The organism is Pontibacillus sp. ALD_SL1 (assembly GCF_017355605.1).
Genome location: NZ_CP062974.1, coordinates 1208273 through 1323615, shown reverse-complemented (window position 1 = coordinate 1323615; position 115343 = coordinate 1208273). Strand labels below are relative to the sequence as shown.

Below are 115343 nucleotides of genomic sequence, written 5' to 3'. Positions count from 1 at the left end.
CCCAACGCCTAAAAGGTTGAACAACTCATCCCTATGTACATAAGTATTGAACCGTTTATTCCCTTTTTTCGGGTAAGCCACATAAAGATATCCCTTCTCCTTTAAAAGACGAGGATTCTTAATAAACTCCCTCACCCTTTCTTGCAATTCTTCTTTTGTGTGGATAAAAATCAACACACCATCATGCTCCTCTTCTAAATTACTGGCACCAACATCAATCCCCTGTACATCCTCCGGTTTGTTTAATACGACAAAATGATTAAACTTATCCAATTTTAGCTTCTCTGTAATAGACATATCGAAAACTCCCTGCTTTTTGTATATAGAAGTATTCTTTATAGAATAAGGCAAGTCCTCCTTCCTATTAAAGAAAGGAGGACTTGGAGATGAATTCTACCAAATCTGCTCGACGTATTCAGGATGATCAATAAATGGATTCCGATTTCCTTGGTAGTCTGTGAAAATGATCTCATTTCGATTTCGTTCAAAGGAATCAACTGGGTCGCTTTCATGCCATTCTTTTAACGTCGATAACTTACCTAAGTACGGTCCACTTGTGCCAACGGTATCTGCAATCTCTAAATCCAATTCACCGCTGTCTCCTTCATAGCGTACGGCCATGTAAAAGATCATCCGCGCTACGTCTCCTTTCACCTCATCTCGAGGCTCCCATGAATCAGAATCATAATACGTATCTGGAGCTTCTGAATGGAGGTTACCCCCATTGTCAAAATCTAAATTCCCTCGCGAGGAATTGACTGAGACATCAGTTGGTCGTAAGTGATGAATATCTGTCCCTGCTCCCATCGAAGTACCGAAATCACCATGGGATTTAGCCCAAACGTGCTCTCGGTTCCATTCGTCAATAAGCCCGCCGTTTTCATATTTTGAAATCGAATCTCCTGTATATAAAAGCAGCACATGATTTGAGTTCGTTGGATCCTCGTCCGTGTGACGGAGCGCTTCCCATACCTGGTCATAAGACAGTTCCGTATGATCATCTATAATCGAATGAAGTTCTTCTTTCAGCGCATTTCCTGTTAGCCCTTCAACCGACCGGTAATAGTCACCTATTGTTTCTCCGCCATCACCCGAATCACCATCATCTCCAGAATCCGTTTCTAATGTAATAGATGTAACGGCTTCTACACCTTCATGATTGAAGTAATCATCACGAGTACCATCTACACGAATGACTTCTCCAAACTTATCAGGATTCGTTTGCAGGCCAAATTCGCTTCTGTAGGGAGAATCCAGTTTAACAAAAATCATATTTGATACGTCGGATTCATTCGGATCATCAGCTAGTGCCAAAGCATAGTCACTCGAGAAGTTACTCTGCTCAACGTAATCTACCGCTGTTGGCACTCCTACGATATAGCCTTCTACTGTTATCTTATTTCCGTTTGGTACCCCTATCCCTTCTCCTACGTCAAGAAGGGTACTAACTTCTGAAACACACCCACCTAGCAAGAGCAAAATACTGATTAGCCATAGTTTTGATTTTTTCATAGTTAGCACTCCCTTGGTGGACAGTCTTGGTTTTATGAACAGTTTCGTGCTTCACATATGATTTCCTTCTCTATTGAGTAAACATAGTTTTTCTATAAAATAGGGCTCTACAAAACGTTAACAAAATTTCTACTATATGACCGTAAACTTATGTATGTTCCATTAATCATGTATTGAATGTTCTCTGATCTCAAGACTTTAACTTTCTTATTATTAGATAAGTTACAATCGCTATAACGATTACAAAAACACCAAACTGAATAAACATATCTCCAAAATAAGCGCCCTCGTAATTTTCAGATTGATTCATTTCCCTATCCCCCCCTATTCATATCACATGACGTACTCCCTTTTTATTTTAAACTCTTTAAAATACGACCTGCTACCATGAAGCGATTAATTTTTTCCATTTTGTTGAATTCTTCATTTTTCTTTTTTTATGAAAATCACGCTTACATTAGAATTCCTATTGCATGCTTGCTCATTTTTATGTAAATTAGCTAAGTATGTTTAATAGGAGGTATCATCATGAATGAACAACAATCTACTCAGCGAGTTCAAGTAGCGACGGCAGACCCATCTGCTATTGGCTTATTTGGTCTTGCGATGGTGACGCTTGTGGCATCTTCAGCTAAGTTAGGATGGACAGACGGTGTATCCTTTGTCTTGCCATGGGCGATTTTCTTAGGAGGAATCGCGCAGCTTATCGCAAGTATGCTGGATTCGAAACACAATAATACATTTGGTACAACAGCATTTGGTGCGTTCGGTTTGTTCTGGCTCGGCGTTGGAACATCGTGGTTAATCGACTTTGGCGTATTTGGTGAGGCTGCCGCGGCTGCTGTAGATCCTAACCAATTAGGTATTGCCTATATCGGATACTTAATCTTCAGCCTATTCATGACAGTCGGTGCTATGGAAACCCATAAAGTATTATTCTCTATCTTTGTTTTTATTGATTTCTTATTTATCGGTTTATCCCTATCTACTTTAGGAATTATGCCACACGCTATGCACTTACTAGCTGCTATTGCAGAATTCTGCATCGCGCTCTTAAGCTTCTACGGCTCCGCTGCAAGCGTACTCAACACCCACTTCGGTCGAGTAACCCTGCCAGTAGGAAAGCCATTTGGCATCTTCAAAGACTAAATGAAGACTCTCAAGAGCCCTGAACGGATTTCCGTTCAGGGCTTTAATGTACTGAAGCGTGTCTGACACCCTGCAATGCACTACAGCACGAAAGGGTGTCTGACACGCTTCACCCTTTTACTCCACTAAAGGGTGGGTTGTTTTTTTGGTTGAGACGTGTCAGACTAAGTATAGTTTATTAGAATGCGTGGTGATACACATGATTGAAATTAAAACATCGAGTCTCTCAGATGGAGAGTATAACAGAGGAGTTTTCGCTACGCGCGATATAGAGAAGCGTGAGCTAATCCATGAAGCCCCAGTCATCCCTTATCCAAACGAAGACCATGAGCATATTGAGAAAACACTACTTGCTGATTATGCTTTTGAATACGGCGAGAACCATACCGCCCTTCTTCTAGGGTACGGCATGCTATTTAACCACTCGTATCAACCAAATTCAAATTACGTCATTAACTTTGATAATGATACGTTCGAGTTTTACGCCTATACGGATATTAAAGCTGGTGAGGAAATCCTCATTAACTATAACGGTTTTGTTGATGACCAAGAACTTCTATGGTTCGATAAAGAATACTCTTTAAAATACGTCCCTTAACGGGGCGTATTTTTATGTTTAAGACCTGGCTCCATTTTCAGGTTTCATATTTAAAATGCTTGCTAAAGAACAGAGCAAAATTTTGAATACTCTCAACTGAGACATGTTAGAACGTATTGGGGCCTTTATGTTATTGAGAACTTGGGGTGTCTGGGAAACGACTCACTTTCCGCGTGCGGCCCCACACGATGTGGGGTCGTTCGACGTTGGCTATTGACGTGACGGTTTTAGTCGAACTTCCCCTTTCTTTTTTGAGCCTCCTCCCTTACTGCGTTCAGTACCGGGTCTCGCCGACCTCTTTCTCCGCGGGTTTATCCTTCCATTATGAGGGAATACGTGCACTATCTATGTACTTATAAGGAGTGTTAGGATGTCTCATTTTATTGAAGTGGAACCAGGAGTTAAGCTTTTTGTAGAAGATATAGGAGAAGGACAGCCCATCGTTTTCATTCATGGGTGGCCTTTAAATCATAAGATGTTCGAGTATCAAATGAATGAACTTCCTCAGAAAGGATACCGTTTTATCGGCATTGACCTCCGCGGGTTCGGTCAGTCAGACAAGCCAGCATTTGGCTATGATTATGATACACTTGCTCACGATATTAAAGTCGTTGTTGAGTCATTAGATCTCAAGAACTTCTTCCTAGCAGGTTTTTCAATGGGAGGGCCGATTAGTATTCAGTACGCAACGAAGCATGCGAACGATGAACTGACACAACTTATTCTAATCGGAGCCGCGGCACCGAGCTTTACAAGCCGTGATGGTTTCCAGCACGGTATGGCTCAAGAAGAAGTAGATGGTCTAATTCACGCTTTCCAAAACGACCGTCCGAACGCGCTGAAAGACTTCGGTGTGAACTTCTTCCATAAGGCTACGTCAGCTCCATTCAATGAATGGTTTTTCCATTTAGGATTAGAGGCAAGCGGACATGCGACAATCGAGACGGCGAAATCTCTACGCGATGAAGACTTACGACATGTGTTAGAGTACATTAACGTGCCTACACTGATTATGCACGGAGAAGACGACAACATTTGTGATTATGCTTTCTCGGAAATTTTACACGAAGAAATTAAGAACTCCACATTCGTCTCCTTTGAAATAAGTGGTCACGGTTTAATTTATGACGAACGCGAGAAATGTAATGAAGAATTACTAAAGCTCATAAAATAGGTAGACGTACTCGAAGGACTATTCACCGATATGGTGAGTAGTCCTTTTTCTATCTTCCCTTAGAGCGCTTTGTCATGTATGTTCTAACACTTCTCGGGGTAAACAAATATATGGATGAGGAGGTGTTTTAACATTTGAGAAGACCGTGGATTATGAAACAAGAGTGGAATGACTTAGTATTTATACATTGGCCTGTTAAAGTAAGTGATCTAAGGCCACACGTTCCGAGTTGCTTTGAAATTGACACATACGACGGATGGGCATGGATCGCAATCGTACCGTTTCAAATGGCAAATATTCAACTTCGCGGGCTGCCTGTTGTCCCTGGTTTTAACGAGTTACTTGAACTAAACGTCAGGACGTACGTTAGGTACAATGGAGAACCAGGTGTTTATTTTTATACATTAGATGCGAATCATCTTACTGGGGTCAGCATCGCCAGATACATATTTGGATTAAACTATGTAACTGCTCGAATGTCCTTACAGAAGAAAAATGACACGGTTCATTTCTTAAGCCGGAGAACCCATATTGGTTTGCCACACTCTCATTTTCACGCAAGGTACCGTCCATTATCGCCTGTACTTAGAACTCAACCGGGCTCTTTGATGTACTGGCTTACAGAACGTTATGCGCTTTGGGTAAATCGAGGAAAACGAATATACAAAGGCCCGATTTTCCATCAAAACTGGCAATTACAAAAAGCAGAGGTTGAGATACCCATGAATGGATTAGCAGACTTTCTCCCCTCTTATGTATTTGAGCAAAAGCCTGTAGCGTATTTTTCAAAAAGCCTTCACACAAGTATCTTTCCATTTCAACGATATGATTAAAATGATGTTCTAAACTCCCCCTCTCCTCTCATTTACTAATGATAGACAAGCTATTTGGAGAGGGTTAGAATATGTTTCCTTTGATGATTAGTTCGATCGTACTTGGTTTATCCATTGCAGCCCCTGTTGGACCCATTAACATCGAAATTGTGAAACGAGGGTTACTTTATGGGTTTTGGCCTGCTTTTTTAGTTGGGCTTGGAGGCATGTCTTCAGACTTGATTCTCATGGCAGCGATGTTTTTTGGCCTATCACAAGTTTTAGGATTTATCTGGGTGAAGATCACCCTAATGGGACTCGGTTGTCTCATTCTCCTCTATTCAGGATATGCCAACTTTTTTACGAGCTTTGAACGTGACCAGCGTGATGAGAACGACCAACGAAATCTTCCACATGTAGGTTGGAGATCCTATGCAACCGGCATGACAATCGCAGGAACAAACCCAATGAATTTATTATTTTGGATTAGTATTTATGGCTCTGTTTTAAGCTCAAGTTTACAACAGGATAATCACCTTTACGCCTTTTTTACAAGTAGTTTGGTCTTTGTAGGAATTGGTCTTTGGAACGCGAATCTCGCCTTGACCGTTCATTTCGGTCGCACCTTAATGAATGCGGTAGCTATGAGGATCATTTGTATCATTGCAAGCTGTGTGTTGATGGGATTTGGGGGGTATTTTGGGTATCAGTGTATTCTTTTAGTTCTAAAAGCACTATAAAAAGCGCCTCCTTCATCGTAAGGAGGCGCTTTTTTTACGTGAGTGGGCTTAACTGTTTCTTTTGATTCACAGCAAAAGAAAAGTAGAGCATGGATCCGATCATAATTCGAACAACTCGAATCGGCACGTGGTCGTATTTGGCTTGTATATGGTCAATGGCTTGTTTCTTTATAAAAGCTGTCATTTCATCATCAATGTGCTTAAGCAGTTGTTGCTTGTTAATCGTCAAATGAATTTCGTAATGCCCGTTGTCGGCTTTAATGTCTTCTTTTGTAAAAAGCCTCATTGTTTCTGTTTCACCTCTCCTGAGAAAATAACTCTTATTCTTATCGTTACCCATATCACAGCAAGATAATCTTAATAATATGCATAAATGGGCTTTGGGTGAGAGATTTCCCAAAGGATGAGATAATAACATGAACAGACGTTTAAAGGAAAGACTAAAAAGGTAAAAAAACTAAAGAGCTTCCTCTATAAGCAGGAGCCATAAATGATTTTATAAATATACAAAAGCAGGTGATGAATAATGGCAGCATATACAGAAGAAGAAATTCAACACTCATTACAAGACGTTCCAGAATGGGATCGAAATAAGGGCTCAATTGAACGTACCTTCACGTTTAACGAATACTTAGATGGCATCCAGTTTGTCAACAAACTAGGCGCAATTGCAGAAGAAAAAGACCATCATCCTTACATTGGCGTGGACTACGGCAAAGTAACCGTATCGTTAACTTCCCATGACGTGAAAGGATTATCAGCAAGAGACTTCGACCTGGCCCAGCGCTACGACGAAGCCTACACAAACCTAGAAGACTAGACACGTTATCCCTTTAAAGCACAAATGGGTGTCTGGCACCCTTCATCGCACTAAAGCACTAGCGCGTGTCTGACACGCTTTAACACATTAAAGAACCGCATGCTCTAAATGAGCATGCGGTTCTTGTTTATTTAAGTTGACCTTTGTAGATTTCTGTCTTTTTAATTGTTAGGTTTAGGTCTTTGGCTAACTTTTTCATTTGCTTCTCTTCATCAGGAGTCACGATTGTAATGACTGTACCAGATGAAGAACCGAGTCTCCCCGTCCGTCCTGCTCTGTGTGTGTATTCGGTTGCTCGCGGAAGATCTACGTTAATAATATGATTAATATCAGGCATATCAATCCCCCGAGCAGCGACATCTGTTGCCATTACGAGTCTGAACTCGTTGCGTTGAAATTTCTTTAACACTTGCGCGCGGTGCTGCTTTTTCGTCTCTCCGTGAAGGGTACCAACATCAATTCCACGGTAATCGAGCTTTTCAGCAAATACGGTCAAGTTTCCAATATCGCGCATAAATGCAAGACCTTTAAATCCTTTTAAATACACAAGTTTACGAAGCGTATCGGCTTTCTTACGCCCTTCGCTCACAATGTAGTAATGATCCACGTCAGGCTGTTCTGATTCCTTATCTTCTACTTTCAACACTTCTGGCTCTTTCATCATGCTTTGTGCATCTTCGATAGCAGCTTCAGAAAGTGTAGCTGAGAAGACTAAAAGTTGACGTTCTTTAAGTGTTGTTTTGACAATGCTTTGGACTGTTTTCATATGTTCAGGTACAAGTAGCTGATCTCCCTCATCAAGAACAATCGTCTTTACTTCATGCATTTTCAGCTTTTTCTTCTCGATCAGGTCATTTACACGCCCTGGTGTTCCCACGATGACGTGAGGTTTCTTTTTCAATTTCTCAAGCTGACGCTTCACATTCGCGCCCCCGATTAGGGAAGTACTTCTGATGCCGCTTCCTTCAGTCCACTTCCTGACTTCGTCGAAAATTTGCATCACTAGCTCATGAGAAGATGCTAAGATCAACACTTGCGCCTGCTTCGCTTCTGGATCAATTTTTTGTAGTACAGGCAAGAGATACGCTAGTGTTTTCCCACTCCCTGTTGGAGCTTCTGCAATAACGTCTCCTCCTTCTACTATAATCGGAGCTGTTTCGTTCTGAACTGCAGTCGGTTTGTCGAACCCTGCTTTATTCCATGCTTCCTGAATGAAAGGTTTCAGGCTTTCAAAAAATGGTGATTGTTGTTCCATTACACAAATCCTTTCTAATCTACCGCTCTTACGGTTACTTGTTCTATTATAGCCGTTACAAGGCGAGGCTATCTACATTTTTTATAAAGAAGAAGCATAAATAAGTTATTTTAAATGCATTTATGCTAGTAAAAGAGTCGTTATTAACTTTTTCGTCTCTGAGGTTCCCTCTTTCGTAACTGCGACTCCCCCTTTCGTAACTTCAGAGCCTCTTTTAGTCATTCCACTCCATTCTTTCGTAACTCCGCGCCGCTCTTTAGTCAATCCGACTCCTCCTTTCGTAACTCCACACCCTCTTTTAGTCATTCCTCTGCATTCTTTTGTAACTTCGCACCGGTCTTTAGTCACTTCAACTACCCTTTTCGTAACTTCAGAGCCTCTTTAGTCAATTCCCTGCACTCTTTCGTCACTCCTCAGCAACGTTAGACCTCCCTCGTTCAATGACCAAATAAAATTAGAAAAAAATGAATAAAACCTTTACTTTCTCACTAGTTTCTATTCCTTTACAACGGTATGGAACCAACTGTGTAAAGCCTCTAGACCACCTTACTTTTTTTCTTTATTTTCTCGATTTCTTCTCATTTTCCCCAACCTCTACGCTCTCAAGGATGTAAGCGTTTTCTAGTACACAGAGTTATCACAACTGTCAGAAAAGTTAGGAAATAGCTGTTGACCTTGCCTTCAATACGGCTTATGATTATCCATAATTTAAATCATTCATTGAAAAGCAAATGAACTTTTCGCGATTGATTCATGAACCAGTTGCCCCTTGTTTCAAGTTAAAAATTTAGATGAAGCAATCGGGCTACATTTTTACCGATCATACTTTACCGAGTTTAAGCATTAATACATTAAAGGGAAGGAGTGTAAGTATGAGCAGTCAATGGATTTTCCTAAACGGCCAATTTGTTAAAAAGGAAGAGGCAGTTGTTTCAGTCTACGACCATGGATTTTTATATGGAGACGGGGTGTTCGAAGGGATTAGAGCTTATAGCGGCAATATCTTCAAACTAGACGAACACGTAAACCGCCTTTATGACTCCGCGAAGTCAATCTTGCTTGAATTACCATACGAAAAGGAGGAATTTAAGCAAGTCATTGTGGATACAATCCGTCAAAACGAATTGTCTGATGCATACATCAGAGTTGTTGTATCACGCGGACCTGGCAATCTTGGCTTAGATCCAGCAAGCTGCCCTACACCACGCGTTGTTGTCATCGCAGAAGCACTCGCGCTTTTCCCTAAGGAATTATATGAACGAGGTTTACGCCTAGGGTCCGTTGCTTCAAGACGCAATCGACCAGACGTACTAAGTCCACAAGTAAAATCATTGAATTACTTAAATAATATCCTAGTGAAATTAGAAGCGAACCAAGCCGGTGTAGACGAAGCTCTTATGTTAAACGATCAAGGGTACGTAACAGAAGGATCTGCTGATAACATCTTTATCGTGAAAAACGGCACGATCTATACCCCTCCTGTTTACCTCGGAGCATTAGAAGGTGTAACGCGTAATGCGATTATCGACCTTGCTGAGGAACATGGATATGAACTAAAACAAGAACCTTTCACACGCCACGATGTATATGTGGCTGATGAGGTCTTCTTAACAGGAACAGCTGCTGAGGTAATTGCTGTTGTTGACGTCGACAAACGTCAAATTGGGAATGGGTTGCCTGGTGAAATGACAAACGAATTACTCCAATTATTCCGCGATCTTGTCGTACGTGACGGTGTTCAGTGTTACCCTGAGAATCAAAAAGATGTTGCTGTTAGTTAGGAGAAACGAATCATGAGAAGTGAGATGCAACAAGTGGTATCTCAATCGGTCACGTTTCTCCAGAAGCTGCTGAAGGTGGCCCGGTCGGCTTAGTCGCTGACGGTGACCCAATTCAGATCGACCTAGAAGCAAGAACGATTAAACTTTTGCTAAATACCAGAAGCTCGTTACGTCCGCAAATACAGACGGAGTCATGAAAGTATAAAAAGTGGATATCGAAAAAATCTACGACGGGAATAAAGGAGTAAAAACCTGTATTCACAGAGAGCCGGGGTTGCTGGAAGCCCGGAAATACACCTTACTCTGACATCCTCCCTGAGTGCTTGGCTGAACGACTCTGTTTAGTAGGCTCAAGTCAGGTGTACTATGAGCACCTGTTATCGAAAGAGACAATGCACACCTCGTGCGTTTGTCTCGTAAGGCAGTGAGCAACATGCTGCGAAATCAGGGTGGTACCGCGAAAATAACCATTTCGCCCCTAACTCTTCACAACACACGTGGAGTTTATATGGGGTGGGATGGTTTTTATTATGAAAAAAATCAAGGAATAACTAGCTTTAAGCTAGTTATTACTAAACAAATTCAAATGAAATGGAGGGATTACAGGTGAAGGTAGAAGCAAAACATCAAACGCAACAATCTGCTGCGTCGCACACAAAAGCTCCTAAAACAGGAGCAGACCTTCTCGTTGACACACTACAGCAAGTTGGTGTTGATACGTTATTTGGGTATCCAGGAGGAGCCGTTTTACCCATTTATGATGCAATTTATCGTGCAGGAGACGCATTTGATCACATTCTCTCACGCCATGAACAAGGCTCCATTCATGCAGCGGAAGGCTACGCTCGCGTTTCGGGCAAACCTGGCGTTGTGATTGCAACCTCCGGGCCAGGTGCTACTAACTTAATTACCGGAATCGCTGATGCCATGATGGATTCACTACCACTTGTGGTATTCACAGGTCAGGTGGCTAGCGGCGTTATTGGAACAGATGCTTTCCAAGAAGCTGACGTAATGGGTCTTACAACACCGATCACGAAACACAATTACCAAGTCCAATCCTTAAGCGACCTGCCTCGCATAGTGAAAGAAGCATTCCACATTGCTTCTACTGGTCGACCTGGTCCTGTTGTTGTAGATATTCCAAAAGATATCTCATCAAGCATTGCAGAGGAATCCTATGATACCACTTTCTTCCTGCAAGGCTATCAGCCAACGGTAAAGCCTAATCCACTTCAGCTAACGAAGTTGAAAGAAGCTCTATCTCAAGCAAAGAAACCAGTCATTCTGGCTGGTGCAGGCGTTATACACGCTGGTGCTTCTGAAGAATTGAAAAGCTTCGCCCAAAAGCACGCGCTTCTTGTAACCACTACGCTTTTAGGACTTGGCAGCTTCCCTGGCGAGAATGAATTAAGCCTAGGAATGGCCGGTATGCATGGAACGTATGCCGCTAACACAGCCCTTTATGAGTGTGATCTGCTTATTAATATCGGAGCTCGCTTCGATGATCGTTTAACAGGGAATCTCAAACATTTCGCTCCTAAAGCAACTGTCGCTCACGTTGACATTGATCCCGCTGAAATTGGCAAAAACGTAGAGACGCACATCCCAATTGTTGCAGACGCTAAAAAGACGCTCACAGAAATTGAAAACATGGATGTTGATATGAAAAACCATGGTGACTGGTTGAAAGAAGTATCCGGGAATAAGGCAAACTTCCCTCTTTGGTTCGATAACCCTGAAAAAGAAATGGTGCCACAATGGCTCATCTCAGCCCTTCACAGAGTTACAGACGGAAATGCGATTGTAACAACAGACGTCGGACAGCACCAAATGTGGGCAGCTCAGTATTATTCCTTTAATAAACCAAACCGATGGGTCACTTCAGGCGGACTTGGCACGATGGGCTTTGGCTTCCCTGCTGCAATCGGTGCACAAATTGCCTCCCCTGACGAACCTGTAGTCGCGGTCGTCGGAGACGGTGGTTTCCAAATGACACTGCAAGAACTGTCTGTCTTAAAAGAAAAGAAATTACCTGTCAAAATTGTCATCGTCAACAATGGTGCGCTTGGTATGGTTCGTCAGTGGCAAGAGAAATTTTACGATGAGCGATTCTCAGAATCCCTTCTTCAAACACAACCAGACTTCGTAAAGCTTGCAGAGAGTTACGGCATCCGCGGGGAACTCGTTCAGTCGCAAGACGAACTTTCTCAAATCTTGCCGGATGTGTTTGACTACGATGGACCGGTCCTTCTAGACTGCCGCGTCCTTCAACAAGAAAATGTCTATCCAATGATCGCCCCAGGCAAAGGGCTACACGAAATGATTGGGGTGAAACGATGAAACGAATCATTACGGCAACCGTGCAAAACCGAAGTGGCGTACTAAACCGCGTTACCGGCCTTTTGCACAAACGCCAATTCAATATCGAAAGCATTTCTGTTGGCAGAACGGAAACAGAAGGCATTTCCAAAATGACCTTTGTAGTAGAGGTCGAGGATAATCAAAAGCTTGAACAATTAACAAAACAGCTCAATAAACAAGTTGATGTTTTAAAGGTATCAGACATTACCGATAAAGCGATCGTAGCGCGGGAACTGGCGCTAATCAAAGTTGGCAGCAACATTCAAAACCGCAACGAAATCCAGACGATTATTGAACCTTTCCGGGCCACCGTTATTGATGTCAGTAAAGAGAGCATGACGGTTCAGGTTACTGGAAAATCAGATAAAGTCGAAGCGCTGATAGACCTCCTCCGCCCCTACGGCGTGAAGGAATTAGCGCGAACTGGGCTGACGGCCTTCTTACGAGGACAACAGCCACAAGTCGCTGAGTTCACCCCGCAATCCCTATTGCAGTAAGGGAACCAGGAACTTTTACACCTTAAGTAGTTTGAATATTCAATGAATAAACCAAAACCAGAGAGGATGGATTGAAAATGGCAGAAGTACTTTACAATCAGAACATTAACGAAGAGGTTTTAAAAAATAAAAAGGTCGCAGTCGTAGGCTATGGCTCTCAAGGTCATGCACATGCACAAAACTTGAAAGAAAGCGGATTTGACGTTGTCGTTGGCCTTCGCCCGGGGAAATCTTGGGATAAAGCAGAACAAGACGGTGTTGAAGTAAAACGCGTTGCTGACGCTGTTAAAGAATCAGAAGTGGTTATGGTTCTTCTTCCGGATGAATATCAACCTTCTGTTTACGAAGAAGAAATCAAACCAAACCTGGATGCAGGAAATGCTCTTGTATTCGCCCATGGTTTCAACGTTCACTTTAATCAAGTCGTACCACCAGAAGATGTGGATGTATTCCTAGTTGCTCCAAAAGGACCAGGGCATCTTGTACGACGCACATTTGAAGAAGGCGCTGGAGTTCCTGCCCTTTACGGTGTGTATCAAGATTACACAGGTCAGGCTGAAACACTGGCGCAAGCATACGCAAAAGGAATTGGTGCAGGTCGTGCAGGTGTTCTTCAAACTAGCTTCCAAGAAGAAACAGAAACGGACCTGTTCGGTGAGCAAGCCGTTCTTTGCGGTGGCCTTACAAGCCTTGTGAAAGCTGGTTTCGAAACGCTAACTGAAGCCGGTTACCAGCCAGAGGTTGCCTACTTCGAATGTATGCATGAACTGAAGCTAATCGTTGACCTAATGTACGAAGGCGGTCTTGAAGGCATGCGTCATTCAATTTCCGACACAGCTCAGTGGGGTGACTTCGTATCCGGCCCTCGCGTTGTGAACGAAGATACGAAAGCTCGCATGAAAGATGTTCTGACTGATATCCAAACAGGTGCATTCGCTAAAGGCTGGATCCTTGAGAACCAGGTGAATCGCCCTCAGTTTAACGCCATTAATGTAAAAGAAAACAGCCATCAAATTGAACAGGTGGGGCATGAGCTCCGTGAATTAATGCCTTTCGTGAAAGAGCAGGCCAAATCTAAAAAAGAAAAGGAAGTGGTCGCAAATGGCGCACGTTAAGGTATTCGACACAACCCTACGAGACGGAGAACAGTCCCCTGGAGTCAATTTGAATAAGCTAGAGAAACTTGAGATCGCCAAACAACTAGAGAAACTTGGAGTAGATATTATGGAAGCGGGCTTTCCCGCTTCCTCCCAAAATGAATTTGAATCGGTTCAAGAGATTGCACGCACCGTTAAAAATAGTTCTGTAACCGGCCTTGCACGTGCGAAGAAATCGGATATTGATACAGCTTGGGAAGCATTGAAAGACGCTTCAGAACCTCGTCTTCACGTATTTTTAGCTACCTCCCCTATTCACATGACACATAAGCTGAAGAAAACGCCAGATGAAGTCATTGAAACCGCTGTTGAAATGGTCGAATATGCAAGGGAACGATTCCCTCAAGTCGAATGGTCAGCAGAAGATGCGTGCCGATCTGATAAAGATTTCCTTGTCCGAATCATTGAGAAGGTCATTGAAGCTGGAGCCACGGTTGTTAATTTACCAGATACGGTTGGATATACGACTCCATACGAATACGGAGAACTTTTCCGCTACGTGAAAGAAAATGTCCCAAACATTGACCGTGTCTCCCTTTCCTGTCATTGTCACGATGACCTTGGCATGGCGGTTGCAAACTCTTTAGCTGCTATTGAAAACGGTGCAACTCAGATTGAAGGAACGATTAACGGAATTGGTGAACGGGCAGGAAATGCTTCCATTGAAGAAGTTGCAGTAGCACTACAGATTCGCAACAATTTCTACGAGCATTCTACTAATCTCGTGTTAAATGAAATCAAACGCACAAGTGATCTAGTAAGTAAGTTTACTGGAATGGTTGTCCCTGGCAACAAAGCGATTGTAGGAAAGAATGCATTCGCTCATGAATCTGGTATTCACCAAGATGGCATGATGAAGAACGCATCCACCTACGAGATCATTACACCTGAAATGGTTGGCATCGGGGCTAGTAATATGGTACTTGGGAAACACTCCGGTCGTCACGCGTTCGAAGATAAAGTGAAATCCCTTGGGTATGAACTTTCTGAAGAAAAACTTAAAGAAGCCTTCAAAGCCTTTAAGAGTTTAACAGACCGCAAGAAAGACGTAACAGACGAAGACTTGTTTACGATTTTGACAGATGTTCAAACCGACTCATCCGATGCTGCCAAATATAAACTAGAAGCTTTCCAAGTCCAATATAGTTCCGCAAATATTCCTACTGCCACAGTAGCTATGACGACACCAGAATATACACGCGTTGAAACAGCTGGTACAGGTCAGGGAAGTGTTGAAGCCATCTATAACACGCTTGAGGCATTAATCCATGAAGATATTCACTTAGAAGATTATCGCTTAAGTTCAGTTGGTGAAGGACGCGATGCCCTTGCAGAAGTACATGTAAGGCTAACCGTTAATGGAACTGCAGCGAGCGGCCGAGGTGCTGCACAAGACGTACTTGAAGCATCGGCTAACGCATTCTTAAATGCCGTTAACCGCGTTATTTTAAATCAACAACTATTAAACAAACAATCTGCACCCGTATAAGGAGGTTCTTCTATTGGAAAAGCAAATCGTATTGTTACCTGGTGATGGCATCGGTCAGGAAGTCATTGAATCAGCTAAACAAGTTCTAGAAGCCGTCACAGAACGCTTCCACCATACATTTACGTATCACACACACGATATCGGCGGAGTAGCCATTGATAAACATGGCACGCCTCTCCCAGAAGATACAGTCCGAGCTTGTCAGCAATCAGATGCTGTTTTGCTAGGAGCCGTTGGTGGACCAAAGTGGGATCAGAATCCTTCTCACCTTCGTCCAGAAAAAGGGCTCCTTGGTATTCGTAAGCAACTTGGTCTTTTCGCGAATCTTCGTCCGATTAAAGGGTTTGATCAACTTCTTCACGCTTCTCCTTTAAAGCACGATGTTGTTGCTGGTAGCGACCTTCTCATCGTTCGTGAGCTAACAGGTGGCCTTTACTTTGGTACCCCGAGTGAGCGACGAAACAATGGCAAAGAAGTCGTAGATACCCTTTCCTATCAGCGTGACGAGATTGAGAGAATTGTAGACAATGCGTTCCAAAGCGCTCGTTTGAGACGCAAACACCTAACAAGTGTTGATAAAGCAAATGTCTTAGAATCTAGTAAAGTCTGGCGCGAAGTCGTTGAGGAGAAGAAGGCAGATTATCCAGATGTTGAAGTGGAACACCTGCTAGTCGATGCAGCTGCGATGAAGATCATCACAAATCCAAAACAGTTTGACGTCATCGTTACAGAGAACATGTTCGGCGATATTTTGAGTGATGAGGCTTCTGTATTAACAGGATCACTCGGCATGCTTCCTTCTGCTAGTCTAAGAGAAGACGGTATGGGCTTATACGAACCGGTTCACGGTTCAGCCCCAGACATCGCGGATCAAGGAGTTGCAAACCCACTTGCGACGATCCTTTCAACTGCCCTTATGCTTCGCCACTCATTCGGGCTAGAGAAAGAAGCAGCTGTAATTGAAGAAGCTGTTGAACAAGTACTAGAGGATGGCTACTGCACAGGCGATTTAGACGTTAAAGGCGGTAAACAAGTCGGTACCAAAGAGATGACTCGTCTCGTCCTAGAGCGAGTGACTGCACAAGATGCAACTAAAAGTATCATGACTTGTTACGCCTAGTGAGGTGGATATAAGGGGACTCCCCCCTTATATTCTTCCCCCCTATTTTTTCATAAAGGAGTGAGACCATGACCCAGCCCAAAACAATCGTTGAAAAGATTTGGGATCAACATGTTGTCCATCAAGAACAAGGAAAGCCAGATCTACTCTATATCGATCTCCATTTAATTCATGAAGTCACATCACCACAGGCGTTTGAAGGATTACGAATGAACGGTCGTTCCGTTCGTCGCCCAGAACGCACCTACGCCACGATGGACCATAACGTACCGACGCGTGAACGTCATATTATAAAGGATGCCGTCTCTAAGAAACAAATGGAGACATTAAAGCAAAATTGCGATGAATTCGGCATCCCTTTAGCTGATATTGACCACCCTGACCAGGGAATTGTTCACGTCATCGGACCTGAGCTTGGTCTTACTCAGCCAGGCAAAACAATCGTTTGTGGAGATAGTCATACTTCCACTCATGGTGCATTTGGCGCATTAGCATTTGGTATTGGAACGAGTGAAGTTGAACATGTGCTAGCCACTCAGACCCTTTGGCAAGACCCTCCTAAAACATTAAACGTAAAAGTGAACGGCCAACTTGGCACGGGTGTTACAGCGAAAGATTTGATACTAGCTGTCATCGGTAAATACGGCGTACGCTTTGGGACAGGGTATGTGATTGAATATACAGGCGATGCGATTCGTTCCCTTACGATGGAACAGCGTATGACGGTTTGTAACATGTCGATTGAAGCCGGTGCTCGTGCTGGTTTAATTAGCCCGGATGAAACGACAGTCGAGTACCTTCGCGGTAAACGCCACGTTCCAGAAGGTGCGTCTTTCGATGAAGCCGCAGATGAATGGCTGGCTCTAGCTTCAGACGAAGGTGCTGTATATGACCATACACTTGAGATCGATGCTTCTGAAATCGAACCACAAGTTACATGGGGAACAAACCCAGGCATGTGTTTACCTGTTTCAGCATCAGTTCCAGACCCTGCTGAATCAACTACAGACAATAAGCGCACAGAAATTGAGCACGCTTTGGCCTATATGGATTTACAGCCTAATCAGCCCATTTCAGACATTGCAATTGAGCACGTCTTTATTGGTTCTTGTACCAATTCACGGATCAGCGACTTACAAAAGGCTGCCGAAATTATTCGCGGCAAAACCGTTCACTCATCTGTAACAGCTATCGTGGTCCCCGGTTCTCAATCCGTAAAACTACAAGCAGAAGCAGAAGGATTAGATGTCGTGTTCAAACAGGCAGGCTTCGAATGGCGAGATGCCGGCTGTAGCATGTGTCTAGCTATGAACGATGACGTCATCCCACCAGGTGAGCGCTGTGCTTCCACATCGAACCGTAACTTCGAAGGTCGACAAGGAACAGATGCCCGCACTCACTTAGTGAGCCCAGAAATGGCCGCAGCCGCAGCCATCACCGGCCACTTCACAGACGTCCGACAATTCACAAACGCTTTACAACACTAAAGCGTGTCTGGCACCATTTACTACACTAAAGCAACACAGCGTGCCTGACACCGTTCACCACGCTAAAGCAACAAAGGGGGACTGGCACGCTCTTTTGCTTTAATGCAGGAAAGCCACCTCTCTCCCCCTTAACCAGGAGGGACTAGACAATGGAACCGATACGGAAGCATGAGGGTTTGGTTTATCCGTTAAACCGCTCCAATGTAGATACTGATCAGATTATACCGAAGCAATTCTTAAAGCGCATTGAACGTCAAGGGTTTGGCCAGTTTCTCTTCTATAACTGGCGCTTTCATCATGATGGAACGCAGAAAGAAGACTTCTCACTAAATCAACCAAAATACGACGGGACTTCCATTCTCGTTGCAGGAGAGAACTTCGGTTGCGGCTCTTCTCGTGAGCATGCTCCTTGGGCGCTTGAAGATTATGGATTCAAAGTCATTCTTGCCCCAAGTTTTGCTGATATCTTTTTTAATAACTGCATAAAAAACGGCATTCTTGCTGTCACGCTACCAGAAGAAGAAATTAGCCAGCTCATTCAAAAAGCAGAAAACGAAACGTATCACTTGACCGCTGACCTTGAAAATCAGGTTATTTACGACAATGAAGGATTCAAGACGTCGTTTGAAGTCAATGATTACCAAAAAGAAATGTTGATCAATGGGTGGGATGACATATCTGTTACCCTCACCCATGAAAATAAGATCAAGCAATACGAATCTAAAAAAGTAGGAGTGTGAAGACATTGGGAATTGCTTAACCGGAACCAAAATCACGGAGGCGATGGAGCAGCTTAAAGACGTGGTCCACCGTACCCCATTAACTACATCAACATCAATCAACGAACTAACAGGAAAACAAGTTTATTTCAAGATGGAAAACATGCAGAAAACAGGTGCTTTTAAAGTTCGGGGGGCCAGCTTTAAAGTTTCTCAACTTACCAAAGAAGAAGCTAAAAGAGGAGTCATCGCTGCATCTGCAGGAAATCACGCACAAGGTGTCGCCTTGGCCGCTTCCAAAAGAGGAATCAAGGCGAAAATCTTTATGCCTGAGCATACACCAGAGGCTAAAGTCAAGGCAACAGAAAGCTATGGAGCTGAAATCGTGCTGACCGGTGAATCTTTCCAAGAATCCTATGAAGCAGCTTGTGCTGATCAGCGCCGAAACGACAGCGTCTTTATTCATCCATTCGATGATTATGACGTGATGGCCGGTCAAGGTACGATTGCTCTTGAAATGCTTGAACAAAATCCATCCCTTGATACGCTAGTCGTTCCAATCGGAGGAGGCGGACTGATTAGTGGTGTCGCCGTTGCAGCAAAATCTGTTAAGCCGTCTATCAAAATCATCGGCGTGCAGTCTGCAGGAGCGAGTGCCATGTACAATCAGTATTACAAACAAGGACCTTCCACCTTAAAGAATGTTTCCACCATTGCAGATGGAATCGCCGTGAAGAAACCTGGTCAAAACACGTTCCCACTCATCAAGCAGTATGTCGATGAGATCGTAACCGTGTCAGAAACACACATCGCAAAAGCCATCGTTACGATGCTTGAGCGAAACAAGTCACTTGTCGAAGGAGCCGGAGCCTCAGCACTTGCAGCTGTTCTCGAACACGGTTCCAACATCCAATCGAATTATACGGGTATTATCGTAAGCGGGGGCAACATGGACCTTGCGCGATTACCTATGATTCAAAACATGAGCCAGCAGGAAGAACCTACCTCTGTCTCAGCCGTTCAAAAAAGCCCTTCCTTTGTAGCTTCTTGAAAGCTATAACAAAAGCGGAAGCGCCCGGTTAGCAACGTATAGACTGGACTGAGCCACCGCGAGATCAAGGAAACACGATGAGCGACAAGCGAATCGATGTTGACTGATCGACCGGAGGTGAGGGAAGTCTACTAGTTGCTGGGCGCTGCAGCTAGATGCAAACAAGTTAATGAGAAGCCCAGTCCTATATGGTCTGGGCTTTTTCTGTTACTTTATGGGTATCCTAAAATTGATCTTTTACCTTTTCTAAAGCTCCCCACCATAAAACGTCACTGATTCACGTTATCTGTTACCTTTTGGAAGTAATAATCCTACAAAAGGTCATAGATACTGTAGTTCTGTTACCTTTCCACCGTTTTAAGCAATAAAAAGGTCATAGATCACGCCTCTCTCTTACCTTTTGAACCCTGACCTACTCTAAAACGTCAGAGATAAGCATAGTTTTACTAAAGTCCCTCTGCATCTAGTTACAACACACACCAAACCTCAAACTCTACGAACATACAACCTATCTCCCACTCTCGACAACACAAACCACCCAAGAAATGCACCCGACACACTACTTACGAAAAACGGCGGTAAAAACGCTAAAGCACCGACAGACGTGCCCATAAATAGTTGTGCATAAGGCACAGCAAACATGAGCGACAGCGAACGAGGAGGCAAAAAAGAAAGAGGAAGTTCGACTAAAAACGTCACGTCCTGTGACTACGTCGAACGACCCCACATCTTGTGGGGCCGCAGGAAAGCGAGTTGTCCCCCATCGAGCCCAAACCCCTTTAGAGTAACGGACCCTTTCCAGTGTAGACAAATCCAGGAAACCTGTGTTACGGTAACCGTACAATATAGGAAGTCCACTAGGGGCGCCCATTTAATGGCTGAGATAAGGAGAAATCCTTGGTCCCTTTGAACCTGATCTGGTTAGTACCAGCGAAGGGAAGTGGAGTCGGTTGGATTTGTTATACCTACGATTAGAGGGCGTATTTTATCATATGATCTCTCAATCTATTACTTTATAATCCCAAAACCGCTCCAGTTCTAGGAGCGGTTTTTTTATGTTCATAACCCCCAACCCCCTCCCTCCTCACTACCTGGTTCACTTCCTATAAATAAAACCAGGAGGCAACTACTATGTCATTTACTGAACAACTTCGTCACGATGCAAAGCCGATTTTTCAAGCAATTTTCAACCACCCTTTCGTGAAAGGGATTGGAGAAGGCGACCTTCCGAAAGAAGCCATAGCCCATTACGTGAAAGCCGATGCTGAGTACCTTCATGCATTCATGAATGTGTATGGAATCGCGATCTCCAAATGTAGCGATCGGGAGGATATCTCCTTCTTCAAAGAAAATATCGAATTTGTTCTTCACAGTGAAATTCATCCCCATCACAATCTATGTACTTATATCAATACCCCGTATGAGGATTTACAAGGATACCCCCTTCCCCCTACGGCTGATCACTATATTAAACATATGAAGACCCATGCCTACGAAGGGACACTAGGGCAAATCTTGGCCGTACTCCTTCCATGCCCTTGGACGTACCTTGAAATTGGGGACTATTTAATGGAGCACGTGCAGCCAACACCTGACCACCCTTTCTATGAGTGGATCACCTTTTATGTGAACGATGAAATAAGGTCTACAACGAATCAACTTCGCACAAAACTAGACACCTGGGCAGAGACTGCTTCACCCCGGGAAAAGAAAGCCATGAAAGATGCTTTTATAAAGAGCTGTCAGTTAGAGTGGGCATTCTGGGAAATGGCGTACCGCTTGGAAACATGGCCAACTTCCGCTCTCAAAGAGGTGACGAATCATGCGTAACGTGAAAGGCGCTCTTTCAATTGCGGGCACGGACCCTAGTGGTGGCGCAGGTATCCAGGCAGATCTTAAAACCTTTCAAGAATTAGACGTGTACGGCATGTCTGTCATCACTTCTGTTGTTGCTCAAAACACGTTAGGTGTGAAGGGAATTCGCCATTTAGAAGCTAGTTTTATAAAAGAGCAGCTTGAATCCGTTACGAGCGATATGCCTGTTCACGCGGTCAAAACAGGAATGATTGCAAATTCTGAAATGATTGAAACCATTGCAGAGCACCTGCGTCCTCTTACGTTACCTCTTTGCGTGGACCCTGTCATGATTGCCCAAAGCGGTGATGCTCTCGTTGATCATAAAGCACTGCAAGCCATGCGCGATGAGCTCATCCCTCTTGCAACGATTGTCACACCAAACATTCCGGAAGCATCGGCGTTAACAGGTAGAAGCTTGGAGTCAGAAGAAGATCGATACGAAGCCGCCAAAAAGATTGTACACGATTTTGGTTCTTCTTCTGTTGTCATTAAAGGCGGCCACCTTGATGGAGAAGCAACTGATCTCTTTTACGATGGAGAAACGTTCGAGACCTTTACGTCCCCTCGCTTTGATACATTGCACACGCACGGGACAGGGTGCACCTATGCAGCTGCGATCACAGCTGAACTTGCAAAAGGCAAAAGCTTAAAAGAAGCCGTGAATGTGGCTAAGACCTTCATATCAGCTGCCATTAAACATACGCTTGAGATTGGACACGGACAAGGCCCTACGAATCATTGGGCTTATCAGAATACAAAGCGGAAAGGAGAATATGTATAATGTCTTACCTGCAAACGTTAAGAGAAACAACGCCACTCATTCATAACCTAACAAACGAGGTCGTCATGAATTTTACCGCTAATGGGTTATATGCCATCGGAGCCGCTCCTGTTATGTCAAAATCTATTGATGAAGTATCTGCCATGGCCAGCATATCAAGTGGTGTTCTATTAAATATTGGAACGATTTCCTCAACAGATGTAGAAGCCATGCTCCTAGCGGGTAAAGCAGCCAACGAAAAGGGGATCCCTGTTGTATTAGACCCTGTTGGGGCTGGTGCTACTCCTTTTCGTCTGGAGACTTGTCACAGGCTTTTAGATGAACTAGACATTACAGCAATTCGCGGAAATGCTAGTGAAATTGCAGCTCTGATTGGTGATGACCAGTGGCAATCAAGAGGTGTTGATTCAACTGGAAAAGGGAACGTGGAAAAGCTTGCTCAAATAGCTGCAACTTCATTTAATTGTCTAATCGTCCTGACGGGGGAAACAGACGTGATTACTACAAAGGACGAAACCGTTGTATGCCAGAATGGCACCCCACTTCTAGGTAGCATAACAGGCACCGGTTGCTTACTAAGCTCTATTTTGACAGCCTTCCTTTCTCTTAAGGGACCAAACGTCGAGAAAGCCAAAGAGGCCGTATCTGTCTATACGATTGCAAGTGAAATGGCTGTTGAGCAATCGGACGTTCATGGACCAGGGACCCTCCACCCTTACTTCCTGGATGCCCTTTACAACATCACGCCTGAAGATGTTAGGAAGCGTCAGAAAGTAGAAATAAGATGAAAATTGATATCAAACCCCTATTAAAACTGTATTTCATTATGGGGAGTCAGGATTGTCAAAGAGACCCTCGAGTTATTTTGCTAGAAGCGATTCAGGGCGGGATTACTTGCTTTCAGTTTAGGGAGAAAGGTCCTCACTCCCTTAAAGGTAATCAAAAAATACAGTTAGCAAAAGACCTACAGCTCATATGCCAGGAGTACCAGATCCCCTTTATCGTCAACGATGATGTTGACCTCGCTCTTAGCATAAAAGCTAATGGTATTCATGTTGGGCAGGATGACTCCGATATTCATGAAGTTGTGAACCGGTGTAGCGGGCTTATTATCGGTCTCTCCACCACTTCTTTAGAAGAAGCCATAAGCTCACCCTTTGATTCCATCGATTACATTGGGGTCGGTCCCATCTATCAAACGTCTACAAAACGTGATTCCAAAACACCGATTGGATTAACAGGCTTAACTAAGATTAGAAAAAAAGTTCATGACTTCCCAATCGTCGCGATCGGCGGTATTCACTCAGGTAATCTAAAAGATGTGTTCCAAGCAGGCGCAGACGGCGGCTCTTTCATATCCGCTATCACCTCACATCCAAACGGCACACAAGCAGCCAAACAACTTTACAATGCTACAATGTAACAAAAGCCAGGGATCTCTCCCTGGCTTTTTTCTTCTAACTTCATTAGTTGATTAAATTTTCTAACATTTTAGTTGATATTGTTTCATTATGACCGATAAAAAAGAGGATAGGATTTTTTACCCACTGATTTGGAAATAGAGGGAATCTTACAACAATGTGTATATTAAACTTAAAAGAAAGGGTGTGCCACTTGAAAATATCCAAGTTAGTAAAAGTGATCGGCCTGACCGTTACGTTGCTTGGCGCAGTTGCCATCATTAGTTTATCATTGCTATTTATGAGTATCAGCAACCGAACGGAAGCCGTGGAACAACAAATGAAGTTTCAAGACCTCGGACGCCAAGTTCAAGAAGCATCAGACTATTTAACCAATCAAGTACGTATTTACTCCCAATACGGAGCACCTGAAAATCTCGAAAACTATAACACCGAAGCAAAGAAAACAAAGCGGAGAGAAAGCGCCTTAAACGAATTAGCTACATACAACGTTCCTGATGATATCATGGCTCATGTAGAGGAAGCTGTGAAGAAATCAAATGAATTAGCTAAAATGGAGGAGAAAGCCATTACTTTCGTTGAGAAGAATAATATGGAGATGGCTCAAATGAAAGTATTTGACCAGAATTATCAAAGCAGGAAAGCTAGTATTGATGAGAAGTTAGCAACGTTTCAGAGTGAGCTTTTAGCCCTTGGATCTCGTAAAGCAGACACAGCAAAGCGCCAAATGGAGACGTTTTCATACTTAACGATTGGTGCAGTAGGACTCATGGTTTTGTTAAGCGTATCTACATATTTGACCCTTTACCGTCGAATCAAGCCATTGGGTAAAGTGACCAACTTAGCTAACGAAGTCGCTCAAGGACGGTTAGATTCAGAAGACATTCATCACCACTCAAAAGATGAAATTGGTTCCCTAACGATTGCAATAAATGGAATGAAAAACGACTTAAAGGATATGATTTCAAATATAGCGAACGTCTCCTCCACTGTTACAAAACAAAGTGAGGAATTCACACAGTCTTCTTTTGAAGTAAAAGAAGGAAGTGAACAAATCGCAGTAACAATGGAAGAATTATCATCTGGTGCTGAAACTCAAGCCACTAGTTCCTCTCGTCTTGCAATCATGATGGACCATCTCCTCCAAGAAATTCGACAAGCGCACAGGAGCGGCGAAACGATCTCTAACACATCAGCAAGCGTGTTAACGATGACGAAAGAAGGCACTGGCTTAATGAATCAGTCTGTTGAACAAATGGAGCGAATTGATGAAATTGTGAAAACATCGGTTGATAGCGTAAGAGGACTAGATGCTCAGTCGAAAGAAATATCAAAACTTGTTAAGGTCATCCGAGACATTGCTGACCAAACCAACCTCTTATCGTTAAACGCGGCAATTGAGGCAGCTCGTGCAGGAGAACACGGTAAAGGGTTCGCGGTAGTGGCTGATGAAGTAAGGAAATTGGCTGAACAAGTATCCCATTCTGTTGTCGAAATCACAGGAATCGTTCAAACCATTCAGTCGGAATCCGCCACTGTCGTGCAGTCTCTTGAACAAGGATATGCTGAGGTTGATAAGGGATCAAAACAAATTAAAGTAACAGGCGACACATTCGAGAATATTTATCAGTCCGTGTCAGATATGGCCACAAACATCCAGCAAGTCACCACAACGTTAACTGAAATCGTAGATAACAGCCAGGAGATGAATCATTCTATAGAGGAGATCGCATCTGTTTCAGAAGAATCTGCCGCAGGCGTTGAACAAGCCGCAGCGTCTGCAGAGCAGTCGAGCAGTTCTATGGAAGAGATCTCTAACCGCTCTAGAGAATTAGCTGAGCTTTCCGAGCGATTAGACGATGAAGTAAAACGGTTCTCCCTATAAAGAAACGCCCAAGCTTATGATAAGCTTGGGCGTTCTGTTTCTTATTTACATGAAATCTTATCTTCTTCTTCATTAATTAAATCATCTAACTTCTGAATAAGTAGATCAATATCTTCTTTTGTAATTCGATTTTGTGTGTTGTTTTCCATGGTTGATTGATTCCTCATATCCAATGTATTCTTTTTTGGTATGCGATTGTCTCATTATCAAACAAACAGTACAGCCTTTTTATGCTTATGAACAATCCTCTTCACTATACCCTACCCTTAGAACTTTAATCCTTAAACGACACATTACACGTTCCCCGTAATGGTCCCCTCCAAGTATACATAAAAGACACAATGAAAAGTAATAGATCAAAAAAGACGTCTCCAAACAGAAGACCCCCTCGAAAAATTTGCAGCCCGACCACCGTAATCCTTAAGACTTTAGGCTCGTGGCTTTGCGTCCATACCTTTCGATATATTTGCCTATTTACGTTGTAATCTAGTATTAAAAGTACCATAAATATGACTTTTTTTCTATATATTTCTTAGGTTCTGTTAGTGATGGAATTATTATTCTCCACAAATATAGAGAAACCTTCATATAAACACCTCTGGAATGATTCTTATTTAATGGTTAAACATATACCTAAAAGAAAGTCAGGGTGATGACGATCAAAAAGTATGTTTATCTTTCATTAATTGTTTTCATTTATTTTCACACATGCCAATACGGGATCATTCAAGGTCAGGCGAGTAATAGCTCTCGACCTTTAGAAGAGATTTACTCAGAGATTGGATACAAAACACCTGAAGAGGCTATTAAGGAGGTCGAACAACATTTCAAGCGCGATTTGAAGCTCCCCCTTAGAGTTCCACCCGTAACCTTCACACATTATTTCGGAAGATTTAACAACTTAGAAGGAACCCAGAATGACTCTTTAGCAATCGAATATGTACATGAAAGTTCCTCTAAAAATCACTACAAAATAGATGTTCGACCGATAGAAGCTAAAATTCCGATTAAAGATAACTATGTTGCTAAAAGACTAAAACTTCATAATGGTAGTGAAGCTTTGTATTTACACCTTAGTGAAGGTTGGAATGCATTAGTCTTCGAGGAAAATCATTGGCAATATTGGATCAGTGTAGATAAGAGGATTTCTAGCAAGGTTACTACTGAATCGCTGATTGATATAGCTAATTCAGTTGATTATGAAAGCAACTAGCTTCGCCTACAAAATAAAAGGAGCGCTTCTATTGGATAGATGTGCCCCTTTTATATGTCACGTATTATAACGAACGATTCAGAATATCAAGAACGCTAGCAGGGTCCATCTCTTTGTACGTCCCGACACCTGGCTTGATAAATGTTTTCTTAACAATGTCATCGAAATGACGATCATCAATGTCATAGTCGCTTAATCGATTGGGTGCTCCGATTGAGTTCCAGAAGTTGCGTAAGGCTATTGCCCCTTCAAGCGCCACTTCTTTATCCTCTTTTCCTTCAGGTGACACTCCAAGGACTCTCACAGCTAACTGCTTCACACGAGTTGGATCTTCTTCAAGTACGTGCTCTAACCAGTTAGGGAACAAGATAGCCAGTCCGCCGCCATGAGGAATGTCATAGACTGCACTTATTGCATGCTCAATGCGATGTGTGGCCCAATCTCCGCCATCTGTTCCGTTTGAGAGTGTACCATTAAAAGCAGTGGTACTAAGGTACATCATCGTTTCACGGTGGTCGAAGGATTGTGGATCTTTAACAAGCTTCGGCCCCGTTTCAATGGCTGTCCTTAATAAGGATTCGATAAACCCGTCGATCATTGGAGTATTCTCTGTGCGGTGAAAGTAATGCTCTAACGCATGGGACATACTGTCAACGATTCCATATACCGTTTGATCTTCAGGTACGGAGAACGTATAGGACGGATCAAGAATAGAGAATGTGGGATACACATGTGGTGAACCCCAGCCAATTTTATCTTTCGTATCCAAATTCGTAATGACCGATACAGGATTCATCTCAGATCCTGTTGCTGCCAATGTAAGCACAGTGCCAAGCGGAATGGCTGATTCAATAGGAGCTTTTTGTGTAAATAAATCCCACGCCTCACCATCATAATGGGCAGCAGCCGCAATTCCTTTTGTACAATCAATTACACTCCCCCCTCCAACAGCTAAAAGGTAGTCGATTTGTTCTTCTTTACAAATCGCAACCCCTTTCTCTACCGTTGTTAAACGAGGATTCGGTTCAACTCCAGTAAGTTCAAAGACAGATGCATTCATGCTGTTTAACTGAGCCATAACAGCATCATAGACACCATTCCTTTTAATACTTCCGCCCCCATATACAAGGAGAACCCGGCTGTCTTCAGGTATTTCTGTTGCAATATGTTCAACTTGACCTTTGCCAAAATAAAGTTTAGTTGGATTGTGTTGTAAAAATGTATTCATAAAATCACCTCACCGGCCATCATACCATGCTAAGGGAGCAACCATTATGCAAGGTTTTTAATGATCGGTATCAATAAAAATGATGGCTACTCTGCTTGATCTGTTATAAGGGTCAATAACTCTTGAATTGGAGGTGTAATCCACTTCTTCTTTTGGTATACAAGCTGCGTCCATAACATTACCTTCTCATGGTGAAACGGTAGCTCAACTACCTTATTCTGCTTTAATTCCTGTTCTACCGTAATCTTAGGTAAGAGCGCAATCCCAAGACCATCTGCTACGCATTGCTTGATCGCCTCGAGGCTAGTAAAAGATATGACAGATTGAATGTCTACCCCTTCTTCTCGGAGCAAGTCCTCAAATAAAGTGCGGTATGAACAGCCCTTTTCTGTCAAAATAAGTGTTTCCGCTGCCAAAGCTTTTAGATCCAGATGAGACTCTTTCGATAACGGATGATTAGGTGGGGCAATGAGTACGAGTTCCTCTTCTCGAATTGGAATCGTGGTTAAGCTTGGATGATTCACATACCGATCTAAAAGGATGGCTACATCAAAATTGGCATCGACCGTTCCTTGCTTTAAATTCGGACAAAGCCCTGCCTCAAGTTGAATAACAAGGTCCGGGTGACGTGTTTTTAATAATTTAATATAAGGAGTGATAAAATAGGCAGCCAAAGATTCGACTGTCCCAATTCGAATTGTACCTCTTACAGAGCTCCCTTCTGATAACCGAATTTCCGCTTCATCTAATAGGTCCTCCACTTGTTTTGTGTAGTAGAGTAGTTCTTCACCTGAAGATGTAAGACGCATCCTTTGCCCTACTCGCTCAAACAACTTTACTCCATAATAATCTTCTATCTTTTTAATTTGTGTCGTTACACTTGATTGAGCGTACCCCAGAGCTTCTCCGGTCTTTGTATAACTTCCAGACTTGGCTACCTCGTGAAACGTTTCAAATAACTTTAGATCCATACCTGTCTCCTATCAATATTTTTAATGATTAGTATCATCTATTATAGATAACGTTGATGGTGGTTACAATGGTACACTTTACTATAGGCTCTATTGATATTGGGTGTTGATTCTTCCAGGATTACTGCCCTAATCTTGATTAAATAGAAACATTAAACTTTAACAAAGCTTTGGTATAAAGGAGTGTTACGATGAAGATCTTAACGATTCTAGGAAGTTCAAGGCGTGAGGGGAATACGGAATATCTGGTTAATCAGATCATGGACGGGGTTCAGCATACAGAACTTTTTTTAGGTGACTATAAGCTCGATCCGATTATCGATCAGCGTCATAGTGAGAAGGGATTCTCTCCTTCTTCCGATGATTACGAATTGGTTTTAGAACAGTTGCTAGCTCATGATGTGATCGTGTTTGCAACGCCTGTTTATTGGTTCGGGATGTCTGCTCAGATGAAGACTTTCTTTGATCGCTGGAGTCAGTATTTAAGAGATAAGCGCTTTAACATGAAAGATTCTTTGAGGGAAAAGCAGGCTTATGTGGTGACTGCTGGCGGAAGTAACCCTCATATCACAGCCCTCCCGCTTATTCAGCAATTCGGCCATATCTTTGACTTTGTTGGTATGACTTATACGGACTATGTGATTGCAAACGCTGTAAAGCCAGGGGAAATTAAATTAGACGTTCTTGCACTAGAAAAAGCGAAGCAATGGAACGCACATTTTAAGACCTTAACGTAAAGAAGCCCTCCCCATTTCACGGGAGGGCTTCTTATTCATACATATGAAATTCTTATATACGATTAAAACAGTTTTGAGGCCAATTCTGCTAACCAGGCCGTTAATACAGCTGCATACGTACCGACGACGTTCCCCAAAATTCCCATAAGTAAGCCTACCGGAGCAAGAGCTGGTTGGAATACAGAAGCAACAACGGGTGCTGAACTTGTTCCCCCAATATTTCCTTGAGATCCAACAGCCACGAAGAATAATGGTGCACGAAGTAGTCTAGCCATCATAAAGATAACTAGGATGTGAATCGCTAGCCAAACGATACCAAGACCAATATAAGCTGGTGCTTCGACAACAGCTGCCAGGTCCGCTTTTGCACCAATGGTTGTAAGCAATAAATAAATACCAGCGTAACCAATATTACTTGCACCGTAGTCATCTAACTCTCGCACTTTAGTAAATGATAAGGCTACACCAATAGCCGCGATAATCATGATGGTCCATGTCCCCGCTGAAAGGACAGAACTGGTTGGCAGAAAATCCGTTTCAGCAAATTTACGCACCACGTAAGAAACACCAAAACCAAGGCCCAAGATTCCTAACAATTGTGGAACGGCTATAGGTTGCGCACGCTTCGCAGCAATTTCACCGATTTGAGCATTGATTTTCTCTACTACAGAATTATCTGCTTTGTTCCATCTATTAAACTGATCCTGATAACCAGCAAGAGCGATCATAATTCCCATCCATGTGTAACCAACAACTGTGTCGACGACAATTATAGGTGAAAGTACATCGCTTGGGGTACCGACCGCTTCCGTTAAGGCAGCCATGTTTGCAGTACCGCCAATCCAACTTCCGGCAAGAGCTGCTACCCCTTTCCATGCATCTTCTGGCAGGAATGGTTGGAAGATCGCCATAGCAATAGGTGCACCAATAATGACACCAATTGTCCCTGATAAGAATAAAAAGATTGCTTTTGGTCCAAGGCGTAACGTTGCTTTTACATCAGTAGAGAGTAAAAGTAATAAGAGACCAAATGGTAGAATATACGCACTTACAAAGCTATAAAGATCTGAACTTGAAGGCGTTATCCCAAACGTAGTAGATAGCATAGGCAAGAAATAAGCCCAAATTAATGGGGGTGCATAATGAAAGAACTTCTGCACGAATGGATTCTTCCATTGAGCTAGCATATACACACCGCCGATAAGGGCAGACAGATAGGCTAATAGAGCCATAGGTTCCTGTATTAATGCTGCATTTAATGTTAAGTACATCGTCATCCTCCTAATCTGTCGAACTATGTCGAGGAATCTATTATAGCACAGCATATTGTGTATCCGATTACATTCGCAATAGTTCGTAACATTGAAATAATTCGAACACTTCAGAATAGGCAGGAATCTGTTATACCACAACAAAACGGAACAAGCACACTCACACTACAAAAGCAGTGCTAAACGCTTGTTCCTCTCTATTACTTTACCTCTGTGAAGCATAAACGCGTGCCAGACACCCTTTCGTTCACTACAGCACTGATGCGTGTCTGGCACCCTTTACTTGGCTAAAGTTCATCGAGGAGGTGGCAGGCTGCGGTGTGGCCTGTTGTTTCGGCTGTTTGAAGCTCTGGTGTTTCGTTCACGCACCGATCCCATGCGAATGGACAGCGTGTGTGGAATGGGCATCCTGATGGTGGATTTGAAGGACTTGGTAGATCTCCTTCAAGTACAATTCGCTCCCTCTTCGCTCTTGGATCTGGAACTGGTACTGCTGATAACAGTGCTTTGGTATATGGGTGCTGAGGATTCTGAATAATCGACTCCCGATCCCCTATTTCCACTAGCTTCCCTAAGTACATAACACCAATACGATCTGAGATGAAGTCAACGACGCTTAAGTCGTGAGCAATGAATAAATACGTTAAGTCGAATTCATCTTGCAAGTCTTTCAACAAGTTCAATACTTGAGACTGAATCGAAACATCTAATGCAGATACGGGCTCATCTGCAATAATCAGCTTCGGCTTAACAGCCAGAGCTCGAGCAATCCCAATACGTTGGCGTTGACCTCCACTAAATTCATGCGGATAGCGTTGTGCAACCTTGCGTGGCAACCCAACTGTATCTAGCAGTTCGTATACTCTTCTATCAATTCCATTTGCTGTTTCCACCTCATGAACGATTAACGGCTCAGCAATAATATCTCTAACCGTCATGCGAGGATTTAAGGAAGCATAAGGATCCTGAAATATCATTTGAAAATCTTTTCTAGCTTTCTTCAAGTCCTTGCCTGACAATTGGTCCAAACGCTCACCATTAAAGGTAATCGTCCCTTCTGTCGCCTCAAGCATTCTCATAATCATTCGACCCGTTGTCGATTTCCCGCAGCCTGATTCGCCAACAAGCCCAAATGTTTCACCAGGTTTAATATCAAATGATACACCATCCACGGCTTTTACCACTTGCTTGGAACTTTTGCGGAATCCCTTTTGACTAACGAAATGCTTCTTCAAACCATCTACTTGTAATAGCGGTTCCTTCATTCTCAAGCCTCCTCTCGTTCATGCAGCCAGCACCTGTTCTCACCATCGAATAATGGCGGTTCCTCTTCCCAGCAATGATCCATGACAAATGGACACCGGTTTGCAAACTTACATCCTTTTGGTCGGTCTTCCACTGTAGGCACCTGACCTTGAATGGAATCTAAACGATCTTCTTTTGCTCCAAGCTTTGGAATCGAGCCAAGAAGCCCTTTTGTATAAGGGTGCTTCGGGTTCTCAAAGATTTCATAAACGGTCCCCTGTTCCACAATCCGGCCTGAATACATGACAGCCACTCGATCACACATCTCAGCAATGACACCTAAGTCATGAGTGATAAACAAAATCGAAGTGTTATGCTCCTCACGCATGTTGCGCATCACATCTAAGATTTGTGCCTGAATTGTTACATCAAGGGCTGTTGTCGGTTCGTCTGCAATTAACACTTTCGGATCACACGACATCGCCATGGCAATCATCACCCGCTGACGCATCCCTCCTGATAGCTGGTGAGGGTATTCATTCATAATTTCCTCTGAGCGAGGAATCCCTACCTGATTCAGCATGTGAATCGCATGCTTCTTGGCATCCGTCTGACTTATTCGCTGATGCTCTCGAATCGCTTCAACAAGCTGCTTACCAATTTTTAAAACAGGGTTCAACGAAGTCATCGGTTCTTGGAAAATCATTGAGATATCATTCCCTCGAACCTTTCGCTTTTGACGATCTGTGAACTTCAATAGATCTTGACCTTGGAATAAAACCTCTCCTCCTGTCACTTCTCCTGGCGTTTCATCCAGTAGTTGCATTACAGATAAGGAGGTTACACTTTTACCACTTCCGGACTCCCCCACGAGACCAACGATTTCGCCAGGATAAAGGGATAGATCGATCCCCTCCACAGCCGGAATCGTTTCGCCGTCAACGCGGAAGCTTGTATACAGTTGATTAATTGATAAAATAGGTGCTGTCATCGTACTTCTCTCCCTTCGCTACGGCCTAATCTCGTATTTTCGGATCGAGCGCATCACGCAGTCCATCCCCTAATAAATTAAAGGCAAGCACGGTAAGGAAAATCGCAAGCCCCGGGAAAAACGTAACGTGTGGTGCATTGTTTAAATAATCTCGCCCATTACTAAGCATCGCTCCCCACTCTGGTGTAGAAGGATCAGCCCCTAACCCTAAGAAACTTAGTCCAGCTGCAATTAAGATCGCTGAACCAATACGCATCGTGAAGTACACAATTAGCGTCGAGACCGTTCCAGGGAAAATGTGCTTCATGATGACTCGAAAGTGAGAGGAACCGATGGATTGAGTCGCTTCCACATAAAGCGTTGATTTAATCGCAAGCGTGCTACTTCTGATAATGCGCGCAAAGACAGGCACGCTAAAAATCGCCACAGCCATGACGACATTGAAAAGGCCAGGCCCTAATATGGCAATAATCCCAATCGCAAGAAGCATCCCAGGAAACGCGAGCAAGACGTCCATCACACGCATAATGGCACTATCCACCCACTTGCCAAAATAACCACTAATAATGCCAAGAATCGTACCTAATAAAGCACCTATAAAAACAGACGATAACCCGACTGATAGAGAAATCCAAGCACCGTGAAGAATACGGCTAAAGATGTCCCGACCGAAATCATCCGTTCCCGCCAGGTGCTCCCAAGAAGGTCCTGATAAAAGATTGTCGTAATCGTATTCTTGGGGTCCATAAGGAGCGATCCATGGTCCGATAATGGCAACGATAAATAATAGGAGTAAAAAGATCCCTGCAGCAAAGGAGACTTTTTGTTTCTTAAAAGACTTCCAAAATTGTTGGGTCGGTGTTGCTTTCTTCTCTTGTTGCTCTTCTGTTTTAGTCGCTGCTTCCGCCATTATGAACCCTCCTCATAGCGAATTTTTGGATTTAAGAATCCATATAACAAATCAACTAATAGATTAATAAGTAAGAACTCGAGCGAGAATAATAGAATCTCTGACTGAATCACGGGATAATCACGAGCTGTTATGGAATTAATTAATAATCTACCAAGACCCGGCCAGCTGAAGATTGTTTCCGTAATAATGGAGCCACTCAATAAGAATCCAAACTGTAGTCCAGACATGGTGACGACCGGAATGAGTGCATTTCTGACTGCATGCCGATTGATCACTTTAAATTCGGTCAAACCTTTTGATCGCCCTGTGCGGATGTAATCTTCTTTTAACACATCCATTAAAGACGACCTCGTGAAGCGCGCGATAATAGCCGCCACACCTGCTCCGAGCGTAAAGGATGGAAGAATATACGTTTCTAATCCACCTATTCCTCCTGTTGGGAACCAGCCTAGCTGAACAGAGAAGAGTTGAATCATCATAAGCCCAAGCCAAAAGGACGGAATCGATACACCAGATACCGCAAGAAACATGGAAAAGTGATCTGGCCATTTGTTCCGTTTAACAGCTGAGATAACGCCAATTAAAAGACCAAAGATAAGCGCCCATGCCATACTAGCTAGTGTCAGCCTAAGGGTAGGACCGAAGCGCTCGACTAACATGTCTAAAACAGGGCGCCCCGTTACAATCGACTGTCCTAGGTCGCCTTGAAAAAGATTCCCCATATAGTCAATATACTGCTGATACAGCGGCTGATCTAATCCATACTTTTCACGAATATTTTCAATTTCTTCAATCGTAGCGTCCGTACCAGCGATCAGTCTCGCAGGGTCACCTGGTATTAAGTGAACGAACATAAAGGCAATAAGAGATATAACAAACAACAGCGGAATCATACCCAATATCCGCTTCACACTATACTTCAGCATGAGCTCCCTCCTTTTTTTCGTATATAAGCAATGAAAGAGGCTGAGCTAATCGCTCAACCTCTCCTTGGTTATTCTGATACGATTTCTGCTTGTTTAAGATCCATAACGCCTGAAGAAAGCATGGTTAAGCCTTGAACGTAATCCTGCTTTCCGTAAAGAATATCTGGTACGGCAAGAGGTACCCAAGGGGACTCATCCCAAATGATCTTTTGCGCCTCAGCGTAGTATTCACCGCGCTCTTGGTCATCAGCAGTGGACAATCCTTTTTGAAGCAGTTCATCCACTTTTTCATTCTTATAGTAAGCTGTGTTGTAGGCGTCAGGTGGGAAGGAATTGCTGCTAAATAGCGGGCGCATACCCCAGTCCGCATCCGCTGTAGATGGAGACCAACCACCGTTATAAAGTTCTAGTTCAGCGTCTTCAGGATTGTCGACACCCCAAATTTTATCGCCTAACGTTCCACCTTCCATTGGTACAACATTTAATGTTACACCAACTTGACTAAGCTGCTGTTTATAGAATGACATCATTTTTTGTTTCAATGAGCTTGTACCGCCCCAAATTGTTGTTTCAAAACCATCTGGATAACCCGCTTCAGCTAGTAGTTCTTTAGCTTTTTCTGGGTCATATTCGTAAACCTCTTGTTCTTCATAGTGTTGGGTATTCGGAGCAATAACTGATTTCGTCTGAGTTGCATAGCCGTCGTAAACCACTTTAATGTATGCTTCTTTATCGATTGCATAATTCATCGCCTTACGAACTTTCGGATCATTAAATGGTTCTTTCATCGTGTTCATAGAGAAGTACTTAACAACAAGAGATGGTTTCGTTTCGATGGAAACGCCCTCTTCTTCTTTAAGAGTTTCAACTTGGTTTGGTGCTACAGGGAAAGCGAAATCTGCTTCTCCTGTTTGAAGCATCGCAACGCGAGAACCACTCTCTGGTACTGGTTTAAATTCGATTTTGTCTACTTTCGGTAACCCTTCCTCACGGTACTCTTCGTTCTTCTCCACCGTTAGATGGTCGCCACTTTTCCATTCTACGAATTTGAATGGTCCCGTACCGGCCGGGTTACGAGCAATATCCTGATTGCTTTGTTCTAAAGCTTTCGGACTAATCATTCCAGCAGCTGGGTGTGCAAAGTTGTTCGGCATCGCACCAAATGGTTCTTTCAATGTCACTTTCACTTCATATTCGCTAAGGACTTCTGTTTTCTCAACGAGCTCAAATAAAGACGCTCGACGAAGCTGACTTTCCGGATCTGATAAACGATCTAAGTTTGCTTTCACAGCTTCCGCATTGAAAGGCGCTCCATCATGGAACGTAATGCCTTCTTTTAATGTGAATGTAAATTCTGTTGAGTCTTCATTCGCACTATAATCTTTCGCTAAGACAGGAACGATGTTTAAATCCTCATCAAAACCCAGCAAGCCTTCGTAAATGGCAGACTGTGCAGAGTATGATTGGTTGTCGTTCGTGTCATGCGGGTCTAAACTAGTAAAATTACTCTCCACCGCAATCGTTAACCCTTCTTCACTAGAAGGAGGTGTAGTTTTGTCTTTATTTTTTGATGATGTGTCTTCCTCCGTATCTCCACCGTTGCTGCAACCAGCAACGACAAGTACAAGAGTAAGAAATAAGACCGTAAATAAGCGTGATAACTTCAAAAATGACTCCCCTTTGTTAATTTTTTAATTGATTATGTACACCATCACTAGCTATACTATAATAGCATGTAATTCATATCAAATTACTTGGATTTTATAATAGAAGTATCTGGTTGTCAAAATAAAAATTTAAAAGAATTTAACAAAAGGAGCTCACTCCGTATGAAACCACTTATCGGAATATCAGGAAGTATGATTATCGATCAGGGTGGTCGATTCCCTGGTTACGACCGCGCTTATGTAAATAATGATTATGTTCAATCCGTATTACGTGCAGGTGGAGTTCCGTTTATTCTCCCTGTTCTTGAAGATGACGAAACCGTTCAAGCGCAAGCTTTAGCCATGGACGGACTTGTTCTTTCGGGAGGACAAGATGTAAATCCGCTGCTATACAATGAAGAGCCTCGTCCGAAACAAGGCTCCCCTTTTCCAGAACGTGATCACTCTGAAGCGATCCTAGCAAAAGAAATGATTCGTCAAGGAAAGCCGGTGTTCGCTATTTGCAGAGGCGTTCAGATCTTAAACGTCACTTATGGTGGTTCGTTATATCAGGACGTATCTTATATGGCCCAAGAACCCCTGAAGCATGATCAGTACAACAAACCATGGCAAGAGACTCATACAATTACAACAGAACCAGAAAGCATAATGCGGGAACAATTTGGCGAGAAAACCATTACCAACTCCTTTCATCACCAATCGATTAAAGAGGTCGCTCCAGGGTTTAGAGCTACGGCTTTCGCAGCTGATGGAGTGATTGAGGCAATTGAAAAAGAAGACGAAGAAGGATTTGTGATCGGTGTACAATGGCATGCTGAAATGATGACAGCCAAGCATAAACGGATGCAGCAGCTGTTTAACCGATTCGTTAAAGAAGTCATTCAAGTAAAAAAATTCTGATATCTTATTGCATGATGAACCAATTTTATGTATAGTATAGAGAAAATTATAGTTAAACACTTTCTTATTTCTTATTCAGAGAAGCCGAGGGAACTGGTCCGTTGACGCTTCAGCAACCTATCTTAAATGATGTGGTGCTCCTTCCAGCAAGTGATGAATCACTTGAAGATAAGAAGAAGTGCACCTTACCCACAAAAGGCTCTTCTTCTGAAGAGCCTTTTTCTAATGCTAAGAATACGTTCATGCACTAAAGCACTGATGGGTGTCTGGCACCCTTTGTCGCACTAAAGCGTTAACGGGTGTCTGGCACGCTTCACTATACTAAAGGAGTTGAAGGGTACTATGAGACGATATCAGGCAGAAACAGAATTTGCACAGACGGGTAACCGTAGCGAAAGTACAACAGGTACGGTTAATCCCCCATTATATTTATCTACAGCTTACCGACATGCAGGAGTAGGCCAATCGACTGGATATGATTATGTACGTACAGGAAACCCGACTCGTAATCTATTAGAGGATAAGATTGCTCAGCTTGAGAGCGGGCGTGAAGGGTTTGCGTTCAGCTCAGGGATGGCTGCAATCCAAGCTGTCTTTTCCACTTATCAACCAGGCGATCATTTCATCGTAACTCAAGATGTGTACGGTGGATCTTATCGTTTATTCGAAACACACTTTAAGAAGTTTGGACTTTCTTTCTCTTATGTGAGCGGGAGTAGTAAAGAGGAATTTGAAGCCTGTATAACTTCCAATACAAAAGGTTTCTTCATTGAGACACCGACGAATCCCCTTATGCATCAAGTAGATATAGTAGATATGGCGGAGGTTGCCAAGAAGCATGGACTTCACCTTATTGTAGATAACACTTTCTACACACCGTATATCCAGCGACCAATAGAACTTGGTGCCGATCTTGTCATTCACAGTGCGACCAAATACATCGGTGGTCATAATGACTGCTTAGCGGGTCTTGTTGTCGCTCAAGATGAAGACATTTGCACTTCTCTACGCCTTGAGCAAAATGGGTCTGGAGCTGTATTATCTCCATTTGATAGTTGGCTTCTTATGCGTGGGTTGAAAACACTCCCCCTTCGTATGAAACAACATGAACAAAACGCAAAAGAGCTTGTCACGTTTCTTTCTGAACACCCGCTTATCAAAGACGTGCTTTACCCAGGGCGAGGTGGTATGATCTCCTTCCGTGTCACTGAAGAAGCTTTAGCTCCTAAACTACTAGAATATTTTGAGCTTGTAACATTTGCTGAGAGTCTTGGGGGCGTTGAGACCTTCATTACCTATCCAGCTACACAAACACATGCGGACATACCAGAAGAAGTTCGTTCTAGTTACGGAGTCTGCAACAGACTACTCCGCCTTTCAGTAGGGATCGAAGCAATCGAAGACCTGACAGCCGACTTCGAACAAGCCCTTGAAAAAGCAAATCAAAGCCTAAGCACAACAAACTAACCAACCAAAAGTGCCAGACCCACATCATCGCTTTAAAGGGATGACGCGTGTCTGGCACCTTCTGTATCTTTAAAGCAATAAAGAGTGTCAGACACCCTTTACTGTTGTAATGTACGAAAGCTTCATTAGAGTGGTTAGATTTTGCCGATCATGGTGGTGGAGATTTCTGTTATAAATGCAGGATAATCTATGTCTAGTAATATTTCGCAATAGTTATTAAAGGATTCATTCACTTGGGGTTGATCGCGAAAATCTGCCACACTAACCCCCGTTGTCAGGTAGGAAGACTCTTCAACAGTTACGTTACGTTTAACACTTTTAAACAAAGAGGGATTAGAAACGTAAACAATTGTTATTAAATCATGCATAGGAGCTCCGTTTAAAGATGGCCTTTGTTTCTTATAAAAATCATAGTAAGGCTCGTATAATTGACCAATTAAGGAGCCAATCTCGGTTATGGATTCATTTTGGATACTGTCTACAAGACTAGGCGTTATAATCCCTTTCATCGAAACATTTAGGGGACAAAGTACAATCTTATTCGGCCCAGTATTGTCTAAGACAACGTTTGCTGCAACAGGGTCCCCGAAAAAAATTAGCCTCAGCATAGGGAGTCACATTGCCAGGAACTAAAAAAGCCCCACCCATAATCACAACCCGCGATGTCCTCTTCATCCTTTCAGGTGATGTAATATAAGCCATTGCCAGAGACGTAAGACGTCCCATATTCACAATAACCAAATCCTCTGATTCATCGATAATTTCAAATACTTTATCGAAGTTATATAACGTAAATTTCTCGATTTCCGTTTGGATATTCCCCAATCCGCTTATTCCATGAATCTCCTCATAATACGTAGGCTCATCCCCAGAAAATGACCGAGCAGCGCCGCTGATTAGAGGGATGTTCTCTTTCTTCATTTGCTTCAATACGTAATAAGCGTTTCGTGTAACTTTCTCTTTAGAAACATTCCCAAACCCTGCCACAACGCCTACAACACGAATATCTGGATGATTAAATGCATACAAGAGCGCAAACGTATCGTCCACTCCTATATCCGTAAAGATCAGCACATTTGTCACACTAGACCCCCTTCTTTTCATCTTTTTTCACTGTATGTTTGCATCTAAAAATCGTGATAATCTCCTGGGTATTAAACATAAATGTAAAAACATTTCAAGCAGTAAATATGTCCCATTTTATACATTAACTCACATGTATATGTTTCTTTATGCTAGGTTATGTATTCGTCACAATCCCTTCTATGCTTTACTCAGGCGCTCTAGCAGTATTGAAACTTTTTGACATTCCTTCATTATTAAACTTATCTTATACACAATCCGTATGGCTCGTCATTTGGGTTATTGGTATAATAGGTGCTATTTACGCAATTTTCGGCGGACTTGGCTTATCCGACACTTGTAGCAAACGTGCTGCCTTCTTACTTAAATGGCTTTTTCCTAGCTGTTTTACTAGGAGCGGTCCTAAGCTCATTTAACTCATTACTAAACAGTGCATCCACAATGTTTGCTTTTGATATCTATAAAACAAGCATTAATAAAAACGCTACCGATCAAGAGATGATTCGAATTAGTAAATGGGTTGGAACCCTTATCGCGTTAGCAACATTTTTCATTTCACCTATGCTCTTAAATGCACCAAATGGGTTATGCGATCTCATCCGTAAATTTACCGGATTCTTTAACATCCCTATTATTACCATTGTGTTAATGGGTGTTTTAGCGAAGAAGATTCCAGCCATTGCTGCTAAATCAGTGGTCATCTTCCACGTGTTTGCGTATTACTTAATGGTGTAGGGATTCGAACAGTTATTCGGACTAAGTGTATCCATTCACTTTATCCACATCTATGGCATTCTATTTGCTACTGAATTAGCAATCATGCTCATTATTGGTTTCGTCAAACCAAGAGAAACAGCGTATCAAATGCCACACAATCCTAGCGTAGAGATGACACCTTGGAAATACGCTATGCCTACTTCGATCTTCTTGTTCGCATGTGTCGGTCAAACGTATATCGTATTCTCTCCTATTGGGGTGGCTTATACTGAAGGCATTGTATCCTCTTCCTTCTGGCCAGCTACAGCAGCTCTCGCTGGGCTTACGATAGTCTGCATGTTATTCAGCCTTAGAAGTTGGAATGAGAAGTATATGAAGTCCACTTCTTCTCGTTCTCTAAAACAAAAAGGTAAAAATCTTAAGGAACAATGGGGAGCATCTTCCACAAGCGATCAAGTTTATTCCTCTCAAAACAGCAAATAATTTTTAATTAAAAAAGAGCGCTGCTCCCAAGGATCAGCGCTCTTTCTACTTAGATAAAGGTGAAGCATCCGTAACAGAAGACGTAGCGTCCTCTTTTCTACTTAAATAGATGCCTGCGATTAATAAGAATGTAGAGATAAGGAAGATGTACATCCCCGTTGAAGCCAAGTTAACTCTTTCCCCTGAAATATTGCCCGACTTACTTATCATATAAGCTATGATAGACACAGAACCCCCGATAGCGCTACCATACCCAGTGAGTAGGCGAATCGATCCCCTTCTTATCACTTGGAAAACAGGATACACGAAAAAAACTAAGAATATATATCCCTGCTGCTGAAAGCCATTCTCAGATAAGATCCCTGCATCTACCCACGCAAAGAAAAACGATAGAACTGCCATAGCCAATGCTAGTAAAATAAGCTTACTTCCCCTATTCATCGCATTCATGCTCACCTTGCTCCATCCCCTATCCATTTAGTTCCTTTTGCCCATTATACCTGAATTTACATTAAATACAAAATGCATCCACACAACTAGACGTTTTAATAGGGTACAACCGTACATTTTAGTAGTACTAGAGACAAACTCCTATACTAAATTTATGGACCAGCATACTCTATTAGTACCTTCGGGTAATCAATAAAAAGGAGTTGAGTATATGAGTTGTTGTGGTAAATCTGGTAAAGATCGTTGTGTATGCGATAAGGTGAGAGAAATTGCAAGAGTACAAGACGCTGTAGACAATAACTGCTGTGAAAGTGGTTCATGTCACCGCGCCATTGAAGACCTTGTTTCTCCTACAGGCGGTGATGGGAGAGACACCATTCCGTTCGTACTTCTATGTGGATGCGAAAACACATTTGCGGGTCTATTACCTTACTTTGCTTGGGGAGTTAAGAAGTATAATGGCTGTTCTGGCCTTTACCCTTCTCCATTCTTCCGTGTGAAGCGATTCGTAGATGGCAAACGTTGCTGTGCGATTTTAGAACTTCTTTACCCTGAAAGATGCAGTGGTTCTTTGTTCAAATATAGTAACTTCTTCCGTACAGGGATTTGTGTAGAAGTCGACCTTAGTAAATTTACAGGCATCACTTGCTTCCACCCAGTAGCTGCATTAAATGCAAGCGAGGCAGACATGGATGCTGGTGCCGAGTTGGTTCAACAATTAAAATCTGACCCTTCTATGATGGGTTCACTATCTTCAGAAGACTAATTCAACCCCCATGTTCTCCTTTCTTTAAGATACGGAACTGGCAAACCACTCCCCTGGTTTGCCCTTTTTTAATTTATAGAATACCAGACCACTTCTACACATTAACGTAAAGAAGCGTGCCAGACACCCTTCTTCGCGCTAAAGCACTAAACGGTGTCTGGCACCCTTCATTTCTCTAAAGCTGCACATAATAAAAGCCTGCCCCAGTTGGGACAGGCTTTTTAGGTTGAGATTGATTTATGCGGATTGCGTTGCTTCGTTTGGATTTTGTTTCTTCCACATAAACTTGCCAGTATAGCCATAGATAAGCGCAATAATGATTGAAACAAAGCTCATCCACATAAATGGTAGATAAGAGAACGTTGAAATACCAAGTGTTGCAGCCATATAAATACCATTATCTGACCATGGCACCATGCTTGATGTCATTGTTCCCCCTACTTCTGTGTTACGACTCAATGTGTCGCGTCGATACCCCAGAGAATCATAGCTTCTTTCCATAATCTTAGGTGTTAAGATGAGCGATACATACATGGCACAGCCAAATACGTTCGAGAAGAATCCAACAAGGAGTGTTGAAGAAGTAAGACTACCAGCAGATTGAATCTTATTGATGAAAGCCTCCATAATTACCTGCAGTACTCCAATCTTCTCAAGCAAACCGCCAAACCCTAAACCAAAGATAATCACGACGATTGAACCAAGCATACCGCTAATTCCGCCGCCAGCTAGTAATTCATTGATAAAATCAATGTCTGATGTAATATTGAAGCCACTGTACGCTGTGCTAATTGCATCAGCAAGCCCCATACCTTGGAAACCAATCGCCCAAATAATACCAAGCAATGCACCAAAGGAAATGGTAGGAATAGAAGGCTTCTTCATAACCAATAAACTAATAACAATAACCGCCGGCAATAACATAAAGCCGTTAATGTTAAATACATCTGTTAACGAAGCCATAATCGAGTTTACTTTATCAAGGTCAGCTTCACCGCCTCCATACATAAACCCTGTAACCGTAAACAAGATGCCTGTAATGATAAAGGCCGGAACGTCTAAATAAAGCATCGACTTCACGTGCTGAATCACATTTACTTTCGACATCGAAGCTGTTAGGACTGTACTGTCCGATAAAGGAGATAGTTTATCCCCGAAGTAAGCTCCAGACAAAATAGCACCAGCAACCATAGGAAGTGGCATTCCAAGACCTTCACCGATTCCCATCATAGCAATTCCGGCTGTACCTACTGTTCCCCAAGAAGTCCCTGTCGCAAGGGCCGTAACAGAACAGATCACGAGTGTTGCTAGTAAGAAGATGGAAGGATTAATAAATTCTAAACCATAATAGATGAGTGTCGGAACAACACCACCAGCAATCCACGTTCCAACTAACGCCCCAACTGCCAAAAGAATCAGAACCGCTTCTAGACCATTTGAAATTCCTTTGATCATAGCGGCTTGTAAATCATCATACGTATATCCAACTAGCAACCCTAGTCCAATGACAACAAATAATGAAATAAATAATGCCAACTGAATTGGCAATTCGTAGATTGTAAATGAAAATACAATCGCTAAAAAGATAGCTAAAACACTAATAACCTCAAGCAATGAGGGTAATCTTGCTTGCCCCATTTTGATCCTCCTCCACAAAAAAAGCCAATCCTCGTTAAAGAAGGACGGCAAATTCGTATAAAAATTCACTTATATCGAGGAATTATACCATAAGTTAGCCCGATAAGAATCTATTTTTTAAAGGAAATATAGATTTTTATCATTGAAAGCACTTACACAAACCCGGGCTTCCCACCTTTCCCTGAGAAAAATAAGAGAAAAAATAAAATTTTCAGAAAAAAGGTTGTTTATGTATAACAATCCGTATAGAATACGTCTTACATTCAATTTTCGAGAGGAGGCTAGGCGATGGTTACATTTTTTGCATCCATCATGTTACTACTATTAGGTTATTTCGTTTATGCAAAGGTGGTGGAACGAATTTTTGGAGTCAACGATGATTCCCAAACCCCCGCTTATGCAAATAACGATGGCCTTGACTATATGCCCATGAGCTGGTGGAAAGCGAGTTTAATTCAACTCTTAAACATCGCCGGCCTTGGACCGATTTTCGGCGCAATCATGGGAGCTCTTTACGGACCAGTTGCTTTTATCTGGATCGTAGTGGGATCTATTTTTGGAGGAGCCGTTCACGATTACTTCTCAGGTATGCTATCCATTCGACACAATGGAGCCCAATATCCAACAATCGTTGGAAAGTACTTAGGAAAATATGCTAGTTCTATTATCAACGTCCTATCAATCGGACTCATGATATTAGTTGCTGCGGCTTTCACAGCAGGCCCAGCCCAACTTATGGCTGAGGTGACACCACTTGGATTTATGGCATCTTTACTTGTCATCTTTGCTTATTTCTTAATCGCAGCCGTTCTTCCGATTAACAAAATTATCGGAAAAGTTTATCCAATATTCGGTGCCATCTTAATTTTCATGGCTGTTTCTATAGGCATCGGATTATTCTTCTTTGATAATCCAATTCCAAACCTAACCGTACAAAACTTACACCCTGACGAACTGCCGATGTGGCCGCTTCTAATGGTTACCGTATCTTGCGGTGCAATCTCAGGGTTCCATAGTACACAAAGTCCGATCTTAGCCCGCACACTGAAAAAAGAAAGCGAAGGTCGTAAGGTATTCTTCGGCGCAATGATCGCAGAAGGCGTAATCGCGCTAATCTGGGCTGCAGCTGGTATGACATTCTTCGGTAGTACAGGCTCCCTACAAGCCGCTCTTAATTCTGGTGGCCCAGCAGGGGTTGTAAACGAAATCAGCACATCAACTCTTGGAGCATTTGGCGGGGTCCTTGCTGTAATCGGAGTCATTATCTTACCTGTTACAACAGGAGACACAGCACTTCGCTCATCCCGTATGATGCTTGCAGACTTAATTGGACGTATGCGTAATAAAGAGTTAACAGGTAAGCTCAGTTCACTATTCTTAATCGTTCCTGTTGCTCTACCTACATTCTTCTTAACGCAAATTGATTACAGCTTCCTTTGGCGTTATGTAGGCTGGTCTAACCAGGTCGTTGCAACCGTAATGCTTTGGACCGCGGCCATTTATTTATTACAAAATCAAAAGTTTCATTGGATCTGTTCCGTACCAGCCCTGTTCATGACAGCTGTAGTAAGTACCTACATCTTCTACGCACCAGAAGGTTTCGGACTATCTTACACCACGTCCATGATGATCGGATCCGTCATCTGGCTAGCCGTTGTAGCATGGTTCGTCATCCAGATCTTGAAACAAAAAGCTCACAAACCGGCAGTAGACGTAAACCGCCAAGCAAGTTAAGCTTAAAAGGAAAAGGTGCCAACCCCCTGTTTATAAAAAGGGAGTTGGCACCTTTTTTTAATTAAGCATGACGTTTCACTTGCACAATTACCAGGGCCACCTTACTCTATGGCAAAAGATCAGATAACGGAACGATTTCAGCTTTGCTTTTAAAAATCGGAATAAATTCGCTTAAAACAGATACCATCTTCTCGCCAGCAATCCCCACATGCCCAATGGCAATAAGATCCTTTTCCTCTACCAACTCTTCTTCAACCCTCTTTGCTTGCTTTTTCATATGCTCAATCGAATACACATGGTCTAAAAAAATCTCATTTTCCAAATAAGGAACACCTAATTCAGTAGCTAATTCGGGAATAACGCTACTCCCTGTTGTTTTACTATCCAAATAATACAGACCATGATTCTTACACTCTTCAAGTACAATACGCATTACCCGTTCACTTGCCGTTGCTTTTGATCCCATGTGATGGTTCATCCCCACTGCATGTGGAACAGCATGAATCGCATCGTGAACGCGCTTCCTAATCTCTTCATCTGAAAGGTCTGTCGTAATCGCCCCAGGTCCCAGCCAACTTCTCTTCCCTTTCATAGGCTCCATCGGCATATGAACGATCACTTCATGACCCAAGTAATAAGCACGCTCCGCATCTTCTGCAGTCGTTGGCATAAATGGCATCACAGCAACAGTCAACGACACAGGAAGCTCTAACATTGCGTCAGTTCCTCCCATATCATTTCCAAAATCGTCGATTACAATGGCAAGTTCTTTCTTGGACTCCCCTGCCCAAGCAGTAGTCATCCCACCCCATCCGACTAACAACACCAAAGCACACACAAACACTCTCATAACTATCTCGCCTTTCCAGGTATAGTTCCTTTATCTTTTGCGAAATAGGTCAATTGCATTCTTCTTGTAGGAAGTTCTGTTCATTACTCGCTCACCTTCGGAACTTTGAGTATTTTTAACATCCAATGAAATGCACGTAAAAAAGAAGAGCCTCATACGCTCTTCCTTTTCACATCATTTCTATAGGCCCGTTAATCAAACCAGTTCCACAGTCGTACTTCCCCAACTAAAGCTGAGCCTACCCATTCTTCATCCTTCAATTTGAGCAAATCCTTTGTAGGTCCAGTCACGACCATTCCATAGATTCGAACTCCGTTTTCTTCAATATACGCAATGTCACGAGAGAGGTCTTCCTCTGACCGATAGGCAATATCCATTGTGATTCCTTCATATTCTTTCATATAATGAAGCATATTTAAGAAGTCTTGATTTCTCTTCTGCCCATCGCCATACGAATCTACAGAATAACTTCCTCCACCACTTTCAACACCAAAAAAGAATCCGCCACTTTTCTTAGTGACTTCCGTCTCCATGAACAAAGCTGGAGAGATATATGGAAATCCAATAGGAGACTTTGGAGTAATCTCCCTTTCCTCAAGATCCGGCCCCGTATCTACCGCAAACCAAACAGGCATCAGGTCTCGATCTTTTAGAATGGACAGTAGTTCATCTGTCGAGAAATATTCTGTGAAAGAGATATACAACTCACTCACAGTACCTTCAGGGAGCTGTTCTAACCTCCGCTCCCACTGTTCATCCTTCAACTCTCCATCCTCTAGTTGCTCTGGATACCAAAATGGCACAAAATGGGATTCCTCATAATCGAGATCAATATTCGGCATATTTAGCAAGAAGTCTCCGTTTAACTCACCAACTTGCTCACGTTCTGCTCCAACCCGTTTTACTAAATCACCGTTAAAATTCATATGAAGAAAAACAGCATTTGCTCCTGAACTTCCCACCTCAAGGTTAGGTTTGGTAGTCGCTACCGCTGCCTTGATTGCCTTTGGATAGGCTTCCATTTTGGACTCCTCACCTAACCCGTAAAAGAGAATCGTAACAACCGACATCACTACTGCCCCAATGAGAAGAATTCCAATAACCGTTGCAGCATTTTGAAAACGAGCCTTCCATTTCCCCCTTCGAACAAAACGTTTTGTATCTACTGAGGCTTCACTTTCTTCTCCCATCGTCTCATCAAAATAAGATTGATACGCCTCCAAACGCTCGAGATCTTTCTCCACTTCTTCTGCCTCTTCATCCGTTAACTCCCCCCGCTCATAGGCAGCTAACTTTCGCTTAAATTCCTCATCCATCTTCTATTTCACTCTCCTTCTGTCGTAACGTCTTCCTAGCCCGAAACAGCAATATTCTTAAATGGCCTGGAGAGATTCCCAAAACACTTGCAGCTTCTGCCTGCGACAGTTCATGAATCCCCACAAGGACAATAGCCTGCTTTTGTTGATCGGGTAATTGCTCAATATGAGTTAGCGTCGTCTGCAGACGTTCTTTAACCAGCAAGGCATCAATCGGAAGCATCCCCTGAGTGTCCTCTTGGTCAAAGATCCCGTCATAAGGATGAACTCTGGAATTTTTACGCTTATCATCAATCCATACATTACGAGCAACCCGAAACAGCCATGGTTTTACTTTCTCATCTGGTAATTCTTCTACATGTAAATAGGCACGAAAGAACGTTTCTTGTACACAATCTTTTACAGTTTCTACATCTTTGGAGAGGAAAAGCAAATACCGATAAACATCTTGCGCATAAGCTTCATAATAGTCATCTAAAGATCTTTTCTTCTTCATCCTCTCCCCCTCTCCACCCTATACACGTTTTAGTTGCTATTTTGTTACAGTTTCGTCACTAAAGATTGTTCAGTTCATGTTTAGTGTTGATTTGTTCCATATATGCCTCATACGGAAAATACATTTAAAAGAGCTTATGAAAATACAAAAAGACCGCTCAAATGAGCGATCTTTTCAAGTTACATATTCACTTCCTGATAAAGGACACGCTCACCTGTACGGTCTTTATGAATCTTGTCCACCAGAAGAGTAATGAGTAATCGGTTAGAAGGTTTTTGTTCGAATACGTGTTCAGGGCATTCGAGCCATTGAGAAAAAAGACTTGCGCTACCTCGCTTCCAGGCTTGTTCGATTGCATGACGAATGGCGCGCTCGACTCGACTCGATGTCGTTCCATAAGCGTTGGCGATCTCTGGGTAAAGGGCCTTCGTCATCTTCTGTAAGTAGATAGGGTCCTCAAAAACAAGTGTGGCAGCTTTTTGGATATACTTGTAGCCCTTTATATGAGAAGGGACTCCAATCCGCTGCAAATAATGAATGATAAGCCCACTTACCGGAACACCTTCTAGCTCCTCTTTAGAACCTGGATTACTTGATTGATTATGTTTAAGACTTTCTACTTCGTCTTCTAATTCTCTAACTTTTGTTTTTAACCCTTGCATATCGTAAAGTAGTTGTTGTACAACTGTTCGAATTTGATGTTCTGTCATAATCTAACCCTTTCTAACCTCTTTGTACACTAGTTCAAATGTTTTAGATAATATGTATGATGAATTTCCTCAATGTTCCATTCTGCAAAGACGTTACCATTTTATCATATTTTATGTAAACAGAGTGTTGTTTTTCCATCATAATTGCAAATTTACACTAAAAAACATCTTATAGTATATTCTCCCACCTGTATATACGACATTAGCACTAGCAAGTTTCAGATAAATCAAAAAAAGAGCTCATAAAGAGCTCTTTTTTCAGAAGTTAGGCAAGATAGACCGTAATTGAAGTCGCTTTTCCTTCTCTTATCGCTTTAGCATGTGATCCCTCAATTTCTTGTCCTTCGAGGGTTACACGTTTACCATCCTGATAAACAATGACAGTTTGCTGGATGGTTACTCTGTCATCCCCAAATGTATCCTTCCGCTCAGAATTGATATACGTCACTTTCGTATGACCTAAGAACGTAAACGATACTTCACCTTCTACTGTAAACAAGTCACCTTGAAGTATTGGAGAAAGCGCTAAACTTAATTCGCCTTCTTTCATAATGAAAGGACCATTCCCCATCATCATGTATTTCCACATACTTAAGAATTCAGCCGTTGACCCGCTTAACCTTGCAACAAATCCTTGCCCATGCAATGTAGGATCAGGATTGACGGAACTTGCAATGAAAGAAGAATTCTCAAGTGTGCTTCTTCCATAAACCGCCGGGTCTAAGAAAGGCACTAAGCTATCATGCATTTCTTCATAGAATTTATCGTACAGGCCTGCTTTCAATAAAGATAGCAAATATTTATACGACATATGAAGGAAGACAGATTCGCGTTCGAGCCAACCTGGAGTGAAAGCTTTAATTCGTCCAATTTCATTCGGTTGTCCTTCTAAACTTACCGAAGTCTTAAACATATGAATGTCTTGATCATACAGGTCACTCTGACGAACGAGACTGTGGATGTCCTCTGCATCGTTCATAACTTTCATGGCACGCGCAGGTCCTTCAAGAAAAGCAGGCAACACATGTGTTTCCCACTTCTTTACATCAACATGGTCATAACCATCTTGCCCCTTACTTCCATCAATCACTTCATAATCAACAGCTTCATAATAGAAGTAAGTCGGATAAAGACCTTCACCGAATTCTTTGGCCTTTTCAATCCCTTGTTCAACTTTATTTAAGAAATGAGTGAGTGCTGTAAGAAGATGCTGATGGTCTACAGATGCTTCCTGACCATCAATTCCGAAGTTGACAGACTCTCGGTATTCCTCACGCAGAGAAGCAACCCGGTCCCAATATTGGATGTCGGTTATCTCTCTATCCTCCCACAGGCGCACATTCTCATATACTCCATGCAGAAGTGTATGCATCTCTACAGGAATCAGAATCCCTTCGTCGACACGTTTCAATGAAGATACAAGGAAAGTAAGGAGTCTTTTCAGTTCAAATGTTTCACTCATACCGGAACCTACTAAACCAGGTAATCCGTTTAATGCATCATTCCACCCTGGTTTGTTTGCCTCCATCTCAACGCCCATACCCTCAGCATCTAATAGAGAGAATTTATTAAGCGCTAATGATGCGAGCTTAACGATTAACGTTGTTTCATAAATTTCACCTTTACCATGATTCGTTCTCAACCAGTTTGTGTCATTGCGACGAATGCCTAATCGAGTTTCCTTCTCCTCATCTTCATGAACAGCTTCGTATTGCCTTACACCCTTTGGCGTTAACACATACTTCTCTTTTCTAGGAGAAATACGAACCGGACTATCGAAGAATCGATAACGCTCTTCTTCAAAGAGCAGTTTGTCCACTTGATCTGGATAAATGGATAGATAGTTATCGATCAAGTCCATGTTATACGTCCAGTGATCTACCCAGTATCCTTCTCCGAAGCTTGCTTCCATTCTTTGTTCAGCATACTTTAGAACTGAGGTAAATACATCTTCTACATCACCCTTTAGTTTGACCTCTTCTTCTTTCAGGAAGGTCATTAACTTCCCTGGGGTGAAAGGTTGATCTAGTAGTGCACCAAACTCTTCTTGCTTGTTTGCAACGTTTTCTTGTATGATCTTCTCTTTATCTTCAGCTTTAACGTCAAATTGGCACCCTTCTACTAACAAAGGGTTGTACCCGTCCGCTTGGATAAAGTTCATAAACATTCGAACATTAAATGAACCGACTTTCGGATTGAAGTAAAGGTCATTACGACGATTTTGGTTCATATCCCTAAAGTTTCCATTACCTTGAGAGTAGTACTCCGGAGCTAGCTTGAAGAAGTTATAGTCCCTTTCCAGATCTCCATGCTTTCTTGAATATACATGATAAATGAAGCCCTCTCCTCCATTATCTAAAACAAGAGGTAAGCCGCCCCGCAGAACATTATCAAGGTAACTGTGGCGGCAATATTGATCGAATATCGGGGATGAGGTCTTCGTTTGAATCGCACTTGTTAGATCTTCAGCAAGTTGCTTGGCTTCTTGTTGCTTCTGATCGATAAACTGTATTTGTGTTAGCGTATCCCGTTTTCGATGAATTTTCTCAGAATCTGATACGTGACCAATTAATGTGTTAAGAGGTAATGTTCCTCCCTGATCTAGCGTACTCTTCACAGCCGAGAAACCACATGGAACTTTATTGGTCGCACGCTGAACGGTACTTAGAAGTTCATCAACAGAATGCGTCAGGAATCGTTCAGGGAACTGAAGGGACTGCTCGCTCCCAAAGATGACATTCGCATCTATAATAGGAGGCAACACCACCTCATCTTCTGAAAATGATAGATAAAAGTGCCCTCCCTGTACCTCACGTACCTCGGCAACGTCTTCCATACTCGCACGAACTTTATAGTAAGGAATCCGACTCTCCAGGTTAAACACTTCCATCCAACTACGTGTTAGATTTCCTACTTCTTTATAAGCAGCGTTTGTAACCCCGTATGGAAGGATTTCAGGCAAGCCATCAATGACTTCAATGTCCCGCTTTTCAGGTCGCAAATTCACAATCTCAACACGTCTTACTAGAGCAGCAAAATCTTCTCCGGGCATCGTGAAATACACAACATTCACTTGAATCCCATGCCCGTTATGAACTTCCTGGATCTGAAGCTCATTCGCTTCTACTGTCATTTTGCGCTCGACAGTATCCATCCCTGCTCTAGGGGAGAATGGCTCATAGACCTCGCCGTCACATTTAATAAACGTACGAAAACCTGTATTCGTTACATTTTTATAAGCAATGGAAGCTGGTGAGAATTCCATAATTGGGGTATCCTTATCCTGTATACCAAAGCTACAAATACCTTGCCCTCTGTTTACATAAAAAGCCCACATCGGAATTCCGTCCAAACCTGCTATGCCAGGTAAAAAGCTTGAAAAAGGCTTTGCTTTATCATATTGAGCGACTTCGAATCGATTCAACTCATCAAAGCCATATGTTATCCCTTCCATCATACTCTCCATGAAAACCTCTCCTTTACTGTGCATCTTGTTCCCAAATGTACGTCGCTATAGAATGAGGCGAAAGTTCTCCGTGGAACGCTTTCTGATCCCGATTGACCGTGAATTCCGCTTCCTTGTCGGATTCATTCATCACAACCATTACGAGAGATCCATCCTCATTTAAGAAGGCTGTAGACTGTAGTGATTCATGGCTGATCTCAAGCCCTACTCTTACAGCTCCAGGACGTATGTACTTACTAAAGTGACCAATATAATAGAAGGAACTGTTATAATGAACTTCTCCTGTTTTCGTATCAGCGATAATCGGAGCATCACACAGATTCCCTACATGGTTTGGTCCACCTTCTTCATTTAGAACCATATTCCAATCGATATATCCTTCTGTCCAATTGTTAAGATCGCCAATCATATTGCGGCCGTAGCGTTCACCTGTAAACCACTCTCCAAGCTTCACGCCACCTTCCTGGCATCCTTCTGTAAACAGCAAGTGCTTATCTGGGAATCGGTTGTGCACTTCCCCAACGTTTTCAAACGCTTCGCTCACGTACCAATGGAATCCAGTGCCCCATACATACTTAGCAGCTTCAGGATCTTCTAATATAGTTGAGGCTCTCTCGACCATAATATCGCGATTATGATCCCAAATAACAAGTTTCAAATCTTCTAATCCCTCGCTGACCAAAGTAGGACCGAGGTGATCCTTAATAAAATCACGTTCTTCTTCTGCAGAATAAATACAAGAGTCCCACACCTGGACAGCTGCTGGTTCGTTTTGAACCGATAAGCCCCATATATCAACTCCAGCTTCGCGGAAAGCATGAACAAACTTCGCGTAATATTTCGCCCACGCATCTCGGTACTGTGGCAAAAGCTTTCCGCCGTTGTTCATCTCTCCATTACTCTTCATCCAGGCCGGTGGGCTCCAAGGGGAAGCTAGCAGCTCGATCTCCCCGCCTTTTTCCTTCATTGCATCTTTCACAAGGGGAAGGACCCATTTATGCTCTCGTTCTATTGAAAAGGTAGTAAGTTCTTCGTCTCCCTCTTCCACATAGGTATAGTTTCCAAGAGCGAAATCACAGCTATGGATCGCCACTCTTCCGATCGTATACCCTAGTCCTTCTTCTGGATGGAAGTAGTTCTTGATGACTTCATCCCGTTTTTCTGGAGAGATTTGACTTAATGTATAAGCTGCCGCTTCTGTGAAGGCTCCCCCGAAACCGAGAATCTTTTGATACGTTTCATCCGCTTGAACAGTAAGATCCCCCTCCTCGTTAAAATCAACGAGAGGGAGAGATTCTTTTTCAGTTAATCTGTCTCCAGTATCTTTAGAAGTTAAAATGGTTCGAACCTTTGACATGTTTCTCCTCCTTATATGGTTCTTGATCGCACAATATCCGTATAGCGCTTGGCACTGTCCTTGACATAACGGTTTTGTGTTTCAAAATCAACGTATGTGATCCCAAATCGCTTATCGTATCCGAACGCCCATTCGAAATTATCAAGAAGAGACCATAAGTAATATCCTTTAATGTTCATTCCTTCTTCGTTCAGTTCAGCAACCGCTGTCAGATGTTGTTCCACGTACCCTTTCCGTCCTTCGTCATGAACGCTTCCGTCTTCTTCTAACACATCATCGAACGCAGCGCCATTTTCCGTAATGAAAATCGGCAATGTTGTGTAATCCTCACGAACTCGGTAAATCAGCTCTTTAAATTCATTTGGCGAGATGTCCCAACCCATGCCCGTTTTCTCATAATCAGATGGAGCTGCCTGGAATGTTAAAGGATTTTCACTGGACGCTTCGATCAAAGCACGATTGTAGAAGTTAATACCAAAGAAGTCACAAGATATTGAAATCGATTTCAAATCGCCTTCTTTTATGAAATCAAATTCACAACCGTTGTTTCCATATAACGTCTTCATGTCTTCAGGATAGCTTCCTTTGAAAACAGGATCGATAAACCAGCGATTCAGATAACCATCATATGCCTGAGCCGCTGTGTAATCATGAGTTTCCATGCTAGCTGGGTAAACAGGAGACATGTTCAATGTAATGCCAATTGGTTTGTCTTTTTGTAATGTTTCTTTATACAATTCAACCGCTTTTCCGTGAGACAAAAGCAGGTGATGCGCAACTTGAATAGATTCTTGCAAATTCTGATGTCCTGGTGCATGAACGCCTTCATAGTAACCTAGCATCGCTACACACCACGGTTCATTATGGGTGATCCACATATCTACTACATCATCTAATTCTTCAAAACATTTCTCTGCATATTCTAGGAACCAATCAATACTCTCACGATTGGTGAAGCCACCTTTTTCATAAGCCCATTGAGGTAGGTCCCAGTGGTAAAGCGTAACGAAAGGGCGAATGCCTTCTTCTTTTAATCGAGTAGCCAAACGTTTATAAAACGCCATTCCCTCAGGATTATATTGACCTTCATGAGGAAAAATTCGTGGCCAGGCAATCGAGAAACGATAAGAATCTACTCCAAGACTTTTTATAATTTCAATATCTTCTTCAAAACGGTGATAGTGATCACATGCAACTTCTCCTGTATCTCCGTTGTGAACCTTACCAGGTGTTAAGGAAAATGTATCCCATATAGAAGGAGTACGTCCCCCAACTGATGCGGCTCCTTCAATTTGGTAGGAAGATGTCGCTGTTCCAAAAATGAAATCTTCTTTAAATCGCTGCATAGTGTAACCCCTCTTCTTTATCCTTTAATTGATCCTGCTGAAATACTGCTAATGATATATTTAGAGAAGAATAGAAACGCGATCATGATTGGTACAACAGAAATCGCAATTCCTAAATACATGGAACCTAAGTTTGTAGCTACTTGAGAACCTTTTAAGAATCCCATAAGTACAGGTAGCGTATACTTCTCTGGTGAGAATAAGACAACTAATGGAACGATATAGTTGTTCCAAGATCCGATAAATGTGAAGATCGACATCGTCGCAACCGCTGGCATCATAATTGGCAATGCTACAGTGTGGAAGATTTTTAACTCTCCTGCTCCGTCCATACGAGCTGCTTCAAGTAAAGAAGGGTGAAGCGTCGTAGATAAGTACTGACGAAGGAAGAATACCACAAATGGACTTGCAATAGCCGGTACAATTAGCGGAATGTACGTATCAAGTGTTCCAATCGCATTGTTTAGCTCATAGAATCCGATTAACCCTAGCTGTCCAGGTACCATCATCATAAGAAGCATGAAAATGAATAGTAGATTCTTTCCTTTAAATTCATAGACTGCAAATCCAAATGCCGTTAAGGCTGAGAAATAACCACTTAGAACCGTAACGGAAACAGAAACGATTAAACTGTTTTTAAATCCGTTCCAAATGTTCACATAATCCATCATGGTGCGGTAGTTCTCAATGAGAGCACTTCCAGGAAGGAAGGAGAACCCACCTAATATGGCTTGATTTTCACGAGTTGCGTTGATAATCATCATGTAGAAAGGAACAATGCTGATAAGCGTTAACAGGATCAACAGTGTGTAAATCGCCTTTCTGGAGAAACTTCTTTTCTTCTTCAACCCTTGTTTGTTAACGGGCACGTTTAATGACTTTTTCTCAGTTTTCATCTCGTTACCCCTCTTTCTTCGCGTTAGTTCGATACATGGATCGGAATGTAACTACAGAGAATATTACAGTGATCAGGAACAGTGCATAAGCAATTGTCGCTGCATATCCGTAGTTGTTATAGCGGAATGCTTGGTTATACAGATAAAGAACCATTGTATTTAAGGACCCTTCAGGTGCCCCGAGACCATCTGTTATTAACATCGGTAGATCAAACAACTGCAATCCACCAATAAGTGATGTAATCATGACATAAAGCATAATAGGTTTAAGTAAAGGCAATGTAATGTGTACAAAAGTCTGCCATCTGTTCGCTCCATCAATGAGAGCCGCCTCATAGAGTTCACCAGGGATCCCAGATACACCGGCCATAAGAACGATAAAGGTGTAACCAAACCACATCCACGTTAAGATCAGCGCTACAGAAATTTGAGCTGTTGCCGGTTCGTTCAACCAATTAATAGGATCAGAGATAAGACCAATTTTCATTAAGAGCATATTGATCGAACCATGCTGCCAATCAAGCATAATGTTAAACAGAATCGCTACTGAACTAATCGTAATCAAGTTCGGTAGATAAAATACGGCGCGGAAGAATCCGATCCCTTTAATGCGGTATCGTAAATCGGAGAATAGTGCTGCTAGGAACAATGCGATTCCAAGTTGAAGCGCAAAGTTTAATCCCCAGATCTTCCAAGTATTGATGAAGGCTTCTAAGAAGTAGCCATCGGTTAAAATTCGTGTATAGTTCTCGAGTCCAATGAACTCCGGCTTTCCATACCCTTCATACCTCGTAAATGTGTAATAAAAGGTCAGCAAAACAGGATAGATATTAAAAACGAGAAAGATCGCGAAAAATGGTGCGATAAAATAATACCCTTTGTGGTTTAACTTCTTCATTGGTATCCCTCTCTCTATCAGACTATCTACATAAGTGCCTTAAATAGAATAGAGGTAGTCGCAGTCCACTCGGGAGACCGGACTACCTCTTCTATCATTGCTCTTTATGGTGTCTTAATTTCCGGATAAGCATTTTTCACTTGCTTGTAGAATTCTTCAATCGCTTCTTCTTTCGTCTTCTTACCATCAACATACTCAAGTACCTGAGCCCCAAGAAGTGTATCAATTTGCTGATCATACTTCGTTACGATGCCTGGCTCGATCTTTTTCGCTTGATCTAGGAAGAACGTGTAGTTGTTTTGTCCATTAAGAAATGGCTCGCTGAATTCGTCTTTGATCTTGTCATTAACAGGTTTGTAAGATAGAACGTCACCTGTTTCTTTCGCCCAATCTGTTAAGAATTCTTCATCATGCGTCATCATTTGTACAAAGTCCCAAGCTAAATCTTTCTTTTCAGATCCGCTATAAATACCAATCCAAGTTCCACCCCAGAAGTAAGGTACCGGACCAGTTGTTACGCCCCAATCGCCTGAAGTGTCTTCAGCATTAGGCTTCAACACACTGTGAAGACCCCAAGTTGGTAGCGCATAAGAGAATACTTCTGTTTTGTCGCTTGCTTCCGCATCTTCATCTACTTCTTCCCAGCCGCCGTTATACGCGATTGGACCACTCATAGAAGCATTCCAAGATGGAGACCATTCTGGAGCAAAAGCTGTATAATCTTTCTCTCTTAATTTCTTCGCGTGATCAAAATAGTTCAATTTCGCATCTGTCATAACCAATTCATCATCTTCATTTACCCAAGGCTGTGGATCTTCACCTTTTGCAAACCAACGAATCGCACCTTCATCAGGGAACAAGCGATACCCTTCAGCTTTTAACTGCTCGCCCACTTCGAAAAGCCCGTCCCAAGAAGACATCATTTCACCTAACTGACCTGGATCATCTGTACCTAGAACTTCTTTAGCAATACTACGTTTGTAGAAAATACCACCTGGTGTTGTTTGCCAAGATAACGCTTTCACATTACCTTCAGAATCTTTCCCTAAATCGTATACATAGTCAATGTAGTCACCTTCCAACTCATCCGCATTGTAAGGCTCTTGAGATAAGTTTTCCCAGTAATCGCGATCTGTCCACTGCTTTAAGAATGCAACCTCACCTGTGAAAACATCCGGTGCTCCAACTCCGCTTTCTAAAACAGGCTTAAGCTTTGTAGGATAGTCCGCAATCGGAACAATCGTTAATTCAACTTTTACGCCATTTTTCTCTTCAAACGTCTTGATCGGCTCTTTCAATTCGTCCGTGAACGACCATACTTTCAGCACGTCATCATCTTTCGCTCCATCACCTGATGCAGAACCTGAATCAGAACACCCAGCAAGTAGTGCAATACCTAAAATCAACGTCAACAACAAAGACCAACTTAACCTCTTTTTCATCTTACTACCCCCTACAGAGATTTTATTAAAAAGGTACAATGACCTTCTCCTAATAAGTTTTCGAAACCGGTTTCGAAATATTTAAAAAAATATAAATCCACTTGCATGCGAAACCGCTTTCGAAAAAGCTAAAAAAATATAAGTTACTTACACGAAACCGCTTTCGTTTTCATTTTACAAGAGCCTTTAATGAATTCATTAAAAGCCTCCCTTGCTTATGCAACAGGACCAGTACTCTTACGAATGATTAACTCTACCGGAACCTGGGTACATGCTATATAACTCTCTTTACAATCAATTTGCTTTAATAATAGTTTCGCAGATTCTTGACCTATTAAATCGGTCTGTTGTCGAATCGTCGTTAAGGCAGGATGGATATACTGAGCCAGTTCGATATCATCATAACCGACTACAGATAGATCTTCCGGAACTCGGAGTCCCTGTTCGTGAATGGCATTCATGGCACCCATGGCCAAGCTGTCTCCTGCTGCATATACAGCAGTGGGTCGCTCTTCCAATTCAAGCAACGACTTCATAGCTCTAGCGCCGCCTTCTATTGAAAAGTAATCCCCATTCACAACGTATTCATCAGGTACTTCAAGATGTAATGCTTGCATAGCTTGATAGAAACCCTTCTTACGCTGTTCCCCCGCAAACGTTGACTCATGCCCTGCAATGTGGGCGATTCGAGTGTGTCCTAGTGAATGCAAATGGTCAACCGCAAGCCGACTGCCTTCATAGTTATCAGAATAAACGACGCTCGATTGATCACTACTCATATCTATGACGACTGTCGGAATCGGATCTTCAATCAATTCCTTCACTTGTTCGTCATCATATGTTGAACAAACAATGACTACACCATCTACGCCTCGATACCTGAAATGATCCAAGTAACTTTTCTTCTGATTACTAATATTTCTTGAAACAAACAGAAGATCGTAACCTTCTATTTCTACCTCTTGCCTAAAGCTTTCGATTACTGCATTAAAGAACGGATGTTTTACACCGATCCCTAACGATTCGATGAACACTACGCCAATCGTCCAAGATTTTTTAGTGGTTAACGTTCTCGCATGAGAGTTTGGTAAATAGTCCATCTCCTCAACTGCAGCCTTAATCGCTTTCTTCGTCTTTTCGCTTACATCTGAATAATTGTTTAATACTTTTGATACAGTTGTGACAGAAAACCCTGTCTTCTTTGCAATATCATAGATTGTAACCATAAGGTCCACCTCTTACTTTTCGAAAGCGCTTTCGTTACTTGTATTATAACCATTTGATTCTTTTAAAAGCAACCCGTTTTCTGAAAATTTTTTTGCTTTTTTTGCTTTTTGTCATTATCTAGACTTATTTTTGTTATGAGTGGGCGTTTAATCTGATGCGAGTCGCGTGCCAAGGGGCGGCGAGCTTGAGCCGTCCTTGCTTCACTTGAGCCGTGGTGCATTCACTTGAGCCGTCGCGCCCAAGTTCGATCCGTCCACCTCACAAATCAACTCCCCCAATCTTCCAATAAAAAAACAGCCCCGTAAAGAGCACATCCTCTCATGAGTACTCTAAACGGAACTGCTTCTGGATCTATTCAACTATTTTGCCTCTGCCTGCACTTCAGATTCAACTTCTTGCTCCGGAGTAGCGCGCTTTACAAATAACGTAACGACAAATGCTGCTATGGCAAAGAAGAAGACAACCCAGTACACCAACTCAACACCTGATACGAGTGCTTCTGCTTGGCTACCTGCAGTAGTCGGACTCGCGGCATTTTCTAAATAGGCATTTTTTCGTGATGTCATAATACCGATAAAGACCGAGATCCCGATCGCGCCTGAGACAGGTTGAAGTGTATTCATGATGGCTGTTCCATGTGGATACAGGTGCTTCGGTAATTGGTTTAGACCGTTTGTTTGGGCTGGCATCATAATGGCAGATACCGATAACATCAATAGTAAATAACACACGACAATGTAAGGGATGGATGTATCAAGACCGATGCGGCTGTAAGCAAACATCGTTCCGCTTAATACAACTGTCGCTGGGATCATTAGTTTTCGTGGGCCGTATTTATCAAACAGTTTACCCATAATCGGTGACATTAAGCCGTTCAGCAGGGCTCCTGGGAGTAAGATAAGTCCAGCGGTAGCCGCCTGTAAACCGAGAGCTCCTTGCATGTACATAGGTAAGATAATTTCTGATGAAAACATAGACACCATAATGATGACAAACATTGTTAGGCCGAGAGTGAACATCGGATAACGGAATACGCGTACGTCTAAAATTGGTTCCTCTAGCTTCAGTTGACGGAATGTGAACACGATGAGTGAGATCACGCCAACAATAATTGATAGATAAACCTTCGGAGCAAGGAAGCCTGCATCCCCTTCGCCTGCTAGACTAAAGCCTAACACGACACCGCCAAAGCCTACTGTCGATAAGACAATTGAAAGAATATCAAGTTTTGGTTTCGTCACTTCCCCGACGTTTCGCAAGAATTTAAGAGCAAATGCGATTGAGAACAATGAAAATGGGATTACAGTGATAAATAAGTATCTCCATCCTAAATGTTCAACGATGATCCCTGATAGTGTCGGACCAATGGCTGGTGCGAACATAATAACAAGGCCGACTGTTCCCATCACCGCACCGCGTCGTTCCGGTGGGAAGATTAATAGAAATGTGTTAAAGATAATCGGGATCAGCACACCTGTGCCGACTGCTTGTAGCAAGCGTCCTCCAAGTAAAATTGGGAACGTTGGGGCTATTGCACAAATGGCAGTACCAATCGTGAAGATCGTCATTGTCCCTATAAACATTTTTCTTGTTGTGAACGATTGAATTAATAAAGCCGAGATGGGCGTCATAATTCCCATAACAAGCATGAATCCTGTCGCCATCCATTGCACGGTAGGTTCATTTACTGAAAAACGATCCATGAGAGTTGTAAGGGCAATGTTCAATAACGTTTCATTTAATATCGCAAAAAACGCCCCGATGATTAGCGTAATCATCACGGGCATGACTTTAAAGTTCGGATCATTGGCCAGAAACTCATAGCGCTCGTTTTGTTTTGTTTCGTCCATGATGTCGGGTCTCCTTTTTTCTGTGTATTCCAAGTGACTATTGTAATACATCTTTGAAGTTTTGTGTTCCCTAACGCATTCACATTTGTGAAAACTTTACATGATTACGATGTTGTCATCTTCAAACCAACGATCCCAACGACAATCATCGTGATAAATAGAAGTCTTAGCCACTCTCTCGATTCACGGAAGAAGACCATTCCAATCAGTACCGTTCCAACGGACCCAATTCCTGTCCAAATCGCATATGCTGTTCCGATTGGTAGCATCTCGATCGCTTTTGATAATAAATAAAAGTTTATGATTCCAGCAACTACCATCAGGAACACGTAGCCTTTATTCTTAAATCCGTCCGCAAGCTTCAAGAAGGTAACCCCAGAAACTTCTGCCAGTCCTGCTACAATTAACTGAATCCATGCCATTAGTGACTCACCTCACTTGCTTCTGAATCTTCTTTTTCTGTCACTTTAAGTCCTATAATTCCTGTTATGAGAAACAGAATAAAAAAGACTTTCAATACACTAATCAACTGAGGCTCTGTAATGAACTCAATAATTACCGCCCCAACAGTCCCGATCCCTGTAAACACTGCGTATGCTGTCCCGACTGATATGGATTGCATAGCTTTAGATATCAAAAAGAAACTGACCACAATTAATACAATTGTAATCAGGCTCGGGACCATTTGAGTAAACCCTTCTGAGAGTTTCATTGTAAAGACCCATAAAACTTCTATTACTCCGGCTATAAGTATATACGTCCAAGCCATACTTATCCCTCCTCGACTTTAGGAGCGAACGAACGCCATGTCATTTTTTTGACCGCTTCGACCCGTTCGTTAAATTCGTTCTCATCATAATAACTGTACTCTACAAACAATCCATCCACGATGCATAAGATCATGGCGAGTCCAGTATCAAGATCAATATCACTGATTTCCTTCTCCTCAATGGCTACTTGCAGTTCTTTCTCTAACAATGTATTAAATTGTTGCTCATACTCTAGTAATTTCGCCTTTAACCCTTCACGAAATGCTTCAGGTGGAAACAAGGTCATTCGCCTCCACAACGTAGCATTTACATCATTCTCTTTATAAAAGTGCACATGCTGATCTATCATAAAATGAAGCCGCTCACGAAAACTAAGTTGTTGAACCTCTTTCATTCCTTGTGAGAACTTATCAATTTCATCTTGGTAAGCACGATCAATGACAGCCCAGAAAATCTCTTCCTTATTTTTAAAATGGGAATAGATCGAAGCCTTTTTCATTCCTACTTGCTCCGCTAACTCCGAGAGAGCCGTTCCTTCATATCCTTTAGAAGCAAATAGCCTAAGCGATTCTGATAAAATTTTATCTTTACTCACACCCAAGCCTCCTACCTAACGTTCGGTAGGTAAATTGTATATCGTTCTACTATTTTAGGTCAAGTCACTCATTTATGGTTTAGTTTGCCAGAAAAAAGGTAAAGACCTAAAGACACACTATACCAAATAGAACGAGAGTGACACTATGACCGAGATCTTATTAAATCACATTCCTTCTTCATTGCTACATATCTTAACAGCTATGACTCTAACTCATCTATTTTTTTATCGACACACCATGTCTTACAGCCGAAGAATTGCAACCATACTTCTTGGTGGCGGGCTCGTTATGATTATAGATGTGCCGAAATTAATAGGCAATGTGTCTACTCACTCCCTATTTTTACTCCCATTCACAAGCCTTGCATTAGCCCTCTTAACGTACAAACTCTTGCCTTTTACCTTTTTTAGAAGATGGATCGGCATCGCGCTACTATTACTTATTGCAGGGATCGGGATTGATTATTTGGGAAATGGGGCTCATCTTTTCTATCCTATAAACGAACATAACCTAGAGTATTCTCTTATTAAGAGGGACCTTTGGCTTCTAGGAGGCTTACTCTTGATTACGCTTTTCTCCCTGTCGCAAAAGCTTTACGGATGGAAATGGGTTGTAAGCGGTCTATTGATTCTTTGCCTATTACTAGGGTGGAAAGCCTACTCAAAGCAACAACTTCAACAAACTCTTGATCAACAATACTCAGATGAAGAAGTAGTCAGAATTAGGACACAACCTGCTGCTTATGTTGGTTACAAATGGCGTTTTACTGTATACACCTTAAATGATGTGTCATACGGAGAAGCCATTGGTGGAGAAATTACAGAACTACATGAATAAAAAACGAGTATGCTTCCCGTTCGTATCAGGAGTAGACTCGCTTATTTTCTAAGGAAGTTCACACTAAAAAGAAGTCATCCTTTAAAAGGATGACTTCTTTACGTAATCGTCTTATTTAATCACCATAACAGGCGCATCCACTCGCTTCACCACTTTGTGGCTGACGCTGCCAAGGATCATTTCTTGTAGGGCATTGTGACCACGGCTACCGATTACGACGCAATCATAGTCGTTCTCGTTTGCGTAATCTACAATCGTTGGTCCTGGTTCACCGTGGAGAATGTGGGTCTTAAAGGAAACGCCTTCTTGTTCTAAAACCTCTTGAACCGATCTTGTCTTTTCTTTTCTCTTTAGTTCAATTTCATATTCGCTCATATTATGAAGAACGTCTTCTTTTGATTTGTTTCCGTCTACCACATAGACGATCTCAACTGTTCCACCGAACTGTTTGGCTAACGCTGCCGCATGCTTTGTTGAGCGCACAGAATGTTCAGATCCATCTGTTGCTAGTAATATTCGTTTATACATTGCCTTCACCCTTTTACAATCAAGTAGTTTAGTGTGTTTTTTGTATTATTTTCAATCCTAGTCGTAAGGTACCTCAATAATAAACGGGTGAAACATAGACCTGCACTCGTTAGACAAATTCCCTATCTACATGTATAATGTTTCTGTTTCTCAAATTCTGTGAGATAATAGAGTTTTGAAACCTAAGACTTTTGGTAAAGATAAAAATAAGAACACAATTGACTCAAAATTATGATAGTTCGCTTGCTGGTTGTTTACGACCCTCAAATGAACTACTATAGGAATAGCGATTTTTTTAAAAGGAGTTAACTATATATGAAGCAATCCATTTACGGATTAACGTTTGACCAACTGACGGATTGGATTCTGGAACATGGTGAGAAGAAGTTCCGTACGAAACAAGTATGGGACTGGCTTTATCAGAAACGTGTAACGGACTTTTCTCAAATGAAAAACGTCAACCAGTCTTTGATTGATTTGTTAGAATCTCACTTCACACTCGGAACGTTAACAGAAGAGATTAAACAAGAATCACAAGATGGCACCATTAAGTTTCTATTTAAACTAGCTGACGGTAACGTAATTGAAACAGTTCTTATGCGCTTTAACTACGGCCTTTCTGTTTGTGTTACAACCCAGGTTGGTTGTAATATCGGCTGCTCATTCTGCGCAAGCGGAATTTTAAGCAAGAGCCGCGACCTTACAAGCGGTGAGATTGTGGAACAGATCATGCAGGTTCAACACCACTTGGACACTCAAGGTAAAGATGAGCGCGTGAGCCACATTGTCGTTATGGGTATTGGTGAACCATTCGATAACTACGATCACTTAATGGACTTCTTAAGAGTTGTAAACGATCAAAAAGGTCTTTCCATCGGAGCTCGTCACATTACCGTCTCTACAAGTGGAATTGCACCGAAGATGTACGACTTCGCAGACGAAGGCATTCAAGTGAATCTGGCGTTATCCATTCACGCACCGAACAATGATCTTCGCTCTAAGATTATGAAGATCAACAAAGCGTATCCACTAGAGAAGCTTATGCCAGCCATTGACTACTATCTAGAGAAAACGAACCGACGCATTACGTTCGAGTATATCTTACTGAAAGACGTCAATGACCATAAAGAGGAAGCTGAACAGCTGGCTAACTTATTAAAGGATAAACGTCACTTATCTTACGTGAACTTAATTCCTTACAACCCAGTAGCCGACCACCCATATGATCGAAGTGAGAAGGAAGCCATTCTTACGTTCTATCAAACCCTTATGGATCGCGGCATTAAATGTGGTGTCCGTACAGAACACGGAACAGACATTGACGCAGCTTGTGGTCAACTTCGCAGTAAGCAAATTGAGAAAGAAAAAGCACGCAAAAAGAAAAAGCTACAAAACAGCTAAAAACACGAGGCCATGTGCCTCGTGTTTTCATTTGCATTTTTGTTGACGTATGACACCGTGTCATATATAGTAGACCAGGTCGTCATGTGACACGTTGTCATATGTATGCACAAGGAGGAGAAGAATGCCGAAACCAACGTTCTATAATTTGAATGAAGAGAAAAGAGAAAAGCTCATTGAAGCGGCCAAAGAGGAATTCTCCCGCGTTTCTCTTTATGAAGCATCCATATCCAATATTCTTAAGAAAGCTTGCATCCCAAGAGGAAGCTTCTATCAGTATTTCGAAGATAAAGAAGATGCGTTCTTTTACTTATTGAATGAACACGCGAAAGATCAGCACGAGAACTTCTTACAACGTTTAAGAAACAACGAAGGGGACATGTTCAAAGCCATGGCCGATCTGTTCTATTCTGCTTTAATACATTCTCAAGAAGAAGGACAGAATAACTACCTTCGAAATGTACTTTTAAATAAAAACTATAAGATCGAAAAAGAAGTAACTAGGTACATTCGGAAGGGATCAGATGATTCTAGATTTACACAAGTAAGCGAACTCGTAGATATGGATGGCCTGAACATTAAGGACACAGAGCAACTCTACCATGTCTTTGAAATTGTCATTGCGATTACGTTCCATAACCTCGTCCAGTGCCTCTCAAATGACTACACGATTGATGAGGCGATGCTTAAGTACAAGAAAGAAATGAACATTATTCAAACAGGACTTCATTAGAAGACTTCAACGAATCACTAAGAAAAAGAAAGAAGGGAACATTGTGGTTAACACACAAGACACAGCACAAAAAGAAGAACCGATTAATAAAGTCCCCCTTATTATTGTGCTTTTATCGGGCGCATTTGCAGCCATTTTAAATCAAACCCTACTTGCAACCGCCCTGCCAAATATCATGGCAGATCTGGATCTAGATGCGAGTACGGCCCAGTGGCTAACGACGATCTTCATGCTCGTAAACGGCGTAATGATACCGATCACCGCCTTTTTAATTGGGCGCTTCACAACGAGGGGATTGTTTTTAACGGCTATGGGACTGTTCGCACTTGGAACCCTCATTTGCGCCATTGCCCCTAATTTCCCACTCTTAATGGTGGGGCGCATCCTACAAGCATCTGGTGCCGGTATTATTATGCCGCTTATGCAGACGATTTTATTTATGATATTCCCGGTTGAAAAACGCGGTGCTGCAATGGGAATGTTCGGTCTCGTTATTTCATTCGCTCCTGCGATTGGCCCGACACTATCCGGTTACCTTGTCGACCAATTCCCATGGAGAAGCTTATTCTACGTGATCTTACCAATCGTTATTTTGGACTTTATCATAGCGTACTTTATTCTTAAAAATGTAACAAAACAAACATTCCCGAAACTCGATATCTTATCTATTATTCTGTCTACAATCGGGTTCGGAGGCATTCTTTACGGCTTTAGTGTAGCTGGTTCTGAAGGCTGGAGTAGTGATCAAGTCTATCTTTCTATTATTGTGGGCGCCTTATCCCTAACGTGGTTCATCCTTCGTCAAGGACGTTTGCGCGAGCCCATTTTAGAATTTAAGGTCTTTAGCTACAAAACCTTTACGCTAACAACCGTCTTAGGCATGGTTGTGTTTATCGCGATGATTGGCGCATCCACCGTTCTGCCTTTATATATGCAAAACATGCTTGGCTTTACTGCATTTGAGTCTGGCTTAATGTTGTTACCAGGCGCCCTTATTATGGGCTTTAGTAACCCCATAACAGGTCGCTTATTCGACAAATTCGGTGCGAAGTGGCTTGCTATTATAGGTTTACTGATCCTTGTTGTAACAACATTTATGTTTACAAACTTAACCGCACAGACCTCATTTATGTACCTGACGATTGTCAATGCGTTCCGCATGCTTAGTGTAGCGATGGTCATGATGCCGGTGACAACAGCTGGAATTAACCAACTGCCTGAACACCTGATCTCGCACGGAACGGCCATGAATAACACCATGCGCCAAGTATCTGGTGCTGTTGGTACAGCTCTCCTTGTAACCGTAATGAGTACAGCAGCTCGCCCAGGTAATGGGGTTGAAGGTCTCGTTCACGGCGTAAACGTCTCCTTCATTGTTGCTGGTATTTCGGCTATTGTTGGGTTGGGATTGTCGTTCTTTATTAAAAGACCGAAAGCATTAGCAACTTCATAAGGGTTATGTAGGAAAGCGTGAATTGTCTTGTTGGAGGCAATTTGCGCTTTTTTGTTTTTTGGGGCGTTGCTTTGGGATGGGCGTTCTGATGCTTTTGGGGCTCGTCTTGACACTTGGTGAGGGCGTCTCGACTCTTCGAGCGCGCGTCCGGACTCTTGGCCTGCGCGTCACGTCACTTCCGGCGCCCGTCCCGACACTTGGCGCGCGCGTCTCGACCCTTCGGGCGCTCGTCCGGACTCTTGGCCTGGGCGTCTCGACTCTTCGGGCGCGTGTCTCGACTCTTGGCCTGGGCATCCCGACACTTCCGGCGCGCGTCCCGACTCTTCGCCCGCCAGTCCTGACGCTTGTCCAGCGCTTCCCGACACTTTCCCAATAAGCGAAATCCCGTCTCCTTCTATCATAGGTGGCACATTTTCTCGAGTAGATATTTAAAGCAAATCTGATATAGCCGCAACAGAACAAACCATCGCTACGACAATCTGTACATATCCCGCCCAACCTTTATTACCTTCTTTTATTAATTCAATTCCATTTAGTAAGAAGACAACCGATAAATAGAAGAATAAAGCATAGTCAGGTGCATGGATGTTTTCAATAAAAATATGATAGATAACAAGACTAAGAGATATAATTGCTAACATGATATTTACTTTCTTCAATATTTTCAAAAGCTAGTCCTCCTCTATTTAACCTTTTGTTGTTTCTAACTTTTTATAGTTTCCATAGCTTTTTCTAATCTTGTAGTCATTCATACGAGAGCAAAAGGTAAAACGTTCCATATTATCTAAAAAAGGTGCCACTCGCTTATACGAGTGGCACCTAATATATCATTAAAATAAAAACATCCCAGCAATACTAGCAGAAAGCAAGTTTGCAAGTGTTGCGGCAATTACTGCACGGAGTCCTAAATTCGCTACGTCTTTACGACGATCTGGAGCCATGCCGCCTAAGGCACCGATTTGTACTCCGATACCAGAAAGACTCCCGAACCCTGTAAGGGCGAAAGTGGTTACGACTTCAGCTTTTTTACTTAGCTCATCTTTCACTTCTCCTAAACCAGAGAAGGCAACAAACTCATTTGTTACGATCTTTTGGCCAATGAAACTAGCAGAACGAACGGCTTCATCCCATGGAACGCCGATAACAAAGGCGAGCGGCGCAAGCAAGTAACCAAGTATCTTTTCAAGCGTAATCGCTACGTCAAATAAGTTACCAACCCAGCCAATGATGCCATTTAGTAAAGCTAATAAAGCGATAAATGATAGCAAGATCGCACCAATGTTCACAGCTAACTTAAGCCCAGTCACAGCACCACCTGCAATTGCGTCAAAGACGTTCGTCGTGTCACTTTCTTCAGGAGCAACGTCCTCAATCACTTCATGATGAGGCTCTACTTCTGGCACAAATAGCTTCGCGAGCACTAGCGCTGCTGGTGCAGCCATGAAGGATGCGGCTAGAAGATACTCTACTTCAATGCCTAAAAGCGTATACCCAACTAGCGTTGAACCTGCAATAGAGGTGAAACCTCCTGTCATGACGGCGAAAAGCTCAGATTTTGTAATACGGGAGATGAATGGACGAATGAGAAGTGGTGCCTCTGTTTGCCCAACGAAAATGTTTCCTGCCGCGTTGATGCTTTCGACCTTCGTTGTCCCTAACACTTTTGACAAAAGACCACCGATTAACATGATGACCTTTTGCATAATGCCTAAATGATACAATACGGCAATGAGTGAACTGAAGAAGATGATGGTAGGTAGTACTTGAAACGCAAACATCATCCCCATATTTTCATGATTAATGAGCGGACCGTACAAGAATTCAATTCCCTCTGTTGTATAGCCAATTAAGTTATTGACACTTTGGGACATATACTGTAATATATTCTGTCCCCAAGTTGTTACAAATACAAGAAAGGCGAATGTAATTTGAATCGCTAGCCCACCAGCTACGGTTCTCCAATTAATCGCCTTTCGGTTTGTTGAAAATATAATTGCAATTAAGAAGATGGTAAACATACCACCTAATCCCCAAAGTATGTTGCTCATGATGTTTTTTCCCTCTCTCTAATTCTGCTGTTCTTTTAGAAATCCATTTTTGAATCACATTTAAACAAAATACCACCATCCGAATTAGATTTCAAACCCTTTTTCTACAGCGCAATCGCTTACAACTCCTTGAAACCCTTACCTGTAGGCATTATTTTTTATTGATAGATCCATATTTTAAAATAGGTGAACTAGTGAAACGAGTCGAATCATTTATTCGTATAGGAATTGAAGGGGTGTGAATGTATATGGCCAGAAAAGGAAAAGATACATTTATAGGTGTCGGAACCGCAATAGGTGTTGCACTTGGAGTCGCATTCAATAATGTAGCCCTCGGTATTGCTCTTGGAGTTTCCATTGGAGCCGGCATAGATTGGTTTAGAAAGAAGAAAAAATAAATATATATCAAAAAAAAGAGACATTACGCCGATATAGGCATAGTGTCTCTTAGACTTATCTTAATGATCTAACTGTTGCAGATCCTTAGACGGTCTTCCGAAAGCGAAAATCTTGATCGAAATAGGCGTCTACAACATCCATCTCAGAATAAGGGACGCGCTCATCGCCTATAATTTGATAGCCTCCAAAGCCGATCCCTGTTAACAGTACAAGGTCTCCTGGTTCAGCTAAATCAAATGCGTAGTGAATGGCATCTTCACGGTGTAATTGAGAATGAATATGTGGAGAGTTAGGCGTATTAAACCCTTTTAATACATCGTTTACCACTTCCTGACGATCAGCATGGCCAGGCTGGTCCACACTTACGACAATCTCATCACCAATGCCCTCAGCAACTTCTGCCATCAATGGGCGTTTCTTCGGATCTCTGAGTCCGACACCTGTAATCATGACAATCAATCTGCGATGCGGTACTTGCTTAACTGTGTTTAAAACAGTCGCCAACGCATCAGGTGTGTGCGCGTAATCTAATACGATCTGGAACGGTGCTTCATTATCAACAAGCTGATAGCGACCTTCAGGACATGTAATGCCCCAAACAACTGATAATACATCGTGAAGTGAATGGCCCATTTGATAACAAGTTGCAATCGCAGCAAGCAAATTAGATATATTATATTCACCAAAAACAGGTGCATCCACACGGTAATGAAGATCATTAAAGATCAGTGTGAAGGATGTCCCTTCTATAGTCGTTCGGATATTATCAGCACGGAAATCGGCTGATTCATGCGTTCCGTAGGTCATTAGAGAACCGTCAAACCGCTTGATAATGTCAGGCGACATGACAGGGTCATCCAGATTGACAACCGCCCTTTTCGCTTGATCAAACAACTTCAACTTAGCTTCTTTGTAGGCTTCCATTGTGCCATGAAACTCTAAATGTTCAGGAGTTAAATTCGTATGAACCGCTACATTAAAATCAATACCAGCCAAACGCTTCTGTTCAATGGCAATGGAAGTGGATTCAATAACAGCCGCTTTCAAATCGCGTTGTTTAAAATAATCTAAGACACGATGAATATCCGGGGCTTCAGGTGTCGTAGGGACCGTTTGTTTAAAATCAGTCTTTCGTTCTTCATCCCAAATCCCAGCAGTCCCAAGACACCCTGTACGGCAGGATAAATCATTGAGGAGAGAATGAATAAAGGTAGAGACTGTCGTCTTCCCATTTGTTCCTGTTACGCCAATGGTATACAAAGATTCTGATGGAGATCCGAATATTAGAGAGGAAACTTGGGCCAAGGCTAATCGACTATCTTCCACGTGGATAAAACTAACTTCAGGAAACTGTTTTGAATATGTACGAAGTGGTTCAGACTCTGTACCAATAATCGTTGTGGCTCCGTTATCTATGGCTTGTTCTATATAAAGGTGGCCATTATGATGCTCACCGGTAATACACACAAATGCGTCATGCTTACTAATTTCACGCGAATCATAGGTAACAGAGGAAATGACCTGGGATTCAGGGCCCCAAACGCTTCCATTGATTAGGTCCTTCATCAGGTATTCATTACTGTTCATGTCATCATCCTTTTACAATTATTTACTTCATCGTGCTAAAGTGTTGATTCTTCTTTCCCATTCCCCCGTAAAATCTTAGGTAAACATTTCTAAGCATACTCATGTGTAAAAGACGTTTACTTTTATGCATTAAGTGGAAAATAATAGGCTGTTATCTAAAAACCATAAAAAAGTCCGCCCCCCAATCAGGGGACGGACGTGTTCATTTTATAGAACCCTTGTCTATGTAGTTTTTTAAGAATACTGAGGTTCTTCCCTAGCAGTATAAGTCCAAATCGCAAGAGCAATGAAACCAAGCAGAATATACACATCAGCTATATTAAAAATCCCTGACCGTCCCTCAATATGAATAAAGTCGATGACATGACCCAGGAATAGTCGATCGATAAAATTCCCAAGACCTCCACTTAACACCAATATAAAGGCCAGATCTCTGAGGTTCCTCTTTGAATCAATAGGGACACTCCACCAAATAAAGATCCAACTTAATATGATGCTCTGGAGGGGAATAATGACCCAAGAAACCGAACTGAGTCGCCCTCCCGTAATCCCTTCGTTATAAAGAAGATTCCATTCCAACCATCCAGGAATGACCTGAATCACTTCATCCAGATCCATCTGCGCATCCATCCACCGCTTGATCACCAAATCAATCATTACAAGAATAACCACAATAAACAATCGCTTCACTACTTCTTATCTCCCTCTCTTACACTTCACCATACGAAAGCGTGCCAGACACGCATCAATGCTTTAGATCAGTGAAGGGTGTCTGGCACGCGTCTATACTTTACATCATTAAAGCGGTGGAATTCAAGGGTGGTATATGTTTTGTCAGGGTGTCTCTTCAATATAAGGTACGGCTTGATCGGTCAGGGCGAATCCTTTTTGTAACTTTTTCAGAAAGCCTTGTTTCTCTAAAGATTTCAGGGCCTTCATCGCGTCCTTCTCCTGCCAATCCTCCATAGCCCCAAACTGAATGGCCTTGTCCAACTGTTCAGTACGGATTTTATTGGTCGCTTTACCCACGAGAACCTGGGTAATGGTATGAGCCGGATAAACGCCGCTGGTATCATGTACGAATTGAAGCACTTGTTCAACTTCGCCCCAGTAGAAGGTTTGTTTGTTCACTTTCGTAAATTCTTCTTCTCGTGTCATCGCATTTCCCTCAAGGTAGGATACTAACTCCATTTTCAGGTGATTGAGCTCGTTTGAAACGTCTTGATTAAGAAGTTCCTCCCACTCTTCAACCCGCTTTAGCATCGAGACATTTGGGAGTTCCACATAGGACGGCCACACAAGTGGTGATGGGTGTTCGACTTCAGGCAGGTCCATTGCCTCTATGGCTTGAAACAAATCAATCCACTTACTTGTTGGTTGATTCTCTTTATGCTTAGGTAAAGCTTGAATCTTGCCAAGCAGACTTTGGATCTCTTTCCATTCCTGCTCATAGTGAGAGGACTTTTGTTGAATGGCATCAAGGCGTTTAATTTTATCCAGGACGCCTTCGTTTTTCTCCGCTATTTCGTTAAATTGACGTTCAATCGTGTGAATGCGTTTCTTCGCTTTCTCAATGTCAAATTCCTCTTCCAGACGTAAAGCATCATCTTTCATAAACACGCTGTAATCACATATCTCACAGTGCAGTTCAAGCTCTTCTTGTCCTGAATACACATACATCTCTTTCTCGTGCTCACATGCGTCTCCTTCTGACCAAAGCCAATCAGTGGGAATCGATCGAAATGGCCTCATCACAATCTCGACCCGGTGGCGCCAATAAGAAAGATCTTCGGGGTACTTTAGCTGAGATAATAGATTAGAGCGATTCATCCTCTCCACTGCCTGAAGCTCCTCCCTTTTGGTGTGGGCAAATTGCACAAGAGGATGGTGTTCAAAACGCTTCTCTAATGCACGAATCCACTCGACACGTGAGGTCTGATGTATAGAAGCACAATACATGTATTGCTGAATCAAGGACTGGAGCTGCTTTTCTAACTGCTCATTCGACATCATTGATATCTTTGTCTCAAATAAGTATTCCTTATGAATGGGAATGCCGTGCTCACTATCGAATGCCTTATACAGAAACACTTCAGGCTTCACTAAGCCACTATGATAGAGCTCCCCTTCTTTATCTAGCAGGACAGGCAATAGACTCTGCCCCTCTAATTGTAAAAATTGTTGCAAAGCAGCGACCTCTTCAGAAGTGCGTTCCCTCACTAGTCTTTCTATAATCGTGTGAATACGGGATAGAGATTCTTTTCGAACTTTGTTCGGAATTGAACGCACTCCCTTGTTCTTCTTTCCACCTGGATAGAACACCAGATAAGGGAAATCATTGTGTATATAAGCAAGGTCTCGTAAAGCCATCGTGTCATCACCCAACTCGTCAGTTTAGTCTATCGCCATTACAGGTCGATGATTACAGTACACTTTACAATAAACGAGAGTTTCGCAAAAGGTTCAATCCTCTATTTAAGAATCATCCCCTCACTCGCTTATAAATCCATAGGAGACAACGTTCTCCCCGTCTCCAAATACGTCTTCAAGTTACTCACAATCGCAGGCCATCCGTTATTCAACCCATAAAACGTGTCTTCCTCTTCGCTTAAATCCGTGCTTAAAAGGTTTTCGTGAAGAAGCGTTAGTTTCACCGCTTCACCGACCTCTTTTATTTTAAAAGTGACAACGAGGGGCTTCTCTCTTACTTGATCATCAACATGTTTCCATGTAAAGGAAAGCTTTTCATAAGGTACAGCTGTTAAAATCTCTCCCTCCACATCAAGCTCGCCATCTCCTCTGAAATAGGATATGGATGAGCCTTCTTGCCAATCAGACTGTACTTCGCATCCGAAGAAATATTGCTTCGTATGTTTTGCTTCGGTTAACGCTTCCCACACTTTTTCTTTAGTGGATAAGATATATGTAGTATAGATAAAAGAATCGCTTTTCATAGAAATCCTCCTTATGGTTTTTGCTGGCTTGAGTAACCAAGCACCTTAAATTCCTATTTCAATAAAGAGCGCCTTTTTTCCTCTTTTGTCCTAGAACCTATCCTTAAAAAGATAGTAAAAAGCTAATACAACGATGGTCTAGTTGTATTAGCTTTAGCGAAACTGAGTCTATTCCCGCTTCGAATTTTTCCCTTTTCCAGAAGAATCAATCTTCCCAATTCCTAGCTCTTTCCCTTCCTGATAAACTGTCTTGACAAAACTAAACGACATTAACAACATAATAACCGAAAACGGTAACGCCGCAATAATCATTGTGTTTTGCAAGGCTTGTAGCCCTCCTGTATATAGAAGCGCTAAAGCTGTAACAGATAATAGGACACCCCATGTTAGTTTGACGAACTGGCTCGGATCGCCTTTCCCACCTGTAGTCATCAGTCCTAAAACAAATGTTCCAGAGTCAGCTGATGTGATAAAGAATGTGCTAATTAAAAGAATGGCTACGATGGATGCCACCATACTTAATGGGTAATTCGCAAATACTCCGAATAATGACTTCTCTGTAGCAAGCTCTGAAATGACCGCCATTCCGTTATGTTCTAGAGAAATCGCAGTACCGCCAAATGTAGCAAACCATAAGAATCCAATTACAGAAGGAAGCAAAAGGACAAAGAAAACAAACTCACGAATACTTCGCCCTCTCGATACCCGTGCTATAAAAATGCCTACAAACGGTGACCAGGCAATCCACCACGCCCAGTAAAAGATTGTCCACGAATTGATCCACCCTCTGATCTCTTCATCAAGTGGCGCAATGCGGAAGCTCATTTGAGGCAGATTCTGAATGTAGGCACCTAATGAATTCGTAAACAAATTCAATTGGAAAAGCGTTGGACCTAGTATAAACATCATCAGGAAAAGTACGGCTGCCAAAATCATGTTGGCATTACTTAAATATTTGATACCTTTCCCTAGCCCTGACCACGCTGAAATCATAAACAAAACGGTCACTATTGCAATAATAATCAGTTGCACCCAGAAGTTGCTTGGAATATCAAAAAGGTACGACAACCCTCCATTGATTTGCACAGCTCCGAACCCAAGGGTAGTGGCAACACCAATTACCGTCGCAATTACAGAAAAGATATCAATCAATCGCCCTGTATTTCCATTTGCTTTATCTCCAATAATCGGTTGTAACGTAGCACTAATTAAGCCAGGTGTTCCTCTTCTGAAACTAAAGTAAGCTAATACTAATGCGACAATGCCATAAATGGCCCAAGCATGAATACCCCAGTGGAAGTAAGTAAATCTCATCGCATCTTTGATGGCCTGATCTGTACCTACTTCCCCCGTAGGTGAATTGACTGCATAATGACTGATCGGCTCAGCTGTTCCCCAGAAAACAAGACCGATCCCCATCCCTGCACTAAAGAGCATCGCGACCCAAGTTGGCCTTGTGAATTCAGGTTTTTCATCTTGCTTACCAAGACGAATTTTCCCAAGTGGTGTAATTAAGAACACTAAAGCCACGATCGTGAATAAGGTTACAACAATTAAATAATACCACCCTAAACGATTGGCAATGAATGATTGCACGTTTGATGTCACCGTTTCCAACCAGTCAGGCACTACAATCCCAACAAGAGATAAGAGGATCATAACAGCAGCTGATATTTTAAATACGGGATTTAATTTTTGAAGCATGTTGCGAACAACTCCTTTCAGAAGCACAGTAAATTCCTTTATTAGATAAGGCTTATTCTCTTCTATTGGAGTCGGTATTATTCAGCTATATAACTAGAAGGGAGGATTGAATAAAAAGGAAAAGATGGAACTTTTTTTGCGATAATACGTAGAGAATAAAAGGGAAAATACACATAGTTTGGAAAGATCATAAAGAGGAGGATTATATGTCGATTTGGTTATATGCAGCGGTGTACTACATACTTCCGATTGCTTTACTTATCAGGCTGTGGAAAGGGGATCTAAAGAGCCGTCTACTTGGGGCGCTTGAAATTGGGCTTACATTCAGCTTTTTTGCGTATCTCTTTGTTGTCATTCCATGGCACGTGTATTCACATTACATCCGGTTTCTGTGGGTGCTTTTGTTACTGCCTGTTCTCTTTATAGCTATAAAGAGATTGAAGCCACTGCCTCTAAAGCAACCGAAAGGAGAACGAAGTGGAATGTTCTCGAACTTGCTCAGCTTTGCGGTGATGATTTTCTTCACTTTTATGGCAGTTAGCGGACTTACGGGCTACTCTCCCTCGAATGACGAGGCTATTGAATTGGCATTCCCGCTAAAAGACGGTGTTTACGCAACGGGGCAAGGTGGTGGAACTTCAATTATAAATTACCATAACGAACACAAACCACAGCAGTATGCAATTGATATTCTCGAACTGAATGGTGCGGGGCTGCGAGCGAAAGGACTGACTCCATCTGAATTAGAAGCTTTTGAAATCTACAACGCCTCCCTTTACAGCCCGTGTTCAGGTGAGGTCATCCAGGCGGTCGATCAATATGAAGACATCCCCCCACTTGAAAGCCCTGAAAAGGTTGAAGATGCAAGAGGAAACCACGTTACTCTTCGCTGTCAGAGTGCAGATGTAATTCTGGCTCATATGAAGCCTGGGTCGGTGCAAGTGACAGAAGGCCAGACCGTAAAAACAGGTGACCTGCTTGGACTTGTTGGCAATACAGGAAACACAACAGAACCTCACCTTCATATTCACGCAGAACGAGATGGCGCCGGGTTACCGATCACATTTGATGACCGTTTCTTAAAGCGGAATAGTTTAGTGTTTCAATGATAGATACCTCAACACGAATCATTTTTCACGTCAAAGAATCCCTGCCTAACAAAGAGCAGGGATTCTTTTCATTGTAACCAAGAGATCATCACCCCAAATAATAGTATGCGATTTCATTAATGTGGAAAATATATGATTTATTTTCCTTTTTGTGTGATATAGTCCATGTATAGAGAATTTTTTTATAAAAGGGGAATGCTACATGACGATTCGTACAGAAAGAGAACAAACGATTTTCCCGCATACAGGCAACCGCATTGTGTCGGAAGACCGTGTTATGCCCATCATTTCCAGATACAATGAACCACTAGTCGTTGTTCTGGATAACGTGGCAAGTGACGAGGAGTGCGATGGATTAATCGCGTTAAGCCAAGATCGATTGCGTCGCTCTAAAATTGGACAATCACGAGAAACGAATGACATGAGAACAAGCAGTGGCATGTTCTTTGAAGAAAATGAGAATTCACTTGTAGAACGCATTGAAAGACGACTCTCTACCATAATGAATATCCCTACCCAACACGCAGATGGTCTCCAAATCTTACACTACCAACCTGGACAAGAATATAAAGCGCATCATGATTTCTTCAAGCAATCTGATAACAATCGTATCTCTACTCTTGTATTATATTTGAATGATGTCGAAGAAGGCGGAGAAACCTTATTCCCAGAGCTCGGTTTATCCGTTACGCCTAAGAAAGGAATGGCTGTTTATTTTGAGTACTTTTATCAAGATATGGAGCTAAACAACCAGACGCTTCATAGCGGAAACCCTGTTGTGAAAGGTGAGAAATGGATTGCTACGCAGTGGATGCGGCGGAAGCCAATTCGTTAAAAGAGTCATTGAAAGCGATTACCAAATCAAAATAAAACGGACATGAGACGCATTGCCTCATGTCCGCTTATTTATTATTGGAAACTCGCTTGAATCTCCTTCATCTTCTCTACAACAAGGGGGTAAAAGTTACGTTTGGCATGTGACGTAGAATTCCCACCAAAGAACCCCGTACCTGGACACGATTTAACTGCATGACCTTCCCCGTGATCCAACACTCGCTCCCCTGTATTTATATCCCACCAATGGTGATACGTAATACTGTCTACTGATGGAGTTAGGCCATACTTCAACATAAGTAGGGCTGTGACGGTAATAAGCGTTTCACGTTGTTCCGCCGTCATTTCATTGTCGCCCTTGTCAAAACTCCCCACATTCTCGATTGCTAAAGCATTCTGTTCGATCCTTTTCATAGCCGCTTCATTTTGTAATCCAAACGAACCTTCTGGAGGGTTATTAAAAGACCGGCCTACAGCTACCGTACCATCAGGAAAAGTCGTTAACTGTTGACTAATATCACTCCAGTCCATCCCGTTTACGTGATAATCCTTCATCCCTTTAAGTAAAGCAAAATGGTTAGACCCATTGAAACTTTTGTAGTTAGGCTGATAAGTATGGTGCTGTTGAATCGTTTTTACATATCGGCTGAATTGATGGTTAAGAATCCAATCCCTAAATTCCTCTCTCGTCATCAGAACAAATTGCCCGTCCATTCTAAGTTTCTTTGGAGGGATTTTTATCGTTTGGCCCACGTAGAGCATATTGGACCCGAGTCCATTGACCTCTTTAATTGAAGATACGGTTGAATTAAACGATTGAGACAGGACCCACAATGTATCGCCTGACTTCACCTCATAATCAATCGGTACTCTTAACTTCTGGCCCACCAATATCAGATTAGATTGTAATCCATTGATTCGCTTTAAATCAGATACAGTGGTTTCATAGGTAGCGGCGATCTTCCACAACGCATCACCTGGCTTGACCTCATAGATGTTTCTCGGGTTATTCATAGCATGCGCTGGGGATAAAGGTAGCTGTAATAATACAAACAAACTAATAAAAGCGATGAGGATGTTTTTCATGATTCGCTTCCTTTCCAAGAATCAGTACTTTTACGTAAAACTGCTTTTCTTAGTTTGTAGATCATTTTTGAGATTATACGGGGGTTTAATGTTACGTAGTAAGCTGACGATAATCGCTATACAACCCACACCAACCATATGAATATAAAAAATCGGCAGCTTAAATGTTCAAGCTGCTGATTAAAGACTCTCGTTTTCTACCTTAGGTGTATGCTTAGAGAAGAACTCTTCTTTTAATATAGAGTATATCTTTAAATCGTGATGCTTTCCCTTTACCAACATACTTTTTCGAAGGATTCCTTCAAAAGACATCCCCGCTTTTTCCATAACACATTCTGAACCTCTATTCTCTACTAAACACCTTGCTTGAATACGAACTAAATTCATATGGGTAAAGCCAAACTTAATCAATTCATTTACGGCTTCTGTTGTAATGCCTTTCCCCCAATAATCTTGGGAAATGGCAAATCCAACCTCAGCCACATGATGATTAACTTCCCACGAGACAAAGTCAATTGTTCCTATAAATTTCCCGTTCGATTTATACTCGATCCCCCAGGGAGAAAGATCTTTATCCTCGTATTGGGAAAGGGCATATTTAATAAATTCCTTTGTGTCAGATAAAGACCTATGCGCCTCCCACGTAACATATTTCGTTACTTCTTCATTAGAAACATACTCATACATATCATCTAAATCTTCTGATGTAATTCTTCTTAATAGAAGACGATCTGTTTCTAATGTGGGTAAGTTACCGTATATATCTTCAATCTCCAAAAAATCACCCCCACCAGTAATTTATTCACAAGATAGATAAGATTTTCGCTAAATACAGAAAAAGGGGATCCTTTTTAAAATGGAGGCTACTCTTTATGTAATATAGGTAAGGCTCTATTGGGTATAAATGGTATAATGTAACATAGGAATTACCTTAAAAGGAGATTGGTAATATGAAGATGTTTGTGATGATTGGCACACTTCTCTTTATTTTGTCGGGATGCCAATTAAATGAGAACAATCCAGGCTTTGAATCGTCTGAAAACACAGGTCAAACCAACGCCCCTGAATATGTTCAATCACCAGAAGATATAGTCGACATGCATGGAGACATTACAAACGTAGATATGTTCTATGCCTTTCTAGAGAGAGTGGACCAAGGTATAGAAGATGAAATAAGAGTGGTAACATATACAACCGAAGGAGACCCTATGCTACATGACCTTAAGTATGATGGGGAAGTCATCCACTCCACAATAGATACGAGGAGAGATTCATTTGGTGCTGGGAATGTAAATAAGGCAACATGCGAATCAATCAAAATGGATAAGAGTGAAGAAAGAACAAGTTACGAGTTATCAGGGTGCGATCAAACTAATAGGGATCCTAGAATTTTAGTAATTAAATAACGGTAGAGAGGGGAGTGTTTTAGCACTTTCTTTAATACCTTCTTCGATTTACGTCATACCCCTTTTGTTTAAAAAGATAGATTTAGTCATTTACAATGATGGATTGTATTTCTTCGTTCCCAATTACTTCACTACCATCTGAATATCCCTTCAGCAATTGCACCCTTTTATTATATGACGTTATCTTCACCCTTCAGCCTTCTAACTTCTTTTTCTAAGTAATCAAGCCTTTTATGAACCCTGTAAAATATCGGAAGATATGCAATCATAACAATAAGTAGCCAACCCATAAAAAAGTAACCCCATTTATAAATTATTTTTTGATTTTTTCATCTTTTCTAATCAGCCTTTTTAAGGAAGAGTGATTTTCAAAATATCTTAATCTTTAGCATTCGACCTTTCCTCCACCACTTTTTAACAACACCGCTCCCATTAGCACAAAGAGTGATTATTGTTATTGGACAATCATTTAATAAGTATTAAATGGATTAGTGTTTAGTTTTTGCAAAATAGTTATACAAACTAACTAATCCTAAGACAATTAGAACCGTCATAGCGACACCATAATAAATCGACTTAAACGTGTAGCTAAGCGAATTCATACTACTGACCATCGCAGAACCTAAAACAAAAAATAATACCACTACCAGCAGCAATCGATCTTTCATATATTTCTATCCTCCATAAAAACCGAGATTTGACCATTCCCATTAAACCGAGCTGTCTGTTTCATTTCCATGGTTCATATGATAAAGCGCACTTTGGGCATAAATTTCCTCTGAAAAACTACCATTTTTAACTCCATCATCTTCATCTCCATTAATACTATTCTTTTTAGCAATAAAATCAATGATCGCTCCGAACGAGAGAAGACATAATATTCCAATCAACCAGACAATAGTTTTCCCCCTAGCTATACACAAACTCTTCTCGATAAACAGTTTACCATTTATAACCAAAGCATACCAACTAGCTTCTTAGAACCATAGGGACAGATACCTTGTTGCCCCCTTCCCACAAAAAAAGACAAGCCCTATAAGGACTTGTCCTCTCCATCTTACTTCCTCTGAATCCCAATCGTTCTACCAGCTTGCTTCGGTCGTTCAAGCTGTTCATCATTTTCTAACATAACGGCTAACTTATCCGCTACCTCACCTGGGAATGCGGCACCTCGGCCTTCTTTTCGATCAATGCCCATCAGCATTTCCTCTAAGGTTGCGACAGCTTCGCCTTGTTCATTCACCATCGTTAAGAACAAATGAACGCGCTTCGCGTCTACATCAAGGATCTGTCCTTTAATTGTAAAAGTGTCCCCTTCATGCAACTCTTGCAGGTAGCAAATGTGCGTCTCAAGAGTATAGACGGTATAGTCATACACCTCACGAGTACGCTCATCGAGACCAATATGGTCAATAAAAGCGTCCGTTGCTTGGCTGAACGCTTTATTGTACTCCGCGTCATTCATATGACCGTTATAATCAACCCATTCACGGAGTACGGTGCCCTTATAAGAAAAGGATTGTTCCATTTTAGACTCTCCTTTACACATGAGTTTTCGTCGTTTCTTGTGGCCAGTATTCCTGCACAAGGTCGTACAACTTAATTAAAAATTCGTTGCGGTTCTGGTCAAGTTCTGCCATCGTCATGCCGCTTGATTGTTCCTCGCAACCAGAAACGACTTTTTCATACAGTTCATCTGTAAGTTCTGGTGCTTCTAGCTTCGTCCATGGCTTTTTAAGTGCTGGGCCGAACTGCTTCAGCATGTGGCGCATTCCGCCTTCGCCTCCAGCTAAGTGGAACGTTAAGAAAGGTCCGTACTGCGCGTAGCGAAGACCTGCTCCGTGTGTGAACGCTTTGTCTACTTCTTCTGTTGTGGCAATGCCTTCATTGACAATATGAAGAGACTCGCGCCAGATCGCTTCTAGTAAACGGTCTGCAATGTGGCCTTCAATTTCATGGCGAACAATCAGTACGCTCATGTTAATGCCTTCATAGAATGCTTTCGCTTTTGCAACGAATGCCTTCGTCGTCTTCTTCCCTGGCACAACTTCAACAAGTGGCAAGATATAAACCGGATGGAACGGGTGAGCAACAACAACACGCTCCGGGTGCTCTAAGTTCGCCTGAAGTTCTGATGGCATAATCCCAGACGTACTAGATCCGATTAAGGCATCAGATTTCGCATATTTATCGATATTTTGTAGAACCGTTTGCTTCAATTCCTCGATTTCAGGTACGTTTTCTTGAATGAAGTCCGCATCTTTCACCGCTTCAGCAAGATCTGCTTCAAACGTTAGACGGTCCTTCGAAGCTCCTTCGGCTAAGCCTAGCGCTTCAACATGAGGCCAAGCATGGTCAACCGCACGGCGCATGCGCTCTTCTGCTCCTTCTGCTGGGTCTGTTGCAACAACGTCATACCCTTGAGCGAGCATGCGTGCAATCCATCCGTTTCCGATAACTCCTGTTCCGACTACTGCAATTTTTGTCATAATTACTTCCCTCCATGTGGATTTCGTAGATTAAGATATTGGCGTGCTTCTTGTGGTGTCATTGGCTCTAAATCTAGTCCACCAAGCATGTTCACAGCTTTCTCAACAAGCTGTTCGTTCGTTGCTGGTACACCTTTTGACAGATAAATGTTGTCCTCTAGTCCAACGCGGATGTTTCCACCTAGCTGAGCTGTTTGAGAAGCGATTGGCATTTGCATACGTCCAATTCCAAATGCCGACCAGTGCGCATTGTCCGGAATGCGATTCTTCATATAAAGCATTGTCTCAGCATCCGCTGCAGCGCCCCAAGGAATGCCTAAGCAGAATTGATACATCGGATCGCCGTCGATAAGCCCTTCTTTCACCAACTGATTGGCAAAACGGATATGGCCGGTATCGAAGCACTCAAGCTCTGGCTTTACTCCACTCTCTTGAATCATCTTCGCCTGATCGCGCAGCCAATCGGTCGGGCTCATGTAGATCATGTTGCCGAAGTTCGTGCTTCCGCAATCCAGTGTACACATTTCAGGAAGCAATTCGCCTACCGGTTCATGACGCTCCGCTGGCGTTTGAATATCCGTGCCATTACCACCAGCAGCTGGCGTTTGTAAGCTCGGGATAAAATCTCCCCCGCCGCCTGATGTGATATTAATGATGACATCTGTTTCAGACTCACGAATGCGGTCAACAATTTCACGGTAGTGCTCCACATCGTGGCTGATGCCTCCTGTTTTCGGATCACGAGCGTGAACGTGGGCAACCGTCGCCCCGGCCTTTGCTGACTCAATAGCTGACTCTGCGATTTCCTTTGGTGTTACAGGAACGTTAGGGTTTTTCTTTATCGTGTCTCCCGCACCTGTTACAGCGGAAGTTAATAGTACTTTATTGTTCATTCAAAAGTTCCTCCTCTTGAATTCGTTTTTTGTTTTGTTGTGATCAACTAGCCAAAACTATACCATCTGGACTGTTTAGTTTCAAACCGTTTTTCAATAAAAATACTCCTCACACATCCCAAAAACGTCTTCAATTCAGCATTTAAAAGGAATTAAAATTTTTATGTTATACAAAACAAACTGTACAATCAGTCTAATGCATATAAATTTTACGAAAATCAGTTGGAATTTCACTTGAGTATGTCTTTATCTCGTATAATCTCTTAAATGCTTTTATTTCCTACCCAATCCTCTTTTTGAAAGGTGAACCGTCTGGATAGTACAGTTTTCAATGGCAAACAAACGAATACGTATCAGAAGAAATTTAAGGAGGAATTTTTGTGACGAATAGATTAATGGATTGGAAAACCTTCTGGGGTGCCTTATCATTACTGATATTTGTATCGGTACCTCTAATGGTCTTTCCGAAGCAAGGGAAGAAACTTGTGCTAGCGGCAAATGATGTCGTAACACAAAACTTAGGATTCCTATTCTTAACGGTAGGATTACTGATGCTTATGTTCTTACTCTTTGTAGGAGTCAGTCGTTATGGAGATATCAAACTTGGCGATGTAGATACGAAGCCTGAGTTTAGAACAAGCTCCTGGGCAGCGATGCTCTTCACAAGTGGAATTGGTACAGGAATTCTGTATTGGGGCGTTATTGAGTGGGCCTATTATTACCAAGGACCTCCATTTGGTCTTGAGCCTGGCTCAAAAGAAGCGATTCAGTGGGCGTCTACGTATGGATTCTTCCACTGGGGACCGATTGCCTGGGCGATGTTCGCCATACCAGCCCTGCCAATCGGCTATATGTTCTTTGTACGGAAAACCAATGTATTCAAAATCAGTGAAGCTTGTCGCCCTGCATTAGGGAAACACACGGACGGATTTCTAGGGAGACTCGTTGACATCCTATTTATGTTCGGTCTACTAGGCGGAGGCGGTACAGGTCTTGCCTTATCTGCGCCGATCATTTCAGAAGGATTGAATCACCTAGCTGGACTTCCGAACAATATCATGACGAAATCGATTATCTTATTTGGTTGTACGTTAATCTTTGGACTAAGCGCTTATTCCGGACTGCAAAAAGGGATTCGCGTACTAAGTGACATTAATTTATGGTTAGCATTTGCTCTATTAATCTTTATCTTCAGCGTTGGACCGACAACGTTTATGACAGAAACGACGGTCACATCCCTTGGGCGCATGATGGACAACTTCTTCAGCATGAGTACATGGGCAGAACCATTTAATGACTTAGGATTATTCGAACGCTCCGGATTCCCTGAAGGCTGGACGGTCTTCTACTGGGCATGGTGGATTGTATACGCACCATTCGTTGGCTTATTCATCGCCCGCATTTCAAAAGGACGTACCATTCGCCAGGTTGTATTCGGTACGGTCCTATTCGGTAGCCTTGGAACAGTTCTGTTCTTCGGTATTCTAGGAAACTACTCCATGTACCTTGAGTTAAGCGGACAGTATCCGGTTATTGAAACGTTAAACAACCAGGGAGCACCAGCTGCCATCATCGGAACGCTCACACAGTTGCCGTTATCTACATTTGCAATTATTGTCTTTGTCGTGCTAGCGATTATCTTCCTATCCACGACGTACGACTCCGGTTCTTACGTCATCGCATCAGTTGTACAGAAGCACGTTGAAGACGAACCGCTTCGCTGGAATCGTCTATTCTGGGCCCTTGCCCTTTCTGTTCTTCCTATGATCTTCATGTACTTAGGCGGACTGAAGACGCTCCAAACGATTAGCATTATCGGCGGCTTCCCACTGCTTGTTATCCTGCCGATCTTAGGATGGTCGTTTATTAAGATGGCTAATGAAGATAAAGAAAAAAGACTCAAGAAGAAGCAAGACGAAGCTGCATAAAAAGGAGATTTCACACCATGACAACACGCTATGAAAAAGGATTAAAAGCACTAAACTCATACACCGATCAGGAAAAAGGGACAAGCCACTTTGACTTAATGAAAGACTTAGACTCCATTGCTCCTGATATCGGTAAATATATTGTAGAATTCGCCTACGGTGACATTTACAACCGTAGCCACCTGGATCAGAAACAACGTGCATTAACAGTACTCTCAAGCCTTATTACACAAGGGGAAGGAAGCTTGCCGCAACTCGAACTGCACATTAACACGGCGTTAAATGCAGGATTATCAGAAGAAGAGATTGTTGAAGCGATGATCCAGCTCATCCCTTACCTCGGCTTTCCTTCTGTTATTAATGCGGTTAAACAAGCGAAGCGTGTATTTTCAGAACGTACGGAAGAAAAAGCGATGGCCTAAAACTTAAAAAAAGTCACCAGCTCTATGTTGAGCTGGTGACTTTTTTATAGTTTATTTTTTATATGTCTGGTTCTTCAACCGCTCAAGTACCCTTCCCCTGAGCTCAGGATCAAGTGGCGCTAATCCAAAGATCTCAGAAAGCCACAGGCCATCGATGGCAAGACGGGTGATCGTTGCATCGACTTCATCCAGCCCATCATGTTCCATGTGCTCCTGCCAGTTTTCGTATGTATCTTGAAGTGGCTTCATGAGCTCAGGATTAATCCCTTGTGCGGCTAGCATGCCGGCACTAATGGTACGGTTCTCTTCACTCTTATCGCGCATTACTTCGATAAAAGCACGCGCCCATTTCCCTGCTTCTTCTGGATCGTTTTCAACAAGTCCTTCGACATTCTCACGATAAAGGTCATTCATATGTTGAACAAGTCCCTTCACCAGGGTCTCTTTCGTCGAAAAGTGATAAAGCAATCCGCCTTTACTCACTTCCGCTTTCTTCGCTGCGGCATCCAACGTCAAAGCATCACTACCCTGCTCCTTCACAATCAGCGCAGCCGCTTCTAAAATCTTATCCCGCTTTGACTCTCTTGGCATTTTCTTCCCTCATTTGTTTTAGTGCTTTGGTTTTGTTTGTTTTTATAGTATCAGTCGTTGACTGGGATTTCAATTTTGTGCCGAAACTTGCCGTTGGAAGCTCACTAATAAAGAAGAGACCGGTTCCCCCAGCCTCTTCCTCATCATTTTAATTTAATTTGCACCGGCTGACTCTCCTGAGTCCGAACGGTTTTCCGATCATTCTTATCCAAAGCAGTCCTTTTCATTGAGCTTGTTACCTCGTGGATCATATCCCCCACATCATGAGCGGACTCGATTAAAGGATCAACGGCTTCCATTTTTCCTTTTACATCAACCGAGATTTGGTTGGCTTCATTTAGCAGTTCTTCTGCCTCCTCTGTAATCCCATTTACGGATTTTCGCACGTCAGACAGCGTCTCCTCTGTTTCTGCAAGTGTTGTCATCACTTTTCGTAATGTCAAAACCAAATAAACGACGAGAACAACAAACGCAATGGCTCCAATTGCAATACTCCACTCAAGCATTCAGACCACCTCCCTCCTCTTATCTAAGTCTATGAGAGGGAGGGGGCGGACATTCCTTCGTTAATAGATCTGTGGAAGTATGGGAGGTTTCTAATGCCTTCTTATTCATTTTTAGCAAAAGACACCCCCTACACTTTCCGATAAAATGCTGCGATCCAGTGAATATGTCCTTGTAGTTCCATCCAATCCCCCTAAATGTTAGAAGGTTTTTTGTAGTGAACATCTGCCTGTTGATGGTACCAATTATTCCAAAACAAGATTGAACCTACAATAGACTCTTTCTATATTATGTAAATCTAGTATCATTTGATACACTATTGTAAGTTATTGTATTTCATAGACAATGAAGAGAGGTGCACTGGCTTGCTTTCAGTCACAATCCATGAAGCAGGATATAACAAAAACAACTTATATGTCAGAGATGTTCGATTTGAAGTAAACCAAGGAGAGATTGTGGGGCTAACGGGACCTAATGGCGCAGGTAAGAGTACGTCAATTAAAACGATTTTAGGCGTAATGGATGAGTTTAAGGGTGAAGTCACCTATCCTGATGGCTATAAAATCTCATACATCCCAGAGGAACCGATTCTTTATGAAAATTTGACGCTGTGGGAACATTTGGAGTTTGCGGCAGCTTCTCACCACTTGCCTGAATCCGTTTGGAAAGAGAATGCTAATAGATTGCTAGAAACATTCCAATTACGTTCGTATATAAACCAATTACCTATCCATTTCTCAAAAGGAATGAAGCAAAAGACGTTAATCGTTTTAGGTGCCATGGTGAAACCAGATATCTACATCATCGATGAGCCGTTTATTGGATTAGACCCGATTGCAACGAAGAATTTGATTTCCTTGCTGATCTCAGAGAGAGAAGATGGCGCCGCTATCCTTATGTCTACGCACGTTTTAGACAGTGCTGAGAAACTATGCGATCGATTTATTCTTATGGCTCAAGGGACAGTTATTACGCAGGGAGATATGAAGACAATCACTTCGTACGCCAACAAACCAGAAGGTACATCTTTACTCGATTGTTTTTATGAAATACTGGAGAGTTCTCATGATTAAAGCGAGAAGCTTATTTTTATCCAGATTACGGTTACACTACAAGCATTTGTGGGAAACGATTCGATCTGTGGTGGATTGGGTAGTCGTGTTGTACATACTTGCACCAGCCCTTGCAATCTTCGTCGCCTACTATAGGTCTTTATGGAGTGAATCCCCTGAGTATTTAGCACAGCTGCCAATTGAAGTCGTTCTGTTGATTGTTTTTCTCTCTTCTTTTTTATATGACCTTAAATCATTTATACATAATGGAGATCAACTATACTTAGTTCAAAACAAGTCCGTTTTGAAAAGAGGTACGATTCTCGGCCTATTCTACACGACTTTTCTAGTGACGCTATTCACCATAGTTATGATGGTGATTTTTCTACCTGTGTTTAAAATGGGCCATGGCTTTTCTACAGTGGAAATAACCGGTTTAGGAGGATATGTACTAGTCTGGAATATGGTCTTTGTCATGGTTAGAAAAGTGCTGAAGATCAATGGGATGTCACTTGTTTATTTACTCCTATCGTACAGCCTTCTATTGCTCAGTTACCTATCTTTATGGAAGATCTATTTGAACTTACGTTTAGAAGGAATGCTTCTAGTTCTACTCTTCTTAGCCATTCTTCTGTTTGTTCTTACCTACAAACAGGCGATCTTTAGAGGGCGTAAATTCTTTTCTTTAGTAGCTTACGATGTAGAAGCGAACCACAAATGGACCAAGCTTCTATTGTGGCAAAACGGCCATGCAAAACTTGTTACGTTTAAGCCAACTAAGAAGTATGTGCCTTTCAAAAAGCCACTGTTTAAAAACCGTTCCCCGCACAATGTATTAACAGAAACTTTTATCAAATCGGTGCTCCGAGACGGAGGCATGGTTCTGACATTGATCCAGTTATGCGTCTTGCTAACTGTTTTCCTTGTGATTGTAGACAGTGTGTGGATCGGCCTATTCCTTTGGGTATTCTCATTGTTTGCTTTTGTTAGCATTGCGAAGAGTTTATGGATGTATTTCCAAAGCAGTTCTTATTTTAAAATGTATAGTTGGAGAGAGAAGGACCTGACTTTATCCTCGAAGAAAAGCATTCTTTTTATAAGTGTGCCTTTCATGACGGTTATAACGATTGTTTTAACATTTGTGTACTTATCACCGGTGTGGTTGATTGTCACTTTGGGAGGTTTGGTTGCTTTCGGCTATATCTACCAGTGAGAGAATTAAAAATTTGAGCTAATATACGCACCCGTATTGTACTTTGCTTCTCAATGTAAACTTGGAATAAAGCTTATAGGGTAAACGTTAAATGGTTTACATTTCCTTCAAATTATATTTCTGTTAAACTTAAGCTTCTTCAGCGTTAATTAGTATATAAAAGGGGAGATGAAGATAAATATGGTGATTAAGAAGATTTGGCTAATTGTTTCTCTATCGATTACAGTTGTACTTATGGGAGCTTGTGCTCAAAGTGAAGCAAAAAACTCCAGTGAAGAAAAGGTTTATAAAAGTATACCAAATGATAAGAACAGCAATAAGAATACTAGCGAAAAGACTTACAAAGGGGAAACTATAAAACAAGGCGATCTAAAACTCACATTACATAGCGTCAGAGAAACCACTAAAGGTGCAATGGAGCCTGAAAACGATAAATTTATTATTGCAGATATTACCATTGAAAACACTGGCGATAAAGAAAAGCATGTTTCCGTGTTAATGAATTTCGATATGTATAATAACGAAGGGGATAAACAAGAACATACTGTTTTTCCTCAGACTAAAGGAGAGGCTGAAGGTGAATTACCTCCAGGAGGTTCACTAAACGGTGAGATTGCTTTTGATGTAGAGGAAGCGGATGGTTATGAGCTAATGTTCAAATTATTAGAACATCCTAGATGGATTAGTTGGGAAATCAATGAAAGTGACTTATAGATGAAGGAAACATGTAGAAGGTTTGGGACCGAAATACTCGATGAGACAACGGCCCCGTCCCCTTGTTCCACACTAATAATAGACCAAATCGCTATGATTTGGTCTCTCTTTAACTATGTGAATAGAATTTTTTCTCTAAATAGGACCATCAGTATCGTTCCCGTGCTTCATCTGATGTAATGAGCTTTCTACATAAACTTGTTCGGAGTACGAGGCGTTTTTGATGCCATCATCTGATCCTACATTCAAGCTTCTCTTCTTGGCAATATAATCAACCAGTGCCCCGAAACCGAGAAGGCTGAGGATAATGATTAACCAAACCATGTGGGTACCCCCTTTATTTCCACAATTACATCTCTCACATAATATTCTAACAATAATTTCCTATTCGCACAAATCTTCTCTAAGGATAGGGAGTTGCAAGTTTTTATTACTTGGTTAAAAGGGCATACCTCTCCCCCTCCGATTATGTCATTTACGCAAAATCTTCTCCATCGCTTTTCCCTTCGCTAACTCATCAATCAGCTTATCCAAATAGCGAATTTCCTGCATCAGTGGTTCTTCAATCTCTTCTACCCGCACACCACAGATCACCCCTTTAATCATGGCACGTGAAGGATTGAGTTGAGGTGCTTCTTCAAAAAAGGTTTCAATATCAGTTTGCTTTTCCAGCTGTGCTTCTAAGTCTTCCTGAGCGTACCCCGTTAGCCAACGAATGATTTCATCGACTTCTGTTTTAGTCCGTCCTTTTCTCTCTGCTTTCTTAATATAATGGGGGTATACGCTACTGAAGCTCATTGTATAGATCTTGTGTTTTGGCATGATTTATTCTTCCTCTCTTATGTTGTTAGTGGTTATACATCCTTACACTTGCCACTCATAGGTAAAGAAGCTTATACGTTTATTCAAAATTGCAAACTTGCAGCCGGTTACCGTAGATCTCTCTACGTCCTTAACCTTCAGACAGATCGTATCAATCCGTTCAATCATACTATCCCCCCCGAGATTACATAACTATATTCATAACATCCTCACTACTTTTTATTATTCTCTATAAATACAAGCATACCTTCATACTTTCGCATGCTTAACCAGTTGCTGACTAAACTAGCTTTATAGCTAAAGGTTCTCCCACTCGAATAGAGGAGGATCGTCTTAAGGCAGGGTGAAGCCTGACCTTATCCTTTTCAAATAACAGAACGACCGTTGAGCCAAAGGAGAAATAGCCGACCTCTTCCCCTCTCTTAACGTGAGAAGAAGGATGTGTCAGTTCAATGGTGTTCACCCACATCGCTCCCACTTTCACGATTGCAAGTCGTGTTCCGTCTTCTTGTTGTAGTTCAGAAACAATTCTGTAGTTCGTCGAAAGGGGCGATTTCCCTAATGTGAGTCCTACTTTGTTCACAGGAGTAGAATTCCCACCAAGTTCGTATTGTTTCGTAACTACGCCTTCAGCGGGAGAATGAATGCGATGATAATCAGCCGGGCTAAGGTACAGGACAACAAATAGCCCATCCTTGTACCGTTCGTTCATTTCCTCATCCTTTAATAAATTTTCTATAGAATAGGTAACGCCTTTCACCTCAATTAAGGAACTCTTTACCCCTCCGAATTGCTCCACCTTGGCATCTACCGGGCTAATAAATTCATTCTCACTCCCCTCAATAGGCCTAACACCTGCTCTTAGTTCCCTGGTAAAGAAATCTTCTAATGAAGTAAACTCTTTACGGCTCTTCTCTATTTCTTCTTCATTGATCTTAAACCATTTTGCATATAAAGGAATCAAACTCTTACTTATGGAAGCCTGACTCATATTCTGAAGAAAGCTACCAATCACTTTATTATTGAAGAGACGAATAACTCCGCGATACACCAGTTTTCTCATGTTGGCTCCTCCTGTTAAACGATGCTTTTCTCGTTACAGACCAGATTTCCCTTATTTCCTTTCTTTTAAAAAGAGAACCAAAGACTTCGTTTATGTCTAATATTTCGCAAAAAGGATTGACTAAAAATACCAGTTACTATATTATGAAGTTAACTTCACATGAAATAAACTTCATGTGAAAGATACTTCATATTTTATTCAGGGTGATGAGTGTTTGAAAAACCATATTAGAAGTCTTAGGAAAGAAGCCAACATAACTCAACAAGAACTAGCAGATTTAGTTTCTGTTTCTTCAAGAACGATCATTTCTTTAGAAAAGGGGCGATACAATCCTTCTGTTCTTTTAGCTTATAAGATTGCCAAGATATTTAACGTGCGCATTGAGGATCTATTTACTTTTGAAGAGGATGATGACAATGAATAGTGGAGTACGAAATTTAATCGTTATGATTGCGTTAGCCACAACTGGTTTAGCGACATTTATTTACGGACTAGTCGAGGATCTTCCATTTGGAGTGGCTGGGTTAGGCGTTGCATTAGCTGGAATTTCGATAGAAGTCTACATAAGGCATATACGGGACACAAAAACAGCTACAGGGAAGAAACGTAGTGAGATTGAAAAGTACGATGAACGAAATGTACTAATCAATGCTAAGTCAGGCGAGGCCGTCAATTTAATTATGGATGCCTTTATTGTAATCGCCGCCATTCTATCTATTTACTTACAATTATCCATAATAGCCCAAACCCTACTCTTTTCCTTATTGATAATAAGAATTGCGGTCCGGCCTATTGTGAAGAGATACTATGACCTTAGAATGTAAGAAAACGTAAATGAAAGGGTGGAAAAATGAGTGGAGATCACGAACCTAAGCCAGAAGGACCGTTGAAACCTTTTTTATCTGAAATAGTGGTTACTCCTTTTAAAATTATAAAAGGAGTGCTGAAATATTTCGTAAAGCTATGGGTTAATATATGGAACTTTTAATGGGCATGAATGCTTGTCAGAGATTCTGTGTGCTAGTGTTACTTCTACCATGGTAAAAGATAACCTTAAAAATGGGTAGCTTTTTGTCCCTCTCTTCAAAAAGACAAAATCTTATGTTTTACTCCCATTCACATTGGGAAAGCAATAACTGTACACCGAATTCCAACAGAAAGGATGAGATCAATGTATAAGAGATCACAATACCAGCCTGTCGGAGGAGGAGAATACGATACATCAGCAGCAAAAGAAGTAATCTATTCTAAAGAATTTAAGAAAGCCGACATTGCTGGCGGTTATCGTAAACCAAAATTACAAGAAGCCAAAAATAGTAACCCTCAGTTACCGTAAAGGGATTACATGTAAAGAAGCAGCCTGGAGACAGGCTGCTTTTGGTTTTTACTCAATATCTTCTCTAAGATCGAAACAAAAATTCCAATGCCTGAGAGTATAGTAGAGCTATAAAGATCCCCTTTTTCTTCAAACCGCTCCCTCTCCCTATTAATCTATTTATCGGGACGATGGACCTGTCCCTTAGTCCCCCGACAAAGACTTAATATTATGGCTACACCCTTAAATTACTTAGTTTTTTACTTAATAATCTTTACATTCAAGATTAAATTGAAAAATGTATCCATATTCTTGCGTTACTACAAATTATTCATTCTAATGATCTGCCCTATATTAGTACCGACCCAGACTCCTAAAAAAGGGAGAAGGTCACCAATAGAGTCGATTCTAAAAGAGTGTAAATCTACTAAAAATATGCTTACAGTAAATACAACACTTACTATAGTTACAATTATAAATCCTGCCCATGTTCTTTGTTCCCACTGTTTTTCTCCTATCCGATCTTTCTCAAAAGCGTATACATACTTTGCTTCCTTTGTCCCAAACGTCTTTCCCTTCACAAGTTTAAACAGCTCATTCCCTGAAATGACCCAAAAAAGCACGGAAAATATAATCAAAAGAGACAAGGTTGAATAATCCTTGTTTAATAAATAAGTAACAAAAAGCCCAAGCATTAATATAAAGATTAAATTAGACTGGATTAGTAACCTCTTTCTCATTCGTTTTACTTTATGTAGATCCCATTCCGGTCCACTCATTGCATCCCCCACCTTTTAGTAGCACGCTATCCATTCACAGGATTAATAACGATTTGTATTAGATTACCTTTTCTTTATATACGATTTCTGATACAAATGGTTCCTTCTTATTGCATTTTCTTCCTCTTTCCGTAAATGAACTGAATAGCACATCTTTAAACCTATCCCCGAATAAGATAAGTAAAAATAAAAGCACGAAATGGGGAATCTTCTTGCTACAAGTATCAGGAAGTCCATATCCATCTAATCCTCAGGTGAACATTGGTCCTTTGGAGAACGAAATTATAGAGCGAATGCAAAATTCGAGTGAAGTATACTCTTATTCTTCCATGAATGAATTAGTATTTGATTTACAAGTTCGGAAAAACACAATAGAAAGTGCAGAAGAGATGAGCGAAGGGGAAGCTACGTTTCGAGGGTTTTGGTCGGCTGCCTGTAATCCTGATTACTGGTATTTGACGCCGGCTGGCGGATTCTTAATCAAGCCCAATGTCCTTCCTTCTGACGCCATTCAAGATATCTATAACAATAGTTCCCTTTATGCTTATGAATGCGCGACTGCTTGCGTCATAGTTTTTTATCATGCTGTTATGAAAAGTATTGGGGCATCTTCATTTAATCGCTTGTTTCAGAACCTTTACCTATACAGCTGGAATACAGATCCTGACCTCGGGACTTATACGTATTATGCCAATGATTTCTTGCCTGGGGATGTAGTTTATTTTAATAATCCGGACTATGATCGTGAAAACGCAAATTATAGAGGAGAAAATGCAGTCGCGATGGGCGGTGGGAAGTTTTTTGGACATGGTATTAACATCGTAACAACCGAAGGGATGATTGAATTCCTAAATAGTAAGAGATATGAAGGGAGTCAACGATCTGCTTATCTAACAAGCTCTGTCACGCGTTTACTTGTCGATCGTTTCATGCCTTATTCGAATACGTATAGAAATGTGTTACCTACTGTTCCACTCCTATCAATCCACCACAACAAAATATCCATCTCGCTCATTCAACATATTTACTATCTCTCTAAAGGAAATCGCAATTCATGATCGAAACCGTGACATGTACCCATTTTTGAGGTTGACGGGCTCGAAATTGAAATAGGTGCGTATACTGTAGTGACAAATAACTAGTCTGAAAGGAAGAATGAATATGTATGGTAATGTTAACGCACCTGCAAATGTAAATGCCCCTTCAAATGTGGCTCCTGCTTATATGGGACCTTCTTACGGAATGATGCCTTGCCGTAACGACAACACGTTTGTTTTAATTGTTGTGTTGTTCATCCTGTTAATCATTGTTGGCGCTTGCTGTTATTACAACTGCTAATAAATGATTACCCAAAAATAAAAAGTGAAATACGCTAATATAAGGGACATGAGTATCGATTGCTCATGTCCCTTTGTCTTTTAAAGATTAAATTGTATGTCCGATTTGGCCTGCTCTAGATCTCTCACAAACTTCCCATACCCATTAAGAGCAAGTAAATACTTCTTAGATGTAGTCGTGAGCACTAAACGGTCATTAATTCGACCTGGTATTCCTATAATAATAGCATCCCCTGGGCCCGCAAAGTATTCCGATTCTTCTACCTTTATAATTTCATGAAGCGGAATGGTCACACGAGAGAAAAGGTGCTTTACTTCTAAAACATCACCTTTTACTTTCCAACGTACCTGAAAGAAGTAAACGATCATTAGAAATACGAGCAAACCGAGACCTATCCAAAGAATTGTCATGCTTCGCACCCTCCTTTATAGTATCTACGGTTTAAATAAATGATCGTTTCAATCGATTTTATGAGAAGTGGAAATTTGCCTCTATTCTCTAACCCTATTAAGCTATGATCGAACAGAAGCGCTAGAATCATTTAACTCTCCAATCTCGATCCGATTCCCATCAGGATCTGATAAAACAGCAATCGTTCCCCATTCAAATTCTAGCCTTCTCTCTTTGAACGATCCCCCTCGCTCTTCTAACCGTTGCACTTCCTCGTCCAAGTCTTCCACATCAAAACGGACAACAGTGGGGTTTTGATTTCTCGCCTTTTCCACATCACTCCCAACCCCACCTTGCTCGACCATCAAATAACCGTGCGGGAGATCAAAAGAAACGAGTGTACTTTTTACGTTCCTTACAGGCAACTGAAGAAGGTCTTTATAAAAAGAAATACATTCTTCATACTTCTCCGTAAACAGAATCAACCCAAACTCTCGAAAGTTCATATGTAGGCTCCTTTATAGCATTCTTTTAGACCCCAATCCAAAACCGCTTCACGACATTCCCATTTTCTTCGATATGATCTGCATCTTGTACGCCCCCATTATTCAAGATCGTTTTCATCGATCCTTCGTTATCCGCATCACATACAACCAACGCTTCTTGAATACCAAGTTCTTTCGCTTTCTCGAGCGCGAGTTGTAGTATAGCTGTCGCATACCCTTTACGACGTTCAGACGGACGAATGCCGTAACCAATGTGGCCACCACTTTTCTTGAGAAACTCCGTTAACCCGTGGCGAATATTTACGATTCCAAGTATGCGGTTGTACTCATTCGTTAGCCAAAAGGTAGAGTCAGGCAGCCATCCCTCAGGCTGACCAATGCCTTTAGAATTATTTTGTAAATACAGAAGCATCGCTTCAAAGTCTGTTGGGTCCTTCTGTAGGACAAATGGGATTATGTTCTCTCCGCTTTCTACCCATTCGTTATAGTAAGATTGATAAGCTGCTTGTAATTCAATTGATGGTTCTACTAGTTTGAGATGTTGTTTCATTTGGCCCTCTCCCTTTTGGTAAATTTTCACTAGTTTATCACAAAGGATGAGGGCATGAAACTTTTGAATTGGAAATTATTTCTTTCCTAAAGTTTTAAAGTATCGTTTCATTTAGTAGCCAAACCCTTTATGCATACCGAGTCAACTTTGGTTCAACAATAAAAGGGATCAACTTAAGAAGGAGAGATTATATGAAACCAAACAAATCATCTAAAGAAAATGCGAAATCCCCAATGAAAAAAGGCTTTGCCCGAACAGATCCTCAGAAAGTAAAACAAGACATTCAAAAGGACTTAGAAGCCGGAATCGGAGATATGACGTCTCGTGAGGCTGGATCGATGAGGAATTAACAACATACTAAAAAGACGCCAACATAGTTATGGCGTCTTTCTTAACACCTATTATAAAGATCATTCAGAGGCTTACCCCCTCACCCAGATTACATATTTCTTCAAACCCTTCCAGATCCCAAAAGCCACTGCACACAAAAGAATCGACACCCCCAAAGCTACAGGCAAACTGAATGCCTGAGGAACCTCCCAAGCTCCGATATTCATCTGAATCCATTCCATGCCAAACGTGCGAAGAATCCCTGCTATTAGTAGAAGAAAAGCACTCACCACAAACCCAAAAACCAGGGCACAGCCCACCGTGGCAATAATAAGAGTTGTAAAACCTAGTCCTAACAGGTTTAGTACACGTTTCATTTCTTTAACCTCCAAAATTGAATCTCCTTATTTAGTTCAACGTGATATTTCTTAGATTCTACTATGTATATGTTGAAGAAATTTCAGGTATGCTCTCCTGTTTTAGGGTAATCCATACATAAAAAAGGTAAAGAGCCCAGGGCTCTTTACCTTTTAATCTTCACCTATAATTCTAACTTCTGTTTCAAGGTCTACACCGAACTTCTCTTTAACGGTTTTCTGAACGTGTTTGATTAAATTCACATAATCCGTTGCCGTTCCTCCACCGACATTCACCATAAACCCAGCGTGCTTCGTTGAAACCATTACGCCGCCAATTTGAACGCCCTGTAAGTCACTGTCTTGAATTAACTTACCAGCGAAATAGCCTGGAGGCCTTTTAAAGACGCTGCCGCATGAAGGGAATTCTAAAGGCTGTTTGGATTCACGTTTGAACGTCAAATCATCCATCTTTTCCTTAATGACGTCATACTCCCCTTCTTGTAATGCGAAGGTAGCCTCTAATACCAGTAAGTTCCGATCAGGGATGTTACTTGTTCGATAACCTAATCCAAGATCTTCAGCACTTACGGCTAGAAGCTCTCCTTTATCCGTAACGACAACCGCGCTTTCAAGCACATCGGAAACCTCGCCACCGTATGCTCCTGCGTTCATATAGAGGGCTCCGCCTGTTGTGCCAGGGATTCCGCATGCAAATTCCAATCCAGTAAGCTTTTTCTCTAAAGCATATCTAGAAACATCAATAATCTTAGCACCAGCTTGAGCTGTTATTTTGTTTCCATTATTACTAATGTCCTTCATCTTCCCTAAGAAAAGAACGACACCTCTAATGCCACCATCTTTAATAATCATGTTCGACCCATTCCCAAGGAACGTTACAGGCACTTCGTTTTCATAGCAATAGGCCAATACCTCTCCTGCCTCGTTGTTACTCTCAGGGGAGACCAAAATATCCGCTTCTCCGCCAGTATTGGTGAATGTGTAGGTTCTTAACGGTTCATCTTTTTTTACATGGTTCACGTTAATTAACTTTGAAAGATCATCGTACCATTTCATTTTTGTCATATCTATTCAATCCTTTTGTTTCATTCGTCTAGTTTATATTATGAACATATTTTTTCTTTGTTCACAATCATATTGAATTCTAATCATCTCTAACTTCTTTCGTAAGTCAGTTCCATCTAAATAATAATAATAATAATTGGAACCAATCTTAAGTATAACACCTTCTGCAAGAAAGCATATGTATGCTCCAATATTATCTCACTACATAAAATAATATCATACTTCAACAGTCTATAAATGACATACCTTCAAATTCCTTATCAAATCCTGGGACATAGGGACAGTTTCATGCCCCTTCGAGTCTCAAAATAAAACGTTTTACCCACCATATATAAAAACGGACAAAATGCTTAAGCATCTTGTCCGTTTGGTTATCCCTCACCTATGCTAAAGGTAAACGGGACAAGGTACCTGTCCCTCCATCCCATTTCTATTTCACCCCTACCTCTGATTCTTTTCCTTCTACAATTAAATTAAAGTAGGTCAATGACTTTCGGTCTATGTCCAACTCACCTTTCTTCCAAGTCTTCTGCAAGAACACTTCAGCAACAGCTGTCTTACGCGCTCCTCCTTTGACTGCATCTTCAAGAGCCACCACACTCTCGAAAATCCTAGCCATTTTCTCTGCCAGGTGCTTGGCATAAAACGTTTGCTCCTCTTCAGTGTATGAAAAGAGTTGACTAATCTCTTGATCTAGCTCTTCTACTTTTTCATAGACAAGTGCTCGTTGTGATTGAAGGTTGGCTGGTAAGGCGTCTAAAGAAGACTTCATCTCCTCTATGAAAACGTTGTGAACCTGAAATTTCTTCATCAGCTTTAACACCTCAAGACCGAGGATGTTGGCTGTTCCCTCCCAAACGGTAAGCACCTGGGCATCGCGTAAAAGACGAGGCATGACAAAGTCTTCGATATAACCATTACCCCCGTGCATTTCGATGCTTTCGTGACAGAAGTGAATGGCCTGCTCGGCGGTTTCTTTTTTCAAAATGGCGATCAGCAGGCGCTCAAAAGCAATGCCTCGCTTGGAAGCTTTCTCTGGCTCATTGGCAATGTTGTCAAATAAGGAGATAAGCTTAAAGACACTGCTCGTTTCGACTTCTTGCTTTGCTTTTAACGAGACAAGTGTATCCTGAACCATCGGAAATTCTTTTAATGGACTTCCGAACGCGACCCTGTCGTAGGCGTATTGCTTCGCTTCAAGATAGGCTCTTTGCATAATACCGATCGAAGCAACAGCGTTACAGACACGCGATAGATTCAAAGCTTCCATCATGTAATAGATGCCACGCTCCGGTTCACCTACGAGGTAGGCTTTCACTCCTTTAAATTCCACCTCAGCTGATGGAACGGCCCTGACACCTAATTTGTCTTTTAAACGACGAATGGATATGCCTTCTGCCGTTTGCTCTTTATCTTTCCAAGGCACAAGGAATAAGCTAAGCCCCTTAGATCCATCGCCGTCTCCTTCTCTTCTGGCAAGTACCATAGCCACACCGCACATGCCTGCGTTACTGGCAAAATACTTCTCACCAGTAAGACGGTACACCTCTCCGTCCTTAATCGCTGTTGTTTCATTCGCTCCAACATCTGATCCACCTTGTCGCTCAGTCAGAAACGTTGCGCCTTCATACAACTCCACGTCCCCTGTCGAGAGTACGTGAGGCAAGTATTTCTTCTTCAATTCATCGCTGGCATAATGATCGATTAAGTAGGCGGTTGCCATTGTTAACGTAACAGGACAGTAAAACCCAGGCTCTGTATGAGAAAGAAGATACCCTTGCGCATACGAATAAATGTAATTGCCTTTTTGTCCTAGCTCCGGAATCGGCTTATGCACATACCCAACGATTCCGCGGTCATACGTCTGCTGTATAGTCCTCTTATACCCGTCATTTACCCACACATAAGAAATGTCGTTCCCCATTTTGTCGTATTTGATTAACTTCGGTTGCCCTTCCCGGTCAGTGTGTGCTGCACGCTCATCAATTTCAGTTCCACAAAGCTCGCCATATTCATCAAGCTCCTGCTTCGCCCACTCGGCAAAATCATCCTCTAAATACTGATCAAGAATAAACGATAAATTCGGATCTTCACGATAATAGTTCAATATTAGACCTCCTTCACTGCTTGCGCTTGCCGTAACTGATGCTTCAGCAACTTACCTGTTGCATTCCGCGGTAGCGCTTCTAAAAATTCGTAAACTCTAGGGATTTTATAATCTGCAACCTTACTTCTAAGGAAAGAAGACAACTCTTCTGATGAAGATTCAACACCATTTTGAGGAACAATGAATGCTTTCACCGTCTCACCCCAGTCCGGATGAGGAATTCCAACGACAGCAACTTCTGCAACAGATGGATGAGTCTGGAGTGATTCTTCAATCTCTTTAGGGAAGATGTTCACACCACCCGAGATGATCATATCCTTCTTCCGATCGATGACCCAGAAGAACCCATCTTCATCGCGTTTCCCAACATCACCAGTATAAAGCCAACCATTACGCAGAACTTCGTGCGTCTTCTCAGGGTCTTTGTAGTATCCCTTCATAACCCCTTCGCCTCTAAGGACAATCTCGCCGACTTCACCAGGTGGAGCTGGCTCTCCATTTTCATCAACAAGTTCGATTTCACTATTTAAGGCCGGTCTTCTTCCAATGCTTCCTGCCTTCTTGTTATGTTCGTGTGGTGATAAAAGTGTACCGTTTGGCCCTGCTTCGGTTAACCCATACACGCACATGAAGCGATCGGTCTGGAACTGTTCTTTCACAAACTCCACTTCCTCCGTTCCAAGCGGGGCTCCTCCGTATACCCAATATTGCACGGAGCTTAAGTCGTATTCTTTTACGTTTGGATGTTTGGCGGTTAATAGATAAGCAACTGGAGCGCCGAAAAAGTGTGTGACGTGTTCTTTTGAGACAAGATCAAGAAGTAAATCTGGGGTGAAGGTTGGTGCTAGGATGTGAGTAGCTCCGACGTAGGTCGTCGACATCATAAATAAGTGGAGAGGGGCAGAGTGGCTAAGTGGCATCATGTGGAGCACGCGGCTACCGGGCTCCATTTTCATTTCAATCGCCATCATGGTGGCAACGGTTTGAATATTTCGGTTCGTAAACAAAACACCTTTAGGTTTTCCGGTTGTACCAGATGTATAGAGGAGTGCGACTTCATCGTCTTCTTTTGTTGTTGAGGTTCGAGGAGTATCAGGTGAAGCTTTCATCAGCGCTTCCATCGAACGCCATCCATCATCGGCGTCGCCTGTCTTCAAACAAATAAGATTGGAGTCAACAAACGGCGCTACTTGAGAGAAAAGTAGATCATGAGTGAGAAAAGCTTTCGCATCACTGTGCTCGACAATATAAAGGATTTCATCATATACGAGCTTTGCATTAATCGGCACGATCACAGCATCGAGTCGCTGTACAGCGAAGTACGCATACAGAAACTCTTCTGTATTGGGCATATGAAGAATAACCTTGTCCCCGGCGCCAACGCCTAAAGAAGCTAGTCCATTTGCCAACCGGTTCACTCTCACGTCCCATTCCTCATACGTCACTCGATTTCCATTTGACACAATCGCTTCCTGATCAGGGCTTCTACGTGCTTGCATGGCTAACAGTTCAGATCCATTCATTTCGTTTCCTCCTCTTGGTCTTCAAAAATTCTCACGAAACTGATCCAACATCGGCGTATGTTCGTAAACTCTTTGATTCGCTTTTCTCTCTTACATTCTCCTCGTTTTATAGTTGTAACAATTTTCTAATTATTCCTAATGTACCATTTACGTTACCGCCCCCTACATTTCCTTTATTTAGAGCTAATTATTTTGCTTTAAAGCAAGATTCGTTTCATAATGAAGGAGTATCATATAAATTATGGAAAATTAACCTTTTACGCCTTTTGTAAACTACTTTTCATAGAATAGGATTGTAAGTGAAATTGGAAATGGGAGGGTTCAGCTTGAAGAAATCAATTCTTATCATTAGTACAATATCAGTTTGTATTGTCCTGTTTCTAGGCGGGTATGTCGTTGGAATTATTACTCACAATGAGGTTTCAAGAGAAATCCGTTTCGGCTACCAACACAGTGAGCAACCAAATCGAGTGGATTATCCTCATGTGTTTACAGATTTGGAGAATCAGACGATTATTGATAACTTGATGATGACATACTTACATAAGGAAAAGATAGAAAGTGCTAATGTAAATGTAGAAAAGCCTGATCTTTATATGAGTGTAGGAAGTCCGAAGCAATCTGTTATATTAATTAGTGCCCGGATTTGGTTTACACCTGACGGGGCGATTGTAGGGGAAAGACGCGGAGAAAACTGGGATGAGGTAGCGTTTTACAAATGGGATAATAGGGATGCTCGCTATATAATGGATACGATTAATTATGAGGAGAATAACTAATTAGATAGTTGGACAGGCGCCCCACTTTACTCACCATGAAACTCCTCATAACCCAGGAAGTAAATCATTAACCCGACATAATACACGAGACTTACAAGGAACCAATCCCTTACTTCGAGAAATGTACATAACACACTAAAACAGAACCCTCCTAGCAATAGCGGTATGATTGCAACTCTTGTACTCTTATTTAAGGTTACTATACCAAAAATAGTTACGAACACGAATCCTGCAATTACCATAACAATAATAGGAGTCCATTCTACATCTGTAGACGTTACGACAGAGATTGTTCCACCCACTAACATAACCCATATCATAGCGAAAATCATCTGCCTCATCTAACCCCTCCTATGTATCAAAAAAACACGCCACTCAAAGTGACGTGTCTATTTATCATTATTCGGTAATCTTGCAATACTTTCCTTGATAATACCCAAGTGGAACCCCGTCTTTAATACTCAAGTTCTTCACTTCACCGATATAGATCGTGTGGTCCCCTGCTTCGTGGCTATCGTAAAGGCTACACGCGATATTAACGAGTGAGTCTTTAATTGCTGGCTGTTCTTCAAAGCGGTCAAAGGTAAGCTCCCACTTTTCTTTCACCATTCCAGCAAAGTAGTTCGACATATCTTCTTGTTCGTTAGAGAGGATATTCACCACAAATTGGCCAGACTCTTTAATGTACTCGTGCATTCTAGCTTTCTTCGCCACAGATACAGCGATTAATTTCGGATCCATTGAAACAGACATAAATGCATTGGCCGTCATGCCGCGCACTTCATCATCCGTTTCTGTTGTCACAACAGTGACACCTGTTGCGAATTTACTCATTGCGGTTTTAAACATACGATCGTCCATCAAAACACCTCATTTATTTTTATTAACTATAATTAGCTTCATCTCTGTCATTTCGTCAACGGAGTAACGAATTCCTTCCCGTCCGGTACCACTTTCTTTCACACCCCCATATGGCATGTGATCAACGCGGTACGTTGGGATGTCGTTAATAAGCACGCCACCTACGTGAAGTTGATCCGCTGCTTCGAAAGCGTGGTGAATGTTTGGCGTAAAAATACCTGCCTGTAGTCCGTAGCGGGAATCATTTACAGCTTCAATGCCGTCTTCAATCGTTTGAATGCGCTCGATTACTACAACAGGAGCGAACACCTCTTTACAAGATACCTTCATCGTTCGATCGACGTTCGTCAACACAGTTGGACGCATGACATACTCCTCTATCATACCACCTGTTTCTAGTATGGCTCCACCCTGAACTGCTTCTTCGACCCAGGAAAGCGCGCGTTTTGTATCTTCTTTTGTAATAAGAGAAGATACATCAGTCTCAGGATCAAGCGGGTCCCCCATCTTCAGCTTCTCTGCTTCTGAGACAAAAGCACGGAGGAACGCCTGGTAGACAGCGTCATGGACATAAATGCGTTGTAACGAAATACACACCTGTCCCTGGTAAGCAAAAGCCCCTGTAACCGCCCGCTTCGCCACGTCAGCTAGGTCAACACCTTCATCAACAATGAGCGCTGCATTTGAACCAAGTTCAAGGGTGACTCGTTTGAGTCCTGCCTGGTTTCGTATTCCAATCCCAGTTTCCGCACTCCCCGTAAACGTAATCATCTTAACTCGTTCGTCCTTTACAAGTCGATCACCTACAACACGCCCGCTTCCGGTAACCACATTACATGCGCCCTTTGGCAAACCAGCTTCTTCTAATAGCTCTGCAAGAAAGAAGGCCGAAAGCGGCGTACCAGATGCCGGTTTAAGGACGACTGAGTTCCCAGCTGCAATCGCAGGTCCAACTTTATGAGCTACCAGATTCATAGGAAAGTTAAACGGCGTAATCGCCCCAATGACGCCAAGCGGCTCCCGTACTGTGTAACCAACACGATTCTCACCACCAGGCGCCGCATCCATCGGAAGCGTCTCACCATAGCGATTACGCGCTTCCATCGCCGAAAATGTATACGTCTGAATCGTTCGCTTCACCTCAACCCGAGCCGCCTTAATCGGCTTCGCAGCTTCATTTGCAATAATCATAGCCGCTTCGTCCTGTCGTTCCTCTAGCAGACTAGCAAGTCGATCAAGAATCCCTGCTCTCTCGTGTGATGAGAGGGCACGCATTAAATAAGCCGCTTTCTCAGCCGCCTCAATCGCCCTGTCCACGTCCTCGATTGTTCCTTGTGGGATATCGGCTAGTTTTTCTCCGTTATAAGGAGAAAAAAGGGGAACATAACGCTCCCCTTCCACCCACTCGCCGCCTATATAGAGATGTTTCTTTGTATACGTATTTAATGTACCCACGAACCATTCCCCCTTGAATTCTCTTCATCTTCATAAATTTTCTACTAATTTTTATTTATCACATATAAGCTCCATCATATATAGACTTGGATCACATTAGTTGTTTTGCAATAGTTAGAGAAATGTTTCCGTTAACTTTTACGGGGATTAAGATGGGCCGGGAAACTACTCGCTTTCCGCGGGCGAGATGTCGAGCCTCCTCGGGCAAAAAGCATGCCCTGCGGGGTCTCGTCTACCTCTTCTTCCCGCAGGAGTCTCGCAGTTTCCCGGCCCATCTTTTCTGTATTAGGAGTAACGGAAACGTACTAAATTTGGAGCAAGGGAGCTTATAAAACATTGAGCGTAGTCCGTTCACCAACTTATCGTAAGGGCAGGCTTGGGGACTGCGAGACTCCCGCGGGGAAAGGAGCCTAGGGGAGACCCCACAGAGAGCGCAAGCGAACGAGGAGGCTTCCCAGCTCCCCGCAGGAAAGCGAGTGGTCCCCAAGCCTGCCCAAGCAGTCATATGGCAACGGACATCCCCTCATACAACCTCCTAAATGATAAAGGTTGGTTTCTTTTTCTTGAGCGTTGGCTCCTGGAGTGGGAGTGTTTTGCCTGTGTGCACATTCTGCACCAGGGACGCCTCGTTGAACCAGCGGTCGGGGGCTTCGTGTCCCCAGAAGGTCTGGCGCATGGGGTCATTGATATCCCAACGGATTGGTTTGAAATCTGGATCACTTGTTAAGTAGTCACCGTTGTAAAGTTCAATCCGGTGACCGTCTGGATCTCTTAAATATAGGAAGAACGCGTTCGACAATCCGTGTCGTCCTGGGCCGCGTTCGATGCTGTCGACGTAACCCATTGAGGCGAGTACGTCACACGCATGAATCAGGCTAAGCTGGTCACTGAGCCAGAAGCCTATGTGGTGAAGGCGCGGACCGTCCCCGTTCATAAAGGCAACGTCGTGAACACTTGGTTTACGGTGGAGCCATGCTGCCCAAATCGCTTCGTCATCTGAGGATGTATACTCCGAACAACGGAAGCCTAACTCTTCTGTGTAAAAGTCATACGCTTTTTGTACGTCAGCAACCATGCAGTTAAAGTGATCAATACGCTGCACTCGGGCTCCGCGGTATTGATCATAACGCTGCAGCATCCGGTCTACCGTATCCATTTTGGCAAAGAATTCAACTGGTATTCCAGAAACATCTTGAACACGGAAGGAACGGCCGATTGCTTTTTGCGAACCTGCTTCCATCCACTTTACTTTGTAGCCTTTGCCGTCAAATAGGCTTGCAAGAGTATCAAGGTCTTCCTCACACATCAACTTGTAGCTAATGACTTCAACAGAGGCTTCGTCACCTTTTTTCAATAGAAGACTGTGATGATTGTGTTCTTCAAGACCTCTGTAGTAAATATGCGTGTCATCGGCATCTGTCTCCACAAAGCCGAGCGCTTCGTAAAAAGTGCGAGAAGCGTCTAAGTCTTTTACATGTAAGACTGCACGGGCTGAACGAATAATATCAAATGTCATTTGGACTCCTCCTTATACGCTTGTGACGTTTGGCTTTTTCGAACCGCTTTTATTAAGAAAGTCCTGCACAAAGTCTTTGTACGGATCTTTGTCATACTGGTCAAAGTACGTCATGCCCATCTTAATCGGATCTCCGAAGAAGTAATACTCATAGTGCGCCTGGCGCGAACCGAAAGCACTAAGCGTTGCATCCCATGCTAAACGGAACAGTTGGACACGTTCAAAACCATCAAGGTTCTTCCCTTGCATGGCACGATTAATAATCGGACCAATCTCCTCGTGCTGGAAGTCTGCTTCAGTCGGGATTCCCATAAGACCTGATGCCCCAAGAATACGAAGAATTTCTGTGATACGAGGGTACACACGCGGATACCAGTTACGAGCTGCATTAAGCGCTTCAAAGTCCGGCGTCATCGTGCCCCATTTGTCTAGTTTCGCGTTATGCTCAGCTTTATAAAGGTGCGATTTCATCGTCTCAAGAGTCAGCATCACTTCTGTTCCTTTGTCTTTTACGTGCTGGAACTGATCAATGCCGATCGCGTCCATAACCTGTAGGATAATGCCAAGTAAGAATTCTGTTTTCACAACGTTCTTCGAGACGACCTGGTGAGACATATGCACAACGGCACCCGTTTCACCAAACGTACGGTTACAGATCGACGAGTTCTCACAAACGAAGACACGCTCCCACGGAACGAAAACGTTTTCAAAAGAAACGATCGCGTCTCCCTCTTCAAACCTAGAGGACAATGGATGATCCCACTCGTTCTTTCCGTAATCAAACGACTCACGACTAATGAACTTTAAGCCTTCTGTGTTATTTGGTACAGCAAAAGCTAACGAATACGGATCATCTAGTTCGCCAGACTTCTTAACTGTCGACGGGAAAACAAGAATCTCATCCGTGATACCACCCTGCGTTGCCAATAGGCGAATACCATCGACGATAATACCGTCTTTTCGCTTCTCAACAAGGTGAAGGGCATTATTCGCATCCTTCTGTTCGTGCTGTGCTTTGGCGCGGTTTACCTGCGGATGTATAAGCGTGTGGGTGAGGCTAATGTCATTCTCGCGGCAATACTCATAGTAATTACGCGCATTCTCAGCAAACATCGGATCGGCTTCAGCAAATAAATCTGTTGCCGTTCCCATTGCCATCACTTCAGCATTCAAATAGTCAGGCGAGCGTCCCATCATGCCACCTGTTGCTTTGGCCCATTCCGTAATCGCTTCACGACGCTTAATAAGATCCTCAATCGACTCTGGACGCATGAACGTCATGCCGACTTTGTCCCCTGAGGTTGGAGATGTGTACAGCATTTTGTCTTGATTTTCATACTGAAGATCATACAAATGCGCCATTGATTTGACGACGTTTTTAAATGAAGGGTGCGTAGTCGGATCCTCGACCCGCTCTCCTCCGATGTAGACATTGTTCTTCGCCTTCCGTATTCTCTCAATATACTGATCACCTGTTTTTGCTGGCATCGTATCTCCCCCTTATTTCTTTTTCCCGAACTGCGGAATATGGTGTTCAGAAAGCGCAACGTGAATCACTTGCTGTTCGGTGTAAAATTCAAACGCATAATAGCCACCTTCACGACCGATCCCGCTGTGCTTAGAACCTCCAAATGGCGTACGCAGATCGCGGACGTTTTGCGAGTTCACCCAAAGCATTCCAGCATCTACCGCCTGTGCAACGCGGTGACCGCGCTGAATGTCTTTTGTCCAAACATAACCGGCAAGGCCGTAACGAATGTCATTTGCTTTCTCGATCACTTCTTCTTCATCCTTAAACGGAATCACGGTCATCACAGGACCGAAGATCTCTTCCTGAGCAATGCGCATTTTGTTGTCGGCTCCGAGTAGAAGAGTTGGCGCTACGTAATTGCCGCTACTGAAACTCTCTGGAACTTGCCCGCTATACACTTCACAACCTTCTTCTTTTGCAATATCGAGATAACTCTTCACCCTGTTATAATGCGTCCGGTGAGCAAGAGGCCCGACTTGCGTGCCTTCATCTAGTGGATCGCCAACGATAATATTGTCGACCCGCTCCTTCAGAGCAGCCACGAATGCGTCATAAATCCCCTCGTGAATGAAAAGACGAGAGTTCGCCGTACAACGCTCACCGTTAAAGGAGAAAATTCCCCATGTACACGCATCGAGCGCTCGATCAAATTCGGCGTCATCAAACACAATAATCGGTGACTTGCCACCAAGCTCCATCGAGAAGCGCTTCAGCGTATCCGCTCCGTTACGCATAATTTCAGACCCTGTTGTCGTTTCACCTGTGAAAGAAATAAGCTGCACATCAGGATGAGCGACAAGTGAAGCCCCGGCTGTTTCCCCGAAGCCGTGAACAACATTGAACACGCCTTTTGGCAGACCGGCCTGGTCAATGATTTCCGCTAATCGGTTCGCTGTAAGCGGTGACCACTCAGCAGGTTTTAGAATGACCGTGTTTCCTGTCGCAAGCGCCGGTGCAATCTTCCACGTCTCAAGCATAAACGGTGCATTCCAAGGCGTAATGAGCCCGGCAACTCCTACCGGTTTATGAATCGTGTAGTTTAAGAATTCGTCGTCAACAGGGTATGCGTCTCCAACCAAACGAGATGAGACCATTTCAGCATAGAAACGGAAATTCTGCGCCGCTCGGGCCACCATCTTTTTCGTCTGGCTAATGGGCAGTCCTGTGTCGTATGATTCGAGCGGTGCAATTTCATGAATGTGCTCATCGATTAAGTCCGCGATTTTGTAAATGAAGGAGAGACGGTCTTTTACTTTCATCTGCCCCCATTCCCCTTTAAACGCGGCCTTTGCAGCTAGTACGGCCTCATCGATATCTGCACTGTCTCCTTCTGCGATGTGATTAATCGTTTCATTTGTAAATGGATTGATATTCTCAAAACTCTTCCCGCTTGATGCGGCCACAAATGAGCCGTTTATATATAAATTTACATCACGCACGCTCTCTAAGATGTCTTTCACCATTTGCGTTTTATCCTGTAACTGATTACTCAATGTTTAGACCTCCTTTTTGTAAACACTTTCTTATAATGATAAAAAAATTACTTCAATCCAATACCATCAGCAATCTCTACATAATTTGCAAGGACAGAACGAATCTCATCTTGCAAAGTTCCTGTTGGTAAATCCATCGGCAGACGAAGGTCGGGATTGATTTTACCCATCATACCGAGCGCCGCTTTTAGTGGAGCTGGATTTGTATCTTTAAAGAGTACGTCGTTCAGAGGCATCAGGTCATAGTGCAGATCCTGCGCTCGCTGCACATCCCCTTCTACCCACGCATCGTAGATTTCTGCTACTTTATCAGGCACTACGTTCGCCGTTGCACTAATGTGACCGGCCCCACCAATCGCAAGCATCGGGTAGCAAAGTAGTTCAATACCTGAATAAAGAAGGAAATCACGACCGCAATTTAATAACACGCGATTAATATGCTCAAAATCTTTGTTTGACTCTTTTACTCCAATGATGTTTTCACAGTCTTGACTAAGTTTCCGAAGCGTTTCAACATGTAAATTCGTCGCTGTACGCCCAGGGATGTTGTAGATAATGATAGGAAGATCCACTGAATCTGCGACGGCTTTAAAATGTTTATATAGCGCATGCTGTGAAGGTTTATTGTAATATGGAACGATCACAAGTGCTGCATCTGCCCCGATTTCCTGAGCTTTCTTTGTCAGGTACAAGGTTTCCTGATGGTTTGTAGACCCCGTTCCAGGTACAAAAGGAACTCTTCCGTTAATCGCTTTGTGAGCCTCTTTCATTACATCAACCCGCTCTTCAACCGTTAATGAACTCGGCTCCCCCGTTGTTCCAGTCACAGAGATCGCATGCGTTCCACTGGCTATATGCCAATGAATGAGCTTTCTGAAGGCTTCAAAATCAATGGAATGGTCTTTTTGAAAAGGGGTCACAATCGGCGCGATTGACCCTCGTAGTCTTTGTTTCGCTTCTTGAATATTCATTTAGAAAACTCCCTTCTTGCCCGAAAAGATTTTATATTTTTCTGAAATATTTGTCATTTTAACGATAGCATGTGCTACGATAGATTTAAAATATCTAAAAAGTCTTCTTTTCATATTTAAAACATATATAGAATAGGAGTTGAATGAATGGATATTCGTCAGCTACGCTATTTTTACGTGATTGCCCAGGAACGTCAGATCACCCGTGCGGCTAAGCGACTTCACATAGCTCAGCCTCCTCTCAGCCAGCAGCTCAAACAACTAGAATCAGAGCTTGAAGTAAGTCTGGTCGAACGGAACGGGCGAACACTTGAGCTAACAGAAGCTGGAAAGGTGCTCTATCAAAGAGCTGAGAAAATTCTTCACGAAATGGACGACATCGTTACAGAAGTGAAGGAAACGGGTGAAGGAATAAGAGGAACGCTCTCTCTCGGATCTGTGAAGTCTTGTTTTTCCTATCTCCCACCCAAACTAAAATCCTTCCGTGACGATCACCCTCATCTTCGTTATAAACTCCAAGAAGGCGATACTTCTTCTCTATCCGAAAGCTTACGTAACCGGGAAATTGAGCTAGCGATTGTTCGGCTCCCTGTCGATAGCGAGGATTTCTCGATCATCCATTTACCAACCGAACCTTACGTTCTTGTCGTGCCTGAAAGTTGGTCAGATTTTGCTGTGGGACGTACGAGCGTTTCAATGCGTGAATTAGAAGAACTTCCCCTTTTATTGCTTCATAGACTCAGCGGAATTGGCCAATATGAATTGATCTTAGACGAATGTCGCCATCACGGATTTGAACCATCGGTGATCTGTGAATGCCCGGATGTAACCATGCTTTTGTCGCTAGTCTCAGCTCAAGTTGGAGCCACAATCGTACCTCAAGCCTCATTAAAGGACAGACATGAACCCGGACTCCGAGTCTTAACGATTCATGATGCGACCATTCAGGCTGAGCCAGCTATTGTCTGGTTAAAGGACCGCTTTCTCTCTGTCGCTGCTAGGAAGTTTATGGATCAATTTGAACCGGTTCAAAGTCTCCAGTAAAAAAGATTTGAATTTTTAGAATCTTTGTGTTTATGATAGACGTGATTCGAATTCGGCTTGAAGGAGGAAACCCTGATGAAGAAAGCACAAGTTCAGTTAAGTGGCGTTCCACAAGCAAAAGAAATGACCATTGACCCAGCTAAAGGTACACTCTCTGATGGTGACGGGTCGTTGCGATTAGACTTCCCTTTAACCGGCAACGTCTACGGAACAGCCATGAACTACAAAGGAAATTTAGATGAATTTGGTTTAGCCCTACATGAAGCCCCGTACAAAAAGCCACCAGAAGCACCCGTTTTATATATGAAACCTCGTAATACATTCACAGGACCAGAAACATCGATTACGATTCCAGACGGCGAAACGGAAGTGGAAATCGGTGCCGCGCTTGCAATCGTATTTGGTAGAACGGCTAGTAAAGTGATAGAAAAAAACGCGCTTGATTTTGTAAGCGGATACACAATTGTGAACGATATATCCATACCACATAAAAGCATCCACCGACCAGCGATTAAGGAGAAAGCTCAAGACGGCTTCTGTGCAGCAGGCCCCTGGATTGTAAACACAGATGAAGTAGTGAATCCAGATGACCTCGGTATTCGCATTTATATAAACGGCGCCCTGCGTCAGGAACATTCCACTTCAGAATTGGTTCGACCTGTTGGAAAACTCATTGCGGATGTGACCTCATTTATGACGCTCTATAAAGGCGATACGCTGCTCGTCGGTCTGCCACCAGGCGCACCACACGTTCAATCAGGTGATGAAGTCCGTATCCAAATCGATGAAATCGGCGCACTCACCAATCATTTTGTTTCAGAACGTTCGTATGTGAAGGAGGGCAACCGATGAAGAGAGCACGCGTAAGTTACAAAGGGAATATTTACGGGGCCATTGTAGAACATGATCAGCTTATTCTAGAATCTGGACAAACCGTACAAGAATCAGAGGTCACTTGGCTCCCACCTCTTGAAGCAGGCACCATTTTTGCCCTTGGTCTGAATTTCGCCGACCATGCATCAGAACTTGCTTTCAACGCACCAAAGGAACCTCTTGTCTTTTTAAAAGGACCAAATACACTTATCGGCCATCATGGCGAAACACCTCGACCAACTGATGTGACGCATATGCATTACGAATGTGAGCTTGCTGTTGTCATCGGAAGGCAGGGAAAAAACATCGGAAAAGATGAGGCATACGATTATGTAGCCGGCTACACGATTGCAAACGACTACGCTTTCCGTGATTACCTAGAAAATTACTACCGTCCGAACTTCCGTGTGAAAAACCGTGATAACTGTACGCCAATTGGGCCTTGGATTATGGATAAAGATGATATCGTTGATCCCATGAACCTCGCTCTCAGAACGTATGTAAACGGGACACTTGAGCAAGAAGGAAGCACGAAAGATATGATTTTTTCTGTTCCGTATCTAATTGAATATTTAAGTAGCTTCATGACACTTAACGAAGGCGATATCATCTTAACCGGAACTCCAAAAGGCCCAACAAAAGTAAACGTCGGTGATGAAGTTGTTACAGAAATTGAGGGCATCGGCCGTTTAGCGAATATGATTATTGAAGAACAACCCGCTCCAATATCCTGAAGGAGGAATGACCCATTGCCTCATATTATTGTGGAGTACACCGATAATTTAGTCGATTTTGATTTCCCTTCTTTGTTGCAGCACTTGAACCTGGTATTAGTGGAATCTCCCCACTTCCCAACAGGTGGGATCCGTTCCCGAGCTGTGAAGCTAACAGATTACGTAGTCGCTGATGGAACGGAAGATGATTCGTTCGTTCATATTGAATTAAAAGTAGGAGCAGGTCGAAGTGAGGAAATTTTAAAAGAGACAAGTGAAGCCCTATTTGCAGTAGCTGAATCGTTCTTTAACGACTGCTTTAAAGATCACTATCTGGCTCTATCGCTTGAGGTGACGGAATTTAACTTCCCTACTCAGAAGAAAAATAATATTCATAACCGGTATACAGGCTGAGCGTTCAGCCTGTTTTTTTGTGGATTTAGAAGTTGAGGAGTTAAGCCCAGGAGACTGGTCAGACTCCAGCTTGTCTCTCGGGCTTGAGTCACTTCCACCCGGACTTGAGCCGCCCCCCAGGGCTTGAGTCACTTTCTTCCTACTTGAGCCACTTCCACCTGGACTTGAGCCACTCTCCCTCCACTTAAGTCACTTTCGTTCAGACTTGTGACGCTCTTCTCAGACCACAAAAAAACTGCCCAAACCAAGTTTGGGCAGCCTACATAACAAACATTTAATTAATCAAAGCCTGCAACGGAGCAGGAATACGTCCGCCGCGGTTCACGAAGCCTTCGCTACTGTATGGATTTACAC

120 protein-coding genes, 1 pseudogene and 3 riboswitches (2 of these 124 running past the window's edge) are annotated in these 115343 nt (G+C 42.4%); of the genes and pseudogenes, 53 read left to right on the top strand and 68 right to left on the bottom strand.

Annotated features, from left to right (window positions below; translation table 11 throughout):
- Together IMZ31_RS06635 and IMZ31_RS06630 are read right to left on the bottom strand one after the other, a co-directional pair.
- On the bottom strand, positions 1 to 297 hold the 5' end (the start) of the coding sequence (locus IMZ31_RS06635) for a YdeI/OmpD-associated family protein (RefSeq protein ID WP_207529773.1). It extends 357 nt beyond the left edge of the window; the window shows 297 of its 654 coding nt (coding positions 1–297); it begins with the start codon at positions 295 to 297; the stop codon falls past the left edge of the window.
- Positions 298 to 393: 96 nt separating this feature from the next.
- The gene (locus IMZ31_RS06630) at positions 394 to 1512 is read right to left on the bottom strand and encodes an endonuclease (protein ID WP_207529772.1); all 1119 of its coding nucleotides are present in this window, start codon (positions 1510 to 1512) and stop codon (positions 394 to 396) included.
- Positions 1513 to 2040: 528 nt separating this feature from the next.
- On the opposite strand from IMZ31_RS06630, the gene IMZ31_RS06625 reads away from it, so the two are divergent.
- The 5 genes from IMZ31_RS06625 (at position 2041) to IMZ31_RS06605 (ending at position 5985) form a co-directional block, all read left to right on the top strand.
- Complete coding sequence (locus tag IMZ31_RS06625; RefSeq protein WP_207529771.1) at positions 2041 to 2661, top strand: acetate uptake transporter; 621 nt, start codon at positions 2041 to 2043, stop codon at positions 2659 to 2661.
- Positions 2662 to 2860: 199 nt separating this feature from the next.
- On the top strand, positions 2861 to 3259 hold the full coding sequence (locus IMZ31_RS06620) for an SET domain-containing protein (RefSeq protein ID WP_207529770.1): 399 nt from the start codon (positions 2861 to 2863) through the stop codon (positions 3257 to 3259).
- A gap of 370 nt (positions 3260 to 3629) precedes the next feature.
- Positions 3630 to 4433, top strand: a complete 804-nt coding sequence (locus IMZ31_RS06615) for an alpha/beta fold hydrolase (protein ID WP_207529769.1) — start codon at positions 3630 to 3632, stop codon at positions 4431 to 4433.
- A gap of 134 nt (positions 4434 to 4567) precedes the next feature.
- On the top strand, positions 4568 to 5266 hold the full coding sequence (locus IMZ31_RS06610) for a YqjF family protein (RefSeq protein WP_242705661.1): 699 nt from the start codon (positions 4568 to 4570) through the stop codon (positions 5264 to 5266).
- Positions 5267 to 5337: 71 nt separating this feature from the next.
- Positions 5338 to 5985: a LysE family translocator gene (locus IMZ31_RS06605; protein ID WP_242705660.1), complete on the top strand. Its 648-nt coding sequence runs from the start codon at positions 5338 to 5340 to the stop codon at positions 5983 to 5985.
- Positions 5986 to 6019: 34 nt separating this feature from the next.
- On the opposite strand, the gene IMZ31_RS06600 is transcribed toward IMZ31_RS06605, so the two are convergent.
- Complete coding sequence (locus IMZ31_RS06600; RefSeq protein WP_207529768.1) at positions 6020 to 6271, bottom strand: hypothetical protein; 252 nt, start codon at positions 6269 to 6271, stop codon at positions 6020 to 6022.
- 240 nt (positions 6272 to 6511) lie between these two features.
- On the opposite strand from IMZ31_RS06600, the gene IMZ31_RS06595 reads away from it, so the two are divergent.
- The gene (locus IMZ31_RS06595) at positions 6512 to 6805 is read left to right on the top strand and encodes a 4a-hydroxytetrahydrobiopterin dehydratase (RefSeq protein WP_207529767.1); all 294 of its coding nucleotides are present in this window, start codon (positions 6512 to 6514) and stop codon (positions 6803 to 6805) included.
- Between the two features lie 127 nt (positions 6806 to 6932).
- Here the strand turns inward: IMZ31_RS06595 and IMZ31_RS06590 are convergent, their stop codons facing one another.
- On the bottom strand, positions 6933 to 8060 hold the full coding sequence (locus IMZ31_RS06590) for a DEAD/DEAH box helicase (protein ID WP_207529766.1): 1128 nt from the start codon (positions 8058 to 8060) through the stop codon (positions 6933 to 6935).
- Positions 8061 to 8180: 120 nt separating this feature from the next.
- Entirely contained in the window at positions 8181 to 8324 is a 144-nt protein-coding gene (locus tag IMZ31_RS06585; protein WP_207529765.1) for a hypothetical protein, read from the bottom strand.
- Positions 8325 to 8932: 608 nt separating this feature from the next.
- Between IMZ31_RS06585 and ilvE the strand changes: the two genes are divergently transcribed.
- The 16 genes and pseudogenes from ilvE to IMZ31_RS06505 all read left to right on the top strand — a co-directional run bounded on the left by ilvE (position 8933) and on the right by IMZ31_RS06505 (position 26882).
- Positions 8933 to 9841: a branched-chain-amino-acid transaminase gene (ilvE, locus tag IMZ31_RS06580; protein ID WP_207529764.1), complete on the top strand. Its 909-nt coding sequence runs from the start codon at positions 8933 to 8935 to the stop codon at positions 9839 to 9841.
- A 26-nt stretch (positions 9842 to 9867) separates the two neighbouring features.
- A pseudogene (locus tag IMZ31_RS06575) lies at positions 9868 to 10046 on the top strand (dihydroxy-acid dehydratase); the annotation flags it as partial.
- Between the two features lie 401 nt (positions 10047 to 10447).
- A complete protein-coding gene (gene ilvB, locus IMZ31_RS06570) occupies positions 10448 to 12184 on the top strand; it encodes a biosynthetic-type acetolactate synthase large subunit (protein WP_242705659.1) in 1737 nt (578 codons plus the stop codon).
- The gene (ilvN, locus tag IMZ31_RS06565; protein WP_207529762.1) at positions 12181 to 12702 is read left to right on the top strand and encodes an acetolactate synthase small subunit; all 522 of its coding nucleotides are present in this window, start codon (positions 12181 to 12183) and stop codon (positions 12700 to 12702) included. Before ilvB ends, ilvN begins: the two co-directional genes overlap by 4 nt.
- Positions 12703 to 12779: 77 nt before the next feature.
- Positions 12780 to 13817 carry a ketol-acid reductoisomerase gene (gene ilvC, locus IMZ31_RS06560; protein ID WP_207529761.1) on the top strand — a complete coding sequence of 346 codons (1038 nt, stop codon included), beginning with the start codon at positions 12780 to 12782 and terminating at the stop codon, positions 13815 to 13817.
- Positions 13804 to 15348, top strand: a complete 1545-nt coding sequence (locus IMZ31_RS06555) for a 2-isopropylmalate synthase (protein ID WP_207529760.1) — start codon at positions 13804 to 13806, stop codon at positions 15346 to 15348. Before ilvC ends, IMZ31_RS06555 begins: the two co-directional genes overlap by 14 nt.
- 13 nt (positions 15349 to 15361) lie before the next feature.
- Positions 15362 to 16468, top strand: coding sequence for a 3-isopropylmalate dehydrogenase (gene leuB / locus IMZ31_RS06550; RefSeq protein WP_207529759.1), 1107 nt, complete (start codon positions 15362 to 15364; stop codon positions 16466 to 16468).
- Positions 16469 to 16536: 68 nt separating this feature from the next.
- Positions 16537 to 17955, top strand: coding sequence for a 3-isopropylmalate dehydratase large subunit (gene leuC / locus IMZ31_RS06545; RefSeq protein ID WP_207529758.1), 1419 nt, complete (start codon positions 16537 to 16539; stop codon positions 17953 to 17955).
- A gap of 149 nt (positions 17956 to 18104) precedes the next feature.
- On the top strand, positions 18105 to 18695 hold the full coding sequence (leuD, locus tag IMZ31_RS06540; RefSeq protein WP_207529757.1) for a 3-isopropylmalate dehydratase small subunit: 591 nt from the start codon (positions 18105 to 18107) through the stop codon (positions 18693 to 18695).
- A gap of 43 nt (positions 18696 to 18738) precedes the next feature.
- On the top strand, positions 18739 to 19725 hold the full coding sequence (ilvA, locus tag IMZ31_RS06535) for a threonine ammonia-lyase (RefSeq protein ID WP_207529756.1): 987 nt from the start codon (positions 18739 to 18741) through the stop codon (positions 19723 to 19725).
- An 849-nt stretch (positions 19726 to 20574) separates the two neighbouring features.
- A riboswitch (TPP riboswitch) is annotated at positions 20575 to 20681 on the top strand.
- 175 nt (positions 20682 to 20856) lie between these two features.
- Positions 20857 to 21555 (top strand): thiaminase II, encoded by a 699-nt coding sequence (gene tenA, locus IMZ31_RS06530; RefSeq protein ID WP_207529755.1) that lies wholly within the window; start codon positions 20857 to 20859, stop codon positions 21553 to 21555.
- Positions 21548 to 22363, top strand: a complete 816-nt coding sequence (gene thiD / locus IMZ31_RS06525) for a bifunctional hydroxymethylpyrimidine kinase/phosphomethylpyrimidine kinase (RefSeq protein ID WP_207529754.1) — start codon at positions 21548 to 21550, stop codon at positions 22361 to 22363. The genes tenA and thiD overlap by 8 nt, the downstream gene beginning before the upstream one ends.
- Positions 22363 to 23151 (top strand): hydroxyethylthiazole kinase, encoded by a 789-nt coding sequence (thiM, locus tag IMZ31_RS06520; protein WP_207529753.1) that lies wholly within the window; start codon positions 22363 to 22365, stop codon positions 23149 to 23151. Before thiD ends, thiM begins: the two co-directional genes overlap by 1 nt.
- Entirely contained in the window at positions 23148 to 23786 is a 639-nt protein-coding gene (gene thiE, locus IMZ31_RS06515) for a thiamine phosphate synthase (protein WP_207529752.1), read from the top strand. The genes thiM and thiE overlap by 4 nt, the downstream gene beginning before the upstream one ends.
- Positions 23787 to 23977: 191 nt before the next feature.
- Positions 23978 to 25669 (top strand): methyl-accepting chemotaxis protein, encoded by a 1692-nt coding sequence (locus tag IMZ31_RS06510; RefSeq protein WP_207529751.1) that lies wholly within the window; start codon positions 23978 to 23980, stop codon positions 25667 to 25669.
- Positions 25670 to 26064: 395 nt separating this feature from the next.
- A riboswitch (cyclic di-GMP riboswitch) is annotated at positions 26065 to 26150 on the bottom strand.
- Positions 26151 to 26321: 171 nt separating this feature from the next.
- The gene (locus IMZ31_RS06505) at positions 26322 to 26882 is read left to right on the top strand and encodes a hypothetical protein (RefSeq protein WP_242705658.1); all 561 of its coding nucleotides are present in this window, start codon (positions 26322 to 26324) and stop codon (positions 26880 to 26882) included.
- A 64-nt stretch (positions 26883 to 26946) separates the two neighbouring features.
- Here the strand turns inward: IMZ31_RS06505 and IMZ31_RS06500 are convergent, their stop codons facing one another.
- Positions 26947 to 28110, bottom strand: coding sequence for an iron-containing alcohol dehydrogenase (locus IMZ31_RS06500; protein WP_207529749.1), 1164 nt, complete (start codon positions 28108 to 28110; stop codon positions 26947 to 26949).
- Between the two features lie 86 nt (positions 28111 to 28196).
- Positions 28197 to 29081: a LysR family transcriptional regulator gene (locus IMZ31_RS06495; protein WP_207529748.1), complete on the bottom strand. Its 885-nt coding sequence runs from the start codon at positions 29079 to 29081 to the stop codon at positions 28197 to 28199.
- A gap of 191 nt (positions 29082 to 29272) precedes the next feature.
- Between IMZ31_RS06495 and IMZ31_RS06490 the strand changes: the two genes are divergently transcribed.
- A complete protein-coding gene (locus tag IMZ31_RS06490) occupies positions 29273 to 29818 on the top strand; it encodes a flavodoxin family protein (RefSeq protein ID WP_207529747.1) in 546 nt (181 codons plus the stop codon).
- Positions 29819 to 29880: 62 nt separating this feature from the next.
- Here IMZ31_RS06490 and IMZ31_RS06485 read toward each other — a convergent pair whose 3' ends face one another.
- From IMZ31_RS06485 to IMZ31_RS06460, 6 genes are all read right to left on the bottom strand, one after another.
- Positions 29881 to 31089: a DUF819 family protein gene (locus IMZ31_RS06485; RefSeq protein WP_207529746.1), complete on the bottom strand. Its 1209-nt coding sequence runs from the start codon at positions 31087 to 31089 to the stop codon at positions 29881 to 29883.
- A gap of 287 nt (positions 31090 to 31376) precedes the next feature.
- Complete coding sequence (locus IMZ31_RS06480) at positions 31377 to 32354, bottom strand: ABC transporter ATP-binding protein (protein WP_207529745.1); 978 nt, start codon at positions 32352 to 32354, stop codon at positions 31377 to 31379.
- Between the two features lie 2 nt (positions 32355 to 32356).
- Complete coding sequence (locus tag IMZ31_RS06475; RefSeq protein WP_207529744.1) at positions 32357 to 33325, bottom strand: ABC transporter ATP-binding protein; 969 nt, start codon at positions 33323 to 33325, stop codon at positions 32357 to 32359.
- A gap of 25 nt (positions 33326 to 33350) precedes the next feature.
- Positions 33351 to 34235, bottom strand: coding sequence for an ABC transporter permease subunit (locus IMZ31_RS06470; RefSeq protein ID WP_207529743.1), 885 nt, complete (start codon positions 34233 to 34235; stop codon positions 33351 to 33353).
- Entirely contained in the window at positions 34235 to 35164 is a 930-nt protein-coding gene (gene nikB / locus IMZ31_RS06465) for a nickel ABC transporter permease (RefSeq protein ID WP_207529742.1), read from the bottom strand. Before nikB ends, IMZ31_RS06470 begins: the two co-directional genes overlap by 1 nt.
- Before the next feature lie 68 nt (positions 35165 to 35232).
- Complete coding sequence (locus IMZ31_RS06460) at positions 35233 to 36831, bottom strand: glutathione ABC transporter substrate-binding protein (RefSeq protein WP_207529741.1); 1599 nt, start codon at positions 36829 to 36831, stop codon at positions 35233 to 35235.
- A 162-nt stretch (positions 36832 to 36993) separates the two neighbouring features.
- Here IMZ31_RS06460 and IMZ31_RS06455 point away from each other — a divergent pair, with 162 nt between their 5' ends.
- Complete coding sequence (locus IMZ31_RS06455) at positions 36994 to 37731, top strand: gamma-glutamyl-gamma-aminobutyrate hydrolase family protein (RefSeq protein WP_207529740.1); 738 nt, start codon at positions 36994 to 36996, stop codon at positions 37729 to 37731.
- Positions 37732 to 37799: 68 nt separating this feature from the next.
- Positions 37800 to 37906: riboswitch (SAM riboswitch) on the top strand.
- 167 nt (positions 37907 to 38073) lie between these two features.
- Positions 38074 to 39198 (top strand): methionine biosynthesis PLP-dependent protein, encoded by a 1125-nt coding sequence (locus tag IMZ31_RS06450; RefSeq protein WP_207529739.1) that lies wholly within the window; start codon positions 38074 to 38076, stop codon positions 39196 to 39198.
- Positions 39199 to 39332: 134 nt separating this feature from the next.
- Here the strand turns inward: IMZ31_RS06450 and IMZ31_RS24625 are convergent, their stop codons facing one another.
- Together IMZ31_RS24625 and IMZ31_RS24620 are read right to left on the bottom strand one after the other, a co-directional pair.
- Positions 39333 to 39806 (bottom strand): nucleoside hydrolase, encoded by a 474-nt coding sequence (locus tag IMZ31_RS24625; RefSeq protein WP_207529738.1) that lies wholly within the window; start codon positions 39804 to 39806, stop codon positions 39333 to 39335.
- Positions 39736 to 40281, bottom strand: a complete 546-nt coding sequence (locus IMZ31_RS24620; protein WP_207529737.1) for a nucleoside hydrolase — start codon at positions 40279 to 40281, stop codon at positions 39736 to 39738. Before IMZ31_RS24620 ends, IMZ31_RS24625 begins: the two co-directional genes overlap by 71 nt.
- A gap of 294 nt (positions 40282 to 40575) precedes the next feature.
- Between IMZ31_RS24620 and IMZ31_RS24430 the strand changes: the two genes are divergently transcribed.
- Positions 40576 to 41016: a sodium:solute symporter family transporter gene (locus IMZ31_RS24430; RefSeq protein WP_242705657.1), complete on the top strand. Its 441-nt coding sequence runs from the start codon at positions 40576 to 40578 to the stop codon at positions 41014 to 41016.
- Between the two features lie 84 nt (positions 41017 to 41100).
- Entirely contained in the window at positions 41101 to 41481 is a 381-nt protein-coding gene (locus tag IMZ31_RS24425) for a hypothetical protein (protein WP_242705656.1), read from the top strand.
- 45 nt (positions 41482 to 41526) lie between these two features.
- On the opposite strand, the gene IMZ31_RS06430 is transcribed toward IMZ31_RS24425, so the two are convergent.
- Entirely contained in the window at positions 41527 to 41937 is a 411-nt protein-coding gene (locus IMZ31_RS06430; protein WP_207529736.1) for a hypothetical protein, read from the bottom strand.
- A gap of 205 nt (positions 41938 to 42142) precedes the next feature.
- On the opposite strand from IMZ31_RS06430, the gene IMZ31_RS06425 reads away from it, so the two are divergent.
- Positions 42143 to 42697, top strand: coding sequence for a CotY/CotZ family spore coat protein (locus IMZ31_RS06425; RefSeq protein ID WP_207529735.1), 555 nt, complete (start codon positions 42143 to 42145; stop codon positions 42695 to 42697).
- A 237-nt stretch (positions 42698 to 42934) separates the two neighbouring features.
- Here the strand turns inward: IMZ31_RS06425 and nhaC are convergent, their stop codons facing one another.
- Positions 42935 to 44335, bottom strand: coding sequence for a Na+/H+ antiporter NhaC (gene nhaC / locus IMZ31_RS06420; RefSeq protein ID WP_207529734.1), 1401 nt, complete (start codon positions 44333 to 44335; stop codon positions 42935 to 42937).
- Between the two features lie 288 nt (positions 44336 to 44623).
- Here nhaC and IMZ31_RS06415 point away from each other — a divergent pair, with 288 nt between their 5' ends.
- Entirely contained in the window at positions 44624 to 46069 is a 1446-nt protein-coding gene (locus IMZ31_RS06415; protein ID WP_207529733.1) for a carbon starvation CstA family protein, read from the top strand.
- A 106-nt stretch (positions 46070 to 46175) separates the two neighbouring features.
- On the opposite strand, the gene IMZ31_RS06410 is transcribed toward IMZ31_RS06415, so the two are convergent.
- From IMZ31_RS06410 to IMZ31_RS06340, 15 genes are all read right to left on the bottom strand, one after another.
- Positions 46176 to 46919 carry a divergent polysaccharide deacetylase family protein gene (locus tag IMZ31_RS06410; RefSeq protein ID WP_207529732.1) on the bottom strand — a complete coding sequence of 248 codons (744 nt, stop codon included), beginning with the start codon at positions 46917 to 46919 and terminating at the stop codon, positions 46176 to 46178.
- 191 nt (positions 46920 to 47110) lie between these two features.
- Positions 47111 to 48235 carry an anti-sigma factor gene (locus IMZ31_RS06405; RefSeq protein ID WP_207529731.1) on the bottom strand — a complete coding sequence of 375 codons (1125 nt, stop codon included), beginning with the start codon at positions 48233 to 48235 and terminating at the stop codon, positions 47111 to 47113.
- A complete protein-coding gene (locus IMZ31_RS06400; RefSeq protein ID WP_207529730.1) occupies positions 48228 to 48731 on the bottom strand; it encodes an RNA polymerase sigma factor in 504 nt (167 codons plus the stop codon). Before IMZ31_RS06400 ends, IMZ31_RS06405 begins: the two co-directional genes overlap by 8 nt.
- 179 nt (positions 48732 to 48910) lie before the next feature.
- Entirely contained in the window at positions 48911 to 49441 is a 531-nt protein-coding gene (locus tag IMZ31_RS06395) for a sporulation initiation factor Spo0A C-terminal domain-containing protein (protein ID WP_207529729.1), read from the bottom strand.
- 265 nt (positions 49442 to 49706) lie between these two features.
- Positions 49707 to 52907, bottom strand: a complete 3201-nt coding sequence (locus IMZ31_RS06390) for a cellobiose phosphorylase (protein ID WP_371825485.1) — start codon at positions 52905 to 52907, stop codon at positions 49707 to 49709.
- Between the two features lie 13 nt (positions 52908 to 52920).
- Positions 52921 to 54264, bottom strand: a complete 1344-nt coding sequence (locus IMZ31_RS06385; RefSeq protein WP_207529728.1) for a glycoside hydrolase family 30 protein — start codon at positions 54262 to 54264, stop codon at positions 52921 to 52923.
- Positions 54265 to 54275: 11 nt separating this feature from the next.
- Positions 54276 to 55610 (bottom strand): GH1 family beta-glucosidase, encoded by a 1335-nt coding sequence (locus IMZ31_RS06380; RefSeq protein WP_207529727.1) that lies wholly within the window; start codon positions 55608 to 55610, stop codon positions 54276 to 54278.
- Between the two features lie 17 nt (positions 55611 to 55627).
- On the bottom strand, positions 55628 to 56506 hold the full coding sequence (locus IMZ31_RS06375; RefSeq protein ID WP_207529726.1) for a carbohydrate ABC transporter permease: 879 nt from the start codon (positions 56504 to 56506) through the stop codon (positions 55628 to 55630).
- A 4-nt stretch (positions 56507 to 56510) separates the two neighbouring features.
- Positions 56511 to 57404, bottom strand: coding sequence for a carbohydrate ABC transporter permease (locus IMZ31_RS06370; RefSeq protein WP_207529725.1), 894 nt, complete (start codon positions 57402 to 57404; stop codon positions 56511 to 56513).
- A 104-nt stretch (positions 57405 to 57508) separates the two neighbouring features.
- Complete coding sequence (locus IMZ31_RS06365) at positions 57509 to 58846, bottom strand: ABC transporter substrate-binding protein (protein WP_207529724.1); 1338 nt, start codon at positions 58844 to 58846, stop codon at positions 57509 to 57511.
- Between the two features lie 215 nt (positions 58847 to 59061).
- Entirely contained in the window at positions 59062 to 60072 is a 1011-nt protein-coding gene (locus IMZ31_RS06360; RefSeq protein WP_207529723.1) for a LacI family DNA-binding transcriptional regulator, read from the bottom strand.
- 360 nt (positions 60073 to 60432) lie between these two features.
- Complete coding sequence (locus IMZ31_RS06355; RefSeq protein ID WP_207529722.1) at positions 60433 to 61923, bottom strand: MDR family MFS transporter; 1491 nt, start codon at positions 61921 to 61923, stop codon at positions 60433 to 60435.
- 104 nt (positions 61924 to 62027) lie between these two features.
- Entirely contained in the window at positions 62028 to 62345 is a 318-nt protein-coding gene (locus IMZ31_RS06350) for a DMT family transporter (protein ID WP_207529721.1), read from the bottom strand.
- The gene (locus tag IMZ31_RS06345; RefSeq protein ID WP_207529720.1) at positions 62345 to 62692 is read right to left on the bottom strand and encodes a DMT family transporter; all 348 of its coding nucleotides are present in this window, start codon (positions 62690 to 62692) and stop codon (positions 62345 to 62347) included. Before IMZ31_RS06345 ends, IMZ31_RS06350 begins: the two co-directional genes overlap by 1 nt.
- Positions 62693 to 62694: 2 nt before the next feature.
- Positions 62695 to 63288 (bottom strand): TetR/AcrR family transcriptional regulator, encoded by a 594-nt coding sequence (locus IMZ31_RS06340; RefSeq protein WP_207529719.1) that lies wholly within the window; start codon positions 63286 to 63288, stop codon positions 62695 to 62697.
- 145 nt (positions 63289 to 63433) lie between these two features.
- Here IMZ31_RS06340 and IMZ31_RS06335 point away from each other — a divergent pair, with 145 nt between their 5' ends.
- On the top strand, positions 63434 to 64126 hold the full coding sequence (locus IMZ31_RS06335; RefSeq protein WP_207529718.1) for a hypothetical protein: 693 nt from the start codon (positions 63434 to 63436) through the stop codon (positions 64124 to 64126).
- 111 nt (positions 64127 to 64237) lie between these two features.
- Here IMZ31_RS06335 and IMZ31_RS06330 read toward each other — a convergent pair whose 3' ends face one another.
- A complete protein-coding gene (locus tag IMZ31_RS06330; protein ID WP_207529717.1) occupies positions 64238 to 64654 on the bottom strand; it encodes a universal stress protein in 417 nt (138 codons plus the stop codon).
- Positions 64655 to 64969: 315 nt separating this feature from the next.
- Between IMZ31_RS06330 and rlmN the strand changes: the two genes are divergently transcribed.
- From rlmN to IMZ31_RS06315, 3 genes are all read left to right on the top strand, one after another.
- A complete protein-coding gene (rlmN, locus tag IMZ31_RS06325; protein ID WP_207529716.1) occupies positions 64970 to 66055 on the top strand; it encodes a dual-specificity RNA methyltransferase RlmN in 1086 nt (361 codons plus the stop codon).
- Positions 66056 to 66179: 124 nt separating this feature from the next.
- The gene (locus tag IMZ31_RS06320) at positions 66180 to 66788 is read left to right on the top strand and encodes a TetR/AcrR family transcriptional regulator (protein WP_207529715.1); all 609 of its coding nucleotides are present in this window, start codon (positions 66180 to 66182) and stop codon (positions 66786 to 66788) included.
- 43 nt (positions 66789 to 66831) lie between these two features.
- Positions 66832 to 68241, top strand: a complete 1410-nt coding sequence (locus tag IMZ31_RS06315; RefSeq protein ID WP_207529714.1) for an MDR family MFS transporter — start codon at positions 66832 to 66834, stop codon at positions 68239 to 68241.
- Positions 68242 to 68669: 428 nt separating this feature from the next.
- Here IMZ31_RS06315 and IMZ31_RS06310 read toward each other — a convergent pair whose 3' ends face one another.
- Together IMZ31_RS06310 and IMZ31_RS06305 are read right to left on the bottom strand one after the other, a co-directional pair.
- Positions 68670 to 68909, bottom strand: coding sequence for a hypothetical protein (locus IMZ31_RS06310; RefSeq protein ID WP_207529713.1), 240 nt, complete (start codon positions 68907 to 68909; stop codon positions 68670 to 68672).
- Between the two features lie 162 nt (positions 68910 to 69071).
- Entirely contained in the window at positions 69072 to 70289 is a 1218-nt protein-coding gene (locus tag IMZ31_RS06305) for a NupC/NupG family nucleoside CNT transporter (protein WP_207529712.1), read from the bottom strand.
- 248 nt (positions 70290 to 70537) lie between these two features.
- Between IMZ31_RS06305 and IMZ31_RS06300 the strand changes: the two genes are divergently transcribed.
- Complete coding sequence (locus IMZ31_RS06300) at positions 70538 to 70687, top strand: glycine zipper domain-containing protein (RefSeq protein ID WP_207529711.1); 150 nt, start codon at positions 70538 to 70540, stop codon at positions 70685 to 70687.
- 85 nt (positions 70688 to 70772) lie between these two features.
- On the opposite strand, the gene IMZ31_RS06295 is transcribed toward IMZ31_RS06300, so the two are convergent.
- The 5 genes from IMZ31_RS06295 to IMZ31_RS06275 form a co-directional block, all read right to left on the bottom strand.
- The gene (locus IMZ31_RS06295) at positions 70773 to 72275 is read right to left on the bottom strand and encodes a UDP-N-acetylmuramoyl-L-alanyl-D-glutamate--2,6-diaminopimelate ligase (protein WP_207529710.1); all 1503 of its coding nucleotides are present in this window, start codon (positions 72273 to 72275) and stop codon (positions 70773 to 70775) included.
- 234 nt (positions 72276 to 72509) lie between these two features.
- Positions 72510 to 72965 (bottom strand): signal peptidase II, encoded by a 456-nt coding sequence (lspA, locus tag IMZ31_RS06290; RefSeq protein ID WP_207529709.1) that lies wholly within the window; start codon positions 72963 to 72965, stop codon positions 72510 to 72512.
- A 144-nt stretch (positions 72966 to 73109) separates the two neighbouring features.
- Entirely contained in the window at positions 73110 to 74645 is a 1536-nt protein-coding gene (locus tag IMZ31_RS06285) for an RQC-minor-2 family DNA-binding protein (RefSeq protein WP_207529708.1), read from the bottom strand.
- 128 nt (positions 74646 to 74773) lie between these two features.
- Positions 74774 to 75229: an SRPBCC family protein gene (locus IMZ31_RS06280; protein ID WP_207529707.1), complete on the bottom strand. Its 456-nt coding sequence runs from the start codon at positions 75227 to 75229 to the stop codon at positions 74774 to 74776.
- Positions 75230 to 75397: 168 nt separating this feature from the next.
- Positions 75398 to 76933 carry a glycine betaine uptake BCCT transporter gene (locus IMZ31_RS06275; protein ID WP_207529706.1) on the bottom strand — a complete coding sequence of 512 codons (1536 nt, stop codon included), beginning with the start codon at positions 76931 to 76933 and terminating at the stop codon, positions 75398 to 75400.
- Positions 76934 to 77139: 206 nt separating this feature from the next.
- Between IMZ31_RS06275 and IMZ31_RS06270 the strand changes: the two genes are divergently transcribed.
- Positions 77140 to 78042, top strand: a complete 903-nt coding sequence (locus IMZ31_RS06270; RefSeq protein ID WP_207529705.1) for a M23 family metallopeptidase — start codon at positions 77140 to 77142, stop codon at positions 78040 to 78042.
- A 202-nt stretch (positions 78043 to 78244) separates the two neighbouring features.
- On the top strand, positions 78245 to 78877 hold the full coding sequence (locus IMZ31_RS06265; RefSeq protein WP_207529704.1) for a 2OG-Fe(II) oxygenase: 633 nt from the start codon (positions 78245 to 78247) through the stop codon (positions 78875 to 78877).
- Positions 78878 to 78951: 74 nt separating this feature from the next.
- Here IMZ31_RS06265 and IMZ31_RS06260 read toward each other — a convergent pair whose 3' ends face one another.
- Positions 78952 to 79962, bottom strand: coding sequence for a peptidoglycan recognition protein family protein (locus IMZ31_RS06260; RefSeq protein WP_207529703.1), 1011 nt, complete (start codon positions 79960 to 79962; stop codon positions 78952 to 78954).
- 180 nt (positions 79963 to 80142) lie between these two features.
- On the bottom strand, positions 80143 to 80739 hold the full coding sequence (locus tag IMZ31_RS06255) for a GNAT family N-acetyltransferase (protein ID WP_207529702.1): 597 nt from the start codon (positions 80737 to 80739) through the stop codon (positions 80143 to 80145).
- A 173-nt stretch (positions 80740 to 80912) separates the two neighbouring features.
- On the opposite strand from IMZ31_RS06255, the gene IMZ31_RS06250 reads away from it, so the two are divergent.
- On the top strand, positions 80913 to 81368 hold the full coding sequence (locus IMZ31_RS06250) for a DUF4362 domain-containing protein (RefSeq protein WP_207529701.1): 456 nt from the start codon (positions 80913 to 80915) through the stop codon (positions 81366 to 81368).
- Between the two features lie 710 nt (positions 81369 to 82078).
- On the opposite strand, the gene IMZ31_RS06245 is transcribed toward IMZ31_RS06250, so the two are convergent.
- The 4 genes from IMZ31_RS06245 to IMZ31_RS06230 all read right to left on the bottom strand — a co-directional run bounded on the left by IMZ31_RS06245 (position 82079) and on the right by IMZ31_RS06230 (position 84750).
- Positions 82079 to 82258, bottom strand: coding sequence for a hypothetical protein (locus IMZ31_RS06245; protein ID WP_242705655.1), 180 nt, complete (start codon positions 82256 to 82258; stop codon positions 82079 to 82081).
- Between the two features lie 167 nt (positions 82259 to 82425).
- Positions 82426 to 82896, bottom strand: coding sequence for a thioesterase family protein (locus IMZ31_RS06240; protein WP_207529700.1), 471 nt, complete (start codon positions 82894 to 82896; stop codon positions 82426 to 82428).
- Between the two features lie 13 nt (positions 82897 to 82909).
- On the bottom strand, positions 82910 to 83857 hold the full coding sequence (locus tag IMZ31_RS06235) for a 3-hydroxyacyl-CoA dehydrogenase NAD-binding domain-containing protein (protein WP_207529699.1): 948 nt from the start codon (positions 83855 to 83857) through the stop codon (positions 82910 to 82912).
- 2 nt (positions 83858 to 83859) lie between these two features.
- Positions 83860 to 84750, bottom strand: coding sequence for a beta-keto acid cleavage family enzyme (locus IMZ31_RS06230; RefSeq protein ID WP_207529698.1), 891 nt, complete (start codon positions 84748 to 84750; stop codon positions 83860 to 83862).
- Positions 84751 to 85130: 380 nt separating this feature from the next.
- Between IMZ31_RS06230 and IMZ31_RS06225 the strand changes: the two genes are divergently transcribed.
- Positions 85131 to 86678, top strand: a complete 1548-nt coding sequence (locus IMZ31_RS06225) for a BCCT family transporter (protein ID WP_207529697.1) — start codon at positions 85131 to 85133, stop codon at positions 86676 to 86678.
- A 17-nt stretch (positions 86679 to 86695) separates the two neighbouring features.
- Complete coding sequence (locus IMZ31_RS06220) at positions 86696 to 87100, top strand: carboxymuconolactone decarboxylase family protein (RefSeq protein ID WP_207529696.1); 405 nt, start codon at positions 86696 to 86698, stop codon at positions 87098 to 87100.
- Positions 87101 to 87151: 51 nt separating this feature from the next.
- Here the strand turns inward: IMZ31_RS06220 and IMZ31_RS06215 are convergent, their stop codons facing one another.
- Together IMZ31_RS06215 and IMZ31_RS06210 are read right to left on the bottom strand one after the other, a co-directional pair.
- Positions 87152 to 87691 carry a TetR/AcrR family transcriptional regulator gene (locus IMZ31_RS06215; RefSeq protein ID WP_207529695.1) on the bottom strand — a complete coding sequence of 180 codons (540 nt, stop codon included), beginning with the start codon at positions 87689 to 87691 and terminating at the stop codon, positions 87152 to 87154.
- 143 nt (positions 87692 to 87834) lie between these two features.
- Positions 87835 to 88197: a DUF948 domain-containing protein gene (locus IMZ31_RS06210; RefSeq protein WP_207529694.1), complete on the bottom strand. Its 363-nt coding sequence runs from the start codon at positions 88195 to 88197 to the stop codon at positions 87835 to 87837.
- A gap of 363 nt (positions 88198 to 88560) precedes the next feature.
- Here IMZ31_RS06210 and IMZ31_RS06205 point away from each other — a divergent pair, with 363 nt between their 5' ends.
- The 3 genes from IMZ31_RS06205 (at position 88561) to IMZ31_RS06195 (ending at position 91174) form a co-directional block, all read left to right on the top strand.
- Positions 88561 to 89268, top strand: a complete 708-nt coding sequence (locus IMZ31_RS06205) for an ABC transporter ATP-binding protein (RefSeq protein WP_207529693.1) — start codon at positions 88561 to 88563, stop codon at positions 89266 to 89268.
- Positions 89261 to 90460 carry an ABC transporter permease gene (locus tag IMZ31_RS06200; protein ID WP_207529692.1) on the top strand — a complete coding sequence of 400 codons (1200 nt, stop codon included), beginning with the start codon at positions 89261 to 89263 and terminating at the stop codon, positions 90458 to 90460. The genes IMZ31_RS06205 and IMZ31_RS06200 overlap by 8 nt, the downstream gene beginning before the upstream one ends.
- Before the next feature lie 180 nt (positions 90461 to 90640).
- Positions 90641 to 91174, top strand: coding sequence for a DUF4352 domain-containing protein (locus IMZ31_RS06195; RefSeq protein ID WP_207529691.1), 534 nt, complete (start codon positions 90641 to 90643; stop codon positions 91172 to 91174).
- Positions 91175 to 91309: 135 nt separating this feature from the next.
- Here IMZ31_RS06195 and IMZ31_RS06190 read toward each other — a convergent pair whose 3' ends face one another.
- From IMZ31_RS06190 to IMZ31_RS06180, 4 genes are all read right to left on the bottom strand, one after another.
- Positions 91310 to 91498 (bottom strand): hypothetical protein, encoded by a 189-nt coding sequence (locus IMZ31_RS06190; protein ID WP_207529690.1) that lies wholly within the window; start codon positions 91496 to 91498, stop codon positions 91310 to 91312.
- 147 nt (positions 91499 to 91645) lie between these two features.
- On the bottom strand, positions 91646 to 91996 hold the full coding sequence (locus tag IMZ31_RS06185) for a DUF2200 domain-containing protein (RefSeq protein ID WP_207529689.1): 351 nt from the start codon (positions 91994 to 91996) through the stop codon (positions 91646 to 91648).
- A gap of 42 nt (positions 91997 to 92038) precedes the next feature.
- Positions 92039 to 92164 carry a hypothetical protein gene (locus tag IMZ31_RS24615; RefSeq protein WP_256438023.1) on the bottom strand — a complete coding sequence of 42 codons (126 nt, stop codon included), beginning with the start codon at positions 92162 to 92164 and terminating at the stop codon, positions 92039 to 92041.
- Between the two features lie 112 nt (positions 92165 to 92276).
- The gene (locus IMZ31_RS06180) at positions 92277 to 93059 is read right to left on the bottom strand and encodes a phosphatidylserine decarboxylase (RefSeq protein WP_207529688.1); all 783 of its coding nucleotides are present in this window, start codon (positions 93057 to 93059) and stop codon (positions 92277 to 92279) included.
- 214 nt (positions 93060 to 93273) lie between these two features.
- Here IMZ31_RS06180 and IMZ31_RS06175 point away from each other — a divergent pair, with 214 nt between their 5' ends.
- The 3 genes from IMZ31_RS06175 to IMZ31_RS06165 all read left to right on the top strand — a co-directional run bounded on the left by IMZ31_RS06175 (position 93274) and on the right by IMZ31_RS06165 (position 94395).
- The gene (locus IMZ31_RS06175) at positions 93274 to 93483 is read left to right on the top strand and encodes a helix-turn-helix transcriptional regulator (RefSeq protein WP_036781582.1); all 210 of its coding nucleotides are present in this window, start codon (positions 93274 to 93276) and stop codon (positions 93481 to 93483) included.
- Positions 93476 to 93883: a hypothetical protein gene (locus IMZ31_RS06170; protein WP_207529687.1), complete on the top strand. Its 408-nt coding sequence runs from the start codon at positions 93476 to 93478 to the stop codon at positions 93881 to 93883. The genes IMZ31_RS06175 and IMZ31_RS06170 overlap by 8 nt, the downstream gene beginning before the upstream one ends.
- A gap of 347 nt (positions 93884 to 94230) precedes the next feature.
- Positions 94231 to 94395 (top strand): YfhE family protein, encoded by a 165-nt coding sequence (locus tag IMZ31_RS06165; protein WP_207529686.1) that lies wholly within the window; start codon positions 94231 to 94233, stop codon positions 94393 to 94395.
- Positions 94396 to 94694: 299 nt separating this feature from the next.
- On the opposite strand, the gene IMZ31_RS06160 is transcribed toward IMZ31_RS06165, so the two are convergent.
- Positions 94695 to 95153 (bottom strand): hypothetical protein, encoded by a 459-nt coding sequence (locus IMZ31_RS06160; protein ID WP_207529685.1) that lies wholly within the window; start codon positions 95151 to 95153, stop codon positions 94695 to 94697.
- Positions 95154 to 95365: 212 nt separating this feature from the next.
- Between IMZ31_RS06160 and IMZ31_RS06155 the strand changes: the two genes are divergently transcribed.
- Together IMZ31_RS06155 and IMZ31_RS24705 are read left to right on the top strand one after the other, a co-directional pair.
- Positions 95366 to 96211 (top strand): protein-glutamine gamma-glutamyltransferase, encoded by an 846-nt coding sequence (locus IMZ31_RS06155; protein ID WP_207529684.1) that lies wholly within the window; start codon positions 95366 to 95368, stop codon positions 96209 to 96211.
- A gap of 103 nt (positions 96212 to 96314) precedes the next feature.
- Positions 96315 to 96491: a YjcZ family sporulation protein gene (locus IMZ31_RS24705; RefSeq protein WP_305849403.1), complete on the top strand. Its 177-nt coding sequence runs from the start codon at positions 96315 to 96317 to the stop codon at positions 96489 to 96491.
- Positions 96492 to 96571: 80 nt separating this feature from the next.
- Here the strand turns inward: IMZ31_RS24705 and IMZ31_RS06145 are convergent, their stop codons facing one another.
- The 3 genes from IMZ31_RS06145 to IMZ31_RS06135 all read right to left on the bottom strand — a co-directional run bounded on the left by IMZ31_RS06145 (position 96572) and on the right by IMZ31_RS06135 (position 97937).
- Entirely contained in the window at positions 96572 to 96901 is a 330-nt protein-coding gene (locus tag IMZ31_RS06145; RefSeq protein ID WP_207529683.1) for a SunI/YnzG family protein, read from the bottom strand.
- Between the two features lie 102 nt (positions 96902 to 97003).
- Positions 97004 to 97387: a VOC family protein gene (locus tag IMZ31_RS06140; RefSeq protein ID WP_207529682.1), complete on the bottom strand. Its 384-nt coding sequence runs from the start codon at positions 97385 to 97387 to the stop codon at positions 97004 to 97006.
- Between the two features lie 25 nt (positions 97388 to 97412).
- Positions 97413 to 97937: a GNAT family N-acetyltransferase gene (locus IMZ31_RS06135; protein WP_207529681.1), complete on the bottom strand. Its 525-nt coding sequence runs from the start codon at positions 97935 to 97937 to the stop codon at positions 97413 to 97415.
- A gap of 191 nt (positions 97938 to 98128) precedes the next feature.
- On the opposite strand from IMZ31_RS06135, the gene IMZ31_RS06130 reads away from it, so the two are divergent.
- Positions 98129 to 98287, top strand: coding sequence for a hypothetical protein (locus IMZ31_RS06130; RefSeq protein WP_207529680.1), 159 nt, complete (start codon positions 98129 to 98131; stop codon positions 98285 to 98287).
- A gap of 72 nt (positions 98288 to 98359) precedes the next feature.
- Here the strand turns inward: IMZ31_RS06130 and IMZ31_RS06125 are convergent, their stop codons facing one another.
- From IMZ31_RS06125 to IMZ31_RS06110, 4 genes are all read right to left on the bottom strand, one after another.
- Positions 98360 to 98644, bottom strand: coding sequence for a hypothetical protein (locus IMZ31_RS06125; protein ID WP_207529679.1), 285 nt, complete (start codon positions 98642 to 98644; stop codon positions 98360 to 98362).
- Between the two features lie 153 nt (positions 98645 to 98797).
- Complete coding sequence (gene murB / locus IMZ31_RS06120) at positions 98798 to 99709, bottom strand: UDP-N-acetylmuramate dehydrogenase (protein WP_207529678.1); 912 nt, start codon at positions 99707 to 99709, stop codon at positions 98798 to 98800.
- Between the two features lie 430 nt (positions 99710 to 100139).
- Entirely contained in the window at positions 100140 to 101816 is a 1677-nt protein-coding gene (locus IMZ31_RS06115) for an acyl-CoA dehydrogenase family protein (protein WP_207529677.1), read from the bottom strand.
- 2 nt (positions 101817 to 101818) lie between these two features.
- Positions 101819 to 103339, bottom strand: coding sequence for a class I adenylate-forming enzyme family protein (locus tag IMZ31_RS06110; protein WP_207529676.1), 1521 nt, complete (start codon positions 103337 to 103339; stop codon positions 101819 to 101821).
- Between the two features lie 326 nt (positions 103340 to 103665).
- On the opposite strand from IMZ31_RS06110, the gene IMZ31_RS06105 reads away from it, so the two are divergent.
- Positions 103666 to 104118 carry a hypothetical protein gene (locus IMZ31_RS06105; RefSeq protein WP_207529675.1) on the top strand — a complete coding sequence of 151 codons (453 nt, stop codon included), beginning with the start codon at positions 103666 to 103668 and terminating at the stop codon, positions 104116 to 104118.
- Between the two features lie 26 nt (positions 104119 to 104144).
- Here IMZ31_RS06105 and IMZ31_RS06100 read toward each other — a convergent pair whose 3' ends face one another.
- The 7 genes from IMZ31_RS06100 to hpaI all read right to left on the bottom strand — a co-directional run bounded on the left by IMZ31_RS06100 (position 104145) and on the right by hpaI (position 111945).
- Complete coding sequence (locus tag IMZ31_RS06100; RefSeq protein ID WP_207529674.1) at positions 104145 to 104459, bottom strand: hypothetical protein; 315 nt, start codon at positions 104457 to 104459, stop codon at positions 104145 to 104147.
- A gap of 58 nt (positions 104460 to 104517) precedes the next feature.
- Positions 104518 to 104979, bottom strand: coding sequence for a flavin reductase family protein (locus tag IMZ31_RS06095; protein WP_036781599.1), 462 nt, complete (start codon positions 104977 to 104979; stop codon positions 104518 to 104520).
- 9 nt (positions 104980 to 104988) lie between these two features.
- On the bottom strand, positions 104989 to 106434 hold the full coding sequence (locus tag IMZ31_RS06090) for an aldehyde dehydrogenase family protein (protein WP_207529673.1): 1446 nt from the start codon (positions 106432 to 106434) through the stop codon (positions 104989 to 104991).
- Between the two features lie 535 nt (positions 106435 to 106969).
- Positions 106970 to 107950 (bottom strand): 3,4-dihydroxyphenylacetate 2,3-dioxygenase, encoded by a 981-nt coding sequence (hpaD, locus tag IMZ31_RS06085; RefSeq protein ID WP_207529672.1) that lies wholly within the window; start codon positions 107948 to 107950, stop codon positions 106970 to 106972.
- Between the two features lie 12 nt (positions 107951 to 107962).
- Positions 107963 to 109438 carry a 4-hydroxyphenylacetate 3-monooxygenase, oxygenase component gene (hpaB, locus tag IMZ31_RS06080; RefSeq protein WP_207529671.1) on the bottom strand — a complete coding sequence of 492 codons (1476 nt, stop codon included), beginning with the start codon at positions 109436 to 109438 and terminating at the stop codon, positions 107963 to 107965.
- A gap of 12 nt (positions 109439 to 109450) precedes the next feature.
- Positions 109451 to 110944 (bottom strand): 5-carboxymethyl-2-hydroxymuconate semialdehyde dehydrogenase, encoded by a 1494-nt coding sequence (gene hpaE / locus IMZ31_RS06075; RefSeq protein WP_207530318.1) that lies wholly within the window; start codon positions 110942 to 110944, stop codon positions 109451 to 109453.
- A gap of 77 nt (positions 110945 to 111021) precedes the next feature.
- Positions 111022 to 111945: a 2,4-dihydroxyhept-2-ene-1,7-dioic acid aldolase gene (hpaI, locus tag IMZ31_RS06070; RefSeq protein WP_207529670.1), complete on the bottom strand. Its 924-nt coding sequence runs from the start codon at positions 111943 to 111945 to the stop codon at positions 111022 to 111024.
- 147 nt (positions 111946 to 112092) lie between these two features.
- Between hpaI and IMZ31_RS06065 the strand changes: the two genes are divergently transcribed.
- The 4 genes from IMZ31_RS06065 to IMZ31_RS06050 all read left to right on the top strand — a co-directional run bounded on the left by IMZ31_RS06065 (position 112093) and on the right by IMZ31_RS06050 (position 114989).
- Positions 112093 to 112989, top strand: a complete 897-nt coding sequence (locus IMZ31_RS06065) for a LysR family transcriptional regulator (protein ID WP_207529669.1) — start codon at positions 112093 to 112095, stop codon at positions 112987 to 112989.
- A 75-nt stretch (positions 112990 to 113064) separates the two neighbouring features.
- A complete protein-coding gene (locus tag IMZ31_RS06060; protein WP_207529668.1) occupies positions 113065 to 113841 on the top strand; it encodes a fumarylacetoacetate hydrolase family protein in 777 nt (258 codons plus the stop codon).
- Positions 113838 to 114596 (top strand): fumarylacetoacetate hydrolase family protein, encoded by a 759-nt coding sequence (locus IMZ31_RS06055; RefSeq protein ID WP_207529667.1) that lies wholly within the window; start codon positions 113838 to 113840, stop codon positions 114594 to 114596. Before IMZ31_RS06060 ends, IMZ31_RS06055 begins: the two co-directional genes overlap by 4 nt.
- Positions 114597 to 114611: 15 nt before the next feature.
- A complete protein-coding gene (locus IMZ31_RS06050; RefSeq protein WP_207529666.1) occupies positions 114612 to 114989 on the top strand; it encodes a 5-carboxymethyl-2-hydroxymuconate Delta-isomerase in 378 nt (125 codons plus the stop codon).
- A gap of 274 nt (positions 114990 to 115263) precedes the next feature.
- On the opposite strand, the gene IMZ31_RS06045 is transcribed toward IMZ31_RS06050, so the two are convergent.
- On the bottom strand, positions 115264 to 115343 hold the final stretch of the coding sequence (locus IMZ31_RS06045; RefSeq protein WP_207529665.1) for a PFL family protein. The gene runs 1282 nt beyond the window's last position; only the last 80 of its 1362 coding nucleotides appear in the window; its start codon lies off the right edge, out of view; it ends in the stop codon at positions 115264 to 115266.

What these genes read in the sequence shown, in the direction of transcription:
- IMZ31_RS06135 (WP_207529681.1), bottom strand. Translation starts at nt 97,937, where the DNA reads ATGAAACAACATCTCAAACTAGTAGAACCATCAATTGAATTACAAGCA.
- IMZ31_RS06495 (WP_207529748.1), bottom strand. Translation starts at nt 29,081, where the DNA reads ATGGATCTAAAGTTATTTGAAACGTTTCACGAGGTAGCCAAGTCTGGA.
- IMZ31_RS06100 (WP_207529674.1), bottom strand. Translation starts at nt 104,459, where the DNA reads ATGAGGCAGATGATTTTCGCTATGATATGGGTTATGTTAGTGGGTGGA.
- IMZ31_RS06185 (WP_207529689.1), bottom strand. Translation starts at nt 91,996, where the DNA reads ATGCCAAAACACAAGATCTATACAATGAGCTTCAGTAGCGTATACCCC.
- IMZ31_RS06295 (WP_207529710.1), bottom strand. Translation starts at nt 72,275, where the DNA reads ATGAACAGTAATGAATACCTGATGAAGGACCTAATCAATGGAAGCGTT.
- IMZ31_RS06305 (WP_207529712.1), bottom strand. Translation starts at nt 70,289, where the DNA reads ATGAGCAACATACTTTGGGGATTAGGTGGTATGTTTACCATCTTCTTA.
- IMZ31_RS06355 (WP_207529722.1), bottom strand. Translation starts at nt 61,923, where the DNA reads ATGGACGAAACAAAACAAAACGAGCGCTATGAGTTTCTGGCCAATGAT.
- IMZ31_RS06395 (WP_207529729.1), bottom strand. Translation starts at nt 49,441, where the DNA reads ATGACAGAACATCAAATTCGAACAGTTGTACAACAACTACTTTACGAT.
- IMZ31_RS06210 (WP_207529694.1), bottom strand. Translation starts at nt 88,197, where the DNA reads ATGCTTGAGTGGAGTATTGCAATTGGAGCCATTGCGTTTGTTGTTCTC.
- hpaD (WP_207529672.1), bottom strand. Translation starts at nt 107,950, where the DNA reads ATGACATTTGATATTATTCGTTCAGCCCGTGCAGTCTTACATGTAAAA.
- IMZ31_RS06595 (WP_207529767.1), top strand. Translation starts at nt 6,512, where the DNA reads ATGGCAGCATATACAGAAGAAGAAATTCAACACTCATTACAAGACGTT.
- IMZ31_RS06380 (WP_207529727.1), bottom strand. Translation starts at nt 55,610, where the DNA reads ATGCAGCGATTTAAAGAAGATTTCATTTTTGGAACAGCGACATCTTCC.
- IMZ31_RS06625 (WP_207529771.1), top strand. Translation starts at nt 2,041, where the DNA reads ATGAATGAACAACAATCTACTCAGCGAGTTCAAGTAGCGACGGCAGAC.
- IMZ31_RS06275 (WP_207529706.1), bottom strand. Translation starts at nt 76,933, where the DNA reads ATGCTTCAAAAATTAAATCCCGTATTTAAAATATCAGCTGCTGTTATG.
- IMZ31_RS06425 (WP_207529735.1), top strand. Translation starts at nt 42,143, where the DNA reads ATGAGTTGTTGTGGTAAATCTGGTAAAGATCGTTGTGTATGCGATAAG.
- hpaI (WP_207529670.1), bottom strand. Translation starts at nt 111,945, where the DNA reads ATGAATATTCAAGAAGCGAAACAAAGACTACGAGGGTCAATCGCGCCG.
- IMZ31_RS06415 (WP_207529733.1), top strand. Translation starts at nt 44,624, where the DNA reads ATGGTTACATTTTTTGCATCCATCATGTTACTACTATTAGGTTATTTC.
- IMZ31_RS06200 (WP_207529692.1), top strand. Translation starts at nt 89,261, where the DNA reads ATGATTAAAGCGAGAAGCTTATTTTTATCCAGATTACGGTTACACTAC.
- IMZ31_RS06500 (WP_207529749.1), bottom strand. Translation starts at nt 28,110, where the DNA reads ATGAATACATTTTTACAACACAATCCAACTAAACTTTATTTTGGCAAA.
- IMZ31_RS06455 (WP_207529740.1), top strand. Translation starts at nt 36,994, where the DNA reads ATGAAACCACTTATCGGAATATCAGGAAGTATGATTATCGATCAGGGT.
- IMZ31_RS06240 (WP_207529700.1), bottom strand. Translation starts at nt 82,896, where the DNA reads ATGGAACAATCCTTTTCTTATAAGGGCACCGTACTCCGTGAATGGGTT.
- IMZ31_RS06060 (WP_207529668.1), top strand. Translation starts at nt 113,065, where the DNA reads ATGAAGAAAGCACAAGTTCAGTTAAGTGGCGTTCCACAAGCAAAAGAA.
- thiE (WP_207529752.1), top strand. Translation starts at nt 23,148, where the DNA reads ATGAAAATTGATATCAAACCCCTATTAAAACTGTATTTCATTATGGGG.
- IMZ31_RS06390 (WP_371825485.1), bottom strand. Translation starts at nt 52,907, where the DNA reads ATGGAGAGTATGATGGAAGGGATAACATATGGCTTTGATGAGTTGAAT.
- IMZ31_RS06370 (WP_207529725.1), bottom strand. Translation starts at nt 57,404, where the DNA reads ATGAAGAAGTTAAACCACAAAGGGTATTATTTTATCGCACCATTTTTC.
- IMZ31_RS06475 (WP_207529744.1), bottom strand. Translation starts at nt 33,325, where the DNA reads ATGACAGCACCTATTTTATCAATTAATCAACTGTATACAAGCTTCCGC.
- IMZ31_RS06350 (WP_207529721.1), bottom strand. Translation starts at nt 62,345, where the DNA reads ATGGCATGGATTCAGTTAATTGTAGCAGGACTGGCAGAAGTTTCTGGG.
- IMZ31_RS06490 (WP_207529747.1), top strand. Translation starts at nt 29,273, where the DNA reads ATGAAGATCTTAACGATTCTAGGAAGTTCAAGGCGTGAGGGGAATACG.
- IMZ31_RS06620 (WP_207529770.1), top strand. Translation starts at nt 2,861, where the DNA reads ATGATTGAAATTAAAACATCGAGTCTCTCAGATGGAGAGTATAACAGA.
- hpaE (WP_207530318.1), bottom strand. Translation starts at nt 110,944, where the DNA reads ATGGTGAAAGACATCTTAGAGAGCGTGCGTGATGTAAATTTATATATA.
- ilvC (WP_207529761.1), top strand. Translation starts at nt 12,780, where the DNA reads ATGGCAGAAGTACTTTACAATCAGAACATTAACGAAGAGGTTTTAAAA.
- tenA (WP_207529755.1), top strand. Translation starts at nt 20,857, where the DNA reads ATGTCATTTACTGAACAACTTCGTCACGATGCAAAGCCGATTTTTCAA.
- IMZ31_RS06555 (WP_207529760.1), top strand. Translation starts at nt 13,804, where the DNA reads ATGGCGCACGTTAAGGTATTCGACACAACCCTACGAGACGGAGAACAG.
- leuC (WP_207529758.1), top strand. Translation starts at nt 16,537, where the DNA reads ATGACCCAGCCCAAAACAATCGTTGAAAAGATTTGGGATCAACATGTT.
- IMZ31_RS06335 (WP_207529718.1), top strand. Translation starts at nt 63,434, where the DNA reads ATGACCGAGATCTTATTAAATCACATTCCTTCTTCATTGCTACATATC.
- IMZ31_RS06590 (WP_207529766.1), bottom strand. Translation starts at nt 8,060, where the DNA reads ATGGAACAACAATCACCATTTTTTGAAAGCCTGAAACCTTTCATTCAG.
- rlmN (WP_207529716.1), top strand. Translation starts at nt 64,970, where the DNA reads ATGAAGCAATCCATTTACGGATTAACGTTTGACCAACTGACGGATTGG.
- IMZ31_RS06615 (WP_207529769.1), top strand. Translation starts at nt 3,630, where the DNA reads ATGTCTCATTTTATTGAAGTGGAACCAGGAGTTAAGCTTTTTGTAGAA.
- IMZ31_RS06055 (WP_207529667.1), top strand. Translation starts at nt 113,838, where the DNA reads ATGAAGAGAGCACGCGTAAGTTACAAAGGGAATATTTACGGGGCCATT.
- IMZ31_RS06345 (WP_207529720.1), bottom strand. Translation starts at nt 62,692, where the DNA reads ATGGCTTGGACGTATATACTTATAGCCGGAGTAATAGAAGTTTTATGG.
- IMZ31_RS06375 (WP_207529726.1), bottom strand. Translation starts at nt 56,506, where the DNA reads ATGAAAACTGAGAAAAAGTCATTAAACGTGCCCGTTAACAAACAAGGG.
- IMZ31_RS24705 (WP_305849403.1), top strand. Translation starts at nt 96,315, where the DNA reads ATGTATGGTAATGTTAACGCACCTGCAAATGTAAATGCCCCTTCAAAT.
- IMZ31_RS06400 (WP_207529730.1), bottom strand. Translation starts at nt 48,731, where the DNA reads ATGAAGAAGAAAAGATCTTTAGATGACTATTATGAAGCTTATGCGCAA.
- IMZ31_RS06270 (WP_207529705.1), top strand. Translation starts at nt 77,140, where the DNA reads ATGTCGATTTGGTTATATGCAGCGGTGTACTACATACTTCCGATTGCT.
- IMZ31_RS06065 (WP_207529669.1), top strand. Translation starts at nt 112,093, where the DNA reads ATGGATATTCGTCAGCTACGCTATTTTTACGTGATTGCCCAGGAACGT.
- IMZ31_RS06410 (WP_207529732.1), bottom strand. Translation starts at nt 46,919, where the DNA reads ATGAGAGTGTTTGTGTGTGCTTTGGTGTTGTTAGTCGGATGGGGTGGG.
- IMZ31_RS06215 (WP_207529695.1), bottom strand. Translation starts at nt 87,691, where the DNA reads ATGCCAAGAGAGTCAAAGCGGGATAAGATTTTAGAAGCGGCTGCGCTG.
- IMZ31_RS06405 (WP_207529731.1), bottom strand. Translation starts at nt 48,235, where the DNA reads ATGGATGAGGAATTTAAGCGAAAGTTAGCTGCCTATGAGCGGGGGGAG.
- IMZ31_RS06170 (WP_207529687.1), top strand. Translation starts at nt 93,476, where the DNA reads ATGAATAGTGGAGTACGAAATTTAATCGTTATGATTGCGTTAGCCACA.
- IMZ31_RS06260 (WP_207529703.1), bottom strand. Translation starts at nt 79,962, where the DNA reads ATGAAAAACATCCTCATCGCTTTTATTAGTTTGTTTGTATTATTACAG.
- IMZ31_RS06285 (WP_207529708.1), bottom strand. Translation starts at nt 74,645, where the DNA reads ATGGCTTTACGAGACCTTGCTTATATACACAATGATTTCCCTTATCTG.
- IMZ31_RS06600 (WP_207529768.1), bottom strand. Translation starts at nt 6,271, where the DNA reads ATGAGGCTTTTTACAAAAGAAGACATTAAAGCCGACAACGGGCATTAC.
- IMZ31_RS06110 (WP_207529676.1), bottom strand. Translation starts at nt 103,339, where the DNA reads ATGAATGGATCTGAACTGTTAGCCATGCAAGCACGTAGAAGCCCTGAT.
- IMZ31_RS06470 (WP_207529743.1), bottom strand. Translation starts at nt 34,235, where the DNA reads ATGGCGGAAGCAGCGACTAAAACAGAAGAGCAACAAGAGAAGAAAGCA.
- thiD (WP_207529754.1), top strand. Translation starts at nt 21,548, where the DNA reads ATGCGTAACGTGAAAGGCGCTCTTTCAATTGCGGGCACGGACCCTAGT.
- IMZ31_RS06385 (WP_207529728.1), bottom strand. Translation starts at nt 54,264, where the DNA reads ATGTCAAAGGTTCGAACCATTTTAACTTCTAAAGATACTGGAGACAGA.
- IMZ31_RS06280 (WP_207529707.1), bottom strand. Translation starts at nt 75,229, where the DNA reads ATGAAAAGCGATTCTTTTATCTATACTACATATATCTTATCCACTAAA.
- IMZ31_RS24625 (WP_207529738.1), bottom strand. Translation starts at nt 39,806, where the DNA reads ATGCTGAGGCTAATTTTTTTCGGGGACCCTGTTGCAGCAAACGTTGTC.
- hpaB (WP_207529671.1), bottom strand. Translation starts at nt 109,438, where the DNA reads ATGCCAGCAAAAACAGGTGATCAGTATATTGAGAGAATACGGAAGGCG.
- IMZ31_RS06480 (WP_207529745.1), bottom strand. Translation starts at nt 32,354, where the DNA reads ATGAAGGAACCGCTATTACAAGTAGATGGTTTGAAGAAGCATTTCGTT.
- IMZ31_RS06265 (WP_207529704.1), top strand. Translation starts at nt 78,245, where the DNA reads ATGACGATTCGTACAGAAAGAGAACAAACGATTTTCCCGCATACAGGC.
- IMZ31_RS06230 (WP_207529698.1), bottom strand. Translation starts at nt 84,750, where the DNA reads ATGAACAATAAAGTACTATTAACTTCCGCTGTAACAGGTGCGGGAGAC.
- IMZ31_RS06160 (WP_207529685.1), bottom strand. Translation starts at nt 95,153, where the DNA reads ATGAGTGGACCGGAATGGGATCTACATAAAGTAAAACGAATGAGAAAG.
- IMZ31_RS06330 (WP_207529717.1), bottom strand. Translation starts at nt 64,654, where the DNA reads ATGTATAAACGAATATTACTAGCAACAGATGGATCTGAACATTCTGTG.
- IMZ31_RS24615 (WP_256438023.1), bottom strand. Translation starts at nt 92,164, where the DNA reads ATGATTGAACGGATTGATACGATCTGTCTGAAGGTTAAGGACGTAGAG.
- nikB (WP_207529742.1), bottom strand. Translation starts at nt 35,164, where the DNA reads ATGCTGAAGTATAGTGTGAAGCGGATATTGGGTATGATTCCGCTGTTG.
- IMZ31_RS06630 (WP_207529772.1), bottom strand. Translation starts at nt 1,512, where the DNA reads ATGAAAAAATCAAAACTATGGCTAATCAGTATTTTGCTCTTGCTAGGT.
- murB (WP_207529678.1), bottom strand. Translation starts at nt 99,709, where the DNA reads ATGACAAAAATGAAATGGTACGATGATCTTTCAAAGTTAATTAACGTG.
- IMZ31_RS06190 (WP_207529690.1), bottom strand. Translation starts at nt 91,498, where the DNA reads ATGGTTTGGTTAATCATTATCCTCAGCCTTCTCGGTTTCGGGGCACTG.
- IMZ31_RS24425 (WP_242705656.1), top strand. Translation starts at nt 41,101, where the DNA reads ATGCTCATTATTGGTTTCGTCAAACCAAGAGAAACAGCGTATCAAATG.
- IMZ31_RS06450 (WP_207529739.1), top strand. Translation starts at nt 38,074, where the DNA reads ATGAGACGATATCAGGCAGAAACAGAATTTGCACAGACGGGTAACCGT.
- IMZ31_RS06130 (WP_207529680.1), top strand. Translation starts at nt 98,129, where the DNA reads ATGAAACCAAACAAATCATCTAAAGAAAATGCGAAATCCCCAATGAAA.
- IMZ31_RS06220 (WP_207529696.1), top strand. Translation starts at nt 86,696, where the DNA reads ATGACAACACGCTATGAAAAAGGATTAAAAGCACTAAACTCATACACC.
- IMZ31_RS06320 (WP_207529715.1), top strand. Translation starts at nt 66,180, where the DNA reads ATGCCGAAACCAACGTTCTATAATTTGAATGAAGAGAAAAGAGAAAAG.
- IMZ31_RS06235 (WP_207529699.1), bottom strand. Translation starts at nt 83,857, where the DNA reads ATGACAAAAATTGCAGTAGTCGGAACAGGAGTTATCGGAAACGGATGG.
- leuD (WP_207529757.1), top strand. Translation starts at nt 18,105, where the DNA reads ATGGAACCGATACGGAAGCATGAGGGTTTGGTTTATCCGTTAAACCGC.
- IMZ31_RS06485 (WP_207529746.1), bottom strand. Translation starts at nt 31,089, where the DNA reads ATGTACTTAACATTAAATGCAGCATTAATACAGGAACCTATGGCTCTA.
- IMZ31_RS06140 (WP_207529682.1), bottom strand. Translation starts at nt 97,387, where the DNA reads ATGAACTTTCGAGAGTTTGGGTTGATTCTGTTTACGGAGAAGTATGAA.
- IMZ31_RS06605 (WP_242705660.1), top strand. Translation starts at nt 5,338, where the DNA reads ATGTTTCCTTTGATGATTAGTTCGATCGTACTTGGTTTATCCATTGCA.
- IMZ31_RS06180 (WP_207529688.1), bottom strand. Translation starts at nt 93,059, where the DNA reads ATGAGAAAACTGGTGTATCGCGGAGTTATTCGTCTCTTCAATAATAAA.
- IMZ31_RS06300 (WP_207529711.1), top strand. Translation starts at nt 70,538, where the DNA reads ATGGCCAGAAAAGGAAAAGATACATTTATAGGTGTCGGAACCGCAATA.
- IMZ31_RS06125 (WP_207529679.1), bottom strand. Translation starts at nt 98,644, where the DNA reads ATGAAACGTGTACTAAACCTGTTAGGACTAGGTTTTACAACTCTTATT.
- IMZ31_RS06360 (WP_207529723.1), bottom strand. Translation starts at nt 60,072, where the DNA reads ATGGTTACAATCTATGATATTGCAAAGAAGACAGGGTTTTCTGTCACA.
- ilvN (WP_207529762.1), top strand. Translation starts at nt 12,181, where the DNA reads ATGAAACGAATCATTACGGCAACCGTGCAAAACCGAAGTGGCGTACTA.
- ilvE (WP_207529764.1), top strand. Translation starts at nt 8,933, where the DNA reads ATGAGCAGTCAATGGATTTTCCTAAACGGCCAATTTGTTAAAAAGGAA.
- thiM (WP_207529753.1), top strand. Translation starts at nt 22,363, where the DNA reads ATGTCTTACCTGCAAACGTTAAGAGAAACAACGCCACTCATTCATAAC.
- IMZ31_RS06145 (WP_207529683.1), bottom strand. Translation starts at nt 96,901, where the DNA reads ATGACAATTCTTTGGATAGGTCTCGGTTTGCTCGTATTTCTAATGATC.
- IMZ31_RS06505 (WP_242705658.1), top strand. Translation starts at nt 26,322, where the DNA reads ATGACGATCAAAAAGTATGTTTATCTTTCATTAATTGTTTTCATTTAT.
- nhaC (WP_207529734.1), bottom strand. Translation starts at nt 44,335, where the DNA reads ATGGGGCAAGCAAGATTACCCTCATTGCTTGAGGTTATTAGTGTTTTA.
- IMZ31_RS06165 (WP_207529686.1), top strand. Translation starts at nt 94,231, where the DNA reads ATGTATAAGAGATCACAATACCAGCCTGTCGGAGGAGGAGAATACGAT.
- ilvA (WP_207529756.1), top strand. Translation starts at nt 18,739, where the DNA reads ATGGAGCAGCTTAAAGACGTGGTCCACCGTACCCCATTAACTACATCA.
- IMZ31_RS06365 (WP_207529724.1), bottom strand. Translation starts at nt 58,846, where the DNA reads ATGAAAAAGAGGTTAAGTTGGTCTTTGTTGTTGACGTTGATTTTAGGT.
- IMZ31_RS06250 (WP_207529701.1), top strand. Translation starts at nt 80,913, where the DNA reads ATGAAGATGTTTGTGATGATTGGCACACTTCTCTTTATTTTGTCGGGA.
- IMZ31_RS06195 (WP_207529691.1), top strand. Translation starts at nt 90,641, where the DNA reads ATGGTGATTAAGAAGATTTGGCTAATTGTTTCTCTATCGATTACAGTT.
- IMZ31_RS06095 (WP_036781599.1), bottom strand. Translation starts at nt 104,979, where the DNA reads ATGGACGATCGTATGTTTAAAACCGCAATGAGTAAATTCGCAACAGGT.